The 115,343-nt window shown below is 66.1% G+C and carries 98 protein-coding genes, 1 other RNA gene and 1 pseudogene (1 of these 100 running past the window's edge); 53 read left to right on the top strand and 47 right to left on the bottom strand.

Annotated elements, in window-relative coordinates; all coding sequences use genetic code 11:
• Positions 1-69: 69 nt before the first annotated feature.
• From SMN802W_RS0106930 to SMN802W_RS0106940, 3 genes are read right to left on the bottom strand one after another with little or no spacing between them, the layout of a single operon-like run.
• Entirely contained in the window at positions 70-1,596 is a 1,527-nt protein-coding gene (locus tag SMN802W_RS0106930; protein ID WP_443208579.1) for an efflux transporter outer membrane subunit, read from the bottom strand.
• A gap of 5 nt (positions 1,597-1,601) precedes the next feature.
• Entirely contained in the window at positions 1,602-4,817 is a 3,216-nt protein-coding gene (locus SMN802W_RS0106935; RefSeq protein ID WP_019516177.1) for an efflux RND transporter permease subunit, read from the bottom strand.
• A 6-nt stretch (positions 4,818-4,823) separates the two neighbouring features.
• Positions 4,824-6,020 carry an efflux RND transporter periplasmic adaptor subunit gene (locus tag SMN802W_RS0106940; protein WP_019516178.1) on the bottom strand — a complete coding sequence of 399 codons (1,197 nt, stop codon included), beginning with the start codon at positions 6,018-6,020 and terminating at the stop codon, positions 4,824-4,826.
• 89 nt (positions 6,021-6,109) lie between these two features.
• Between SMN802W_RS0106940 and SMN802W_RS18730 the strand changes: the two genes are divergently transcribed.
• Both SMN802W_RS18730 and SMN802W_RS0106950 read left to right on the top strand, forming a co-directional pair.
• Positions 6,110-6,757, top strand: a complete 648-nt coding sequence (locus SMN802W_RS18730; RefSeq protein ID WP_162140003.1) for a TetR/AcrR family transcriptional regulator — start codon at positions 6,110-6,112, stop codon at positions 6,755-6,757.
• Positions 6,748-7,575 carry a shikimate 5-dehydrogenase gene (locus SMN802W_RS0106950; protein WP_019516180.1) on the top strand — a complete coding sequence of 276 codons (828 nt, stop codon included), beginning with the start codon at positions 6,748-6,750 and terminating at the stop codon, positions 7,573-7,575. Before SMN802W_RS18730 ends, SMN802W_RS0106950 begins: the two co-directional genes overlap by 10 nt.
• On the opposite strand, the gene SMN802W_RS0106955 is transcribed toward SMN802W_RS0106950, so the two are convergent.
• Positions 7,572-8,117, bottom strand: a complete 546-nt coding sequence (locus SMN802W_RS0106955; protein WP_019516181.1) for a hypothetical protein — start codon at positions 8,115-8,117, stop codon at positions 7,572-7,574. The two genes, SMN802W_RS0106950 and SMN802W_RS0106955, sit on opposite strands and share 4 nt — an antisense overlap.
• A gap of 72 nt (positions 8,118-8,189) precedes the next feature.
• Here SMN802W_RS0106955 and SMN802W_RS0106960 point away from each other — a divergent pair, with 72 nt between their 5' ends.
• Positions 8,190-8,375, top strand: coding sequence for a helix-hairpin-helix domain-containing protein (locus tag SMN802W_RS0106960; RefSeq protein ID WP_026325853.1), 186 nt, complete (start codon positions 8,190-8,192; stop codon positions 8,373-8,375).
• A 75-nt stretch (positions 8,376-8,450) separates the two neighbouring features.
• A complete protein-coding gene (locus SMN802W_RS0106965) occupies positions 8,451-9,956 on the top strand; it encodes a S10 family peptidase (protein WP_238560126.1) in 1,506 nt (501 codons plus the stop codon).
• Positions 9,957-9,993: 37 nt separating this feature from the next.
• Here the strand turns inward: SMN802W_RS0106965 and SMN802W_RS0106970 are convergent, their stop codons facing one another.
• The gene (locus tag SMN802W_RS0106970) at positions 9,994-12,456 is read right to left on the bottom strand and encodes a glycoside hydrolase family 3 protein (RefSeq protein WP_019516184.1); all 2,463 of its coding nucleotides are present in this window, start codon (positions 12,454-12,456) and stop codon (positions 9,994-9,996) included.
• Positions 12,457-12,735: 279 nt separating this feature from the next.
• On the opposite strand from SMN802W_RS0106970, the gene paoA reads away from it, so the two are divergent.
• From paoA to paoC, 3 genes are read left to right on the top strand one after another with little or no spacing between them, the layout of a single operon-like run.
• Positions 12,736-13,398: an aldehyde dehydrogenase iron-sulfur subunit PaoA gene (paoA, locus tag SMN802W_RS0106975; RefSeq protein WP_238560127.1), complete on the top strand. Its 663-nt coding sequence runs from the start codon at positions 12,736-12,738 to the stop codon at positions 13,396-13,398.
• Positions 13,395-14,342, top strand: a complete 948-nt coding sequence (locus SMN802W_RS0106980) for an FAD binding domain-containing protein (RefSeq protein WP_019516186.1) — start codon at positions 13,395-13,397, stop codon at positions 14,340-14,342. Before paoA ends, SMN802W_RS0106980 begins: the two co-directional genes overlap by 4 nt.
• Before the next feature lie 4 nt (positions 14,343-14,346).
• A complete protein-coding gene (paoC, locus tag SMN802W_RS0106985; RefSeq protein WP_019516187.1) occupies positions 14,347-16,566 on the top strand; it encodes an aldehyde oxidoreductase molybdenum-binding subunit PaoC in 2,220 nt (739 codons plus the stop codon).
• Positions 16,567-16,618: 52 nt separating this feature from the next.
• Here the strand turns inward: paoC and SMN802W_RS0106990 are convergent, their stop codons facing one another.
• The 5 genes from SMN802W_RS0106990 to SMN802W_RS0107010 form a co-directional block, all read right to left on the bottom strand.
• The gene (locus SMN802W_RS0106990; protein WP_019516188.1) at positions 16,619-17,524 is read right to left on the bottom strand and encodes a hypothetical protein; all 906 of its coding nucleotides are present in this window, start codon (positions 17,522-17,524) and stop codon (positions 16,619-16,621) included.
• A 61-nt stretch (positions 17,525-17,585) separates the two neighbouring features.
• The gene (locus tag SMN802W_RS0106995; protein ID WP_026325855.1) at positions 17,586-18,578 is read right to left on the bottom strand and encodes a DUF2891 domain-containing protein; all 993 of its coding nucleotides are present in this window, start codon (positions 18,576-18,578) and stop codon (positions 17,586-17,588) included.
• Positions 18,575-19,498, bottom strand: coding sequence for a DUF979 domain-containing protein (locus SMN802W_RS0107000; RefSeq protein WP_019516190.1), 924 nt, complete (start codon positions 19,496-19,498; stop codon positions 18,575-18,577). Before SMN802W_RS0107000 ends, SMN802W_RS0106995 begins: the two co-directional genes overlap by 4 nt.
• Complete coding sequence (locus tag SMN802W_RS0107005; protein ID WP_019516191.1) at positions 19,495-20,163, bottom strand: DUF969 domain-containing protein; 669 nt, start codon at positions 20,161-20,163, stop codon at positions 19,495-19,497. Before SMN802W_RS0107005 ends, SMN802W_RS0107000 begins: the two co-directional genes overlap by 4 nt.
• Positions 20,163-23,765: a hydantoinase B/oxoprolinase family protein gene (locus SMN802W_RS0107010; RefSeq protein WP_019516192.1), complete on the bottom strand. Its 3,603-nt coding sequence runs from the start codon at positions 23,763-23,765 to the stop codon at positions 20,163-20,165. Before SMN802W_RS0107010 ends, SMN802W_RS0107005 begins: the two co-directional genes overlap by 1 nt.
• 131 nt (positions 23,766-23,896) lie before the next feature.
• Here SMN802W_RS0107010 and SMN802W_RS18195 point away from each other — a divergent pair, with 131 nt between their 5' ends.
• The 4 genes from SMN802W_RS18195 to SMN802W_RS0107030 all read left to right on the top strand — a co-directional run bounded on the left by SMN802W_RS18195 (position 23,897) and on the right by SMN802W_RS0107030 (position 26,976).
• Complete coding sequence (locus SMN802W_RS18195; protein WP_019516193.1) at positions 23,897-25,552, top strand: NAD(P)/FAD-dependent oxidoreductase; 1,656 nt, start codon at positions 23,897-23,899, stop codon at positions 25,550-25,552.
• Positions 25,549-26,088 (top strand): pseudouridine synthase, encoded by a 540-nt coding sequence (locus SMN802W_RS18200; protein WP_019516194.1) that lies wholly within the window; start codon positions 25,549-25,551, stop codon positions 26,086-26,088. Before SMN802W_RS18195 ends, SMN802W_RS18200 begins: the two co-directional genes overlap by 4 nt.
• Positions 26,085-26,453, top strand: coding sequence for a reverse transcriptase-like protein (locus SMN802W_RS0107025; RefSeq protein WP_238560128.1), 369 nt, complete (start codon positions 26,085-26,087; stop codon positions 26,451-26,453). The genes SMN802W_RS18200 and SMN802W_RS0107025 overlap by 4 nt, the downstream gene beginning before the upstream one ends.
• A 181-nt stretch (positions 26,454-26,634) precedes the next feature.
• The gene (locus SMN802W_RS0107030) at positions 26,635-26,976 is read left to right on the top strand and encodes an SWIB/MDM2 domain-containing protein (protein ID WP_019516196.1); all 342 of its coding nucleotides are present in this window, start codon (positions 26,635-26,637) and stop codon (positions 26,974-26,976) included.
• 214 nt (positions 26,977-27,190) lie between these two features.
• Here SMN802W_RS0107030 and SMN802W_RS0107035 read toward each other — a convergent pair whose 3' ends face one another.
• Positions 27,191-28,294, bottom strand: a complete 1,104-nt coding sequence (locus SMN802W_RS0107035; protein WP_026325856.1) for a spore photoproduct lyase family protein — start codon at positions 28,292-28,294, stop codon at positions 27,191-27,193.
• Positions 28,295-28,411: 117 nt separating this feature from the next.
• Between SMN802W_RS0107035 and SMN802W_RS18825 the strand changes: the two genes are divergently transcribed.
• Entirely contained in the window at positions 28,412-28,546 is a 135-nt protein-coding gene (locus SMN802W_RS18825; RefSeq protein ID WP_019516198.1) for a hypothetical protein, read from the top strand.
• On the opposite strand, the gene SMN802W_RS0107045 is transcribed toward SMN802W_RS18825, so the two are convergent.
• Positions 28,547-29,566 (bottom strand): LLM class flavin-dependent oxidoreductase, encoded by a 1,020-nt coding sequence (locus SMN802W_RS0107045; protein WP_019516199.1) that lies wholly within the window; start codon positions 29,564-29,566, stop codon positions 28,547-28,549.
• A gap of 190 nt (positions 29,567-29,756) precedes the next feature.
• On the opposite strand from SMN802W_RS0107045, the gene SMN802W_RS0107050 reads away from it, so the two are divergent.
• Together SMN802W_RS0107050 and SMN802W_RS0107055 are read left to right on the top strand one after the other, a co-directional pair.
• A complete protein-coding gene (locus SMN802W_RS0107050) occupies positions 29,757-29,993 on the top strand; it encodes a hypothetical protein (protein WP_156818770.1) in 237 nt (78 codons plus the stop codon).
• 85 nt (positions 29,994-30,078) lie between these two features.
• The gene (locus tag SMN802W_RS0107055; RefSeq protein ID WP_037523586.1) at positions 30,079-30,432 is read left to right on the top strand and encodes a hypothetical protein; all 354 of its coding nucleotides are present in this window, start codon (positions 30,079-30,081) and stop codon (positions 30,430-30,432) included.
• A gap of 9 nt (positions 30,433-30,441) precedes the next feature.
• Here the strand turns inward: SMN802W_RS0107055 and SMN802W_RS0107060 are convergent, their stop codons facing one another.
• The gene (locus tag SMN802W_RS0107060) at positions 30,442-30,954 is read right to left on the bottom strand and encodes a GNAT family N-acetyltransferase (RefSeq protein WP_019516202.1); all 513 of its coding nucleotides are present in this window, start codon (positions 30,952-30,954) and stop codon (positions 30,442-30,444) included.
• A 219-nt stretch (positions 30,955-31,173) separates the two neighbouring features.
• On the opposite strand from SMN802W_RS0107060, the gene SMN802W_RS0107065 reads away from it, so the two are divergent.
• Together SMN802W_RS0107065 and SMN802W_RS0107070 are read left to right on the top strand one after the other, a co-directional pair.
• Positions 31,174-33,000, top strand: a complete 1,827-nt coding sequence (locus SMN802W_RS0107065; protein WP_037523537.1) for a glycoside hydrolase family 15 protein — start codon at positions 31,174-31,176, stop codon at positions 32,998-33,000.
• Between the two features lie 46 nt (positions 33,001-33,046).
• Positions 33,047-33,940: an SDR family oxidoreductase gene (locus tag SMN802W_RS0107070; RefSeq protein WP_019516204.1), complete on the top strand. Its 894-nt coding sequence runs from the start codon at positions 33,047-33,049 to the stop codon at positions 33,938-33,940.
• A 68-nt stretch (positions 33,941-34,008) separates the two neighbouring features.
• Here SMN802W_RS0107070 and SMN802W_RS0107075 read toward each other — a convergent pair whose 3' ends face one another.
• Complete coding sequence (locus SMN802W_RS0107075; RefSeq protein ID WP_019516205.1) at positions 34,009-34,272, bottom strand: hypothetical protein; 264 nt, start codon at positions 34,270-34,272, stop codon at positions 34,009-34,011.
• Positions 34,273-34,428: 156 nt separating this feature from the next.
• On the opposite strand from SMN802W_RS0107075, the gene SMN802W_RS0107080 reads away from it, so the two are divergent.
• Positions 34,429-35,781 (top strand): dihydrolipoyl dehydrogenase, encoded by a 1,353-nt coding sequence (locus SMN802W_RS0107080; RefSeq protein ID WP_026325858.1) that lies wholly within the window; start codon positions 34,429-34,431, stop codon positions 35,779-35,781.
• A gap of 377 nt (positions 35,782-36,158) precedes the next feature.
• Here SMN802W_RS0107080 and ssrA read toward each other — a convergent pair.
• Positions 36,159-36,528: a transfer-messenger RNA gene (ssrA, locus tag SMN802W_RS17875) on the bottom strand.
• An 89-nt stretch (positions 36,529-36,617) separates the two neighbouring features.
• On the opposite strand from ssrA, the gene SMN802W_RS0107085 reads away from it, so the two are divergent.
• Positions 36,618-37,049, top strand: coding sequence for an Rrf2 family transcriptional regulator (locus SMN802W_RS0107085; RefSeq protein ID WP_019516207.1), 432 nt, complete (start codon positions 36,618-36,620; stop codon positions 37,047-37,049).
• Between the two features lie 69 nt (positions 37,050-37,118).
• Positions 37,119-39,269 carry an NAD-dependent DNA ligase LigA gene (gene ligA / locus SMN802W_RS0107090; RefSeq protein WP_019516208.1) on the top strand — a complete coding sequence of 717 codons (2,151 nt, stop codon included), beginning with the start codon at positions 37,119-37,121 and terminating at the stop codon, positions 39,267-39,269.
• 553 nt (positions 39,270-39,822) lie between these two features.
• Here the strand turns inward: ligA and SMN802W_RS0107095 are convergent.
• From SMN802W_RS0107095 to SMN802W_RS0107115, 5 genes are all read right to left on the bottom strand, one after another.
• Entirely contained in the window at positions 39,823-40,470 is a 648-nt protein-coding gene (locus SMN802W_RS0107095; RefSeq protein ID WP_019516209.1) for a hypothetical protein, read from the bottom strand.
• On the bottom strand, positions 40,467-41,165 hold the full coding sequence (locus SMN802W_RS16605) for a hypothetical protein (RefSeq protein ID WP_019516210.1): 699 nt from the start codon (positions 41,163-41,165) through the stop codon (positions 40,467-40,469). Before SMN802W_RS16605 ends, SMN802W_RS0107095 begins: the two co-directional genes overlap by 4 nt.
• On the bottom strand, positions 41,107-42,099 hold the full coding sequence (locus SMN802W_RS17880) for a hypothetical protein (protein ID WP_019516211.1): 993 nt from the start codon (positions 42,097-42,099) through the stop codon (positions 41,107-41,109). The genes SMN802W_RS16605 and SMN802W_RS17880 overlap by 59 nt, the downstream gene beginning before the upstream one ends.
• Before the next feature lie 32 nt (positions 42,100-42,131).
• On the bottom strand, positions 42,132-43,013 hold the full coding sequence (locus SMN802W_RS0107110; RefSeq protein WP_083925641.1) for a 3'-5' exonuclease: 882 nt from the start codon (positions 43,011-43,013) through the stop codon (positions 42,132-42,134).
• Positions 43,014-43,116: 103 nt separating this feature from the next.
• On the bottom strand, positions 43,117-43,707 hold the full coding sequence (locus SMN802W_RS0107115) for a hypothetical protein (RefSeq protein ID WP_162140004.1): 591 nt from the start codon (positions 43,705-43,707) through the stop codon (positions 43,117-43,119).
• Positions 43,708-43,808: 101 nt separating this feature from the next.
• Here SMN802W_RS0107115 and SMN802W_RS0107120 point away from each other — a divergent pair, with 101 nt between their 5' ends.
• On the top strand, positions 43,809-44,102 hold the full coding sequence (locus tag SMN802W_RS0107120) for a hypothetical protein (protein WP_238560130.1): 294 nt from the start codon (positions 43,809-43,811) through the stop codon (positions 44,100-44,102).
• A gap of 194 nt (positions 44,103-44,296) precedes the next feature.
• Entirely contained in the window at positions 44,297-45,997 is a 1,701-nt protein-coding gene (locus SMN802W_RS0107130) for an FAD-dependent oxidoreductase (protein ID WP_202951013.1), read from the top strand.
• A 67-nt stretch (positions 45,998-46,064) separates the two neighbouring features.
• Here the strand turns inward: SMN802W_RS0107130 and SMN802W_RS0107135 are convergent, their stop codons facing one another.
• The 5 genes from SMN802W_RS0107135 to SMN802W_RS0107155 form a co-directional block, all read right to left on the bottom strand.
• Positions 46,065-47,369, bottom strand: a complete 1,305-nt coding sequence (locus SMN802W_RS0107135) for a TolC family outer membrane protein (protein WP_037523589.1) — start codon at positions 47,367-47,369, stop codon at positions 46,065-46,067.
• The gene (locus tag SMN802W_RS0107140) at positions 47,362-49,800 is read right to left on the bottom strand and encodes an FtsX-like permease family protein (RefSeq protein ID WP_019516218.1); all 2,439 of its coding nucleotides are present in this window, start codon (positions 49,798-49,800) and stop codon (positions 47,362-47,364) included. Before SMN802W_RS0107140 ends, SMN802W_RS0107135 begins: the two co-directional genes overlap by 8 nt.
• Before the next feature lie 10 nt (positions 49,801-49,810).
• Positions 49,811-50,491: an ABC transporter ATP-binding protein gene (locus SMN802W_RS0107145; protein WP_019516219.1), complete on the bottom strand. Its 681-nt coding sequence runs from the start codon at positions 50,489-50,491 to the stop codon at positions 49,811-49,813.
• Positions 50,492-50,502: 11 nt separating this feature from the next.
• Entirely contained in the window at positions 50,503-51,798 is a 1,296-nt protein-coding gene (locus SMN802W_RS0107150; protein ID WP_238560131.1) for an efflux RND transporter periplasmic adaptor subunit, read from the bottom strand.
• A 69-nt stretch (positions 51,799-51,867) separates the two neighbouring features.
• Positions 51,868-52,179 carry a UrcA family protein gene (locus SMN802W_RS0107155; protein WP_019516221.1) on the bottom strand — a complete coding sequence of 104 codons (312 nt, stop codon included), beginning with the start codon at positions 52,177-52,179 and terminating at the stop codon, positions 51,868-51,870.
• Positions 52,180-52,382: 203 nt separating this feature from the next.
• Between SMN802W_RS0107155 and SMN802W_RS0107160 the strand changes: the two genes are divergently transcribed.
• Complete coding sequence (locus tag SMN802W_RS0107160; RefSeq protein ID WP_026325860.1) at positions 52,383-53,753, top strand: sigma-54-dependent transcriptional regulator; 1,371 nt, start codon at positions 52,383-52,385, stop codon at positions 53,751-53,753.
• Positions 53,743-55,083, top strand: a complete 1,341-nt coding sequence (locus SMN802W_RS0107165) for a sensor histidine kinase (protein ID WP_026325861.1) — start codon at positions 53,743-53,745, stop codon at positions 55,081-55,083. Before SMN802W_RS0107160 ends, SMN802W_RS0107165 begins: the two co-directional genes overlap by 11 nt.
• A 100-nt stretch (positions 55,084-55,183) precedes the next feature.
• On the opposite strand, the gene SMN802W_RS0107170 is transcribed toward SMN802W_RS0107165, so the two are convergent.
• On the bottom strand, positions 55,184-56,086 hold the full coding sequence (locus SMN802W_RS0107170; RefSeq protein WP_019516224.1) for an SDR family oxidoreductase: 903 nt from the start codon (positions 56,084-56,086) through the stop codon (positions 55,184-55,186).
• 96 nt (positions 56,087-56,182) lie between these two features.
• Between SMN802W_RS0107170 and SMN802W_RS0107175 the strand changes: the two genes are divergently transcribed.
• Complete coding sequence (locus SMN802W_RS0107175) at positions 56,183-57,016, top strand: helix-turn-helix transcriptional regulator (protein ID WP_019516225.1); 834 nt, start codon at positions 56,183-56,185, stop codon at positions 57,014-57,016.
• A gap of 16 nt (positions 57,017-57,032) precedes the next feature.
• On the opposite strand, the gene SMN802W_RS0107180 is transcribed toward SMN802W_RS0107175, so the two are convergent.
• Complete coding sequence (locus tag SMN802W_RS0107180; RefSeq protein WP_019516226.1) at positions 57,033-57,935, bottom strand: LysR family transcriptional regulator; 903 nt, start codon at positions 57,933-57,935, stop codon at positions 57,033-57,035.
• A gap of 94 nt (positions 57,936-58,029) precedes the next feature.
• On the opposite strand from SMN802W_RS0107180, the gene SMN802W_RS0107185 reads away from it, so the two are divergent.
• On the top strand, positions 58,030-58,905 hold the full coding sequence (locus tag SMN802W_RS0107185; protein ID WP_019516227.1) for an aldo/keto reductase family oxidoreductase: 876 nt from the start codon (positions 58,030-58,032) through the stop codon (positions 58,903-58,905).
• 375 nt (positions 58,906-59,280) lie between these two features.
• Here the strand turns inward: SMN802W_RS0107185 and SMN802W_RS0107190 are convergent, their stop codons facing one another.
• The 7 genes from SMN802W_RS0107190 to SMN802W_RS0107220 form a co-directional block, all read right to left on the bottom strand.
• Positions 59,281-59,478, bottom strand: coding sequence for a hypothetical protein (locus SMN802W_RS0107190; protein ID WP_019516228.1), 198 nt, complete (start codon positions 59,476-59,478; stop codon positions 59,281-59,283).
• Between the two features lie 10 nt (positions 59,479-59,488).
• The gene (locus SMN802W_RS0107195; protein WP_037523549.1) at positions 59,489-60,499 is read right to left on the bottom strand and encodes an SDR family oxidoreductase; all 1,011 of its coding nucleotides are present in this window, start codon (positions 60,497-60,499) and stop codon (positions 59,489-59,491) included.
• 482 nt (positions 60,500-60,981) lie between these two features.
• A complete protein-coding gene (locus SMN802W_RS0107200; RefSeq protein WP_019516230.1) occupies positions 60,982-61,767 on the bottom strand; it encodes an HpcH/HpaI aldolase family protein in 786 nt (261 codons plus the stop codon).
• On the bottom strand, positions 61,764-62,708 hold the full coding sequence (locus SMN802W_RS0107205) for a hypothetical protein (protein ID WP_238560132.1): 945 nt from the start codon (positions 62,706-62,708) through the stop codon (positions 61,764-61,766). Before SMN802W_RS0107205 ends, SMN802W_RS0107200 begins: the two co-directional genes overlap by 4 nt.
• A gap of 8 nt (positions 62,709-62,716) precedes the next feature.
• A complete protein-coding gene (locus SMN802W_RS0107210) occupies positions 62,717-63,163 on the bottom strand; it encodes a nuclear transport factor 2 family protein (RefSeq protein WP_019516232.1) in 447 nt (148 codons plus the stop codon).
• 88 nt (positions 63,164-63,251) lie between these two features.
• Positions 63,252-64,178 carry an amidohydrolase family protein gene (locus SMN802W_RS0107215; protein WP_238560133.1) on the bottom strand — a complete coding sequence of 309 codons (927 nt, stop codon included), beginning with the start codon at positions 64,176-64,178 and terminating at the stop codon, positions 63,252-63,254.
• Positions 64,087-64,695 carry a GntR family transcriptional regulator gene (locus SMN802W_RS0107220; RefSeq protein ID WP_019516234.1) on the bottom strand — a complete coding sequence of 203 codons (609 nt, stop codon included), beginning with the start codon at positions 64,693-64,695 and terminating at the stop codon, positions 64,087-64,089. The genes SMN802W_RS0107215 and SMN802W_RS0107220 overlap by 92 nt, the downstream gene beginning before the upstream one ends.
• Positions 64,696-64,998: 303 nt before the next feature.
• On the opposite strand from SMN802W_RS0107220, the gene SMN802W_RS0107225 reads away from it, so the two are divergent.
• From SMN802W_RS0107225 to SMN802W_RS0107245, 5 genes are all read left to right on the top strand, one after another.
• Positions 64,999-65,865 (top strand): helix-turn-helix domain-containing protein, encoded by an 867-nt coding sequence (locus SMN802W_RS0107225; protein WP_162140005.1) that lies wholly within the window; start codon positions 64,999-65,001, stop codon positions 65,863-65,865.
• 24 nt (positions 65,866-65,889) lie between these two features.
• Positions 65,890-66,624, top strand: a complete 735-nt coding sequence (locus SMN802W_RS0107230) for an SDR family oxidoreductase (protein ID WP_019516236.1) — start codon at positions 65,890-65,892, stop codon at positions 66,622-66,624.
• A gap of 1 nt (position 66,625) precedes the next feature.
• Complete coding sequence (locus SMN802W_RS0107235) at positions 66,626-68,107, top strand: NAD-dependent succinate-semialdehyde dehydrogenase (RefSeq protein ID WP_238560134.1); 1,482 nt, start codon at positions 66,626-66,628, stop codon at positions 68,105-68,107.
• A 2-nt stretch (positions 68,108-68,109) separates the two neighbouring features.
• Positions 68,110-69,045, top strand: coding sequence for a 3-keto-5-aminohexanoate cleavage protein (locus tag SMN802W_RS0107240; protein WP_019516238.1), 936 nt, complete (start codon positions 68,110-68,112; stop codon positions 69,043-69,045).
• Positions 69,046-69,123: 78 nt separating this feature from the next.
• Positions 69,124-70,287, top strand: coding sequence for an iron-containing alcohol dehydrogenase (locus tag SMN802W_RS0107245; protein WP_238560135.1), 1,164 nt, complete (start codon positions 69,124-69,126; stop codon positions 70,285-70,287).
• Between the two features lie 50 nt (positions 70,288-70,337).
• Here SMN802W_RS0107245 and SMN802W_RS0107250 read toward each other — a convergent pair whose 3' ends face one another.
• Positions 70,338-71,591, bottom strand: a complete 1,254-nt coding sequence (locus SMN802W_RS0107250) for an MFS transporter (RefSeq protein ID WP_238560136.1) — start codon at positions 71,589-71,591, stop codon at positions 70,338-70,340.
• Between the two features lie 322 nt (positions 71,592-71,913).
• Here SMN802W_RS0107250 and SMN802W_RS0107255 point away from each other — a divergent pair, with 322 nt between their 5' ends.
• From SMN802W_RS0107255 to SMN802W_RS18735, 6 genes and pseudogenes are all read left to right on the top strand, one after another.
• Positions 71,914-74,856 carry a TonB-dependent receptor domain-containing protein gene (locus SMN802W_RS0107255; protein WP_238560137.1) on the top strand — a complete coding sequence of 981 codons (2,943 nt, stop codon included), beginning with the start codon at positions 71,914-71,916 and terminating at the stop codon, positions 74,854-74,856.
• Between the two features lie 70 nt (positions 74,857-74,926).
• Positions 74,927-75,853 (top strand): amidohydrolase family protein, encoded by a 927-nt coding sequence (locus tag SMN802W_RS0107260; RefSeq protein ID WP_026325864.1) that lies wholly within the window; start codon positions 74,927-74,929, stop codon positions 75,851-75,853.
• 112 nt (positions 75,854-75,965) lie between these two features.
• Entirely contained in the window at positions 75,966-76,955 is a 990-nt protein-coding gene (locus tag SMN802W_RS0107265; RefSeq protein WP_019516243.1) for an AraC family transcriptional regulator, read from the top strand.
• Between the two features lie 161 nt (positions 76,956-77,116).
• Positions 77,117-78,241, top strand: coding sequence for a catalase family protein (locus tag SMN802W_RS0107270; RefSeq protein WP_019516244.1), 1,125 nt, complete (start codon positions 77,117-77,119; stop codon positions 78,239-78,241).
• Positions 78,242-78,318: 77 nt separating this feature from the next.
• Positions 78,319-79,092 carry an alpha/beta fold hydrolase gene (locus SMN802W_RS0107275; RefSeq protein WP_019516245.1) on the top strand — a complete coding sequence of 258 codons (774 nt, stop codon included), beginning with the start codon at positions 78,319-78,321 and terminating at the stop codon, positions 79,090-79,092.
• Positions 79,093-79,289: 197 nt separating this feature from the next.
• A pseudogene (locus tag SMN802W_RS18735) lies at positions 79,290-79,613 on the top strand (integrase); the annotation flags it as partial.
• Here SMN802W_RS18735 and SMN802W_RS16620 read toward each other — a convergent pair.
• Complete coding sequence (locus SMN802W_RS16620) at positions 79,547-81,316, bottom strand: TonB-dependent receptor domain-containing protein (protein ID WP_083925647.1); 1,770 nt, start codon at positions 81,314-81,316, stop codon at positions 79,547-79,549. The pseudogene SMN802W_RS18735 and the gene SMN802W_RS16620 sit on opposite strands and share 67 nt — an antisense overlap.
• Between SMN802W_RS16620 and SMN802W_RS0107285 the strand changes: the two genes are divergently transcribed.
• The 6 genes from SMN802W_RS0107285 (at position 81,285) to SMN802W_RS0107310 (ending at position 89,852) form a co-directional block, all read left to right on the top strand.
• The gene (locus SMN802W_RS0107285) at positions 81,285-81,497 is read left to right on the top strand and encodes a hypothetical protein (RefSeq protein WP_019516247.1); all 213 of its coding nucleotides are present in this window, start codon (positions 81,285-81,287) and stop codon (positions 81,495-81,497) included. The genes SMN802W_RS16620 and SMN802W_RS0107285 overlap by 32 nt on opposite strands.
• A complete protein-coding gene (locus SMN802W_RS0107290) occupies positions 81,497-83,479 on the top strand; it encodes a hypothetical protein (RefSeq protein ID WP_019516248.1) in 1,983 nt (660 codons plus the stop codon). The genes SMN802W_RS0107285 and SMN802W_RS0107290 overlap by 1 nt, the downstream gene beginning before the upstream one ends.
• Before the next feature lie 442 nt (positions 83,480-83,921).
• Positions 83,922-87,197, top strand: coding sequence for a TonB-dependent receptor (locus SMN802W_RS0107295; RefSeq protein ID WP_019516249.1), 3,276 nt, complete (start codon positions 83,922-83,924; stop codon positions 87,195-87,197).
• 95 nt (positions 87,198-87,292) lie between these two features.
• Positions 87,293-88,459 (top strand): sensor histidine kinase, encoded by a 1,167-nt coding sequence (locus SMN802W_RS0107300; protein ID WP_019516250.1) that lies wholly within the window; start codon positions 87,293-87,295, stop codon positions 88,457-88,459.
• Between the two features lie 50 nt (positions 88,460-88,509).
• A complete protein-coding gene (locus SMN802W_RS0107305; RefSeq protein ID WP_019516251.1) occupies positions 88,510-89,319 on the top strand; it encodes a LytR/AlgR family response regulator transcription factor in 810 nt (269 codons plus the stop codon).
• Entirely contained in the window at positions 89,316-89,852 is a 537-nt protein-coding gene (locus SMN802W_RS0107310) for a hypothetical protein (RefSeq protein WP_019516252.1), read from the top strand. Before SMN802W_RS0107305 ends, SMN802W_RS0107310 begins: the two co-directional genes overlap by 4 nt.
• Before the next feature lie 19 nt (positions 89,853-89,871).
• Here SMN802W_RS0107310 and SMN802W_RS0107315 read toward each other — a convergent pair whose 3' ends face one another.
• The 6 genes from SMN802W_RS0107315 to SMN802W_RS16625 form a co-directional block, all read right to left on the bottom strand.
• Positions 89,872-90,159, bottom strand: coding sequence for a DUF3297 family protein (locus SMN802W_RS0107315; RefSeq protein ID WP_019516253.1), 288 nt, complete (start codon positions 90,157-90,159; stop codon positions 89,872-89,874).
• A 101-nt stretch (positions 90,160-90,260) separates the two neighbouring features.
• The gene (locus SMN802W_RS0107320) at positions 90,261-90,638 is read right to left on the bottom strand and encodes a hypothetical protein (RefSeq protein ID WP_019516254.1); all 378 of its coding nucleotides are present in this window, start codon (positions 90,636-90,638) and stop codon (positions 90,261-90,263) included.
• A gap of 139 nt (positions 90,639-90,777) precedes the next feature.
• A complete protein-coding gene (locus SMN802W_RS0107325; RefSeq protein WP_019516255.1) occupies positions 90,778-92,211 on the bottom strand; it encodes an NAD-dependent succinate-semialdehyde dehydrogenase in 1,434 nt (477 codons plus the stop codon).
• Positions 92,212-92,308: 97 nt separating this feature from the next.
• A complete protein-coding gene (locus SMN802W_RS0107330; protein WP_026325866.1) occupies positions 92,309-94,780 on the bottom strand; it encodes a S9 family peptidase in 2,472 nt (823 codons plus the stop codon).
• Between the two features lie 80 nt (positions 94,781-94,860).
• Complete coding sequence (locus tag SMN802W_RS0107335) at positions 94,861-95,064, bottom strand: DUF5818 domain-containing protein (protein WP_019516257.1); 204 nt, start codon at positions 95,062-95,064, stop codon at positions 94,861-94,863.
• A gap of 76 nt (positions 95,065-95,140) precedes the next feature.
• Positions 95,141-96,145, bottom strand: a complete 1,005-nt coding sequence (locus SMN802W_RS16625; protein ID WP_019516258.1) for an alpha/beta fold hydrolase — start codon at positions 96,143-96,145, stop codon at positions 95,141-95,143.
• Positions 96,146-96,401: 256 nt separating this feature from the next.
• Between SMN802W_RS16625 and SMN802W_RS0107345 the strand changes: the two genes are divergently transcribed.
• Positions 96,402-97,145, top strand: a complete 744-nt coding sequence (locus SMN802W_RS0107345; protein ID WP_019516259.1) for a fatty acid desaturase — start codon at positions 96,402-96,404, stop codon at positions 97,143-97,145.
• Positions 97,146-97,488: 343 nt separating this feature from the next.
• Positions 97,489-99,807, top strand: a complete 2,319-nt coding sequence (locus SMN802W_RS0107350) for a TonB-dependent receptor (protein ID WP_051083541.1) — start codon at positions 97,489-97,491, stop codon at positions 99,805-99,807.
• Between the two features lie 39 nt (positions 99,808-99,846).
• Here the strand turns inward: SMN802W_RS0107350 and SMN802W_RS0107355 are convergent, their stop codons facing one another.
• From SMN802W_RS0107355 to SMN802W_RS16630, 3 genes are all read right to left on the bottom strand, one after another.
• Positions 99,847-101,181 carry a chloride channel protein gene (locus SMN802W_RS0107355; RefSeq protein WP_019516261.1) on the bottom strand — a complete coding sequence of 445 codons (1,335 nt, stop codon included), beginning with the start codon at positions 101,179-101,181 and terminating at the stop codon, positions 99,847-99,849.
• Between the two features lie 203 nt (positions 101,182-101,384).
• A complete protein-coding gene (gene typA / locus SMN802W_RS0107360; RefSeq protein ID WP_026325868.1) occupies positions 101,385-103,226 on the bottom strand; it encodes a translational GTPase TypA in 1,842 nt (613 codons plus the stop codon).
• A 122-nt stretch (positions 103,227-103,348) separates the two neighbouring features.
• The gene (locus tag SMN802W_RS16630; protein ID WP_019516263.1) at positions 103,349-104,293 is read right to left on the bottom strand and encodes a hypothetical protein; all 945 of its coding nucleotides are present in this window, start codon (positions 104,291-104,293) and stop codon (positions 103,349-103,351) included.
• 155 nt (positions 104,294-104,448) lie between these two features.
• On the opposite strand from SMN802W_RS16630, the gene SMN802W_RS0107370 reads away from it, so the two are divergent.
• The gene (locus tag SMN802W_RS0107370; protein ID WP_019516264.1) at positions 104,449-105,657 is read left to right on the top strand and encodes a toxic anion resistance protein; all 1,209 of its coding nucleotides are present in this window, start codon (positions 104,449-104,451) and stop codon (positions 105,655-105,657) included.
• Entirely contained in the window at positions 105,654-106,379 is a 726-nt protein-coding gene (locus SMN802W_RS0107375; RefSeq protein WP_019516265.1) for a hypothetical protein, read from the top strand. Before SMN802W_RS0107370 ends, SMN802W_RS0107375 begins: the two co-directional genes overlap by 4 nt.
• Here SMN802W_RS0107375 and SMN802W_RS0107380 read toward each other — a convergent pair.
• Together SMN802W_RS0107380 and SMN802W_RS0107385 are read right to left on the bottom strand one after the other, a co-directional pair.
• Entirely contained in the window at positions 106,357-107,439 is a 1,083-nt protein-coding gene (locus tag SMN802W_RS0107380) for an MBL fold metallo-hydrolase (RefSeq protein WP_019516266.1), read from the bottom strand. The two genes, SMN802W_RS0107375 and SMN802W_RS0107380, sit on opposite strands and share 23 nt — an antisense overlap.
• Before the next feature lie 68 nt (positions 107,440-107,507).
• On the bottom strand, positions 107,508-108,821 hold the full coding sequence (locus SMN802W_RS0107385) for an Nramp family divalent metal transporter (RefSeq protein WP_026325869.1): 1,314 nt from the start codon (positions 108,819-108,821) through the stop codon (positions 107,508-107,510).
• Between the two features lie 149 nt (positions 108,822-108,970).
• On the opposite strand from SMN802W_RS0107385, the gene SMN802W_RS0107390 reads away from it, so the two are divergent.
• The 7 genes from SMN802W_RS0107390 to SMN802W_RS0107420 form a co-directional block, all read left to right on the top strand.
• On the top strand, positions 108,971-109,402 hold the full coding sequence (locus SMN802W_RS0107390) for a DUF2147 domain-containing protein (RefSeq protein WP_026325870.1): 432 nt from the start codon (positions 108,971-108,973) through the stop codon (positions 109,400-109,402).
• Between the two features lie 95 nt (positions 109,403-109,497).
• Positions 109,498-111,393: a TadE/TadG family type IV pilus assembly protein gene (locus tag SMN802W_RS0107395; protein ID WP_019516269.1), complete on the top strand. Its 1,896-nt coding sequence runs from the start codon at positions 109,498-109,500 to the stop codon at positions 111,391-111,393.
• Positions 111,393-111,971 (top strand): TadE/TadG family type IV pilus assembly protein, encoded by a 579-nt coding sequence (locus tag SMN802W_RS0107400; protein ID WP_238560138.1) that lies wholly within the window; start codon positions 111,393-111,395, stop codon positions 111,969-111,971. Before SMN802W_RS0107395 ends, SMN802W_RS0107400 begins: the two co-directional genes overlap by 1 nt.
• An 8-nt stretch (positions 111,972-111,979) precedes the next feature.
• Positions 111,980-112,618 carry a TadE/TadG family type IV pilus assembly protein gene (locus SMN802W_RS0107405; protein WP_238560139.1) on the top strand — a complete coding sequence of 213 codons (639 nt, stop codon included), beginning with the start codon at positions 111,980-111,982 and terminating at the stop codon, positions 112,616-112,618.
• A gap of 385 nt (positions 112,619-113,003) precedes the next feature.
• The gene (locus SMN802W_RS0107410) at positions 113,004-113,597 is read left to right on the top strand and encodes a TadE/TadG family type IV pilus assembly protein (RefSeq protein ID WP_019516272.1); all 594 of its coding nucleotides are present in this window, start codon (positions 113,004-113,006) and stop codon (positions 113,595-113,597) included.
• Between the two features lie 20 nt (positions 113,598-113,617).
• The gene (locus tag SMN802W_RS0107415; RefSeq protein WP_162140006.1) at positions 113,618-114,160 is read left to right on the top strand and encodes a TadE/TadG family type IV pilus assembly protein; all 543 of its coding nucleotides are present in this window, start codon (positions 113,618-113,620) and stop codon (positions 114,158-114,160) included.
• 78 nt (positions 114,161-114,238) lie between these two features.
• Positions 114,239-115,343 carry the 5' portion of a pilus assembly protein TadG-related protein gene (locus SMN802W_RS0107420; RefSeq protein WP_019516274.1) on the top strand. Its footprint extends 164 nt past the window's final position, so the window shows 1,105 of its 1,269 coding nt (coding positions 1-1,105); its start codon is at positions 114,239-114,241; its stop codon lies off the right edge, out of view.

The raw sequence follows: 115,343 nt of genomic DNA on the forward strand, positions 1-115,343 counted from the left end.
TTCTTCTGAAAAACGCGTCAGCGTGCCTGCCACCCCCGTCTAAGGAGGCATTTGCCAGCTGGGTGCGTCTCAGTTGATGCCGCCGCCCAACGAACGATAAAGCTCGACCAGATTGCTCGCACTCGTCAGCCGTGTGGTGACCAGCTGCTGCTGCGCCGCATAGGCGGTACGCTGCGCGTCGAGCGACACGAGGAACGAGTCGACGCCGGCACGGTACCGCGCCTCGGACAGACGGGCGGCAACCTGCGCCGCATTGGCGCGGGCCGACTGGGCCGATACCTGCTCCCCGATGGTGCCGCGCTGCGCCAGTGCATCGGCGACCTCCCGGAACGCGGACTGGATCGCGCGCTCGTAGGTCGACACCGCGACCTGCTGCGATGCGCGCGCATAGTCGAGACTGCCCTTCCTCGCCCCGCCATCGAACAGCGGCAGGCCAACCGACGGTGTGCCGGTGTAGGTGAAGCTGCCACCACCGAACAGACCCGAGAGCGCGGTAGAGATCGTCCCGATGGTCGCGGTGAGCGAAATCCGCGGGAAGAACGCTGCACGCGCAGCGCCGATGTTGGCATTCTGGGCGATCAGCTGATGCTCGGCCTGGAGAACGTCGGGACGCCGCAACAGCACCGCGGACGAGACATCGCCGGGAAGCGCGTCGCGCGTATAGGCGGTCTTGCCCAAGCCGGCGGGCAGTTGCTCGCTCGGCACAGTCGTTCCGACCAGCAGGTTGAGCGCGTTCTGATCCTGCGTCACCCGCGTCATCAGCGTGGCGATGTCGTTTCGCGCGGACTGATAGTTCGTCTCGGCTTGGCGCGCCTCCAGTTCGGAGGCGACGCCGATGCGGAACTGCGCCTGTGTAAGCCGCAGCGTCTCGCCGAAGGTTTGGAGCGTACGGCGTGACAGCTGCAGCTGCTCCTGGTCGGACGCGAGCGTCAGCCACGCGGTCGCGATCTCGGCGATCAGGCTGATCCGCGCCGAGCGTTGCGCTTCCTCGGAGGCGAAATATTGCTCGAGCGCAGCGCGGCTGAGGTTGCGGACGCGCCCGAACAGGTCGAGCTCGAAGGCCGAGAAGCCGGCGTTGACCGAATAGAATTCGACGTTCGATGATGACGAGCCAACGCCCGCACCCCCGATGCCGGCACCACCACCGCCCAGGCCGCCGCCGGTACCGGTACCCGTGCCCGTGCCCGTTCCGCCACTCGTCGCACCGCCACTGCCCGCGCCGGCGTTGGCGCCCGTCGCGCCGAAGATGTTGTTGGTGTACGTCGCCGAGCCCGATAGCGTCGTAGTCGGCACCAGATCCGAGCGCTGGATACGATATTGCGCACGCGCCTGCAGCACGTTGCCGGCCGCGATGCGCAGGTCACGATTGTTGGCGAGCCCGGTGTCGATCACCTGGCGCAGGCGCGGATCGAGGAAGAAGTCGCGCCAGCCGATCGCGGACACGTCGACCGCATCACTCGCCGCGCGCGGATAGACGCCCCCTTGCGGGAAGGCGGCAGGCACCGCGCCGGTCGGGCGTTCGTACTTGGGCGCAAGATTGCACCCGGCGAGCGCGGTCGACAAAGCGAGCGCGGCGACAAGGCTGGAGCGGGTCACGGTAATCAAGCTCCCTCGACCGCGGGGCGGCCCTGGTTCGTGTCATGGTCGCGGCGGCGGTTGTCACCATCGCCATGGTCGGGATCGTCGTTAGCGGCGGGCTCCGCATGGCCGCCCTGGCCGAACAGGCGCAGCACGACCACGAAGAACATCGGCACAAGGAAGATCGCGAACACCGTTGCGGTCAACATGCCGCCGACCACCGCGCGGCCGATCGCGTTCTGCCCGCCTGCCCCCGCACCGGTCGAAATCGCGAGCGGCAGCACGCCGAAGATGAACGCAAGACTGGTCATCAAGATGGGACGGAGCCGGATCTTGGCGGCCTCGATCCCGGCGTCGAATGCCGACAAGCCATCGCGCATCTTCTCCTCGGCGAATTCAACGATCAGGATCGCGTTCTTGGCCGACACGCCGATCGTGGTGATGAGCCCGACCTGCAGATAGATATCGTTGTTGAGCCCGGTCAGCCACGCAGCCAGCAAGGCGCCGATCACCCCGAGCGGTACAACCAGCATGACCGAGATCGGCACCGACCAGCTCTCGTACAGCGCCGCAAGGCACAGGAACACGATCAGCAGCGACAGCGCGTACAGGGCCGGCGCCTGACCGCCCGACAACTGCTCCTCGTAGCTCAGCCCGGTCGGCTCGAGCCTGGTTCCCGGCGGCAGCTTCGCATGAATGTCGTTCATCGCCTTGAGCGCGGTGCCCGAGGAGACGCCCGGCGCCGGTTGCCCCAATATCTCCATCGACGGTTGCCCGTTGTAGCGCGTCAGCTGGGTCGCGCCCTGCTGCCACGACGTGGTTGAGAAGGCCGTGAACGGCGCCATCGCATTGTTCGTGCCGCGTACGTACAGGCTCGCCACATCCTCCGGCCGCAACCGGTACGGTGCGTCGACCTGAACATAGACGCGCTTCACGCGGCCTCGATCGATGAAGTCGTTGACGTATGATCCACCCCAGGCGGTCGCGATCGTGCTGTTGACCGACGACAGGTCGAGCCCGAGCGCGCGTGCCTTGTCCTGATCGACGTTGATCTTGAGTTGCGGCGCATCGTCGAGCGCATTGGGGCGCACGCCGACCAGCGACTTGTTCTGCGACGCCATGCCCAACATCTGGTTACGTGCAGCAAGCAGCTTCTCGTGTCCAATCCCGGCCTCGTCGACCAATTGCAGGTCGAAGCCGGAAGCGTTGCCGAGTTCCTGCACCGCAGGCGGAATGACCGCGAAGATCATGCCGTCGGCGTAGCGACCGAGCACCGCCATCGCGCGACCGACGACCGCCTGCGCACGGTTCTCCGCACCGGGGCGATCCTTCCATTCCTTCATCGGGATGAAGGCGATGCCGCTGTTCTGTCCGGTACCCGCGAAGCTGAAGCCGTTGATCGTGTAGACGCCGCGGATCGAAGCGCTTTCCTTGCTGAGGAAGTGATCGCGTACGAGGTCGAGGCCCTTTTGCGTCCGCTCGGTCGTAGCACCCGGCGGACCTTGCACCAGCGCGATCATCACGCCCTGATCCTCTTCGGGCAGGAAGCCCGACGGAAGCCGCGCGAACAGCAGCACCATGCCGCCGACGATCAGCGCGTACACGATCAGCGAACGCCCCCAGCGCCGCGCCGTCGAGCGCGTGCCCTTGACGTAGCGGTCGCGTCCGCGATCGAAGCGATCGTTGAACCAGCGGAAGAAGCGCGCGAGCGGCCCCTTGCCTTCCTTCTTATCGGGATCGTGCGGCTTCAGGATCGTCGCGCACAAGGCCGGCGTCAGGATCAGCGCGGTCGCGACCGACAGCACCATCGCCGACACGATCGTGATCGAGAACTGGCGGTAGATGACGCCTGTCGAGCCGCTGAAGAACGCCATCGGCAGGAACACCGCCGACAGCACCAGGCCGATGCCGATCAACGCGCCCGAAATCTCGTCCATCGACTTGCGCGCGGCATCCTTCGGCGAGAGATGCTCCTCGACGATCAGTCGTTCGACGTTCTCGACCACGACGATCGCGTCGTCGACCAGCAGGCCGATCGCCAGCACCATGCCAAACAAGGTCAGCGTGTTGATCGAATAACCCGCGACCGCCAGCACCGCGAACGTACCCGTCAATACCACAGGCACCGCGATCGTCGGGATGATCGTCGCACGCCAGTTCTGCAGGAACAGGAACATGACGAGGAAGACGAGCACGACCGCCTCGACGAGGGTATGGATCACTTGCTCGATCGACAGACGCACGAACGGCGATGTGTCGTACGGGAAGATGACTTTGACGTCGGGCGGCAGCTGCTTGCCGATCTCGGTCATCCGCGCCTTGACCGCGTCGACGGTGTCGAGCGCGTTCGCGCCCGGCGCGAGCTTCACGCCGATGCCCGAGGCGGGCTTGCCGTTCCACTGCGCCGAGAAGCCGTAATTCTCCGCGCCGATCTCCACCCGGGCGACATCGCGCAGGCGCACGACCGACCCGTCGGTGTTGCTCTTCAACCGGATCTGGCCGAACTGCTCCGGCGAGGTCAGACGCGACGACACCGACACGGTGGCATTCAGCATCTGCTCCTTGGGAGCCGGCTGCGCGCCCAATTGCCCGGCCGATACCTGCGCGTTCTGCGCGGTGACGGCGTTGGTCACGTCCGCCATCGTCAGCGCGTAATTGTTGAGCTTCAGCGGATCGACCCAGATGCGCATCGCATATTGCGAGCCGAAGATCTGCGTGTCGCCCACCCCGCTGACGCGCGACAGCGGGTCCTGCATCTTGGACGCGACATAGTCCGCCAGATCGACCGCGTCGTGCTGACCGTTTTCCGAGTACAGGCCGACGAACAGCAGGAAGTTCTGCGTCGCCTTGGCGACGATGATGCCCTGCCGCTGAACCTCTTGCGGCAGGAGCGGGGTCGCTGCCTGCAGCTTGTTCTGCACCTGCACCTGCGCGGTGTCGGGATCGGTGCCCTGCTCGAAGGTGAGCGTGATGGTGACGGTGCCCGCCGACGACGACGAGGACGAGAAGTAGCGAAGGTGGTCGATCCCCTTCATCTGCTGCTCGATGATCTGCGTCGTCGTGTTTTCCAGCGTCGCCGCGTCGGCGCCCGGATAGGTCGCGGTGATCGACACCGCAGGCGGCGCGATCGCGGGGAACTGCGCGATCGGCAGGCTGCGGATCGCGAGCACGCCCGCAAGCATCACGACGATGGCCAGCACCCACGCGAAGATGGGGCGATCGATGAAGTAGCGTGACATGAGCGGTTACTTCGCTTCCTGCTGCGGCTGGCCGGCACCTGCCGCGCCGCCCGGCTGCCCGCCCGGCTTCGCATTCGGGTTCCACGCGACGGCCTTCACCGGCATGCCGGGACGCAGCATCATGCCGCCCTCGACGATCACCTTCTCACCGGCCTTTAGGCCAGCGGTGACAAGCCAGTTGTCGCCGATCGTACGCGGTGCAGTCAGCTTGCGCATCTCGACCTTGTTGCCCGCGCCCACGACCATGACGGTCGGCTCGCCCTTTTCGTCACGCTGCACCGCGCGTTGCGGGACCAGCAGCGCGCTGCCCTGCGTGCCCTCGATTAGTTCGGCGCGAACGTACATGCCGGGCAGCAGCACGCTGCGCGGATTGGGGAAGCGCGCGCGGATCGTCTGCGTGCCGGTCGACGGATCGACGCTGACGTCGGTGAACTGGAGCGTTCCCTCGATCGGGTACACCGATCCGTCCTCGAGCCGCAGCTGCACGCGTGCCGCCTGCCCACCGCGCGACAGGTCGCCGTTCGCGATCTTCTGCCTCAGCGCGAGCAAATCGGCGCTCGATTGCGGCACGTCGACGTAGATCGGGTCGAGCCGCTGGATCGTGGTGAGCGGATCGGCCTGGCCCGAGGTGACCAGCGCGCCGGTGGTCGCCACCGAACGCCCGATCCGACCCGAGATCGGCGCGCGGATGGTGGTGCGCGCGAGATCGATCTGCGCCGAACGCACCGCCGCTTCCTGTGCCGCGACATCGGCACGCGCCTGCGCCGCCGACGTGATCGCGTTCTCGTAGTCCTGCTTCGCGATGGCGTTGATCTTGACCAGCTCACCATAGCGGCGCTGGAGCGCCGCGCTCGACGCGATCGCGGATCGCGCGCGGGCCAACGCGGCGCGCGCGCTGGCCACCTGCGTCACATACGGCTGCGGATCGATGCGATAAAGCGGCTGGCCCTTGGTCACCTGATCGCCCTCGGTGAACAGTCGCGCCAGGATCAGGCCGTTGACCTGCGGGCGCACCTCGGACGTCTCATACGCAACCGTGCGGCCCGGCAGCGTGGTGGTAAGCGTCACCGACTCGCTCTTCACCGCGACCACCCCAACTTGCGGCGGTCCGGCAGGCTGCTGCTGCGCCTGCTCCTTGCCACCCCCACATGCGGCGAGCGGCATCGCCAGCATCGCGGCGACCGCAAAACGATTGATAAGCATGGACTTCCCGGAAAAAATGTGTGAATGAACGATCACTCACGAATGCTGCTACTGCGAACGAGCGCCAGCGTCAATATGGGAAGGAGATGATGAGCAGGACCGAAGCGGCGGAAACGCCGTTACCGCGCAACGAAAAGGCAAATGCACGCCGGTCGCAGGTGATCCAGGCCGCGCGCACATTGTTTGCCGAGGCGGGATTTCACAACACCGGCATGGCGCAGATCTCGAAGGCGTCGGGCGTGCTCGTGGGGCAGATCTATCGCGATTTTGCCAACAAGGAGGCGATCGTCGCAGCAATGGTCGAGCAGGACCTAGACGAGTTCCTGTACGATGGCGTGCTGTGCAATGCCTGTTCGACCGGCGATCACGCCGCGGTGCGCGTGTGGATCGCCGATTTTGTCGCCTGCGAGGAGGTGGATGACGCGCGCATCTTCGCCGAGATCACCGCGGAGGCCGCGCGCAACGAACGGATTGCGGCGATCTTCCACATGATCGACCAGCGGCTTCGTCAGCAACTGATCCTCGCACTCCGCATCATCGCCGCCGCCGACGTCGACGAAGACCGGCTGGTCACCGTCGCCAACCTGATCCTGACGGTGTCATGGGGGGTGATGCAACGCCGCGTGCTGTGGCCGGGACAGGTCGACCGAGCGGTGTTCGCGCCATTGCTCGCCTGCATCGACGCTCAGGTCGATGCCTTGTGCGGCGATCCGGTCGAGCAGGCCGCGTGCGCGTGAAGCCGCCAATCGGGTGCGACACGCGGCTGTGCATGTCGCTCGCCGCGCGCCCGAGCAATTTCGGCTCGCGCTTCCATAATCGCCTCTACGAGCGGCTTGGGCTCGACTACGTCTACAAGGCGTTCACGACCACCGACTTGGCCGGCGCGGTCACGGGTATCCGTGCATTGGGCGTGCGCGGTTGTGCAGTGTCGATGCCGTTCAAGGAAGCGGTGATCCCGCTGCTCGATGGCCTCGCAGGCTCCGCTGCGGCGATCGACAGTGTCAACACGATCGTCAACGACGACGGGCGGCTGACCGGCTACAACACCGATTACAGCGCGGTGCGCGACCTGCTCGATCGCGCCGGCGTCGATGCCGATATGCCGTTCAGCCTGCGCGGTTCGGGCGGCATGGCGAAGGCGGTTGTGGCGGCGCTGCGCGATCGCGGGCACCGGCGTGGCACGATCGTCGCGCGTAATGAGGAGAAGGGACGCGCGCTTGCAGATGCTTACGGCTTCGACTGGCAGGCGGAGTCCGGCGATGGCGCGGCGGTGATCGTCAACGCAACGCCGATCGGCATGAGCGGCGGCGATGACACCGCGCTCGCCTTTACACCTCAGGTGGTCACGCGCTGCTCGGTCGCGGTCGAGGTGGTGGCACTGCCGGCGGAAACGCCGTTCCTGCGGGCGGCGCGGGCGGCGGGGAAGGTAACGATCGCGGGCGCCGATATTGCGGTGTTACAGGCGCTGGAGCAGTTCGTGCTATACACCGGCGTCCGCCCCGACGACGACGATGTCGCGCACGCCGCGGCGTTTGCGCGCGGTGAGATCGATTAGCGTATACGTTCGCTCGCCAGGCGGCCGATCGCCTGCCAGCGTTCGTACTCTTCCCGCGCGTCGGCGAGCGCGCGATGCGCGGGCGGCTCGCCCTCCCCGCGCGGTTCGCTCTGTTCGAGCACCTCGGCCACGGCGGACGCCAACGCGTTGCCCGACAATGCCTGCGAGAGAATCGCATGCGCGCGGTCGCGGTGCGCGTCGTCGCTGTCGCGCAAGCGTAGGCTGTGACGCGGCAGCTTGGCGGCACGCAGCAGCACGCTCAGCCACTTGCCGTCCCATGACGGCGCGCTTGCCAGCAGATCGTGGCCGGAGAGTTCGGCGACCATGCGGCGTGCAACCGCCGTGTGATCCTCGCCCTGCTGCTCCAACTCGGCGCGCGCGATGCCGTGGATCGCCTCCGCCGCGTCGTCCCAATCGTCCCACAAGGGCGCGGGACGGATCAGATGCGCTTCGCCGCGGCCATCCTCGAACACCCAGGCGACCTCGATCGGATAACTGCGTTTCGACAGGGACGAAGCTTCGAAGTCGAGAAAGACCAGCATGATGCGCTTAACGCCGTGAGGGGCGGATCGGAGCCGCGCACCGGTGGTTCTGCGATCAAAGGAGCCATGTGCATGATCGACCTGAACACTGCGACCGCCGCCGACCTCGACGGCGTCCCGCCGCTTGCCGGACATGGTGCGGAGATCGTCCGCTACCGCGAGGAACGCGGCGGCTTCACCGAGCTTCGGCAACTGAACGAGGTGCCCGGCCTGGCGCAGAAGGCCGATGGTGTGGAAGAGTATCTTTCCGTCGCGTGACGCGGCTTTTGGCAGCAGGCCGGATTGCGCCACGCGGCGCAGGCGGTAAGTTGCTGGCGAGAGAGGGATTACCACTTGCCACAGCCAAACCGTTTGCCGATCCGCCTGCTCGTCGCTGTCCTGCTGCTCGCGTCCGTCACTCCCGCGCTTGCACAGGACAAGACCACCACCACGGTCGAAAAGAAAACCGACGACGGCACCAAGATGCCGCCGCTGCCCGCCGACCGCTCGATCGCGCAGAGCGTGCGCGTCGGCGGACGCGTGCTGAACTACCGCGCGACGGTCGGCACACTGCCGGTCCGCGACGAAAGCGGCAAGGAGATCGGACAGGTCGTCTACACCGCCTACACGGTGCCGGGTCGCGATCCGGCGCGGCCCGTCACCTTCGCGTTCAACGGCGGGCCGGGCGCGGCATCGGTGTACCTCAACATGGGGGCGGTCGGTCCCAAGCGCGTGCAGTTCGGCGCGCAGGGTGACGCACCCTCGGACGCGCCGATCGCCAGCGACAATCCCAACACCTGGCTCGATTTCACCGACCTCGTCTTTATCGATCCCATCGGCACCGGGTTCAGCCGCAGCCTGGTGAGCGAGGACGAGACCAAGAAGGCGTTCTACGCCAACGATCCCGACATCAAATATCTGTCCAAGGTCGTCTACGACTGGCTGGTCAAGGAAGGTCGGCTGCGTTCCCCGAAGTACGTGATGGGCGAGAGTTACGGCGGGTACCGCGCGCCGCGCATCGCCTACGAACTGCAGTCGCAGATCGGCGTCGGCATCAACGGCCTCATCATGGTATCGCCCTATCTCGACCCCGCCTCGGGCGACGATGCGACCGCGCTGTCGCCGCTCCCGTGGATGATCGACCTGCCCTCGATGGCGGCGGCGAACCTCGAGCGGCAGGGCCGGCTCACCCCGGCAGCGATGGCGGAGGTAGAGGATTACACCCGCGGCGACTTCGCGCGCGACCTGCTGCGCGGGCGATCGGACCCGCAGGCGACGAGCCGCATCGTGAGCCGCGTCACGCAGCTGACCGGGCTCGACCCTGCCCTCGTCCAACGGCTGGGCGGGCGTGTCGACAGCCGCACCTACCTGCGCGAGGTGCACAGGAGCGAAGGCACGATCGGCAGCGTGTACGATTCGAACGTCACCGCGTTCGACCCCTTCCCCTGGTCGCCGAGCCAGCAGTCGAACGACCCGATCCTCGACGCTTTGATCGCGCCGACGACCAGCGCGATGGTCGATTTCGTCACGCGCGAGGTCGGGTGGAAGACCGACGCGCGCTACAATGCCCTGTCCTACGCGGTGAATGCTGCATGGAACCGCGGCAAGCCCGCCGACACGCCCGTCACCGACCTGCGCAAAGCGATCGCCAACGATCCCAAGATGCGCGTGATGATCGTCCACGGCTGGGACGATCTATCATGCCCGTTCTTCGCCTCACGCCTGATTGTCGACCAGATGCCCGCCTTCGGCCAGGCCGAGCGCGTCGCGCTGAAGGTCTATCCGGGCGGGCACATGTTCTACAGCCGGAACGACAGCGGTGCCGCGTTCAAGAACGACGCGCGGGCGCTGTACCGCTGAATGAGCGGGGCGACGCCGTGCGCGTCGCCCCGCTCATTCAACGCTGGCCGCAGCTGACCGGACCGGGCGGTGCGCTGGCGACGTGGATGCCCGACACGTCGATGCCGACTGCACCGGTCGCGGCGATCACCGCGGGACGTGTCACCTTGGCCATGTCGACGCCCTGATCGGCAAAGCAGCGCAATGGCACCGCCAGCTGCGTCCAGTCGCTGCCGGCGCCACGCAACGCACCGGTGATCGGCACCGAGGCCGAGCGTCCGCCGGCCATGCCGAGCGTGACGGTGCCGGTCGGCGCATGCGTGACGCGGTAGTCGAGGATCAGGCTCAACTGCCCGTTCGACTCGCGCGACAGGTCGATCGGCTGCGCCTGCTCGACCGCGAGTTCGCCCGCACCGGTGAAGGTAAGCCGTACGCTGTCCTCCTGCGCCTGCCGATCGATGCGCGCCTGCGTTACCGCGCCGCTGGTCCTGAGCGACGCACCGGGGGCGAGCCGCCCGCGCACGAACAGCGCGTTCTGGTCGCCGCTCGCGTTCGCCGGCCGCGCTTCGTCGAGCTGCGGTACCTGCCCGCCCTTCGCGTAGGACAGGCCGTAGCCGAACGCGAACAGCGGATCGTAGTTGGGATCGCGCCGGTTGAGCACATATTGGTCGAGCCGCTTCGGCCAGGAAAAGGACAAGGTGCCGTGGAAATCGGCCTTGGGCTTGCCGTCGCGGCCCGCGACGAGCAGGTCGGCGACGCCGCCGCCCTCGGTCCCCGGCAGCCAAGCGGCGACGAAGGCGTCGGACGCGTTCAGCTCCGGGTTCACCCACAAGGGGCGCCCCGACAGGAACACCGACACGGTCGGCACCCTCGCCGCCTTCAACCGACGTAGCAGTTGCAGGCTCGATTTGTCGTCGGGGCCGAATTCCAGCGTCGGGCGGTCGCCGGAGAATTCAGCGTAAGGCGTTTCGCCGAACACGACGATCGCGACATCGGGCTTGCTCGCGTAGCTGCCCGTCGCCGACAGCGTCGCGGTGCCACCCGCGGCGCGGATCGCCTGCGACAGCCCGCCCCAGATCGACTGCGCATTGGGGAAGTTGGCGTTGGTCACGCCGGTGCCCTGCCAAGTGATCGACCAGCCGCCCGCCTGCTGCCCGATATTGTCGGCGCCGGCGCCTGCGACCAGCACGTTCGCACCGGCCTTGATCGGCAACACGCCGTTGTTCTTGAGCAGCACCAGCGACTCGCGCACCGCCTGACGCGCCAGCGCCCGATGCTCGGCGCTGCCGATCAGGTCGAACTTGCCCGCGAACGGCCGCGATGACGGTCGACCCGCCTCGAACGTGCCGGCCAGTACCTTGACGCGCAGGATACGGCGCACCGCATCGTCGAGCCGCGCCGCCGGGATGATCCCCCCTTTCGCCTCGCGCAGCGTGTTGGCGTAGAGCTCCTTCCACTTGGGCCCCGAGTACATGAACATGTCGAGCCCGGCGTTGATCGCCGCCGCGCAATCCTCGTTGGTGCAGCCCGGCACCTGCCCGTGCGCGTTCCAGTCGCCGACCGCGAAGCCGTCGAAACCCCAGCGTTCCTTCAGCACGCCCGTCAGCAGCGACTTGTTGCCGGTCAGCTTGGTACCGTTCCAGCTCGAGAAGCTGGGCATCACGGTCAACGCTCCCGCGGGCAGCGCGGTCATGTAGCCTGCGGCATGCACGTCGCGCAGCGTCGCCTCGCTGACGCGCGTGTCGCCTTGATCGCGCCCGCCGGTACCGCCGTCGCCGAGGAAATGCTTGACCGACGAGATGACGTGACCCGGGCGCATGAAGTCGCCGCCGACGCGCCCTTGTATCCCCTCCACCATCGCACCGGCGTAGGAGGCGACGAGCGAGGGCTCCTCCGAATAGCTCTCGTAGGTGCGGCCCCAGCGATCGTCCTGCACCACCGCCACGGTCGGCGCGAAGCTCCAGTCGATGCCGGTCGCCGCGGTCTCGGCGGCGGTCGCGACACCGATGCGACGGACGAGCTCGGGATCGCGCATCGCGCCGAGACCGATGTTGTGCGGAAACAGCGTCGCGCCGACGATGTTGTTGTCGCCATGCACCGCGTCGGTGCCCCAGATCACCGGCACGACCGGACGCCCGTCGCCGCGTTTCACCGAGGCGTCCCAGAAGGCGTCGAACAGCTTCAGCCATTCGGGCGCGGGTGCGAATTCGTCGTTGTTGGGCGCCGAATTACCGCCATTCAGGATCGAGCCGAGCTTGTACGTCTCCAGGTCCTTCGGCGTGATCGAGGCGATATCGACCTGCAGCAACTGGCCGACCTTATCCTCGACGCTCATGCGGCGCAGCATCGCGTCGACACGCGCCTCGACCTTCGGATCGCGCTTGCGCTTCATCACGAGCGCGGGCCATTGGTCGGGGTGCGCGGTCGCCGACGCGCTGACCGCTGGATCCGCTCCCTGCGCCGACAATGCCGCCGCACTTGCCAGCAACGTCGCCGCGATGCCGATCCTGATCGTCCTCATGCTTCCTCCCCGTGCGCCCACGCGCGAACCCGTTTGATCGAGCCCTAATCGGCGCTCCGGGTGGTCACAAGCGGGTCAAGGTCGCACATTGACGGAGCAGACCAGTTTGACATCCAAGCGCGCCCACTGATGCGTAAGTGCGGTGCCGCTCAAAATCGCGTCAGCCATATAAACTTACATGGGTTAGGAAACGAAATCGCGTACGAAAGGTTCTTCGCCTCGGGGCAGCAGCGTTTCTGCACGGCCAGCCGGTCGTGGCGCTGCATGACGAACAGTCAGATGAAAGACATCATGTCGAAAATCCAGATGGGCGCGCTATCGCGCCGCGGCGTGCTGGCGGGTGGCGCCGCCACCGCTGCGATGACCAGCGCTCCCGGCGCAATCGCGCAGGCGGCGACATCTGCGCCGACGGCATCCGCGCAGCCCGCGCCGACGATGCCGGTGTCGTTCGAGGTCAACGGCAAGCGTGAGGAGCTGACACTCGACACGCGCACGACGCTGCTCGATGCGCTGCGCGAGCATCTGCATCTCACCGGCACCAAGAAGGGATGCGACCACGGTCAGTGCGGCGCATGCACCGTCATGGTCAACGGTGTGCGGATCAACTCGTGCCTGAGCCTCGCAGTCCAACACCAGGGCGACAAGGTGACGACGATCGAGGGGCTGGGCACGCCCGACAAGCTCCACCCGATGCAGGCGGCGTTCGTCAAGCACGATGGATATCAGTGCGGTTACTGCACGCCGGGGCAGATCTGCTCGGCGGTCGCGGTGCTTGACGAGATCAAGCGCGGGGTGCCCAGCCACGTCCAGGCGGACGTGTCGGCCCGCCCGCAGGTCACCAACATGGAACTGCGCGAGCGGATGAGCGGTAACATCTGTCGCTGCGGCGCATACTCCAACATCGCAGAAGCGATGGAAGAGGTTGCGGGGGTGCGGGCATGAAGGCGTTCACCTACGAGCGCGCGAAGGATGCGCGAGCCGCAGCACAGGCGGCGGCGCGGCCGGGCGCGAAGTTCCTGGCCGGTGGCACCAACCTGCTCGACCTGATGAAGATCGAGGTCGAGACGCCGACGCACTTGATCGACGTGCAGGACCTTGGTTTCGACAAGATCGAAAAGACCGCAGAGGGCGGTCTGCGGATCGGTGCGCTCGTCACCAACACCGACCTTGCCGCCGACGAGCGGGTGCGGCGCGACTATGGTGTGCTGACGCGCGCGATCGTCGCAGGGGCGAGCGGGCAGTTGCGCAACAAGGCGTCGACTGCGGGCAATTTGCTCCAGCGCACGCGCTGCCCGTACTTCTACGACACCAACATGGCGTGCAACAAGCGCAAGCCCGGCTCGGGCTGCGCCGCGATCGGCGGCTATTCGCGTCAGCTGGGCGTGATCGGCGTATCGGACACGTGCATCGCGACCTTCCCCGGCGACATGGCCGTCGCGATGCGCGTGCTCGACGCGTACGTGGAGACGATCGATCCGGCCGGACAGCGTCGTGCGATCCCGATGGCCGACTTTCACCGTCTGTGGGGCGACCATCCCGAGCAGGACACGGTGCTGAAACCCGGTGAGCTGATCACCGCGGTGACGCTTCCCAAGCCGATCGGCGGCAAGCATTTTTACGAAAAGGTGCGCGACCGCGCCTCCTACGCCTACGCCCTCGTCTCGGTCGCCGCGGTGATCCAGCCCGATGGCACCGGCCGCGTCGCCTTCGGCGGCGTCGCACCGCGTCCGTGGCGGGTCGAGGCGGCGGAGGCGCTGCTGCGCCAAGGCGCCGCCGCCGTCACCGCGCGCGCGTTCCAGGGTGCAACGCCGACGAAGGACAATGCCTTCAAGCTGCCGCTCGCGACTCGCGCGCTCGCTTCCGTCATCGCGCAATCCAAGGCTTGAGACCATGAAGTTCGACACACCCGCCGGGCAGAACCCGATCGATCGGATGCAAGTCGTCGGCCGCGCGATGAACCGCATCGACGGCCCGCTGAAGACCACCGGCACTGCCCCCTACGCCTATGAGCATCACGCCGATGTGCCGAACGCGGCCTACGGCTATCTCGTCCCCGCCGCGATCGCCAAGGGACGGATCGCGAGCATCGACACGCGCGCGGCGAAGGCGGCGCCGGGCGTCCTCGCGATCGTGACCGGCAAGGATGCCGGGCCGCTCGGCAAGGGCGACAAGAACACCGTCAAGCTGCTCGCCGGGCCAGAGGTCGACCATTACCATCAGGCAGTCGCGATCGTTGTCGCTGAAACGTTCGAGCAGGCGCGCGCCGCCGCGGGACTCGTCCGCGTCGATTATGCGCGCGGCGCGGCGCAGTTCGACCTCGATCAGGCGCTCAAGACCGCGCCGCTGACCGGCGGGTCGAGCGGCGAGGGCAGCGGCGCGCCACCGGTCGACCGCGTCGGCAAGTTCGAACAGGCGTTCGCTGCCGCAGCCGTCACGCTCGACCAGACCTACTCGACCCCCGACCATAGCCACGCGATGATGGAGCCGTTCGCCTCGATCGCGTCGTGGAACGGCGACGAGCTGATGCTGTGGACCTCCAACCAGATGATCAACTGGGGCCACGAGGACCTGGCCAAGACGCTGGAGATGCCGAAGGAGAAGATCCGCTTCATGTCGCCGTACGTCGGCGGCGGGTTCGGCGGAAAGCTGTTCCTGCGCACCGACGCGGTGATGGCGGCGCTGGGTGCCAAGGCGGCGGGTCGGCCGGTCAAGCTGGCGCTGTCGCGGCCGGTGATGGTCAACAACGCGACGCACCGCCCCGCGACGCGCCAGCGCATCCGCATCGGGGCGCAGAAGGACGGCACGATCACCGCGATCGCGCATGAGAGCGGGTCGGGCGACCAGCCCGGCGGCAAGCCCGAGACGGCGGTCAACCAGACCAAGTTGCTCTACGCGGGCGCAAACCGGCTGACCTCGATGCGGCTGGCGGTGCTGAACCTGCCTGAGGGCAATGCGATGCGCGCGCCGGGCGAGGCACCGGGCATGATGGCGCTCGAGATCGCGATGGACGAGATGGCCGAGAAGCTTGGGCTGGATCCGATCGCGTTCCGCATCAAGAACGACACGCAGGTCGATCCCGAAAAGCCCGAGCGGCGCTTCTCGCAGCGCGAACTGGTGCGCTGCCTCACGCAAGGCGCGCAGCGCTTCGGCTGGTCGCGTCGTAATGCCAAACCGGCGCAGGTGCGCGACGGCAAATGGCTGGTGGGCATGGGCGTGGCCTCTGCGTTCCGCAACCACATGAACATGCCGTCTGCGGCGCGGGTGCGATTGAGCCCCGGCGGCGTCATCACGGTTGAGACCGACATGACCGATATCGGCACCGGCAGCTACACCATCATCGCGCAGACCGCCGCCGAGATGATGGGCGTACCGGCCGAGGCGGTCGTCGTGAAGCTGGGCAGCTCGGCCTATCCAGTTTCGGCAGGATCGGGCGGGCAGTTCGGCGCGGCGAACGCGACCGCGGGCGTCTACGCGGCATGCGTCAAACTGCGCGAGCAGGTGGCGCAGCGACTGGGCTTCAACTCCGCCGACGCGATGTTCGCAAGCGGCAAGGTCACCAGCGGCAACCGCACCGCCGACCTCAGGCAAGCCGCGCAGGGCGGCGAACTGGTGGCCGAGGACAAGATCGAATTCGGCAAGCTCGACAAGAACTATCAGATCTCGACCTTCGGCGCGCATTTCGTCGAGGTGGGCGTGGATTCCTATACCGGTGCGACGCGGCTCAGGCGAATGCTGGCGGTGTGCGCGGCGGGGCGGATCATCAACCCCAAGTCGGCGCGCAGCCAGGTGATCGGCGCGATGACGATGGGCGTCGGCTCGGCGCTGATGGAGGAACTGGCGGTCGACAAGCGCTTCGGCCTGTTCATCAACCACGACCTCGCGCTCTACGAGGTGCCGGTCCACGCCGACATCCCGCACCAAGAGGTCGTGTTCCTCGAAGAGGCGGACGACAAGGCCAATCCGATGAAGGCGAAAGGCGTCGGCGAATTGGGCTTGTGCGGCGTCGGCGCGGCGGTCGCCAACGCGATCTATAATGCGACGGGCGTACGCGTGCGCGATTATCCGATCACGCTCGACAAGCATCTGGAGAAATTGCCCGCGGTGGCGTGACGAACAGCGGGGAGGTGCCGTGCCTCCCCGCCCGTCCCTTCGCATAAACGCCCTACTCCGCCGCGAGCTGGTCGCGCGCGATGCGTTGCAGCGCACTCGCCTGTTCGCGCGACAGGCCGAGCGTGTCGGCAGCCTGCTCGCCCGGCCCAAGCGTCGTCGGATCGATCCCGGTAACGCGGCCAAACACGATCAGCGCCTCCAGATAATAGCCCGCGGTGCTGGCGTGGTAGTGGTCAAAGCTCCACAGGTTGATCTGCCCGAAGCTGACGCCGTCGTACGGGTTCGGGTCGGCCACCCCGGCGGCGAACGCGCGGTTCCACGCTTGCCCGACCGGCAGCACGCCCGTGACCAACGGATTGACCGCGCGGGCGCGATCAGCCGCGGCGCGCAGATCGAGCGCCATCTGCGAGACGGGCTTGTTCGACCACAGCCCGCCGGGTGAGCGGTACACCTGATCGGCGCGCGACCATGTCGCGGTCAGCTGGACCTGCACCTGCGGATTGCGGCGGGCGAACAGCCGCGACAGCCGCGCGACATCGTTGATATAGGCGCGCGCATCGCCCGGACGCTCGGGATCGAGCGTGCTATATTCCTGCAAGATGACAACGTCCCACGCGCGGTCGAACAGCCGGCGACATTTTTCGTAGTGAAAGCCGAGCGTCTTGCCGCCATCGACCTCAAGGCTGACCTGATAGTCGAGCCCCGCCTGATCGGTAAATGCCTTGAACAACGCCGGCACCCCGCCATAGCCGGTACCGTTCAGGTCGGTGACGGTGCTCGCGCGCCAGTTTCGCAGCGGTGAGTTCGCGCCGAAGGTGAAGCTGTTGCCGATAAACAGGATCGTGCGCGCCGCGCGCGTCGATGCGACCGCTGGAGGCGATACGCTTCGCTGCGCGGCGGCGGGTGCGGCAATTGCGAGCACGCCGAAGGCTAGAGCATGCCACGTCAGTTTCTTCACAACATCATTCCAGGCTTGGATCGGTGGCGATCAACGCACCGCCTTTAGATCGTTCCACACCTCAGACGGTGAGCGCAAGCAGCGCGAAGCTCGCAAGCCAGTGGGTGCCCATGTAATCATCCGCCAGATGCGGCAGGCTCGCTATGAGATGCCGCTCGGCCGCATCGCGGGCGGCGGCCGAGACCGGATGGTCGTCGCCGAGCGCTGCCGCCAGCGCGCGCCAGCACCAGGCGCGGCTGAGGTTCAATCCATCGAGATGCGCGATCTTGCCATCGCTTCGATCGGACACGGTCACGGGCGTGAACAGCGTCGCAGGCTCGCCACGCGTCAGATCGGGCAGGAAGGCGTCGAACCAGTCGCGAAATGCGGTGGCAGGCAGAACCTGGCTCATCAGCAATGCCTCGCCAAGCGCAGGCGAGAGAAACTCGTCGCCGCCGGGCTCCCACGCCTGACACGCGCGATCGCGCGCGAACCAGTCGCGCGCGCGCTGCCCGATCAGCGCAGCCAGCGCTTGGTCGTGCTGGCGTGCCCAATCATGCGCGAGCGTCAGCGCAAAGGCGGTGTTGAAGTGCGTGCCGACCCGCAATGGATAGGTCAGCTTGGGCAGGAACGCGGCGAAACGATCCGCAAAGGCGCGCGCCAGTGGTTCGAGTGCATTACCCCAGCCGGCGTCATGCCGCACCGCCTCGCCGTGCAGCGCCAGCAGCCACGCCCAGCCATAGGGCCGCTCAAACCCCGCACTGTAAGGTCGATCGAGGAATGCGAGTTCACCCGCGACATGTGCGGGCGTGAACATCGCGTCGGCACGGCTGCGGATCTCCGCCGCCTCGGCCATCTCCGGATGGAGCCGCAGCAGCGTCAATAGCTGCCACCACCCGTGGACGCAGCTGTGCCAGTCGAAGCTGCCGTGAAAGATCGGGTGCAGCACGCGCGGCGGCAGCAGGTCTTCATCACCGGTCAGCACCTGGTCGAGCTTGTGCGGATATTCCTGGCCCACATGACCGAGGGTCAGTCGGGCAAAGGTCGCGGCACGGGCGGCATCGAGCTGCATCATCGCAGCACCGCGTAGAGCAGCAAGATGTTGAACGCGAGCAGCGGCAGCGCGGTCGGCACCTGTGCACGGATCACGCCGCTGCGGTCACGAAGCTCAAGCAGCGCGGCAGGGACAAGATTGAAGTTCGCCGCCATCGGCGTCATCAACGTGCCGCAGAAGCCAGCGAGCATCCCGATCGCCGCGACTGGCGCGGCGTTGGCGCCCACGCCCCCACCTGACCCGTGCATGAGGATCGGCACGCCGATCGCCGCCGCCATCACCGGGAACGCAGCGAATGCGTTGCCCATCACCATCGTGAACAACGCCATGCCGATGCCATAGGCGGCGACCGCGCCGAACAGGCTATCGGCCGGGATCGTATAGGCCGCGATGCGCCCGACGACCTCGCCTACCCCCGACAAGGCGAACACCGCGCCCAGGCTAGCCAGCATCTGCGGCAGCACCGCCGCCCAGCCGACGTCGTCCATCAGCCTGCGCCCTTCGCGTAACGGGGCGGACAGACCGGGGCGAAGCCACACGACGCAGGTGGCAATGGCGGCGAGCACGCCGATGGTCAGCGCGACCAGCGTCGCCTGCTTCGGGTCGATCAACGCCGGCACCTGCTTGAAGATGATCGTACCGGCGAGCGCAGCGACGGGGATCATCAGCGCGGGCACGAACAGTGCGTTCCCGCGCGGATGCGGCAGATCGCGCGTCGCGTGACCGCGCGTCATCCGCCCCGATGCCGCCACCGCGACGAGCGCGAGCACGAGCACGCCATTGCCGACATCGCCGAGCCGGTCGCCGAACCAGAAACTCGTCGCGATCAACGCGTAAAAGGTTGCGTTGGCAGGCCGGCGCGGGCGCTCGCTGGCGGCGAGTAGCGCAAAGCCGGCAAAGGCGGCACCGGCGACCGCATAGACGATGTTGAGGCCGATCACCGCGCCGCGTTCCGGTAGCGCGCGAGACGGCGGTCGAGCAGCAGCAGCCGTGCGCCGTGGATCACGAACGCCGCCAGCGCGGTGGGGATCGCCCAGACCGACAGCTGAAACGGTTCCAGCGCGATGCCGTACCCTTGCAGCACGCCCTTCATCAGCAGGATCGATCCGATCGCGAGGAAGATGTCCTCACCGAAGAACAGCCCGATGTTGTCGGTCGCCGCCGCCATCGCCTTGACGCGGTCGGCGTCGCCCGCGCCGCCTGCCTGCACCTCGGCCGCCGCCTCCGCCATTGGCGCGACGAGCGGCCGCACCGTCTGTGGATGCCCCGCAACCGATGTCAGGCCGAGCGCGGCGAACAATTGCCGGAACAGCAGGTAACCGACGAGCAGCCGCCCCGCGGTCACGCCGCGCATTCGCCCGATCAGCGCACGGGCACGTGCCTGCAATCCGTAACGCTCCAGCACGCCGATGACGGGCAGCACGATATAGATCGCCGACACGTAGCGGCTGTCGTTGAACGCCTTGCCGAAGGTGGCGAGCACACGAAGCGGATCGAGCCCGGCAGCGAGCCCCGTGACCAGCGCGGAGACGACCACGACCAGCATTGGGTTGAAGCGCAGCAGGAAACCCAATGCGATCACCGCAATGCCGGCAAGCACCAGCATCAGCGCGCGTCCTCGCGCGAGTAGCCGTATCCGCCGCCGCCCGGCGTCTCGATCACGAACACGTCGCCGTCGTTCATCTGCATCGCGGCAGTCGAGCCGAGCTGCTCGACGCGTCCGTCCGCGCGTTCGATGCTGTTCGCGCCGGGCGCACCTTCTTCACCGCCAGCCAGCCCGAACGGTGCGACGCGGCGCCGGTTGGAGAGGATCGCGGCGCGCATGCTTGCACGAAAGCGGATGCGGCGGGTCGCGCCGTCGCCACCTGGCTGCGCACCGGCACCGCCTGAACCATGCCGGATCGAGAACTCCTCCACCAGGACGGGAAAGCGCGTTTCCAGTACCTCCGGATCGGTCAAGCGGCTGTTGGTCATGTGGCTCTGCACTACGGCCGTGCCCGGAAAGTCCGCGCCCGCGCCGGTTCCCCCGGCGATCGTCTCGTAATATTGATGGGCGTCATCGCCGAAGGTGAAGTTGTTCATCGTTCCCTGCGATGCCGCCTGAGCGCCGAGCGCGCCGAGCAGCGCGTCGGTGACGACCTGGCTGGTCTCGACATTGCCAGCGACGACGGCGGCTGGGGACTGCGGGTTGAGCATCGATCCCTCGGGAACGTGGATCGCCACCGAGCGCAGGAAGCCGTCGTTAAGCGGGATCGGAGCATCGATCAGTGTGCGCATGACGTAGAGCACCGCTGCACGCACCACCGACACAGGCGCGTTGAAATTGCTTGGCAATTGCGCGCTGGTGCCGGTGAAATCGACCGCGGCAGTGCGCGCCTCCCGATCGACGCGGAAGGCGACGCGGACGACCGCACCATTGTCCAGTTCGTAGGCATAGTCGCCATCGGGCAACGTCGGCAGCAGTTCGCGTACCGCATCGTCGGCATGACGCTGCAGATGCTCCATGTACGCGGCGACCGTCGACAGTCCGTAACGCTCGACCATGCGTGCAAGCCCGTCGACACCGCGTGCGCATGCCGCGACCTGCGCGGCCAGATCGGCCAGGTTCTGATCGACGTTGCGCGAAGGCCACGGCCCCGACGACAGCAGCGCGCGCAGGTCGTCGCTGCGCATCGCGCCGTCCTCGACCAGCAGGACATTGTCGAGGATCACCCCCTCCTCGTCGATGCTGGTACTGTTGGCGGGCATCGAGCCGGGGCTGGTCCCGCCGACATCGGCATGGTGCCCGCGGGCGGCGACGAAGAAGGCCGGTGCGGCTCCGTTACCCGCGAACACCGGCATGATGACGGTGATGTCGGGCAGATGCGTGCCGCCCTGGTAGGGCGCGTTGAGCGCGTAGACGTCACCCGTGCGCATCCCCCGCCCGTCCGCCTTCGCCGACCGCCGTGCGATGATCGTGCGGATGCTTTCCCCCATCGAGCCGAGGTGCACCGGAATGTGCGGCGCATTGGCGACGAGGTTACCGCTTCCGTCGAAGATCGCGCAGGAGAAATCGAGCCGCTCCCGGATATTGACCGAAGACGCGCTGCGCTGGAGCGCCGCGCCCATCTCCTCGGCCAGCCCCATGAACAGCCCGGCGAAGATCTCGAGGCGGAGCGGGTCAACCGACTCGTCGGTCTGGGCGTCGACGCACGGCGCGTGACGGGTCAGGATCAGGTTGCCGAGTGCATCGACGCGTGCAGTCCAGCCGGGTTCGACCACCGTCGTCGAGACCGCATCGACGATCAGCGCGGGGCCGGCAATCGCTGCACCCACAGCGAGCGCGACACGATCGTGGAGCGGGGTCGCACGCATCCGCCCCGCGAGGTGAACCGCGACCTGCGCGATCGCGGGCGCGCTCTCCATCGGCAGGGTCGCCACATCATCGGCGCGCGTGTCGCTGTCGGAGATGCCCTCGACGCGGAGGAGTTCGGCGATCAGATCGCCCTTGCGCGTGTAGCCGAATTGACGGCGGTGCTGGGCCTGGAAATCGGCTGCCATCGCGGCGTTGTCGGCGACAGCGACCTCGATGCCGTAATCGGCGCCGGCGTGGCGCAGCTCGACACGCGTGTCGAAGCGGATCGCACGCGGATCGATCCTCTGCGCGACCAGCGCGGCGCGCGCGTCCGCCTGCAACCGCGCGATCGCGGCATTTAGCGCGGCGCGATCGCCTAGCGGCACCGACAGCGTCGTCTCGCGCAGCACGCGGCGGTCGGCGAGCCCCATGCCGTAGGCCGACAGCACGCCGGCGAGTGGGTGGATCATCACGCGCTCCATGCCGAGCGCATCGGCGACGAGGCAGGCGTGCTGTCCGCCCGCACCGCCGAAGCAGGCTAGCACATAATCGGCCGGATCGTGCCCGCGCGCGACCGAGATCGCCTTGATCGCCTTGGCCATGTTGGCGACGGCGATCGCGACGAGCCCTTCCGCCGCCGCCTCGCGCGCCGGACGCGTGCCGCTCACCGCCTCGACCTCATCGAGCAATGCGTCGAGCCGCGCCTGCGACGCATCCGCATCGAGCGGCTGGTCGCCTGCGGGACCGAACAGGCTGGGGAAATGCGCGGGCTGGATCTTGCCGAGGATCAAATTGCAATCGGTCACCGTTAGCGGCCCGCCGCGCCGATAGCACGCCGGACCCGGCACGGCTCCGGCAGACTCAGGTCCCACCACGAGCCGCCCGCCCACCATGCGGCAGATCGAGCCGCCGCCCGCCGCGACTGTGTCGATCCGCATCGTCGGCGCGGCGACGCGCGATCCTGCGATCACCGCATCGTTGCGGCGTTCGTAGCGCCCGGCATAGAGCGACACGTCGGTCGAGGTGCCGCCCATGTCGAAGCCGATGACATGGCTGAACCCCGCCGCCTCCGCCGTCCGCGCCATGGCGACGATCCCGCCCGCGGGCCCCGAGAGCAGCGCGTCCTTGCCGCTGAACGCCGCACCGTCGATCAACCCGCCGCTCGACTGCATGAACAATGGCCGCTGTCCGCCGCCGAGCGCACGGTCGAACGCTGCGACATAGGCTCCGAGCACGGGCGAAAGATAGGCGTCGACCAACGCGGTGTCGCCGCGCGCGACGAGCCTGATCAGCGGTGCGATCCGGTGGCTGACCGACACCTGCGTGAAGCCGATCTCCCTGGCGATCGTCGCCAGCGCCTGTTCATGCGCGGGATAGCGAAAGCCGTGGACCAGCACGATCGCGATCGCGCGCAGACCGTCGTCGTACGCGGCCTGAAACGCAGCCCGCGCGGCCTCAGTGTCGAGCGGACGAACGATTCCGCCATCGGCGTCGACGCGCTCGTCCACCTCGACGACGCGGGCGTAGAGCGGATCGGCACGACGGATGTGACGCGCGAAGATATCGGGTCGGTCCTGATAGCCGATCACCAGCGCATCGCGAAAGCCGCGCGTGATCGCGAGCAACGTCGGCGCGCCCTTGCGTTCGAGCAGCGCATTGGTCGCGACGGTGGTGCCAAGCCTTATGTCGGCCGGGGGCAGGTCGCCCTCCGTCACGCCGGTCAATTGCCGGATCGCGTGCACCGCCGCATCGTCGTAGCGGCCGGAGTCTTCGGACAACAGCTTGACCGTCGTGAGCGTGCCGGCGGGATCGCGCGCGACGACGTCGGTAAAGGTGCCGCCGCGGTCGATCCAGAATTGCCACTCGCCCGGCATCGCTTCTCCTTCGTCTCGCGCGCTGTCCTAACGGCCGCGGGGGGCGCCCGTCCAGCCGCGCTTGTCTGACCCCCACCTGTCCGATTGCGACCGGCTTCGCGCACGCGCGCCGATCTGGTAAGGGCGCGTGCATGATTCGGGTCAACGACTTGAAATTGCCGCTTCATCATGCCGACGAGGCGCTGCCCGCCGCGATCCTGAAACGGCTGAAGATCACCCCGCGCGACCTGATCCGCTTCTCGGTTGCGCGGCGCGGGCACGATGCACGCGACCGCAGCAACATCGCGCTGGTCTACACGCTCGACGTCGCGGTGAAGAACGAGGCAACGGTACTGGCGAAGCTGCGCCGCGACCGCGATGTCGGCCTCACCCCGGACCAGCGCTACAAGCCGGTCGCGTCCGCACCCGCCGATGCGATGCGCCCCGTCGTCGTCGGCGCGGGGCCGTGCGGGCTGTTCGCAGCGCTGATCCTCGCCGAGCAGGGTTTCCGCCCGATCGTGCTGGAACGCGGCAAGGTGGTGCGCGAGCGGACCAAGGATACCTGGGGGCTGTGGCGGCGCAGCGTGCTGAACCCTGAATCGAACGTCCAATATGGCGAGGGCGGTGCCGGCACCTTCTCCGATGGCAAGCTCTACAGCCGGATCAAGGACCCGCGGCACCTGGCGCGCAAGGTGCTGACCGAGTTCGTCGCGGCGGGTGCGCCTGAGGAGATCCTGACCGAGGCGCATCCGCATATCGGCACCTTCCGCCTCGTCACGATGGTGGAAAGCATGCGCGCCAAGATCGAGCAGCTTGGCGGCGAATATCGCTTCTCGACCCGCGTCGACGGGTTGCACGTCGAGCGCGATGCGCGCGGCGAGCGCCGCGTGCGCGGGCTGCATCTGGCCGGCGGCGGCTATCTGGAGGCGAGCCATGTCGTGATGGCGATCGGCCACAGCGCACGCGACACGTTCGAGATGCTCGCCGCCGCGGGTGTCCATGCAGAGGCCAAGCCCTTCTCGGTCGGCGTCAGGATCGAGCATCCGCAGTCGTGGATCGACCAGGCGCGCTTCGGCGCCGACGCGGGCAACCCGATCCTCGGCGCGGCGGAATACCATATCTCGCATCACTGCTCGAACGGGCGCACCGTTTACAGCTTCTGCATGTGCCCGGGCGGCACGGTGGTGGCGGCGACCAGCGAGGAAGGCCGCGTCGCGACCAACGGGATGAGCCAATATTCGCGCAACGAGCGCAATGCGAACTCGGGTTTCGTCGTCGCGATCGATCCCGCGCGCGACTTCCCCGGCGATCCGCTCGCGGGCATCGCGCTCCAGCGGCGGCTGGAGGAGCAGGCGTTCGTCGCGGGGGGCCGCAATTATCACGCGCCCGCGCAGCGCGTCGGCGACTTTCTGGCGGGGCGCGCGTCGACCTCGCTCGGCTCGGTCGTGCCGTCGTACAAGCCCGGCGTGACGCCGACCGATCTTGCGCAATGCCTGCCCGATTTCGCGGTCGCCGCGATGCGCGAGGCGATCCCGGTATTCGGGCGCCAGATCAAGGGATACGATCACGCGGACGTGGTGATGACCGGGGTCGAGACACGCACCTCCTCCCCCGTCCGCTTCACGCGCGGCGACGACCTGCAAAGCCTCAACACCGCCGGGCTGTTTCCAGCCGGCGAGGGCGCGGGCTATGCCGGCGGCATCCTGTCGGCAGGGGTCGATGGGATCAAGGTGGCGGAAGCGGTCGCGCTCGACATGATGCGCGCCGGAACGGGTGCGAGGCAGGCTGCGGTGCGCGTCGCGGCGTGACGCTGATCGCCTTCAACAAGCCGTTCGGTGTGCTGAGCCAATTCACCGACGCGAAATCGCCGACCCCGCGCCAGACCTTATCCGACTTCGTCGCGGTGCCCGGCGTCTACCCCGCCGGGCGGCTCGACCGCGACAGCGAGGGGCTGCTGCTGCTGACCAACGACGGGCGGTTGCAGGCGCGCATCGCCGATCCGAAGTTCAAGCTCGCCAAGACGTATCTGGTGCAGGTCGAGGGGGCATCTGACGAGCCCGCTCTTTCCGCCTTGCGCCGCGGCGTTTTGCTCAATGACGGGCCGACCCGCCCCGCCGAGGTGGAGGCGATCGACCCGCCCGATCTGTGGCCGCGCGACCCGCCGGTTCGTTACCGCGCCAGCGTGCCCGATCACTGGCTGCGGCTGACGATCCGCGAAGGGCGCAACCGTCAGGTGCGGCGCATGACCGCGGCGGTCGGCCTGCCGACGCTCCGGCTGGTGCGCTGGCAGATCGGCGACTGGAATATGGACGGCATCGCGCCGGGCATGTGGCGACGGGTGTGAAGGTCTTCTTCGATGGCGGCCTCCGCCCGCTGCCCGCCGGCATGGAGACTGCTGTGGTGATCGCCGGCGAAGCGTCCGTCGCGCGCGACCTTGGCGCTGGCACCAGCATGGAGGCCGAATGGCGCGCGCTGATCGCGGCGGCGCGACTGGTCGTAGCACGGGGACTCGGGCCTGTTGTCCTGCTGGGCGACGCCGCGGCAGTCGTCGCGCAGGCGAACGCGCGCGTCAGGGCGTCTGCGACACATCGCGAGCACATGGCGACATTCGATGAGTTGAGGGGTGCTCATGGAGCGATGCGCGTGCGACATATTCGGCGTTCTCAGAACCTTGCCGGACACGCGCTCGCCGCCGGGCACGTGCGTTAGTCATCTTTCCGACGGCGTGATCGCGCGAAAAGCGGAACACGCGTCTACGCTGGATGTTGACCTGCTCGGCAAACGGTACGACGACATGTCATTACGGCAGCGTTTCTCACGCTTGCCACGACGACAGGATTTAACGGCGGCGCGCCCATGCCGGGCGCCGCAGGCTCAAAGGGAGTAGACAATGGCACGTTCGGCAGAGAAGCGCGGCAAGGACGAGACCGCAGCCGCGGAAAAGAAGGTCAAGGCGACCGGCAAGCCCGCCAGCGGCGCCCGCGGCGGCATTACCGCCCCAGTCACCCCTTCGGATGATCTGGCGGAGATCGTCGGCAAGAAGGACCTGCCGCGCAGCGAGGTCGTCAGCAAGGTGTGGGAATATATCAAGAAGCATGACCTGCAGGACGCCAAGGACCGTCGTCAGATCAACGCCGACGACAAGCTCGAGAAGATCTTTGGCAAGAAATCGTGCAGCATGTTCGAGATGAACAAGTTCCTGAGCGCGCATTTGACCGCCAAGAAAGCCTGATCGCGCCGCGCATCATCGCGCGAACGATCCATGCGGCCGACCGTCAGCGCCCCTGCAGGCGTGACGGTCGGTCGTTTTGTGTCAGGTGCCAACGGCAACGTAGTGATGGCGCTGCGACGACCTCCTACCCTGCTGATCTATTCCACCGGGCCTGTTGCGCTGACAATGATGTGATTGATTGGGTGCGGTTCTCATCGCGCGCTGGCACGATCAATCAGGTCCAGTAGAGGATCCTTGCCGCCGGCAACGCTTCGGTGATCGCGCGTTCGAAGAAGCTGCGGAGCAACCGCATCGTTGCGGCATCGTATACCTGTTTTTCCGCCCCGAACTTGGTTCGCTTCGTCACGCGGTTGGTCGCGGTCATGTCGAGCGCAGAACCCGGATACCAGCTGTCGAGCACTGCCTTTGATCCGGTGTTGAAGCGGTGGGTGATGAGCTCCACGGTCAGATCGAGCTCCGGCAATCCAGCGAGGGCCGCGGCGGCATCGTCGATCAGCGCGCCGTATGCCTCCTCCCACCCGACCGCCGCGATGATCGGCGCGATCGTCAGCCCGACCGGGTAGCCCGCCGCCGCCATCCGCGCGAGTGCCGCCAGCCGGTCATGGACGCGCGCGGTGCCGCCCTCGAACCGTGCGAACGCGGGCGGGTTGAGCGAGGCGCGCATTCGCGTCCGCCCACCGTGATCGAGCGCGAGCAGCGGGGCGACATCGGCGAACTTGGTGGTGAAGCGCAACTGCGCATCGGCCTGCCAGCGGCCGAACCACGCGATCGTGGCGGACAGCGACCCCGTCAGCGGCTCTAGTGCGAGCGGATCGGTGTAGCATGACGCCTCGAACGTCGTGCCCTCGTGCGCGCGCGTGTCCGAGCGTGAGGTGATCGTGCCCTGCCCCAGATAATCGGGCAAAACGCCCAATATCTCATCGAGATTGGCGTACACCCGCGTGATCGGCGGACCTTTCAGCGAACCGGCGAGATAGCAGTAACTGCAATGCGCCGGGCAACCCTCCGCCAGGTCGACACGCCAGTCGGCGCTCGGTGCGATCGGTTGCAACCGCCGCTTGGACGGCGGCGCGACAGTGACGGCGAGCGTATTCTTCGCCTCGGCATAGGCACGGCGCGGATCGTCGGAGAAGGCGAGGTTCAGCCGGTCGCCCGAAAGCTCCGCCACCTCGATCCCCTGCGCCGCCGCGCGCGCCGCGATGTCACGGCCGTGTGCGAAGGTCATCGCCGATCGCGTCACCAACACGCGCCTGGGCCGCCACGCACGCATCGCCCGCTCGCCAGGCTCTCGTTGATCTACCGGTGCCGTTGTCGCCATCGCTGATCAACGAGCGGATGCTCGCCGGTGTCCCGGCGCACGTCGATGCGACAAGACGGGATCGATCCGCTCGCCTCCGTGGTTAGACGATCAAGCGCGCATCAAGGAGCGGGACACATGAGCGAGCACGTCGAGGAAGACGCATTCCACGAGCAATCGGAGGTGCCGATCAGCTATGGGCTATATTACCTCGGCTTCCTGTTGGTCGCGACGCTGACGATGCTGTTGATCGCGGGCAACGTCATCGGCTGATCAGCGCCAGCCGAGTGCGGGTGCGACATGCGTCAGGATGCTCTCGATCACATGCGCATTGTAATCGACACCGAGCTGGTTGGGCACCGTCAGCAGCAGCGTGTCGGCTTCCGCGATCGCCTCGTCGCCGCGTAGCTGCTCGATCAGGCGATCGGGCTCTGCCGCGTAGGAGCGGCCGAACACCGCGCGCATATTGTCGATGATCCCGACCTGATCGCCACCCTCGCCATCGCGTCCGAAATAGGCGCGGTCGAGGTCGTTGGTGATCGCAAAGATCGATCGCGACACCGACACGCGCGACTGCCGCTGGTGCCCGGCCGTCGCCCAAGCGTCGCGGTAGAGACGGATCTGTTTCGCCTGCTGGACGTGAAACGGCTCGCCGGACTCGTCCGCCTTCAGCGTCGAGCTTTGCAGGTTCATGCCCATCTGTGCGGCCCAGATCGCGGTCGCATTCGCACCCGATCCCCACCAGATGCGGTCGCGCAAACCCGGCGAATGCGGCTCCAGTCGCAGCAAGCCGGGTGGGTTGGGAAACATCGGGCGCGGGTTAGGGCGTGCGAAGCCCTCGCCCTTCAACAATTCGAGGAACACCTCGGCATGGCGCCGTCCCATGTCGGCGTCGCTTTGCCCCTCAGCCGGCATGTAGCCGAAATGACGCCAGCCATCGATCACCTGCTCGGGCGAGCCGCGGCTAAGCCCCAGTTGCAGCCGCCCGCCGCCGATCAGGTCGGCAGAACCCGCATCCTCCGCCATGTAGAACGGGTTCTCGTAGCGCATGTCGATCACGCCGGTGCCGACCTCGATCCGGCTCGTCTTCGCGCCAACCGCGGCGAGCAGCGGAAAGGGTGAGGCGAGCTGTTGTGCGAAATGGTGCACGCGGAAATAGGCGCCGTCCGCCCCGAGCTGCTCCGCCGCGACCGCAAGGTCGATCGATTGCAGCAGGACGTCACCCGCCGAGCGCGTCGCCGATTGCGCGGACGAAGACCAGTGGCCGAACGACAGAAAACCGATTTTCTTCATGCACCTGAATTGGCGGCGCGGTGCTGGCGCGACAAGAGCGTGCGCGGAACCGCACCGTTTCGCGTCCAGCCAGTGCGCGCCCCAGCGATTCCGCGCCCCAGCCATTCCGCGTCAAAGTGTAAGCATGCGCGGTTGCCGCGCACTCCTGCTTGCTCAACATGCGCGCGTGACCAACCAGCGCGCCTTTCTGATGTCGACGCTGCTGCGCGTCGCCGAGGGCGGCGATGTCGAGGCGTCCGACCTCAGCGCCGGCGTACCCGATGCGAGCGGGCTTGACCCCGACGAGCGCGACGCCCTGGTCGAGCTGCAGTTATGGATAGAGGATCGCGACATCCATCAGGGCGAAACAAACTACACGCGCTTCAAGCGCGAATGGATGCGCGACCGGCTAGCGGTGCTGCGCGACCGTTCCGTGCGAAAGTCCTGAGAACAAACGCACGCTTGCGTTGATGAGCGATCGGTCACGTGGGCGTCAGCGACGCGTCACGGCCGTGGCCTCATGGACGATCGCGATGGAACGCCCCCTCGCCAGCCCTACCGAGCAGCAGCGTCGCCGCCAGCTGGATGAGCGCATCTGCCGGCTGATCTGTCCGATCGCCTCGGCGATGGTCGGGGTCTGTCTGACCGGTATCGGATTGCTCCACCTGTCGATCGCGATCGGGCGACGCGCAGGCATCGCCGACGATCTGCTCGCGATCGATGCGCTGCTGTTCCTCGTCGCGACACTGGCGTCCTATATGTCGCTGCGCAGCCTCGACCATCGCCGGCTGCACGCAATGGAGCGTGTCGCCGACGCGACCTTCATCACCGCGATGCTGCTGCTGACCGCGGCGTGTTTCGTCATCACCTACGCGCTCGGTCTATAGTCCCGATCCTCAGCGCAGCCGCCGCCGCACGCGGACCAACGTCGGCTCGTCATCGACCGGCTCGGTCGCGAATCCCATCTGGCGCTGAAGCATGATCGATTCGTGATTGTCGCGATCCTCGATCGACAGCATGGTCGCATAGCCTGCGTTGATCGCGTAACCGACGAGATAGTCGAGCAGCGTCCAACCCACCCCGCGCCCCTTTGAGCCTGCGCGGATCATGATCGCGACCTCGCAATGCTCGCCTGCCGTGTCGCCGCGCAGCGTGGCCGAGGCGATCACGTCGCGGCGCTCGTCGAAAGCGAGAAAGCTGGTCGCACGCGCGGCGGGATCGGACAGCAATTCGGTGAAGCGTTCCTCGCTCGATCCGCGCTCACCCGACAGGAAGCGGAAACGCAGATCCTCCGCCGACACCTGCCGGAACAAGGCCGCCAACGTCTCTTCGTCGCGATGCGTGACCGGGCGTAGGAAGAAGCGAAAGCCGGTGCGCGTCACCAGCGTCTCGGTTTCGTCCCAGTCCATCGTCCGTCTCCTTGTCCAAGCCGTCTGCGGTGCGGCTCAGCGGAGGAACGGCCAAGCTTGCCTTCCGCTCCGCGCGCTTGTGCAATGGCTTTCGCGAACGCCAGGCGAACTAACACAGGTGACAAACATTCTAGCGTGCGAACGATACCAAGGAACGCGCGTGCACCATCCCTATTGCTCATCCGTCGAGGCGGCAGACCCGTTTACGAAGATCGCGCGGTGAGCGTTCTGACCCATTTGCTGTCGCGCGCGCAGGCCGCGGTCGATCCGAACGCGCGCATCGACGGCTATCTGCCGCTCGAATGCTACGGCGCGCTGGGTGACGGACGATCGGTCGCCTTGTCGGGCAGTGACGGCTCGATCGACTGGTGGTGCGTGCCCAACATGGATTCGCCGCCGCTGTTCGATCGCCTGCTGGACGCGGAGAACGGCGGACGCTTCGTGCTGCAACCAAACGAGCCGTTCACGGTCGAGCGGGCATACCGCGTCGACAGCAACGTGCTGGAGACGGTGTTCACCACCGCCTCGGGCCGTGCGCGGCTGACCGAATCGATGAACAGCGGCACCGCGGGACGATTGCCATGGGCGGAGCTTGCGCGGCGGGTGGAGGGCCTCGGGGGGCAGGTCAGCTTCGACCTCGTCATGCGACCCGGACGGCGCGGCGACACGGTCAATCCATATCATTCGACGATCGGCAAGCACACCGTCTTCCACGTCGAGCGCGTGCTCGGCCTGTTCGTCCACGACGACGCGGTCAGCTGCGACTGGGCGGATGAGGGCATCACCGGTACGCTCACCGTCGGGCCGGGTGAGCGTTGCACGGTTGCGATCGTCGCTGGGCGCGACGAGCCGCTGGTCGCACCCGACATCCGCCAGATCGACGAGCGGATCGACGTGTCGGATCAGGAATGGCGCGACTGGTGCGCGCGTCTCACCTGCCCGGACGGCGACCGCGCCGCCTTCCTGCGCAGCGCGCTTGCCTTGAAGCTGCTGCTTTATTCGCCGTCGGGCGCGATCGCGGCGGCGGCGACGACTTCGGTGCCCGAATGGATCGGAGGCAAGAAGAACTGGGATTATCGCTACGCCTGGATCCGCGATGCGGGTTATACGATCAAGGCGTTCCTGGCGGCGGGCGCCGCAGCGGAGGCGAAGGCCGCGTTCACCTGGTTGCTCGACCAGCTGCGAGAGACAGGGACGCGCGTCTGCTACACGCTCGGCGGTGGTGCGGTGCCGGACGTATCGGAATGGTCGATGCCGGGGTATCGCGCGTCGCAGCCGGTCGTCACCGGTAACCTTGCGACCGACCAGCAGCAGCATGGCGTCTACGGCGACATTTTCGAGACCGCGGCGTGTTTCGTGTCCTGCGGCAACATCCTCGACAGCGCGAGCGCGGAGCTGTTGGCGCACCTGGCGGACGAATGTGCCGATCGCTGGCGCACGCCCGATGCGGGCATGTGGGAGCTGCAGGACGAGCAGCATTACACCATGTCCAAGATTAGTTGCTGGCAGGCGCTCGCCCGCGCGGTCGAGCTTGCCGACCAGGGGCAGTTGCCGACCACATGCCGCGAACGCTGGATGCGCGAGCGCGACCGCGTGGCGCGCTGGATCGAGGACGAATGCTGGTCGGAGGACCGGCAGGCGTTCGTCATGTATCCGGGCAGCGACAAGCTTGACGCGTCGCTGGCACTGGCGGTCCGCTTCGGCTTCGACGGACGCGAGCGATTGAAGCTGACGCTGGAAGCGATCGACCGCGATCTGGGAGCAGGTCCGTTCCATTACCGCTACACCGGCATGGACGCGGAGGAGGGTTGTTTCCTCGCCTGTTCGTTCTGGATGGTCGAGGCGTGGGCCGATCTGGGCTTCCGCGACGAGGCGCGCGCGCGGCTCGACCGGCTGACCGCCGCGCTGTCGCACGGCAACGGCGTCCTGTCGGAGATGATCGACCCTGCGAGCGGCGCGTTTCTGGGAAATCTGCCGCAGGGGCTGAGCCATCTGGCGCATGTCATGGCGATCGCCACGCTCAACGAGGCCGACGATTGCGACTGAACGTGCGCTCGCGCGTTCGCACACCTCCCCTCTACCGGAGTAACCCATGACCGACCGCCTGACGATGCAGGACCCGCGCGCGCAATATCCAAAGCCGCCCTTCCCGCGCCAGCCGCAGCCCGTGCCGGGCGAAGCGCGCAAGATGGACCCGGTGCCCGACCACGGCGAGACCAGCTACAAGGGCGCGGGCAAGCTGACCGGCCGCAAAGCGCTGGTCACCGGTGCCGACAGCGGGATCGGCCGCGCCGCCGCGATTGCCTTCGCGCGCGAAGGTGCCGACGTCGCGATCTCCTACCTGCCCGCCGAAGAAGCTGACGCGGCTGAGGTCATCAAGCTGATCGAAGCGGAGGGCCGCACCGCGGTCGCGCTGCCGGGTGACATCACGAACGAGGATTGGTGCCGCGACCTGGTCGTTAAGGCGGTCGACAAGCTCGGCGGTCTGGACCTGCTCGTCATCAACGCCGGGCACCAGCAGAGCCGCGAAAACCTGTTCGAGGTGTCGTCGAAGGACTTCGACGAGACGATGAAGACCAACCTCTACGCGATGCACTGGATCACGCAGGCAGCGGTACCACATCTGCCGGCGGGTGCCGCGATCATCACCACCGCGTCGGTCCAGGCGTACGATCCGTCGGCAACGCTGCTCGACTATGCGACGACCAAGGCAGGCATCGTCGCCTATACCAAGGCGCTGGCGGCGCAGCTGCTCGAAAAGGGCATCCGCGCCAACGTGGTGGCACCCGGACCGTTCTGGACCCCGCTGCAATCATCGGGCGGGCAGCCGCCGGAAGCGGTGATGCACTTCGGTGAAAAGACCGCCTACGGCCGACCTGGCCAGCCGGTCGAGATCGCGCCTGTCTACGTCCTGCTCGCGAGCCAGGAAGCGAGCTACATCAACGGTGAGGTATATGGCGTGACCGGCGGCGCAGGAATCGCCTGACGACCCATCGATGGCCCGTCGCGCGCGTGGCGGGCTGTCGTGGCTTGCGACAAGTCGGAAGTGGCTTGTTACAGACCGAGGCGAGAGAGCGCGGCCGCGACCTCTTCGCTCACCGCTTTCTCCTGCCGAGGCATCAGGCGGTTGAGCACCGTCTGCACGCGCTTCTGCGCCACCTGCAGCGTCTTGTGACGCACCTCACGCGTCGCGTTGGTGCGCCACGACGCACTCTCACCCAACAGCGCAGCCCATTTTTCTTCCTCCGCCGCCAGCGTCGCAAGCGCGAGCCGCAGGCCATCGCGGCGACCGCGCGCATAATCGTCACTGTCCGCCATGCTTTGCACCCATCTACTTCGACCCCGTCACCAGCCCAGCGAACGCATCGAGCGGGGGCGTGATCCAAACGCTATTTGTTCGACTGCCGGAACCGCCACGCCGCCGAAATCTTGATGCATGATACAGTCGGACACGCCGTCCGTGGGAGACGATGAGTGGCCGACAGGATTTGCGACGTGATCGTCATCGGCGCGGGCACCGCCGGGTTGAAGGCATATAAAGCGGCAACGGCACGCGGTGCCGACACCGTCATCATCGAAGCCGGACCGGGCGGATCGACCTGCACGCGCGTCGGCTGCATGCCGTCCAAGCTGCTGCTCGCTGCCGCGCGCGTGGCGCATCAGGCACGCGGTGCCGAACGCTTCGGCGTCACGACAGGCAAGATCGAGATCGATGCGGCAGCGATGTGGGCGCGTGTGCATCAGGAACGCGATCGGTTCGTCGCATCGGTGCTGGAGGAATATCATGCCATTCCTGACACGCAGGTCGTGCATGGCACCGCGCGGTTCGACGACGACGACGCCGTACGCGTGGGTGACAGCCGGATCGTCGCACGCCATGGCATCGTCATCGCGACCGGCGCGAACCCGATCGTGCCCGACAGCCTGGATGCGGTACGCGACCTCGTTCACACGCATGAGACGATCTTCGAGCTCGACACATTGCCGAAGCGGATGGCGGTGCTGGGCGCAGGCCCGCTCGGGCTCGAGCTCGCGCAGGCGTTCGCGCGGCTTGGCGTCTCGGTCAGCCTGTTCGATCCATCGGACAAGCTCGGCGCGCTGACCGATCCGGTCGCCAACGAGGCAGCCATCGCCGCTTTGGGTGGCGAGATCGACCTGCATCTCGGCGTGGAGGCAAAGGCAGAACCGGCGGGTGACGGCGCGAGGCTGATGTGGGACGGCGGCAGCGCCGAGGTTGATCTGATCCTCGCCGCGACGGGGCGCAAGCCGGCGCTCGACACGCTCGACCTGGATCGCACCGGGCTTGAGCTCGACGATCACGGCACGCCGCTGTTCGATCATGCGAGCAGGCGATGCGGGGACAGCCGCATCTTCATCGCGGGCGACGCGAATGCGTGGCGCCCGGTGCTGCACGAGGCCGCGCGTGGCGGCCAGATCGCGGGTGACGTCGCCGCCGGGGGTGAGCCACGGCGCGTGCTGCCATCGCTCGCCATGGCGTTCACCGAGCCCAACATCGTTCAGGTCGGCACCGACTTCCCCGACCTGCCCGACGACGCGCGGATCGGATGCGCGAAGGTCAGCGACAATGGTCGCGCCACGGCCGATGGCCATGACGAGGGCGTCGTCAGGTTGTACGGTGACGCCGATGGCCTGCTGATCGGCGCCAGCATCGTCGCGCCGGAGGGCGAGCACCTCGGCCACCTCGTCGCGCTTGGAATCGATCGTGGCATCGATGTCGCGACCTTCGCCGACCAGCCGTGGTATCATCCGACGATCGAGGAATTGCTGCAAAGCGCGGCGCGTGATCTCGCCGGGATCAAGGACTGACGCGACAGGCGGGGCTTGAGTCTCTGCGTCGCGCGAGCGAGCGTTGACGGTTGGAAGCGTCTTGTCGCACAAGGCACAACGGTTCTGTGCAGCCATCACCGCCTGCACCTCGCTAGGCTTGTTGTACGATCATCGGTCAGCGGCAGAAGGTTCGGTCTGCACACCCCGCGCGCCGCATCTGCAATGATGCTCCAGCTAAAGGCGCGATCACGAACGCCGCACAAGATCGATCACAGGTAGACACACCCTGACCCCGGCATGACGCCCCCTTGGCAAGTGCCGCCAATTGAATGGGGCGCGTCACCGTCACGCACTCGCGCCATCGCACATCGGCAAAGGTGGAGGGGCTTCTGTTGCCCGGTGCCCTCCGAACCGCTGGTTTCCCCTTCTGTTGCCCGGTGGGGTCCGAACCGCGCTATTTTGGTGTAACGTCAGGCCGTGAGGCCCTCAGTTACGCCGCAATCGCGAGTGCTTCGTTATCGTTGGCACTTGTGTAATGGGCCGTTGCGGTGGTCCCATTCCGAGCGAAAACAGCGCCTTTCAACACACGTCGATCCTAGTTCGGCCCCGTCAGCTGAGCCGCTCGGTCGGCACGCTTCACGCGTGTCGACGTTGCGGCACAGGTGGTGGAGCCGCCGGGTACCGCCCCCGGGTCCGCTGCGTCTATTCTACGCCGCACTTTATCGCCATATCCGGGTAGAACCCGGCACGCCTGATATAGGCAGACGTTCGTGGTTGTGAAAGCCCGTAAGTGCGGGTCGCTGCGCGGCGGTTTTCGCCGCCTTCTTTTGCCAAACGCCACGTGCATGCCACATTGTCCGTGGATATAGTGGGATATGCTCACCCAGCGTTCGCGCTACGCCCTTCGTTCGATGCTGTTCCTCGCGCGCGCGCCGGCCGGCTCGCCGCCGATCCCGATGACGCGCATCGCCGCGGAGGCGACCGTCCCGCGCAAGTTCCTGGAGCTGATCCTCGCCGACCTGCGCGACGCGCGACTACTACACAGCTATCGCGGCAAGATGGGCGGATACGTGCTGTCGCGACCGGCGCATCTGATCTCGCTCGGCGAGATCATCCGCGTGATCGAGGGGCCGCTGGCGCTCGTTCCCTGCGTCAGCCGCACCGCCTATCGCCCATGCAAGGATTGCAAGAGCGAGATCGACTGCGAAATCCGCGCCGCGATGATGCGCGTGCGCGACGAGACCGCGCGCATCCTCGACGGCACCAGCCTGGCGGACGCGACTGCGGACAAGCTTGCCGCCGCCTGAGGCGGACCGTCGCCACGGCGGCACGAACCCGACTGGACGCTCACCGCCGCCCCGCTTAACCCGGCACGCATGACCGAGCCTGCGCTGCCCACGACCGAGCATGATGCCGCCGCCGAGCTTGAACGGCTGGCCGGTGAGATCGCGCGTCACAATGCGCTCTACCACACCGAAGACGCGCCCGAGATCAGCGACGCAGATTACGACGCGCTGGTGCGCCGCAATCGCGCGATCGAGACCGCCTTCCCCGCCCTCGTCCGGGCCGACACGCCCAGCCGGCAGGTCGGCGCAGCACCTGCAGGGCACCTCGCCAAGGTCGCCCATGCGCGTCCGATGATGAGCCTCGACAATGCCTTCTCGGCCGAGGACGTGGCCGAGTTCGTCGCGCGCGTGCGTCGCTTCCTGCGCCTTGCCGACGACGAGCCCGTCGCGCTCACCGCCGAGCCGAAGATCGACGGCCTGTCATGCTCGCTACGCTACGAGAACCGCCGGCTGGTGCAGGCGCTGACTCGGGGCGACGGCGCGGTCGGCGAGGACGTGACCGCCAACGTCGCGACGATCGCCGACATCCCGCAGACGTTACCCGCCGACGCGCCCGACGTGTTCGAGGTGCGCGGCGAGGTCTATATGGAGAAAGCCGCGTTCGCCGCACTCAACACGCGCCTGCGCGCCGAGGCGGAGGCCACGGGCAAGGAGGCGCGGCAGTTCGCCAACCCGCGCAACGCCGCCGCGGGCTCGCTCCGGCAGAAGGATGCCGCCGTCACCGCCACGCGCCCGTTGCGGTTCCTCGCACACGGCTGGGGCGAGGCAAGCGCCCTCCCCGCCACCACGCAGGCCGACCTCGTGGCAACCCTGCGTGGCTGGAGCTTCCCGATCGCCGCCGCCTTCGCGCGGGTTGACACGACCGAGGCGGCGCTGTCGGTCTACCGCGCGATCGAGGCGGAGCGCGCCGATCTGCCGTTCGACATCGACGGGGTCGTCTACAAGCTCGATCGGCTCGACTGGCAGGACCGGCTGGGCAGCGTCGGGCGTGCGCCGCGCTGGGCGATCGCGCACAAGTTCCCGGCCGAGCGCGCGCAGACGACCTTGAACGCGATCGACATCCAGGTCGGTCGCACCGGCAAGCTGACCCCGGTCGCACGGCTGGAACCTGTCACAGTCGGCGGCGTCGTCGTTACCAACGCAACGCTCCACAACGCCGACGAGATCGCGCGGCTGGGCGTCCATCCCGGCGACCGCGTCGTGCTGCAGCGCGCCGGCGACGTGATCCCGCAGATCGTCGAGAACCTGTCGCGTGACGACACGCGCGCACCCTGGCCGTTCCCCACCCATTGCCCGATCTGCGGCAGCGAGGCGGTGGCGGAGGAAGGCGAGGTCCACGTGCGCTGCACCGGCGGCCTCATCTGCCCGGCGCAGCGGCTGGAGCGGCTGAAGCATTTCGTCAGCCGCGGCGCGCTCGACATCGACGGTCTGGGCGAGAAGACGTTGGTCGAGTTGATCGAGCTCGGCTGGATCGCCGAGCCCGCCGACATCTTCCGCCTGCACCAGCACCGCGACGAGCTGACAAAACGCGACGGCTGGCAGACGAAGTCGGTCGATGCGCTGCTCGCCGCAATTGAAGCACGCCGTGCGCCCGACGCCGCGCGGCTGCTGTTCGGGCTTGGCATCCGCCATACCGGCATCATCACCGCGCGCGACCTGTTGAAGCACTACGTTACCCTGTCAGCGGTCGCGGCATTGGCGGACGAGGCAATCGCGCTGCGCGACTCCAGCCCCGCCGTGGTCGGCGAAACCGAGCAGCGCCACGCCGCCCGCGTCGACAAGGCGATCGCCGCGCTGATCGGGGTGGAGAACGTCGGCGCCGCAGTCGGCCATGCGCTGGCCGATTTCTTCCATGAACCGCACAATCGCGCGGTATGGGACGATCTGCTCGGCGAGGTCGCGCCGCCACCCTTCATGGTCGAGACGCGCGCGTCGGAGGTGAACGGCAAGACGGTCGTGTTCACCGGCACGCTGGAGACGATGTCGCGCGACGAGGCAAAGGCGCAGGCGGAGAAGCTTGGCGCGCGCGTCGCCGGGTCGGTATCGGCGAAGACCGACCTGGTGGTCGCAGGACCCGGCGCGGGATCGAAGGCGAAGAAGGCCGCCGATCTGGGCATCCGCGTGGTTGACGAGGCAGGCTGGCAGGCGATCGTCGCCGCTGCCGCCCCTCGGACAACTTAGCTTCGGCCCATTACAAGGTTAATGATTTAGCGTAATTCGGAGCCCGCAGCGGTTGAGAAGGCTAAACGGCCGTGCTTCCCACAACCTCTCGGAATGTTGGTGATCGTGCAGGCGTGGTTCCCGTGAGACTACAGAAAACGTCCATAATGGTTTAGGCGCCACCCCATAGCCGTCACGCACCTCGCTTGCCGGGGCGTGGGAGCTTACGAAGCGGGGAGCCGATGTCCATCCGGTTCGTGTCAGATGGAAATAAGTGCAACTTGAAAGGTGCAAACCAATGGCTAGGAGGCCACGCGCGAGACTGGAAATCCTCGCACTCGGGTTTGGATTTGGTCTGGCCGTAAATTGTTTTATCGATTCACACGCCAAGCTGCTCATGTTTGCAGATCGAACAGGTCGCGGATCCGTGTAACCGGGGCTGGCGGTCCTCGCGTTTCAAAAAACGGGCCGCCGATTACTCGACGACCCCGGGCGTAGCCAACCAACCCGGTAGGTAAATTAGGAGCGTTGGTTTACCCGCTTGGTTATCGTGTTCTCCCCACCCCGCGCCGCTTCATGATCTCCAAGGCGTGCTGACAGGCGAGCGGCCGACATCAAAGGCGAGCGACGATCCGCCGCCGACCTGCGCGGCTTCCGCAATCACCCACTCACGCCCACCCAGCAAGGCATGGTCGATGACGTCCGAGACACGGTGTCCCACGCAGGCCGTCACAACCGTATCTGGCAGTGATTGCTCAAGCATCACGGACCCGGTTCCGTCATGGGTGAAGAAGACGAAGTCCTCCGTCCGGACCTTCACCTCCAACGAAGAGCCGTAGACCTTCGCCTCGACGAAGGGACCGTTCTCCCAATCGGAAACGACGGTATCGGCGATCAGCGGCTCGGGACGCCAAGGACAGACCTTTCGAGCCTTAGCGGCAGTCACCGCCATGGCGTTCTGCAGATGAGTTGACCTTCGCTTCGTCACCGCCGGCCACTGATGCCCGGGACGCAGATGCTGCATCGCTTCGACGACGTTGGATCCGGCGAAGGCAAGCACATCCGGCACTGGAGCCGACATCGACCTGACCGTGGCCGACAGGTACGACCTGAAGGAAGCGAGCCGCATGGTCTCGATGAGGCGATCGAGCATGCGTGCCTCTTCGCGGGCGCGCTTGCCTGCGATCTCGCGAACGCTCAGGTGCGGATCGGAAAGGCTCACCTGAACGTGCCCTCCGCCTGCGAGGCAACGATCATGCCCATGAGGTGCCTGGTCAGAGCATCGGCGCCCATGCTGAAGGCAAGTTCACCCCAATCATCCCAGCGTGCGATCCTGACGGCGAGCCATGCGAAAAGATGGTCGCGAGTGGAGCCGTCGGTGAACGACATCGACCACGTCACTCGCCGGGTTGGCATTCTGGCGCCGCTGCCGACCGTGAGCCCCGTCAGGGTAAGGGCATGCGATCGGGCGATCCGCTCCCTCGCGAAAACGTGCCGACGGAGGCCGACGCTGCGCTCGAATGAACGGAGCGCCTGCTCTCGCGCGCCGTTCTCGCCTGCGTCCGCCGCCTTCACGGCATCGATGACATCCGCCATCGGCAAGTCCTCCCAAGCCGGATCACGCGTGGCGCGCAGCATCATGAGAACCGAGATCCCCTCCGGACTGAGCATGGCGCTCAAGGGGGTCTGCATGTTCGGGTCGAGCCTCCGCATCTCGAGCATTCCGATGGACGCCAGCCAACACTGGTAAAAACGCCAGAACACCATGTCGCCGTCGAACAAGTCATGACGGTCCTCGCTATCGATAACCCGCCGACCTTCGATCGCCGACATGACGCGCAGCATCAGCTCGTGCTGCTCACGGGCAAAGTGGACGGGACAGAAGCCGAGTTGTCCCTGCCAGAAGGCGTCCTGCACGGTCTTCCAGGTACGACCGTTCTCGTCCTCGAACCCGCCATCGCGCGCGCGAAGCCACCATCCCCACGGAAGATCCCCGGGCAGATGCCTGTCGCGAGTTCTCACCGTCCACCCCGCTGGGGATCAAGGCCGACGGGCGGCAGCGGCGGCCCCGTCCGCGGGGGACGGGCTTGCCCGTCGCGATGGCGTTCAGCTGCATCGCGAGGTTGAGCACCTCCCGCACGACGTACGCATCGTCACGATATTCGGCGCTGGTCTCCGGTCCCATGAAGCGGTCGCGATCACGAGGGTTCTTGGGCACGAGGTCGTAGAGGTGGTTGCAGTCGAAGCCGAACCACCAGTGCCCCTCCCCGGCCCGATGCTCGGTCGCGTTCCGTACCGGCTCCCGTTCGACAACGACATGACAGACGCGCCTCGCCTCGTCGACGAGGCTGCGAAGCGGCGATGGACCGTCCTGGCAGATGCGTGAGTAGCTCAGGCCGCCATGAACCTGAATGCCGAATCCGACCGGGATGGCGTCGTGGGCCCAGCCGAACAGCGGATGGCCTTCGGGAACCCCGACGAACCCACTGAGGAAGCCACCACGATCGTCGCGCATCACGATGCACTCGTAGCCGGTCGCGGGATCGATCCAGCTGACCTTGTCGGCCTCTCCAAGCCAAGGTCCTTCCTCACGAGGCTTGCTCCCGTTAACGAAGTAGATCTCAGCGGCGGATACCGTTTCCAACGAGGTCGCATAATCCCTGCCCACGATACGGGTGACGCCGGCCTCGCGAGTCACCTGGCCGCCGCGTCCAGACAGCTTTTCGACAGAGAACTCCGAGCCGAGGACGGGTGAAAGCTGCTTCTCCAACGTGGGAGTGAGGGGTTGCGCGACGACGGCTACCGACTTCGATTTGGAATTGCGATCGTTGGGCGCAGTCTTCTTAGACATGTCGGTTTCTCCTAAACTGGGAACGAGCGTGATCAGAGGAAGCGCGTCCGGGGCGTCACGCGGATGATCTCGGGACAGATCTTCTGAGGTTGAGCGTCCAGCGCGTAGACGTTGGCGGCCAGCCACGACCCCTCGGCGGCGAGCTGGTCGTCGGCAACCTCGCGCCACCACACCTTGCGTCCCGCAGAGGCATCCCAGCGGTAGCCGCGCGCGCGCAGCTGGTCCTTGAGGTCGAAGTGCGCGCCGATTGCGCGGACGATCCAGGTCGGCTTCGAGCCGGTCTCGATCATCTCCGACAGGGCGGTCCTTCCGGCGACATCCTCATGACGAAGCATCTGGATGAGCGCATCGACGTCCGCCGACGCGCGATGACCGGCATGATAGAAGCCATACTGCAGCAGCAGATAGCCTAGCACGCGACCATCGAACCGACGGGCACGCCAATCGATCTGCCGCATCGAGCAGCACCAGTTCAGCCCGGCCGCGCCCGGTAAGCGCTTCTCAACCCAGCGCCGATCGAAGGCGCTGTTGTGCGCCACCACGAAGCTCGCGGAGCGAAGCAGCTTCGTCGCCTTAACCTCGTCGATAGCGCAGCCGGCCAGATCGGCGTCCGTCAGTCCGGTGAGCGCTGTTATCGCCGGATCGAGCCGCTCGCACGGGTCCTCCCGCCACTCGAACGCCACGTCGATATCCGTGATGACGCCATCCGCGTCGTACCGGAACCTGCGGAGTGCGAGTTCGATGACCTTGCCCGTCTCCGCATCCAGGCCGGTGGTCTCGACATCGATCGCCACGCCGACATGCAGGCCGCGGCCGACCCCCTTTCCGGTGGCCCCTTCGCTGAGGCGAAGGGGTCGGAGAACGCGCACGTCCCCTTCTCCGTCCACATCTCCGCGGACGAACTCAGCTTGCATGTTCACGCTTGTTCTCCCTTGAAGCAGCCAACCGTATGGGAGGGCGGGCGGGAGGCTGACGTTCCGCCGAAAGCGCTTCGATCGCGCGACCGTCCCGGATAAATCAGGCCTGGATGCCGAGCTCGATGTCGACGGCGAAGGTGCGGGCGTGCGGCGTGGCGCCGTCCCGCTCGACCTTCTGGATCATCTCGACCACGGCCTGCGGCACGAGCGCCATCACCGCGGGAGCGGACACGTGGATGCCCGGACGGATGTCCGCGATGTCGGCGACGTCCGGACCGAACCTTCCGGCGAGCCGCGTCCGCACCTCCGCTTCGTCCCGCGCCATACTCGCGTGAAAGTACTGGCGCATCCGATTGTCGCGCGTGTCGACGATCGTGGCGGTGTAGAGCTTGAGCCTGGCTCGGCCTGCGGGTCGCCGACCATTCCTCCCCTTCCGCGGGGGATGCCCGGGCCCATTCACGAGACCGAACTTCTGCGCATGACGCTCGTCGTCTTCGTCGTCCGCGATCAACGCGTCGATGGTCGCACCGTCCGCATCGAGCTCTAATCCGAGCCCATGCAGGATCACGCCACGCACGCAGGCGTCACGGGCCAGACAGGCGTCGATCGCAGCGGCGCCGTCGAACACGCGCCTCGGCGCGAGCAGCCATGCCATAGGCTCATGCGCCACCGCTTCGCGCTGGAAGCGCATCGCGGTCTCAGTCGCCACCAGAGCCACGCGACAGATGGCGCGATGGTACCATCACACGCGCGACGTATGATGCGGCGGACTTCGCCGATCGCGACGTGATCATGATCATCGACAAAATCGTAGTCGCCGAAGATTCGGAACTCACCGCGCAGATGCCGTCACTCGCGAACCGCATCACCATCCACATGCGCGACGGTCGGCGGCTCTGCCAGGAATATGGAACGACACAGAATCCTCGCATCAACGTCTCGGATGAGGAGATCGAGCGCAAGTTCAGAGACTTTGCAGCTCCAATCATGTCGCCTCACCGCATCCAAGCTACGCTTGAAATTGCTTGGACACTCGAGCAACAGCGCTCGATGAACGACCTCATGGCTGCAATCCTTGCTACATGAAGAGGCGGACCCGCTGCTCACGTGAGCAATGACCCACAAGCGGCCATAATCGCGCTCGCAGTCGCTTCCCACAAGCAGACGTTTGTTCAGCTAGTATCGACGAGAATCTTCACCCGGCGACTTGCTGACTAGTCGCGACGCTCTTCCAATGCGGATCGCGATCAGCTAGGTCGGCATGGTCGGAAAAGGCAGGCTTGGCGTGGTCAGCCCAAGCCCTTTCGGTAACGGAAGCTCTGGTCTTTGGCCTTGGCCAGGATCCCCTCGACGAACAGCGGCGCCAACACGGCGCTAAGCCGTTCGTCCGCGAGGGTGCCTGGAAGGGGAACGCTCCGGTCGAACAATCGACTGAAGGAGCCTTCACCATGCCACTCGATCACAAGTCCACATACGACGTCATCATCGCCGGCGCCGGGCCCGTTGGCCTCTTTCTCGCATGTGAGCTCGGGCTTGCCGGTTGCCGCGTGCTGGTGCTCGAGCGCAGCGAGGCATCGGCGTCCGCGCTGAAGAGGTTACCCTTTGGTCTTCGCGGGCTGAACCTGCCGACCATGGAGAGCTTGGATCGGCGGGATCTGTTAACGCCGCTCAAGGCCCGCATGGCTTTGGCTGATACACTAGCCGCCGCACCTTGGACTGCGGGCGCGCGGCGTCCGGCCGGTCATTTCGCCGGTTTGCAATTCCTTCACGACATGGTGGACCAGGACGCGTGGCCGTGGCGCTGCGGCGCTGCGGTCGAAACGCTCGCAGTCACAATGGCGGACATCGAGCACGTGCTACTTACGCGTGCAAGCGAGCTTGGCGTCGTGATCCGCTACGGCTGCAGCGTCGATGGCGTCGCAGAAACGGCGGACGGCGTTGAGGTCCATGCCGGCGGCACAACGCACCAAGCCGGCTGGTTGGTTGGATGCGATGGCGGGCGGAGCACGGTTCGTAAAAGCGTCGGGATCAGCTTCGCTGGCACCGAGCCGGAATTTACCGGCTATTCGATGACGCTGTGCCTTGAGGAGCCGAACCAGCTTCGCCCCGGTCGCCAGCATACCGCCACAGGCATGTACACGTATGCGCCGCCGGGCACCGTCACCATGGTCGACTTCGACGGCGGGGTGAACCACCGTACCTTGCCGGTGACCCGCGAGCATGTACAAGCGGTGCTGCGACGAGTGTCGGAGACCAACGTCACGGTCGAAGCGGTGGATCTCGCCACGACGTGGACGGACCGGGCGTTCATCGCGGCCAGTTATATCCAAGGCCGTGTGCTTCTCGCCGGCGATGCCGCACATGTTCATGCCCCCCTCGGCGGCCAGGGACTCAACCTGGGCCTCGGCGATGCGATGAACCTCGGCTGGAAGCTCGCTGGGGTGATCGCTGACCGTGCACCGCGGTCGCTGCTCGATAGTTACGAGCAGGAACGACGCCCCATCGCAAACCAGGTGCTTGAATGGTCACGGGCACAGGTGGCGCTGCTCAGACCCGATCCCGGTACTGCAGCATTGCGAGCCGTGGTTCACGACCTGATGGAGACCCGAGACGGAGCCACGTTCTTCGCCGGCCGAGTCTGGGGCGCCGGCCTGCGATGCGAGCTGCCAGGTGCGGCTCATCCTCTGCTGGGCCGCAGCGCGCCTGAAATGCCGCTCGCGGATGGACGAAGACTAAACGAGGCGCTGCGTCGCGGCCGGCCTGTCCTGATCGACTTCGATCCGTCCGACCCGCTAGCCGAGGTCGGGCGTGCATCTTCCCAGCTTGACTATTGTGTCTCTCCCCAAGGCCACAGAGCCATTGCAGAGGCCTTGCTCATTCGCCCCGATGGCGTGGTTGCCTGGGCAGGTTCGATCGTCGACCGAGCAGATTTGATCCGGTTGATCGCGCGCCTTTTTGATCCGCTTGGTACGCCGACATGATGGTTCATCCACGTGGCTCCGAGCTGGTGCGTCAATCCTATGCCCCGTCCGTATGCAGCGCTTAGACTTAGGGCTGCGCGGCACTGACCAGCGCCCTCGCAGACGCGGCGACGTGTCCCCCCTCGGCGAAGGCGCTCTGATCAAGCGCGCCTACCGCCGCGAGCAGCGACGCCTCGTACACCATCAGGTCGCTTCGGCTCGCCGCCAGCGACAGCTGGGCGCCGCGCAGGCTCTGGTCGGCGATGACGATGTCGAGCGTGGTGCGCAGCCCGTAGCCATATTCCGCCTTGATGCCGGCCAGCGCCTTCTCAGCGGCAGTCACGGCTGATGTGTCCGCAGTGACGCGAGCGCGCGCGGCGGCCAGGTTCGCCCAAGCGGTGTCGGCCGCGCGCGTCGCATCGCGACCCGCTGCCTCCACGTCGAAGGCGGCGGCACGCGCGCTCGCGCGTGCCTGCCGGACCTGAGACGCGACCAGCCCGCCCGTTAACAAGGGCACGCGCAGCGACAGGCCGATTGCGGCGGCGCGATTGTAGCCACCGTCCAAGCCGCTGCGATTGCCGACGCCGTAGCCGTATGTGCCGGTGAGATCGACACTCGGTGCACTGTTCGCGCGCGCCACGTCGATCCGCGCGGCGGCGGCGTCGCGGGCAGCGACCGCCTGCCGAACGAGCGGATTCTGCGCGCTGGCTGCCCCTCGCGCCTCGTCGCGGGTGTTCGGGAGGTGCTGGAGGTCGGACGATGGCGCGGCGAGCACGCCCGCGTCGTTGCCGACAACAGCGCGGTAGCGCGCCGCTGCCGCCTCGCGCGCCGCCTCGGCCGACGCGCGCGTCGACTTGGCCGCGTCGCGCTGCGCGGTCAGCCGCGCGACGTCGGTCAGCGTGCCGGTGCCGAGCGTGAAGCGCGCGTTCGACTCCGCGACCTGATCGTCCAGCAGCTTGATCTGCGCTTCGGCGATCGCCAGCGCCTGTTGTTGCAGCAACAGGTCGGCGTAGGCCGCGACGACGTCGAACAGGACCGTGGCAAGCGTACCGCGCACGCTTTCGCCGCCCGCGGCGACGTCGGCGCTGGTCGCGCGCAGCGCACTCGCGACCCGTCCGCCCGTCCAGATCGGCAGCGTCGCCGAGGCCGAGCCGACGCCGCCGCGACCGTAATCGAAGCGATCGTACCCCGCGCCCGCGTCTGCTTCGGCGGTGAGGCGACCGAGTGACCGCGCCTGTTCGGGAGTCTCGGCCAGCGCGTCCTGCCGCGCCTGCGCCGCTGCCAGCGTCGGGTTGCCCGCGATCGTCTTGCGCACCGCCTCGCCGAGCGTTTCCGCACCCGCCGGAGCCGCGCCGGCGAGCGCGGCGGCGAGCAACAACCATGCCTTAGTCATGGCGCAGCGCCCAGGCGGGGGTGGCACGCGCGGCGCGGATCGACTGGCTGATCACGGTTGCGAGCGCCACGCCCGTCGCCAGCAGCGTCGCGGCGACGAAGAACAGCGGCGACAGCGCGATCCGGTCGTCGAACCCCGCCAGCCAGCTTCGCATCGCGAACCAGGCGAGCGGCCAGGCGAACAGGTTGGCGATCAGCACCGGTTTCAGGAACTGTCCGACGAGCAGCTTGACCACGTCCGCCGACGACGCGCCGAGCGTCTTGCGCACGCCGATCTCGCGCACCCGGCGCGAGGTGGAGAAGGATGCCAGCCCCCACAGCCCGACGCAGCCGATCAACACCGCCAGGACGGAGCCGATGCCGAACAGATTGGCCATCTGGTCGTCCGATTTGTAGAGCCGGTCGAGCGACTGGATCACCGTGCGCGCGTCGAACGGCACCGCCGGCGCCTCCGCGCGCCAGGCGGTTCGCGCCGCATCCAGCATCGCCTTGGCATCGCCGTCGAAGCGCACCATCGCCACACCCGATTCGAGCGGCTTAAGCTGGAACAGGTAGACGGTCGGGGAGATCGCCTCGCGCGGGGAGGCGATGCGCATATCCTCAATCACGCCGATGATCGTGCGCGGCCGGTCACCACCGATCGTCTTGCCGACCGCGGCCTGCGGCGAGGCGAAGTGAAAAGCACGCACCGCGCTGCGATTGATCACGATCGCTGCGACACGGTTGTCGACCGACGCATCCTTGACCAACGAGGCGGGATCGACGTCCGCCGGGCGCGACGGATCGAACAGTCGCCCCGCGATCAGCCGCGCGCCGAGCACGTCGAAATAGCCGGGCATGACGTGGTATCGCTCGGCCGAGACGCCGCTGCCGGGCACACCGGGAAGCGCGAAATCGGTGGTCGAGGTGAACAGGCCGCGACCGGGCACCGCCTCGCCGGCGCTGACCGCGCGCACGCCGGGCAGCGCGGTGAAGCGGTGAAGCAGGCTTTCACGCTGTGCCGCCACCAGCGCGTCGCTGCCGAACGACCGCACGAGGAGCAGTTGCTCCCGATCGTAGCCGACGTCGGTGTCGCGGACGTGCCGCGTCTGCGCGGCGAGCACCATCGTGCCGATGATCAGCGCGATCGTGATTGCGAACTGGAACACAACCAGCCCCTCGCGGATGCGGGAGCCCGCCTTTCCGCCGCCGGGCGACCGCGCGGCGGCCAGCACCGCGGCCGCGGGCACGCGCGCCAGGATTACCGCCGGGTAGAGACCCGCGAGGATGCCGACCACCAGCGCGAGCGCGACGAGCGGCAGCAACACGCCGTTCCAGCCGAGATAGCTGATCGACAGCGTCAATCCCGTCGCGGCGTTGATGAGCGGCACGCCCAGTTCGGCGAGCCCGAGGCCAAGCACGGCGGCGATCAGCGCCGTGGCGACCGCCTCGCCCAGGAAATGCCGCATCAAGGTGCCGCGGTCGCCGCCCAGCACCTTGCGCATTGCCACCTCGCGCGCGCGTAGTCCGGCACGCGCTGTCGCCAGATTGACGTAGTTCACCAGCGCGATGACGAGCGTGAGGAGCCCGATGATGCCGAGCGTGGCGACCATCAGCGTCGCACCCGGCGCCTCGAACCGCGTGTCGGCGAACGGCTTCACCCACAACGACAGCGTGAAATCGTCGCTGTCCGGGGTCTCGTTGGTGACGTGCCGATCGGTTACGCCCTTCAGCGCCGCGTCGAACCGCTGCGCGGCGGCAGCGTCGGGCAATCGGACGAGCGTCATCGGACCGCCGTAGTTCCACTGGAAATACTCGGCATTGGCCGGGTTCGAGCGGTCGGTCGGCAGCACGAGCGGCGCGAGCAGGTCGAAATCCAGCGCGGTGTTGGCCGGCAGGTCGTCGATCACCGCAACGACGCGAAAGGCATGCCGCTCGATGCCGATCGTGACCGGCAGCGTCGCCCCGATCGGCGACGACGATCCGAAATACTTGGCGGCGGTGCGCTGCGTGATGACAACCGAACTCGGATCACGGAACGGGGTCGGCAACGCGCCGTCGACCGCGTGGAGTTTCAGCACGTCGAACGCGGCCGGGTCGACCAGTCCGACCCGCTCGCTGACGCCGACGCCGTTCCTGACCACCGCGGCGGCGCGCCCGACGATGCGGGTACCGATCGTGCCGGGCAAATCGGCACTGATCGCGGACCAGGCGGCGATCGGCGTCGTCTGTCGCCCGCGGACGCTTTCCAGCGTGTCGCCGGTCCTCGATTCAAGCAGGTAGAGCTGCTGGTAGCCGGGCAGCCAGCGCTCGAAGCTGGTCTCGAAACGGACGTAGAGCGCGAGCACCAGGAACACGGCGATGCCGAGCGCCAGCCCGCCGATGTTGAGCGCGGCGTAGAGCCGGTAGCGGGTCAGCGACCGCCAGAAACTGACAAGGGCGAAACGGTTCATGATCGCTTCCTCAGATCTGGCGCGCGACGGAGGCGACGACGCGGCCGTCGAGCATGTCGATGCGACGGCCGACGATGTCGGCGTGCGACGGGCTGTGCGTGACCATCACGATCGTCGCGCCGGCCGCGTTCAGGCTCTGCAGAATGCCCATCACCTGCGCGCCGTTCTCGGTATCGAGGTTGCCGGTCGGCTCGTCGGCGAGGATCAGCTTGGGATCGCCGACGATCGCGCGCGCGATCGCGGCGCGCCGCTGCTGCCCGCCCGACAATTGGTGCGGATAGTGTCGCGCGCGGTGCGAGATGCCGACGCGGTCCATCGCCGCCTCGACGCGGGCGCGACGATCCCCCGCCGCGTCCTTGCGGTAGACGAGCCCCAGCTCGACGTTCTCCGCGATCGTCAGCTCGTCGATCAGGTTGAAGCTCTGGAACACGAAGCCGAGCGTGCGCGCGCGGAACTGCGCCAGCGTCTTCTCGTCCTCCGCCGCCAGGTCGCGACCGTCGAACAGGTAACGCCCGCCGGTCGGGCGGTCGACCGTCCCCAGCGTGTTGAGCAGGGTCGACTTGCCGCACCCGGATGGTCCCATGATGGCGACGAACTCGCCCGCGGCGACCTCCAGGTTGATGTCGGCGAGCGCGGTCGTCTCCACCTCGTCGGAGACGTAGCGGCGCTGAATGCCTTGGAGCGTGATCATGGCGGAGGCTTTCATTTCAGGTTGATGGAAGCGGACTTGTTGAAGCCGCTCGTGTCGGAGGTGACGATCCGCTCGCCGGGGGCGAGCCCGGACAGGATCTCGACCTGCTCGGCATTGCGGCGGCCGACCTTGACCGGGCGACGCACCGCGTGGGTGCCGCCCGCGTCGAGGACGTAGGCGGCCGCGCCACCGTCGCTGTCGAGCCAGCCGCCGAGCGGGGCGACGATCGCCGGCCGCGCGGCGCCGAGCGTGATCCGCACGTCCAGCGCCTGTCCCCGGTTGAGACCGGCGGGCGCTGCACCGCGAAAGCCGAGTTCGACGCGGAAGCGGCCGTCCGTCACCGCGGGCAGCACCTTGGTGACCACCAGCTTCAGCCCGCGCCCGTTCTCGCCCTGCGCGCTCGCCTGCTGGCCGATCGCGACGCGGCCGAGGAAATACTGGTCGACGTCGGCGACGAGTTTCCACGATCCTTCGCTGTCGACCTGGCCGGCCGGATCGCCCGGCTTCAGCGCCTGCCCGGGCTGAATGGTGAAGTTGGTCAATCGCCCGGTTGCGGGCGCGCGCAGCGTCAGCGCGTCCAGGCTGTCGCGCACCGCCGCGAGGTTGCTGGTCAGCCGCGCGCGCGTTTCTGCCAGACGCCCGGCCTGCAACCGCGAGATGCCCTGTTCCGCGCCCTCGGCCGCGTGCAGCTGCGCCGCGCGCTTCTGCTGATAGGTCGTTTCTTCCTGGTAGCTCTTCAGTCCGGCGTCGGAGACGAAGCCCTGATCGTGGAGCTGCTGACGTATCTGCAGGTCGCGGCGCGCCTTGATCAGGTCGTAGTCGGCGCTCGCCACCTGCGTGTCGCGGTCGCGCGAGCCGCGCTCCAGGCTCAGGTCCTCGCCCGATACCGCGCCCAGCTGGCTCGCGATCGCCGCCTCGCGCGTCAGGATGTCGAGCTTCAGCTGCGGGTTGGCGAGAACCGCCAGCGGCTGACCCGCGACCACCGCAGCGCCGTCCTGAACCAGCAGCCGCTCGACCTGCCCGCCCGAGATCACGCCGACGAAGGTCGACACGTTGGGTGCGACGGTCGCGCGCACCGGCACGACGTCGTCGAACGGCGCGCGCGTGACGCTGCCGGTTTCGACATCGGCGACCGCGACATTGGTCGAGTTCGACGACGGCAGCCACCACCACAAGGCCGCGGCGGCGAGCAGAAGCGCGATGCCCAGGAGGATGCGCTTGCCGCGCGGATCGAGGCGTGCGCGACGCTCGACACGCCGGTCCATGTTGGCGCCGCTCGTCGCCGCCGCAGGTGTTGAGATGGTCAAGGCCGATGGTCCGTGCTGGTGTCCGGATGTGGACGGCCGGTGTCCGTTTCCGGACACCGGCCGCGCCGATCAGTTGCTGGTGCGGTCATCGACCAGGCCGACGGCGGCGCGCGCCTGCAGCACCGCGTTGCGGCGGCAATTAGCCTCAGAGGAGGTCTGGAACGGCGCTTGCTCGGCGCAGACGGTGCGGGCGGCCGCCGCGGCGCGACGCTCGAACGTCGCCTGACCTGCGGGGTTGCGCAGGTTGAGGTCGGCAGTGGCGATCGACGTCTGCCGCACAGCGACATCCGACGCGGCGGCGGGGCTGGAGAAGGACACCAGCCCGGCGGTGGCGACGATGCTGAGCGTGGAGAAGACGACGCGGTTGCGGAACGAGATCATGGGACGATCCTTCGTGTTGGACGTTGAACCCGTTCACCCAGCAACCGGCGTGCCAAATCCGCGAAGCCCTGCTTTTCAGCGCGTTTTGGCAAACCGGCGTCACCTTCGGCGAGCGCTGGTGTCCGCCATCGGACGCGAACTGTCCGTGATCGAACAATGGCATGCATCTTGATTGATCGGCGGCCATGATGAACCCTGCGCCCATGTCCCACCCGTTCAGCCTGTGCATCGTCGTCGACGACGACGCCGACATCCTGCTTTCCGCGCGGCTGCTGCTCGCTCCGTTGTTCGCCGAGGTCGCGACCTGCGTTGATCCGGCTGACGCGATCGCCACCATGCGCACGCGCGCCGCCGACGCCGTGCTGCTCGACGCGAACTATGCGCGAGGGGCGACCAACGGCGTGGAAGGATTTCACTGGCTGGGCGAGATGCAGGCGGTCGACCCCGCCGCCGCCGTGGTGATGATCACCGCGCACGGCAGCGTCGCGGTGGCGGTCGCCGCGATGAAGCAGGGCGCAACCGACTTCGTGTCGAAACCGTGGAACAACGACCGGCTGCTCGCCACCGTGCGGAACGCCGCCTCCATCAGCGTGTCGCGGCGAACCGGTGCGTCCCCACCGGTCGCGGCGGGTGGGTCCTCGCTGCTCGGCACCTCGCCCGCGATGGCGCGCGTGCAATCGTTGATCGAGAAGGCGGCGCCGACCGACGCCAACATCCTGATCCTGGGCGAGAACGGGACCGGCAAGGAACTGGTCGCGCGCGAGATCCACCGCCTGTCGCAGCGCGCCGACGCCGAACTCGTCACCGTCGACCTGGGCGCGGTGTCCGAGACCTTGTTCGATTCCGAGCTGTTCGGGCACGTCAAGGGCGCGTTCACCGACGCGCGCAGCGACCGGGTCGGACGCCTGCAGGCAGCGAACGGCGGCACGCTGTTCCTCGACGAGATCGGCAACCTGCCGCTGCACCTCCAGCCCAGGCTGCTGACCGCGCTGGAGCAGCGACGGGTGACGCCGGTCGGTGCCAACCGGTCGGTCCCGATCGACGTGCGCGTCGTGTCGGCGACCAACGCCGACCTGTCCGACACGGAACGGTTCCGACCCGACCTGCTGTTCCGGCTCAACACGGTCGAGATCGTGCTGCCCCCACTGCGTGACCGCGCGGAGGATATCCCGCTTCTGCTCACGACCTTTCTGTCCGAATATGCGGCGCGCTACGGCAAACCGGAGCGGCACCTGCCGGGCAACGTGCTCGCCGCGCTGAGCGGGCACGAGTGGCAGGGAAACGTCCGCGCGCTGCGTCACGCGGCCGAGCGCGCGGTGATCCTGGCCGAGGGCGAGAAATTCTCGATCGCCGACTTCCCGCTGTCCTCGTCGCCGAGCGTAGGCGCGCCCGATCCGATCGCGTCCGGTGCAGCCCCCGCGGTCGCGGGCGGCGACTTCAATCTCGACCGGGCGGAGCGCCAGCTGATCGAGCAGGCGCTGAAGAAACACGCCTTCAACATATCGACCGCGGCGGCCGAACTGGGGCTATCGCGCGGGGCGCTGTATCGACGGATGGAGAAACATGGCCTTTAGGCGACGCTTCGCCGCCCAGTTGGCGGGGCGTACGGTGACGCTGTTCGCCGTCACGCTCGCGACGGCAGTATTGGCGGCGTGGGGACGCGCGCCGACGATGACGCTGCTAGCCGTGCTGTGCGTCGTGGCGGCGTTCGCCTGGCTGTGGTCGGCAGTTGATCAAGGCAACGCGGACCTCGCCCGTTTCGTGACCGCGCTGGAACGCGGCGACCTGACCCAGTCGTTCCTGCGGCCGACCCGCGGATCGCATTTCGACGAGGCCGGCGCCGCGTACGAGCGCGCACTCGCGCGGCTGCGGGACGAGCGGAGCGCGGGCGCGGCGTCCACCCTGTTCGCGCAGGCGGTGTCGGACAGTTCCCCGGTGCCGCTGCTGGTGCTCGGCCCCGACGATCAAGTCACGCTCAACAACAAGGCCGCGCGCGAACTGCTGGGTCGCGCCGGAGAAATCGGCATGTCCACGCTTCGCGCGCGCGACCCGGTATTTGCCGCCGATCTCGCCGCCGTAGCGCCGGGCACGAGCCGCCTGTCGCGGTTGGTGAGCGGCGGTATTCCACAGCGCGTGTCGCTCGATGCCACGTTGGTCAACGTCGCGAACCGCGCGCGCCGCATCGTCGCGGTCAGGATAATCCAGCCCGAACTCGATCGTGCCGAACTGGCGGCGCAGGTCGACCTCGTCCGCGTGTTGACGCACGAGATCATGAATTCGCTGACGCCAGTCGTCTCGCTAGCCGCGACCGCCGATCGGATGATGTCAGTGTTGGCTCCCGGACTGGCCCCCGGAGTGGCCGACGCGCAGCTCGCCACCGCCGCGCTCGCGCGCCGCGCGGCCGAGCTCGAGCGCTTCGTGGAAAGCTACAAGGGGTTCAGCGAGACCCCGGTGTTGAAGCGCGAGAGGATCGCGACGGCCCTCTGGCTAGAGGACGTGCTGCGCCTGTTCCGCGCGTCACCGCTCGCCGCCTCGGTCGACATCGACCTGTCACTACCCTCAGGCCTGCCCGCCATCGACGGCGACGCCGCGCTGCTGACGCAGGTGATGGTCAACCTGCTGAAGAACGCTGCGGAAGCCACGGGTGCAGGCGGATCGATCAGCGTCACCGCCGCCGACATCGTGAGCCGAGGGGTCGGGATCGCGGTTGCCGATACCGGCACGGGCATCGCGCCCCAATTGCGCGAGGACGTGTTTCTTCCCTTCTTCACCACCAAGCGGAGCGGCACGGGCATCGGGCTGAGCTTCGCGCGCCAGATCGTCCTTCTCCATGGAGGGCAGATCGCCATTGCAGAGGGCTCATCAAGCAAAATCGAAATGCTTCTGCCCACGTGCGGGTCATAAGACCTAGAAGTGGTCATCGACGACCTATTTTCAGTAACCGGAAAGCGGTCGTTCGTTAATGCGTCCCATATAGTTGGTCGGTGCTACATCGACCGGTAGGTCATGTGCTGGCAGGCACCGCATAGTCCATTTCGGTAAGGTCGGTGAGCAGATCGGGTCCGGTCGGCTCCCAGCCGAGACGTGCTCGCGTCCAGGCATTCGACGCAACCATGTCGAGCCCGGCGAACGGTGCCATCCAGCCGAAGTATCGCTCGACTTCATCGTTGGAGATCGACCTGACCGGCAGCCCCGTGCCCTTCCCGATCGCCTCGGCAATGGCGCGCGCTGTGACACCTTCCTCCACGCAAGCATTGTACCGCGCGCCGGGCTCGCCCTTTTCCAGTGCGAGGACGTAGAGCTTGGCCACGTCGCTGACGTGCGCGGCGGCCCAACACGTCAGGCCTTCGCCCAAATACGCGATCGCTCCGGCCCGGCGCGCTTCGGCGATCAGCGGGGTGATGAGCCCCGCCTTTGTCGTGTCATGCACCTGCGGCAGCCGGATCGTGCGGACGTCTATGCGCCGCGCCGTCAGTGCCGCGCCGGCGAGTTCGGTCGCGATGCGCGGGTTTGCATGGTGCGGATTGAGGACGTCCTCGGTCGCCACGCCGCCGCCGAGTGGTGTACCGATGCCGACACCCGAGGTGATGAGCAGCGGCTTGCGCGTCCCTTCCAACGCCGCGCCCATCGCGGCGATGTTGCGCTCGTCCTTCCTGGTATTTTCGACAAAGGTGTTGAAGTTGTGGTCGAAGGCGCAGTGGATCACCGCGTCGGCCGCCGCCGCACCGCTGGCGAGCGTTTCGGGTTGCTCAAGATCGCCGCGGTGGACCTCGGCACCCGCCGCCTCGAGCTGCCGCGCTCCCGCGTCGGAGCGGGTGAGGCCCAGCACCTGGTGACCGCGAGCAAGCAGTTCGGGGATGAGGTGCGAACCGATGAAGCCGGTCGCGCCGGTCAGGAACACGCGCATGGATAGTCTCCTTCTCGTCGCAGCAGGATGTCGCACCCGGGCACAGCATGTTAAAGTAGTGACTGTATCATGGTATAACGGTCAACAGGATCAGTCATGGCCAGCGAAGCGTCCAATCTGCTCGGCAGCTATCTGCGTGATCGTCGCGCGCGTCTTGATCCGGCTACCTTCGGCTTTCCGAGTGGCAGGCGGCGCACGCCGGGGCTGCGCCGCGAGGAGGTGGCGAGCCGCGCCAACATCAGCGCGACCTGGTACACCTGGCTCGAACAGGGGCGTGGCGGTGCGCCCTCCGCCGACGTGCTCGATCGGCTTGCCAAGGGGCTGATGCTGACCGAGCCCGAGCGTGAACACCTCTACATGCTCGGCCTGGGGCGTTTGCCCGAGGCGCATTATCGACCGGTCGACGGGATCACGCCGCGGCTGCAGCGCGTGCTCGACGGCATGCCGCTCAGCCCTGCGATCATCAAAACGGCGATGTGGGACGTGGTCGGCTGGAACTGCGCCGCCGCGGCGCTGCTGACCGACTATGCACTGCTGCCGCCCGAGGATCGCAACATCCTGCGGCTGATGTTTACGGGCGATCGGGGTCGCCGTCGCAACGAGGATTGGGACAGCATCGCACGGTTCGTGGTTGGTGCGTTCCGCGCCGACGTGGCGAGGGCCGGCGCGCATGGCAGCGTCGGCGCTGCGAGACTGGTTGAGGAACTGAACCAACTCAGCCCGGAGTTCGCGGCCTTGTGGCAGGACAACGAGGTCGTCGCGCACGGCGACGGCGTGAAGCGGATTCGTCATGCCGAGGTCGGATCGGTGAAGCTTGAATTCTCATCCTTCGCGGTCGAGGGCAGACCGGAGCTGGGGATGATCGTCTATAATCCGGCAACGCCGGCCGATGCGAGCAAGGTCCGCATGCTGGTCGACGCGGCGAGCTGAATGCAGCGCGGCCGTCTTACTTCAGCGCTCTGACGTAATCGACGAAGGTACGCAGCGGCGGCGGGACCAGCCGCCGCTGCGAATAGTAAAGGAACGGGCCCGAAAAGGGCTGCCACCAGTCCGCCAGCACCGGCTCCAGCGCGCCCGAGGCGAAATGGGGCACCAGCCAGTCCTCGAACAGGTGGATCACCCCGGCACCGCCGATCGCTGCATCGACCGCTAGGTCCGTCGCGCCACCGACCCGTACGATCAGTCGGCTGGCGGGCTCGACCTTTAGCACTTCGCCGTCCCGCTCGAACTCCCACGGTGCGGTCAGCGCGCCGCTGGCGAAGCGGCCGAGGATACAGTCATGGGACAGCAGATCGCGCGGGTGTGACGGCCGCCCCCGCCGGTTGAGATAGGCGGGCGACGCCGCAGTGGCGAAGCGCTGCACCCGCGGGCCGATCGGGATCGCGATCATGTCCTGTGCCAGCCGCTCGTCGTAGCGGATGCCCGCGTCGCTGCCGGCGGCGAGCACGTCGACGAAGCCGTCCTCGGCATCGACCTCGACGCGGATGTCGGGATAGGCGACCAGGAAGCCCGGCAGGATCGACGGGAGCACCAGCCGCGCGGCGCTGACCGGCACGTTCAGCCGCAGCGTGCCCGCCGGTCGCCCCTTCAACTCGTCGACGACGCGCAGCGCGGCCTCGACCTCGGCCAGCGCAGGACCCAGCCGCTCGATCAGGCGCTGCCCCGCCTCGGTCGGCGTGACGCTCCTGGTGGTGCGGTGAAGCAGCCGCACGCCGAGCCGCTCCTCCAGCCGGCGCACCGCCTCGCTCATCGTCGACGCGCTCGCCCCGCTGCTCCGTCCCGCCTCGCGGAAACCGCCCGCCCTGGCGACCGCCAGCAGCGTTTGAACGTCGGAGAGATCGGCGGGCATTGTACGTTTGTCCGAACAGGTCGTGCGGATCGTGCCCGCTTATCGCGCGAATGTCATGTGCCTAGATCGTGGCCACGCTTTCAGGAGAACGACCATGCCCACGATCGACCACGCAGGAACCTACACCCTCGGCGACCGACAGGTCCGCCGGCTCGGCTACGGCGCGATGCAGCTCGCGGGACCCGGCGTCTTCGGCCCACCGCGCGACCGCGACGCCGCGCTCGCGGTGCTGCGCGAGGCGGTATCATCGGGGGTCGACCACATTGACACCAGCGACTTCTACGGTCCCCACGTCACCAACCAGCTGATCCACGAGGCGCTGTCGCCCTATCCCGACGACCTCGTCATCGTCACCAAGGTCGGCGCCACCCGCGGCGAGGATGCTTCGTGGAACCCGGCGCAGGAGCCGGCGCAACTGCGCGCCGCGGTGGAGGACAATCTGCGCAACCTCGGTCTGGAGCGGTTGGACGTCGTCAACTTCCGCATCCATCCGGGCCACCTCGGCCGCGACGAGCACTCGATCGCTGACAGCTTCGAAGCCATGGCTGCGATGCAGGCGGAGGGGTTGATCCGCCACCTCGGCATCAGCAACGCGACACCCGCGCAGGTCGCGGAGGCGCGCGCCATCGCGCCGATCGTCTGCGTGCAGAACCAGTACAACCTCGCGCATCGCGAAGACGACGCAATGATCGACGAGCTCGCCGCCGACGGCATCGCCTTTGTGCCGTTCTTCCCGCTCGGCGGCTTCAGCCCGCTGCAATCGGCATCGCTGTCGACGGTCGCCGCACGGATCGGCGCGACGCCGATGCAGGTGGCGCTCGCCTGGCTACTACGCCGGTCACCCAACATCCTGCTGATCCCCGGCACCTCGTCGGTGTCGCACCTGCGCGAGAACCTTCAAGTCGCTGACATTGAACTGCCGGACGAGGTGATCGGTGCGCTAGACGCGATCGGCACCGACCAAGACTAACCGCGCAGGCGACCATCACAAGCGACAGGCGGACTCAGAAAGGCATGGTCAACGCCTGCCCTGCATCTTCCAACATCCAGCGTTGATTTAGGTTGACTGCGCTGGTGTCCGCCAGCTGGAGTAGCGCCTACTGGCGGACATCATCAGATCCGCGCCGTACCAACGTTGGTAAACAGCTTGTGGCCTGTCATGAAGCTGCCGTCCACGAACTCGGGTTGCGCGCGCCGACCCGGTTTCAATTCTCGAACAACACCTCGCTGGCACCCGAGACGAGGAAAGAACCGAGCGGCTATTCGCCCGTGTCACCGCTTCCGTGACGAGATCTACGCAGCGGCGCAGATGCTGGTGATCCCGTTCGCTCATGATCGTCTCTCGCTACTCGTAAAGACCGGGGTAGCTGTACGGCGATGGTTCATCGTCGGCGGTGCCCTTGGCAAAGACCGCGACATCGCCGGGCACGATCTCATGCCTCGCCCAGCGGTCCCAGCCGACGTGGATGAAGTCGGGCTTTCCGAAGACGCGAACGGCACGGACATATTCGTCACCTCGGAAAGCGATGAAGTGCAATGCCACGCCGCGACTCTCAGTCCGCGTCGGCTCGCCTAGACAGCAGCCGCGACAGACCGAAGCCGGCGAGCGCTCCGATGCCGACGATGCCGCTCCCAATGCCTAGCTTGAGCAGATCGCGCTCGCGCGAGGTGAAGAACTCGTGTCGGTTGCTGATGGCGCGGTCGATGCCGTCTCCGTCGATTCGTGCAGGACCCGAGACCGGCTCATCGAGGTTGCCCGGCTTGTCGCCGATCGGATCGCCCAGCTGGCTCTCGCGGAAGCTGCTCGCCTGTCGATCCGCGAGGCCCGGTGCGAGCGCCTGCGCAATCGCCATCTGGAATGTCGAGCGCCCGACCCAGATCTCGCGCGTCGGTTTCTCGACTGCCGACACGATCGCCTGGGCGCAGAGCCGGGGATCGAACAGCGGGTCGGGCAGCACCTGCGCGTGCCCCGTGTGGTTGCGCGCCCAACCGGGCTGCGGCGTGTTCACGGCGGGCAGATACACCACCGTCAGCGTGACCGGGACATCGTCCGCGATCAGTTCGGCGCGAAGCGAATCGGTGAACCCGGACACCGCGAACTTCGCCGCGCAATAGGCGGCTTGTAGCGGCACCGCGCGGATGCCGAGACCCGACGAGACCTGAACGATCGCGCCGCGTCCGCGCGGCTTCATGTGCCGCAGCGCCGCCAATGTGCCATGCACCTGGCTGAGGTAGGTCGTTGCGGTCACCCGTGCATACTCGTCCGCGCTGATCCGGTCGGCCGGCGCGACGACGGTCGACATCGCATTGTTGACCCAGGCGTCGATGGGTCCGAGCTCGCGCTCAACCTGGTCGGCGGCGTCGTCAATTGCGGCGGCGTCGGCAACATCGGCCGAGATCGCCAGCACCCGCCCGCCATGCGCGGCGAGCAGCGCGCGTGCTTCCTCCAGCCGATCCTCGTCACGCGCGATGATCGCGACGTCGTAGCCGCCCTTTGCAAACCGCTCAGCGGTCGCCAGCCCGATCCCCGCGCTGCCGCCCGTCACCACCGCTATGCCCGCCATCATCCGACCTCGTCTTCGTTGCCGCTGACGGACGCACGTGCGGGCGCTTGGTTGCGGAGAGCGCCGGTGGGTCACCAGCGGCAGGTCGACCTGCAGCAGTGGTCAGCCTCACAAACCGTCGCTCGTTAAACGTTGGCATCTGACCTAACAGTCTTTGTATGAAATCTAAATTAGCTACGCCGACCCGTGCGGCAGCTCGACGAAAATAACGTTTGGCAAAGAAGACCCACAAAATGACATTCAAAAGGTGTCGCTTCAGCTCTGACACCGGACGTTCGTTCATCGTAGGCCGAGCCGCCAACTTCCATTGACATTCGGCACACTTCCACATCGTCTTGACTGCGATAGATGACGACAAACGAGGTGTTTTCTGCGTTGGCAAAGATGCCGCGCTCAAATGAAGCAGCGTGGTGGCTTGTTAAGCGGATCAGTACAGCCGAGTCGAATCCTTGACGAGCAGGCTTCGCTGAAACGCTAAACATCTACCCGTCAAAAAGCTTTCTAGTGAGTACTGCTGACTGCCGAATAAATCCTTGATCCGACGCGACAAGGAACGCGTTTACGCCAAGATCTCGCAACTCCGACACGTCTGGATCGTCTCCGCCGCCGACGTGCGCAATTAACGGAATACGGTGTTGCCGTGCGCTCGCGGTGATCCGCTCCACCACTGCGCGGACTTGCGGGTGGCTAACGTTTGGAGCGCCGAGCCTCGCCGATAGATCACCCCGCCCGATGAAGGCCGCGGTTAGGCCCTCCACCGCGAAGATGTCGTCGAGCACGTCGAGCGCCTCGGGATCCTCGATCATCGCGATGACCGCAGTCAAATTGTCGGCGTTCGCCATGTGCTCGGCAAAGCCGAGCCTGCCGTACTCACCCGCGCGCGGCGAATTGGAGAAGCCGCGTCGACCGCCCTTGAAGCGACTTGCGGCAACGATCCCGCGCAGTCGCTCCGCACTGTAAACGTGAGGCACAAGGACGCCGGCGGCACCGCAGTCCAGCGCGGTCTGTATCTTGTCCTCGGCCGCGGAGGCGACCCGGACGATGCTTGGGATGGCGGCGGCACGCGCGGCGAGCATCAGCCGGTCGATGTCGTCTTCGGCGAACGGCGCGTGTTCGGCGTCGACCACGACGAAGTCGAACCCTGCGGCGCCCAGGATTTCAGTGGCGTGCGACGTCGGTGTCTTCAGAAAGGTGCCGAGCAGCGCCTCCCCGGCCGTCAACCGCGCACGAAAGCGGCGCTGAAGCTCGGCGTGTGGCGATGCGCTCATACTGGCGACGACGGCGCGGGATAGTCGTGCGCGTTCAGCACCCATCCTTGCATGTCGGAGAAATCGCGACGCGGCGGCGAGAAGATGTCGACCAGCAGGTTGCCGGACGGTGCCACCGAAGCCGATGTGTGCACCGCACGCGCCGGGATGATCGCGAGCGACGGCGCCGGGCAGGTCACGTGCTCGTCGTCGCGCCAATCGCGCAGCCGTGCTGTCCACGGCCAGCGCAGGTGATGCACGAAGCTGCCCCCCATCGCGAGCGATCCTTGCTCGAAATCGTCGTGGTGGTGCGGCGACAATTTGTCCGGATCGCGCGGACCGGCAGTCTCGAACACGTTGATCATCAGTGTCGTGCAGCGCCAGATCCTCCCGAAGCGACCTTCTTCCGCTGCAACGTTGAGCGGATAGGACCGGATGCGGAAGCCGCCGACGGGATCGGGCCAGCGTTCGAGCGGCGGTATGTGCGGCGCTGGATCGGCGTAGGTCGCCGCGTTCGAGCAGAGTGCGGCGAGATCGCCAGACGCGCTGCTGAAGATCCGCACCACCTCGCCACCGTCGGGCAAGGTGATGCTGCTGTCACCCGGCGGGATGAAGGCGATATGCTCGCCCGGGACCAGCACCTCCTCGCCGCCGGCGGTCACCACCGCTCTTGGCTGCGACGCCTCGATCAGCAGGGCATATTCGTCGACCTGGCCCGTACGTCGCAGCACCGCGCCCGGCCGTGCAAGCGTGTAGGCGACGATGAAGTTCTGCCCGCGCGTGATCCAAGTCCGACCGCTCGCATCGTCGATCTGCGGTGCGGCCTCACCAAACAGTGCGTAGGAAGAGGCGCCGAAGCCATCGGCGGCGGCTTGCGTCACCCCCGCGCTCGCGGTCGCTAGTCGGGAGCGCGGATCGGCATCGGCGTACATGGTTTGGGTCGGCGTCGTCTGGGTGGACATGGGCACCATCACAGCTTGGGGTTGGTGATAGGGGTGTCGCCCTCAAACCAATGGTCGAAGCGACGATAGGTGCACAGCCAGCGGTCCTGCACGCGGCGATAGCGGTCCGTGGCCATGGAGATGGTGATCGGGGCGTGAGTCGGCAGTACCTTCACGCCGTTCGCCGCATACAGGAAGAGATAGCAGCTGCTCTCCGCGCTATCGTCACCCGTGAACCACGCGCGGAAGTTGGTGAAGCTGTGCACCGCCAAGCGCGGACCCTGCGCCACCCGCCAGTCGTAGAAAGCCTGGATCTTCTCCTTGCCCTCATACGAGGACATCTGACCGTGAAAGACTGCATCGTCGGTGTAATAACCGCCGGCAGCACGACCGCCGTTGGTGTCGATCTCGTGCCAATAGTCGGCGAGTTGCTGCTGCAGCTCGAAGGTGAGTTGAGCAAGGGCGGGATCGTACATCAATCGCTCCACGAATGGTCGGTATCCGTGCTATCCGGCTGCCCGCGCGTCATCTTGACCATGGTGGCACAGATGCTTGCCCCCGGGGTCAGCCGAAATAGAACCGCAGCGCAGTACGCGACATTGCCGCCCTGTCGGCCGGATCGGGCACCCACGAGGCGAATTGTGTGAGCGCGCGGCCGTAGCTCATCCGGCCTTCGTAGCCGACGAACGGCGCGTCGCTGCCCCACAGCAGCCGGTCGGGCCCGGCTTCCCGGACGAGCCGCGCGGCGACATCGCGCGCGATCCGTTCCGCCGGCGCGATATCCTCGTCCCGCCATGCGTCCGGGCCGGCCAGCCGGAACCCGGCCGCCAGCTTTATCCACGTGCGCCCACGCTGCACAGCCTCGAGCGCGGCGGACAGACCATCGCAGCACGCACCCGCTGCCGGTTCGGGATGGGCGAAATGATCGAGCACGACCTTCACGCCCGATGGCTCTAGCATTGCCAGCACCTCACGAATGCGCGCGCCCTCCACCGCGACATGGACGTGCCAGTCGAGATCGCGCACCCGGCGAAGCAGCACGCGATGCGCGTGGTCGGTAAGGTCCGGCAGCACCGGGCGACGCACCCACTGATAACGAACGCCGACGACGCCTTCTTCGCCCATCCGCTTCAAAGAATAAGGATCGACACCGGGATCGACGAGGACGGTGGCCCGAAGGCGCCGATGGTTTCGAACGGCGGCGATCGTGTAATCGTTGTACGTGCCGCTGATGCTGAGCCCGGACAATATCCCGAAGTGGACGCCGTGCCTGTCCAGCTCCGCCAGATAGTCGGTCGGCGTATAGTCGTAATCGGGCGCCGTCCACGCGTCGCCCGTGAGCGGCAGATCGCGGGTGAAGACATGGGCATGGCAGTCCACGATCGGCAGCACGGCGGCCTCATTCATCGGCAAACGGCGCGATCCGGTCGTACGAGCGACGAATATGCTCGCGCATCGCCGCTTCCGCCGCATCGCCGTCGTGCGCGCCAAGCGCGTCGATCAGCGTGTTGTGCTCGTTGATCGCCTCGCTGGTCACCTCGCCGTGCGACCGCAGGCGGAAGATATGCAGGTGTGAATGCAGCCGCGACAATGCATCGCGCAGGATCGGATTGCCGCTGCCGGCGGCCACTAGATCGTGCAGTTCGGAATCCTGATAAGCGAAGCGTTCGCGCGCGTCGCCCGCATCCGCCTTCATCTCGCTCGCCAGTGCGACCACGGTCCGAAGTGCATCATCCCCCATCCGCTCGGCCGCGCAGCGCGCAGCGAACGGCTCGATCAGCAGACGCGCTTCATACAACTGATTGAACTGTTCACGATTGAGCTGCGGGGCGCTGCAATAGCCGACGAAGTGACGCTTCGTGACCAGCCCGATTGCTTCCAGCATGCTCAGCGCCTCGCGGATCGGCGTCTGCGAGACGCCCAGGCGCCGTACCAGGCTGTCAATCGAGATGCGCGTGTCAGGAGCGATGCGCAGCGCCATGATGTCGGCGCGGATCACCTCGAACACTTCTTCCGCATAACCAGGAGACCGCCGCAACTTTTGCGCTGCACTCCCTTCATGGTCCGTACCCGAAATTGTGTCACTCGAACTGGCCGACTGGCGCACCACAGCCTTGTCTCCCAAGCGCGATCCCTCGGCCACGCCGTACGGATATAGATGAACACACAGGCACTTTACAACAATCATGTATCCTATATCGTATAGGAAATAGGGCAGTAGACCTGAAATGATGGAGAGTGCTCAATGCATCGCAATCTTTCAAACGATCACGGCGGCACCCGGGTGCCGCTGCGGTGCTTTCAAGGGCGCGTGGACGCGGAACCAAGCGACCCCGCGGTTTTGATCGGATCGCTGGGCGCGCTGCAGGTTGTTGCACTGACGGCCGGGCCGATGATGCTGGAACACGGCGCCCGTACCCAGCGCGCGGACACACGCGGCTTCTGCTTCCTGCTTCAGCGCTCGGGGAAGGGCGAGCTGCGTCAGCAGGGATGCCGCGAACTGCTGTCGTGCGGCGACATCGCGCTCTACGACCCCGCGAACGCGTGGCAGTACCAGGTCCATGAACGGGGTGAGATCATCCTTCTCCACATACCCGCCGCGCTGTTGGCGGAGAACCTGCCCGACCCTGCCGGGCTCTGCGGACGGCGGCTCGGTTGCAACGAAGGGCTGATCGCGACGGTCGGTGCGATGACGACAACACTGGTGTCGCAGCTGCGCGGCGGATTGGACGAGGTCAGCCGCCAGCGCGCGGCGAACCACCTGCTGGGTATGATCTCCAGCTGCTTTGTCTCCGGCGCGCTGGACGATCGATCGGGATCCGCCATCGTCGCTGGCCGGCTGTGGCGCATCCGCGACTTCATCGAGCAGAACCTGCGCAATCCGGATCTCTCGCCCACGCTCGTCGCCAGCGCGATGCGCGTGTCGCCGCGCTACCTGCGCATGATCTTCGCGACGCAGGACGAATCGATCGCCTCCTACGTGCGCCGCCGTCGGCTTGAGGAATGCGCCAACCAGCTCGCCGATGCACGCTGGCGCGGCCATTCGATCACGGAAATTGCGTTTGGATGGGGGTTCAACAGCGCGCCGCATTTCACCCGCAGCTTCCGCGACTGCTTCGGCCTCTCGCCGCGGCAATATCGTCAGCGTGAACTCACCCCCGTCACGCTCGCTGCTTGAGCGACCAAACTTCGAGGACATAACATGAGCAAAGGTATCTTCCTGGTCACCGGCGGCAGCCGCGGCATCGGCGAGGCAATCGCGCGCGACGCCGCCGCGCAGGGCTATCATGTCCTGCTGACCTACGCCGGGGACGCCGCCGCGGCCGACCGGGTGGTGTCGGCGATCACGTCCGCCGGGGGCGAGGCGACCGCAATCCAGGCGGATACCGGCGACGGCGCACACGTCGCGCGCCTGTTCGCGCAGGTCGACCGGCTCGGCACGCTGGCGGTCATGGTCTATAACGGCGGGATCGTCGGCGCGGTCGGCCCGCTCGTGGACCAGGACGACGCGACGCTCGCCAAGGTCGTCGACGTCAATCTGACCGGCGCGCTGACGTGCAGCCGCGAAGCGGTACGCCGCATGTCGACGCGGCTCGGCGGCGATGGTGGCTCGATCATCCTGATCTCGTCGCGCGCGGCCGGGCTCGGCGCACCCAATCAGCACGTCTGGTACGCCGCGACCAAGGGCGGCATCGACAGCCTCACCCTTGGACTGGGCAAGGAAGTCGCGGCCGAGGGCATACGCGTGAACGGCGTCTCGCCCGGACCGATCGCGACCGACATCCACCTGCCCGGCCATCTCGAACGCATCCGCGACGCGCTGCCTATGAAGCGCGAGGGAACGCCGGCGGAGGTTTCCGCTGTCGTGATGTTCCTCGTGACGGAAGCCGCTTCCTACGTGTCGGGCACCACCATCCAGGTCGCGGGGGCGCGTTGACATGACCGACGCTAATATGGCGACGCGCCCGCGCGGCAAGCTCGACGAAGCCGACCTGCTGGTCACGCAGTGTTTGATCGGGGGTGCATGGACCGCGGGCGAGCGCGCGCGCATCCGCGTCGACGACCCCTTCACGCTCGACATCGTCGCGGAGGTGCCGGACTTGGACGCCGCCGACACGGCGCGCGCGATCGACGCCGCCGGCGCGGCCTTCCCCGCCTGGGCCGCGAGACCGGCGCGCGAGCGTAGTCAGGCGCTGCGCCGCTGGCTCGACCTCATCATCCGGCACAAGGAGGATCTCGCCCGGCTGATCGTGCTTGAGAACGGCAAGGCGCTGGCCGAGGCACGCGGCGAGGTCGACTATGCCGCGGGCTTCGTCGAATTTTATGTCGAGCAGGGTTCGCGCTCATTGGGCGAGATCATCCCGGCGCCGGTCGAGGGTCGCCGACTGCTGGTGGAGCGCGAACCCGTTGGGGTTTGCGCCGCGATCACGCCGTGGAATTTTCCGCTCGCGATGCTGACCCGCAAGGTCGCGCCGGCGCTCGCCGCGGGGTGCACGATCGTCGCCAAGCCGTCCGAGCTGACGCCGCTGACCGCGCTCGCCTATGCCAAGCTCGGCGAGGAGGCAGGATTGCCGGCGGGCGTGTTCAACGTGATCACGGGCGATGCGGCGCCGATCGGCGACACGCTGTGCGCCTCCGCGACCGTCCGCAAATTATCCTTTACCGGGTCGACGCGGATCGGCGCGTTGCTCGCCGCGGCGTGTGCGCCGACGATCAAGCGACTGGGCCTCGAGCTGGGGGGCAACGCGCCGCTGATCGTGTACGACGACGCCGATCTCGAAAAGGCGGTCGACACCGCCATGGTCGCCAAGTTCCGCAACGGCGGACAGAGCTGCATCGCCGCCAACCGCATCTACGTCCAGTCGGGCATACGCGACCGCTTCGTCGCCGCGCTGGCGGCGAAGGTGCAGGCGCTGCGGGCCGGCGACGGGTTCGATCCGGACACCAGTATCGGCCCGCTCATCAACCCGGCTGCCGTTGCAAAGGTGACCGCCCACCGCGACGATGCGCTCGGCCAGGGGGCCCGCGTCGTCGCGCAGGGCTCCGCCCCGGAAGATCACGCCCGCATCGTCGCGCCGACGATGCTCGCTGACGTGCCTACGGACGCGCTGCTGACGCGCGAGGAAACGTTCGGGCCGCTGGCCGCGATCATCGGGTTCGACACGGTTGAACAATCGCTCTCGCTCGCGAACGACACGCCGTTCGGTCTCGCCACCTACCTGTGTTCGGAGGATCTCGCGCTGATCGCCCGCGTGTCGCGCGGATTGGAGGCGGGGATGGTCGGCATCAACACCGGACTGATCTCCACCGCGGTCGCGCCGTTCGGCGGCGTCAAGCTGTCGGGTCTCGGGCGCGAGGGATCGGCGCACGGATTGTCGGAATACCAGAACCTCAAGTACATCTGTCAGGCAGGGCTGTAACCATGCGCAAGAGCAACAAAGTCATCATCACCTGCGCACCGACGGGTTCGATTCACACGCCGTCGATGTCGCCGTACCTGCCGATCACCGCCGACGAGATCGCCACCGCCGCGATCGAAGCGGCCGAAGCGGGCGCCGCGATCCTCCACCTGCACGCTCGCAACCCGGCCGATGGCAGCCCAAGCCCGCGCGCTGAGGACTTCATGGCCTTCCTGCCAAGGATCAGGCAGGCGAGCGACGCCGTGATCAACATCTCAACCGGGGGCAGCTCGACGATGACGCTCGACGCGCGCTTGGAGGGGGCGATCGCGGCGCGCCCGGAAATCGCCTCGCTCAACATGGGGCCGTTGATCTTCGACTTCAGCGCAGCCGCTGGCCGGGTGGAGCGGTGGCAGCACGCGTGGGAGCGCGACTATGTCGAAACTTCGCGCGGCCGCATCATGTACAACAGCAACGACTATATCGAACGCATCATGGTCGATGTCGGCCAGGCATTCGGCACGCGGTTCGAATATGAATGCTACGACATCGGACACCTCTATACGCTCGCGCATTTCGCCGATCGCGGTCTGGTGAAGCCGCCGTTCCTGATCCAAGCCATCTTCGGCATACTGGGCGGGATCGGAGCGGACCCGCGCAATCTCGCGCACATGGTGACGATCGCCGACAGCCTGTTCGGCGACGATTACATTTTCTCCGCCTTCGCCGCCGGGCGCCATCAACTGGCATTCTGCACCCAGAGCGCGCTGATGGGCGGGAACGTGCGGGTTGGCCTCGAAGACAGCCTTTATATCGACAAGGGCGAACTGGCGCGCAGCAACGCAGAGCAAGTGTCGCGCATCCGGATGCTGGTCGAAGGGCTCGGTCGTGAGGTCGCCACCCCTGCCGAGGCGCGCGACATGCTGGGGCTGAAGGGCGGCGACCAGGTCGGCTTCTAGCAATCCGTCCTGCCGCTGCGAACAAGCGCCGCGTCGATCGCCGAGGCATCGTTCCCTTCGTCTTTGTGACAAAAGGGAGTGGGGGCGTTGAGCGAGACACGGCCAATCAGTCTGTGGAATGTCGGCGGCGTGCACTTCGGGCAGGGTGCAGTCGCGCAATGCCCGATCGGGCTCGCCGAACGGGGGTGCACGCGCGCCTTCGTGGTCACCACGCCACATGTCAGCAACCTCGTCGCATCGCTGCTCGCCCAATTGGCGGAACGCGGCATCGCCGCTGAAGTGTGGGATCGCCTGGCGGCCGAGCCGACGCTGACCGAGTTCGACGATGCGCTCCGCACCGCGCGTGCATGCGGCGCGGATTGCGTGATCGGGCTGGGTGGCGGCAGTGTAATGGACGTCGCCAAGCTGGTCGCGGCACTGTTCGACGGCAGGCAGCAGATCGAAGACGTCATCGGCGTCGACCGGCTGGCAGGCCGTACCTTGCCCCTGGTCTGCATCCCCACCACGTCGGGAACCGGCAGCGAGGTGACACCAATCGCGATCCTGGAGGACGAGGCCGACGAGTTGAAGAAGGGCACCGTCAGCCGGCATCTCGTCCCCGATGTCGCCTGCCTCGATCCCGAGCTAACCGTATCGATGCCGCGCGCGGTCACCGCCTCCACCGGGCTCGACGCGATGACGCATTGCATCGAGGCGTTCGCGAACCGCTTCGCGCACCCGATCGTCGACAGCTTCGCGCTGGAGGGCGTGCGCTTGATCGCCGCCAATCTCCAGCGCGCCTGCGACGACGGCGGCGACCTACCCGCGCGCGCGGCGATGCTGCGCGCCAGTTACTACGGCGGGCTCTGCCTGGGCCCCGTCAACACCGCGGCGGTCCACGCACTCGCCTATCCGCTCGGCGGTCGGTTCCACGTGCCGCATGGCATCGCGAACGCTATCCTGCTGCCGCACGTGCTTCGCTTCAACCTCGAAGCCGCGCCTGCCCGCTACGCACAGATCGCCGCGGCGCTGGGGGTCGAGCGTACGGGGAATGACCTTCGCGACGCCGAGACGGGGATCGAGCGAATCGAGGCATTGTCGCGCGCATGCGGCGTGACCGGGGGCATGTCGGCACATGGGATCAGTTCCAACGCGATCCCGCACATGGCTGCCGCGGCGATGACCGTCACGCGATTGCTCGATCGAAACCTTCGCGTCGTGACCGAAGAAGACGCCTTTCGCATCTACGAAGCGGCCTTGTAACGCGTCGCTGCGCAGGGGGCTCGCGACCGGTAGTCGCGAGCCCTCCCTTTTCAGTTCAGATCGCGCATCGAGATCAGGTCGCGGCCCGCCGTCTCGGGAAGCAAAAAGGTCGCGATCAACGCGATCGTCATGCCGGTGATCGCCAGCACGGCCATGGCAGCACTCAGCGCCAGATAAGCGGCGAGCTGCCCGACGCCGAAAATAAACAATGCTCCGCTCGCCCGGCCGAAATTATACGCGAACGCCTGTCCGGTGCCGCGCACCTCGGTAGGGAACAGTTCCGTGAAATACGGGCCGAACGACGCGTAGATACCAAACTGAAAGAAGCCGTAGACGAGCCCGACCGGGATCAGCGCCCACAACGAACTATCGAGCGGCGCAAAGAGATAGAACGACGCCATCACCATGAAGCCGAGCGCGAAGGCGCGGAAGGTGAAACGACGTCCGAAACGATCGCCCAGATAGGCATTAGTGAGGATACCGAAGAAGCCGCCGGCGCTCAGCAGCAACACGCAGACGCCTGCAACCGACGGTGATAGCCCACGCTCCAGCGTCAGGAACGCGGTGGTGTAATTACCGACCGAGTAGGCGCCGCCCTGTGCACCTAGCGATAGCAGCGCGGTGAGCAGCGTGATGCGTAGCAGGCGTGGCCGGAAGATGCTTGCCATCGAATGACGCTCGCCCGTCGCCGCAGCGTGGGCGACCGCTTCGCGGAAGACCTCCGGGTCGTCCGACTCACGCCGCACGAAGAAGATCAGCGCCGCGGGCAGGATCCCGAACCAGAACGCGATACGCCACCCCATGTCCGGCTCGAACAGCGCGGCCACCGGTCCGGCGAGCAAGGCCGCCAGTCCCGATCCGACCGCCGCACCGCTCTGCACGGTGCCGAGCGCCTTGCCGCGGTGCTGCGGCGACACCAGCTCGCCCAGCAACACCGCGCCGACCGCCCATTCGGCGCCGAAGCCCAATCCTTGCAGGACGCGGATCGCCAGCAGCTGGTGAAAATCCTGCGCAAAACCCGACAGGAACGAGAAAAAGGAGAACCACAGGATCGTCAGCTGCAGGATGCGGGCACGGCCATAGCGATCGCACAACCAGCCACCAGTCCAACCGCCGATCGCAGCCGCGAAATAGTTCGCACTGGCGATCAGCCCCGCTTCCTTGACGGTGATGCCGAGACCGAGGACGAGCAGCGGGATCAGATACTGGAACACCAGGCCGTCGGCGGTGTCGAGCGCCCAGCCCGCGCTGGTCGTCCAGAACACGCGCCGCGTGCGACCATCCGATTCCTTGTACCAACCCATCATCGCCACACCTCAGCATCCCGCGAAAAGGCGTGCATGATGCGGGCGACGGGGCCGCAACGCTTGCCCGACACGGCACCGCCATTTGCCACGAGCCGCGCAAGTCCCGCCTGTGTCGGCGGCGTCGTCGGTCGTGCGGGCAGCGAGGTCAAAACTGTCTTCCTTTCCGGACAATCCGACCCGGTCGATAGCCGCTAGGTCGCAGTGGACAAAATGCCATGCCGGTCTTCCGGATCAATGGCGCAAATGGGGAGATCACATGTCGCGCACGACTGCATCGTTCTTGGCCCAGGCATCGTGCCTGAGCGTGGCGCTGGCCTGCTTGAGCACCCCGGCGTCGGCTGGCGCACAGGAAGCGCCGCCCTCGCAGAACGCACCACTTGCCGAGGAACCGGCGGCGCTCCAGTCTCCGCAGGCAGCGCCTCCGGCGGACCAGAACAACACCGCAAGCGACATCGTGGTCACGGGCTCGCGCCTGGGTCGAACGGGCTATAGCGCACCCACGCCGGTGAACGTGATCGGCGATGCACGGCTGAAGAATCTGGCCATTCCGAATGTCGCGGACGCGCTGAACCAGATACCGTCGTTCCGCCCGATCGCCTCGCCGGCAGCGAACTCGTTCCGGGTGTCGGGGAACATCGGAGCCAGAACGCTCGATCTGCGCGGGCTAGGTCCGACACGCACGCTGACCCTTGTCGACGGGCGCCGCTTCGTCGCCAGTAGCGACAACGGGACGGTCGACCTGAACAGCATCCCGTCCATCCTCGTGCAACGGACCGAAGTGGTCACCGGCGGTGCCTCCGCCGCTTACGGCGCCAACGCGGTCGCCGGCGTCGTCAACCTGATCCTCGACGACAAGCTGCAGGGGATCAAGGCAGAGGCAAATGCCGGTGTCAGTCAACGCGGCGACGGGCGAAACTATTATCTCGCGGCGGCCGGGGGCACCGACTTCGCCGATGGCCGCGGGCACATCATCCTGGGTGGCGAGTGGTCGAAGGAAGGCGGCGTTGGCACGTGCGAGACGCGCGCATGGTGTAATAAATACACCAACTACATCGCCAACCCCGGGTACAACACCGCGACACGGACGAGCACCAACGGCCTGCCAGCCAACCTGGTGCTCGATAACGTCATGTTCGTGCAGAACGAGAACGGCATCCTTTCCGGCGCGATCAAGCCGAACGGTGCCGGCGGGACGATCACGCTTGGCCAGCAGGTGCTCAATGTCGGCGCGACCGCGTTGCCTGCGGCGCTGCGCGGCAAGCAGTTCGACGAGGCGGGCAACCTGATCCCCTACACCTTTGGGAATTATCTGAGCGGGTTGTTTCAGCAGCTGCGCGATCCGACGCAGCCGTACCTTCTCGGCTTTAGCCCGACCCCGCTGGTAGTGCCAACCGAGCACTTCTCAGCCATGGCGCGGGTGAATTACGACGTGTCGGATGCGATCACCTTCACCGGTGAGTTCATGTATTCTCGCGTTATCGGCGGTCCGACCGCGACGACGCCGGTGCAGGATTCACCCGCAACGATCGACATCAACAATCCTTATCTGTCGGCCGCGACCCGCGCGACCGTACTCGCCGCTGATCCCACGATTACGAAGCTGCTGGTCAACTCGTCGAGCTTCGCGATCGGCCCGGTTGCGCTCGCGACCAGCCGTCTGAACAGCTACCGCGGCGCGCTCGGGCTCAAGGGCTCGTTCAGCGGCGGCTGGGATTGGGATGTCTACTACACCTACGGCCGCGTCACGTCCGACGTACGCGACGAGAAGTCGCGATTGAAGGAGTGGAACGACGGGATCGACGCGGTGCGGGTCACCGCGGCGAACGTCGGCACATCGGGCCTGGCGCTCGGCAGCATCGTGTGCCGCACCACCCTATCCGCACCGACAAACGGCTGCATCCCGATCAACCTCTTCGGGTACGGTCAGGTCAGCCAGGCTGCGATCGACCGTTACCTTGTGACCGAGACGCAGACGCGGACCTATGAACAACAGGCGGCGGCAGTGAACCTGCGCGGATCGCCATTCAGCACCTGGGCAGGCGACGTGAAGGTCGCGGTTGGGGGCGAGTGGCGCCGCGACACCGCACAAGGCAGCGCCGACGCCAATACGCTGGCCGGCAACTATATCCAGGCCGGCACCACTGCCCTGCCATTCACAAAAACGAGCGTGGTCGAAGGCTACCTCGAAGCCGGTGTGCCGCTGCTGCGCGACAGTCGGCTCGGCAAGGCGCTCGACATCGACGGCGCAGCGCGCTTCACCCACTACGACCCGTTTGGTGATGCCACCACCTGGAAAGGCGGCGTCGTCTACAAGCCGGTGCAGGACCTGACATTCCGCGTCACGCGCTCGCGCGACATCCGCGCGCCGACCGCACAGGAAGCGAGCCCGAACGCTACCACGGTCACGATCCCGCTCGCCGATCCGTTTATCGGGCAAACGACCCTGCAAACGATCGTCACCGGCGGCAACCCGAACCTGCGGCTGGAGCGCGGCGACACCTTCACTGCCGGCATCGTTCTGCAGCCCAGCTTCGTTCCACGCTTCAACCTGTCGCTGGATTATTACGACATCAAGGTGAAGGGTGCGATCGACTCGCTGTCGGGACCCGTCATCGCCAGCGCGTGCAAGCAGCAGCAACAGCTCTGCAACCTGATCACCTTCAACCCAAATGGATCGATCAACACCGTTCTCTCCAACTTTCAGAACCTTAGCCAGCTTCACGCCGAAGGTCTGGAATTGGTCGCGGATTATCGCATTCCCACCCGCGTCGGCGCGGTCGACGTGCAGCTGAACGGAAACTACGTCATCGATCTGTCTACGCTGGGAGCCACCGGGCTGCGCACGCAGATCGACGACGTGACCGGCAATTTCGGGTCGATCACCAACATCCAGGGCGTTCCGCGCTGGCGCGCCGATGCCGTCGTCACCTATTCGGAGCCCAGCTGGGCATTGACGCTCCACGGGCGCTATATTCCGCGTGCGAAGCTCGACTCTACCAAGATCGGGCCAGAGGACGACGGCTACGACGTGAATTTGCCTAACAGCATCAGCACCAATCGCGTCGACGGTCGGTTCTACCTGGATGCAACGGGGCGCATCAAGATCCCGACGTCAGATGGGAAAGACCGGTTCGAACTGTTCATCGCGGTCAACAACATCTTCGACAAGGGAGAGCCTGATCAGCTCCGTATCTTCGGCAACGCGCTGTATTTCGACCCCGTCGGCCGTAATTTCCGGGTTGGCGCACGAACGCGCTTCTGATCAATCGAGGTCTCGCTGACCACTCGACAAACTGGGTTAACGACACGTTAGAAAGTGGAAGAGGATAGATATGGCGACCGCTGCGCGAATGCCTCTATATGACGCTCACGCCCATCTCGTCTCCGCGGACCTAGTGCGCTACCCACGCAACAAGCCGTTCGTGGAGGGCGCCACAGAGGCGGCCGTGTTCGGACCTGGAACTGTCGGCCGGCCAGGCGGACAGCATGGTCCCGAACCCGTCAACGAAAAGCCGAGCGCGGAGGCTATGCGCAGATGGATGCTCGAACAGGGTGTCGAAGGCATCGCCGCCGTTCAGAAAGGCATGATTTACGGTACTGATAACAGCTACATCGTCGATGCCGCAGAGGCTCACCCCGATAAAATGCGGGCGATCATCATCGTCGATCCGCAGGCCAATGAGACGCCTGACATGGTGCGCGATTACGCGCGTCGCGGGGTGATCGGCATTCGTTTCTTCGGCGTGGGCGTCGAGAACAAAGCGGTATGGCTAAGTTCGGATGCGGCGCTTCGCGCTTGGTCTGTCGCGGACGAGCTTGGATTGCTGGTCGACATCGAGGCACCCGCGGCGGGAAGCGACATTCTTATACCGGTCGTTGAACGGATGGCAGATCGGTATCCGACATTGCGCATCGCGCTCGATCACGTGTTTCTTCCCAACGTAAACGCGCCCCACTTCGGGATCGATGATCGGTATGCGGGCTTCGCTCGCCGGCCGAACATCTCTGTCAAATTTACGTCGCTCAACATGGATGTCATCCGCGAAAAAGGCATTTCACCGGAACACGTTTTGCGAAGAACAGTCGATTTCTACGGAGCTGACAAGGTGATGTGGGGATCAGACATCGGAACGTCTTCAGGTACCTATGCCGAGATGATCGATCGCGCCTTCGCCGCAACGCGGCTTCTTACCGAAGACGAGCAGCGCGCAGTCCTTCATGATACCGGTCATCAGCTCATGACCGGCTGGCGAAGTTGACCCACCTCCGGCCATTCACCGCAGCCCGAGCGCTTACCAATTTCAGTCATTCGTTAAGCTGGCTAGCAGGTCAGCCGTATTCGTAACGCCGGCCATGCGATAGTGGGTTACCGTGCACCGGACGCTCGACAACCTACTCACGACCATTGACGTCGACCCGCAAGCGTTCTCGGTATGCCGCATCGAGACGGGATGGAGGATGAACTTTCCTGCGTTCGATAAGGCGACCATCCATTTCGTGCTTCGTGGAACCGGGCATTTCCAGGTCGGCGCGTCCCCACCCTTTCCCTTCCTGCCGCAAAGCGTTTTGATCATTCCTGCCTCGGAGAGGCATTGGGTGGGCGATGGCGGTGGCCAAGCCAAGGTTCGTGACGCTGCCGATTGTTGCGCTCTGATCGGCGATGGCTTGGTGGAGTTTACTGCCGGCAGCGGCGCTGATGACACGCTGATGCTGTGCGGTGCCCTGACAGCGCCGTATCAGGGCGGCCTGAGCTTCTTCGACCTGCTGCGCGTGCCGACGGCCGGTGAAACGGTGTCGAATGCCATTCCGGCGAGCGTGTTCGAGGCGATGGCGGACGAGATCGTCCGGGCCGGGTTCGGCACTCAAGCGATGTGTCAGGCCCTGATGAAGCAAGGTCTGGTCGCGTTGCTGCGTGATCGAGAGACGCGGCAAAAGGAGCCAGGGGGAGCGATGTTCCACCCGCGCCTAGCCAAGGCGGTCGCCGCCGTCGTCGCGGATCCGGCGGCGACACATACGGTCGGCAGCCTCGCGTCGCTTTCCGGCATGAGCCGCGCCTCATTCTCGGAACATTTCTCCAAGGCGTTCGGGCAAAGCCCGATCGAGTTCGTGCAGAAAACGAGGCTGCGTATAGCGGCGCGACTGCTGCGAACGACCGATCTACCGATCAAGGTTATCGCGAACACCGCGGGGTATGCCGGGCCGCGGCCATTCGCGCGAGCCTTCCAGGCTACCTACGAGCGGGGGCCGGCAGGCTACCGGGCGCTCCAGAAGACAATAACGTCGAAGGTCGAACCCGCTAAAACGTCGAAGGTCGAAGACGCTAAAGATCAGCCCGCAGTCTCCGATCGTCCAGATCTTTAGCATCGATCGTCCAAACCGCCATTGCGCGTGGACCCGATGCGACAGAGGCAGGTTATCAATTTCGGACCTCTGGTCCAGGTCGACGCTCAGCCCGCCAGTCCACAACGGACGGTCGGTACGGACAGCTTCGTCGAACCTCGCGCTCGCAGAAGGTCCAGCCCATGTCCGATGATCTCCACCACTCGCCCGTCGCGTTCACGCCCAAGGTGGAGGTGCGTGCCGATGACGAAGCGGAGACGATCCAGGGGTTGAACGAGCAGCTCCGCATCATTCAGGAAACCACCGCCAAGGATTATGGTACGGCGGTGCGCGGCGTCCACGCCAAGGGTCACGCGATTGTAAAGGGCACGCTTGAGGTTCTCTCCGGGGTCGCACCCGCCTTGGCGCAAGGCCTGTTTTCGACGCCCTGCAGCTACGACGCGCTGCTGCGGTTCTCGACGCTGCCGGGCGACATACTCGACGACAGCGTCAGTGTACCGCGCGGCATTGCGGTTAAGCTGTTCGGCGTTGCGGGCGATCGGCTTGCGGGGTCGGAAGACGACACCACGCAGGACTTCATCCTGGTGAATGGTCCGGCATTTGCGGCACCTACGCCGAAGGCGTTCCTCGCCAATCTCAAGATGCTCGCCAAGACCACCGATTCTGGCGAAGGCCTGAAGAAGGGCCTGTCCGCGGTTTTGCAGACCGTCGACGCGGCGCTTGAGACGGTGGGCATCCAGAGTGCGACGATCCAAACGCTGGGCGGCGCGCCGAACACGCACCCGCTCGGCGAGACCTACTACACGCAGGTGCCGCTGCGGCATGGCGACTACATCGCCAAGCTTTCGGTCGCGCCGGTGTCGCCGAACCTCACCGAACTTGCCGGCAGCAAGGTCAACACGTCAGGCCGTCCAGACGCGCTGCGCGAAGCCCTAGGCGAGGTGCTGATCGAGCAGGACAGCGTTTGGGAGATGCGGGTTCAGCTTTGCACCGATCTCGACAAGATGCCGGTCGAGGACAGCTCCATCGTATGGGACGAAAACGAGAGTCCGTATGTCGCAGTTGCCTGCCTCACTGTGCCGGCACAGATCGGCTGGCAGCATGGTCTCAGCGATCAGCAGGAACAAGCTGTATCGTTCAGTCCCTGGCACGGCCTTGCCGCGCATCAGCCGCTCGGCGGCGTCAACCGCGCCCGCAAGCCGACCTACGAAATGTCGACGCAGTTTCGTAGTCAGCACAACGGTTGTCCGGTGCATGAGCTTCGTTCGCTCGCGGAACTGCCGACGCAAGGCATGACTATCGACTAGTATCCGGGCGGCGTTCGACCCCGCTGGTACGGTGAATAATTCTGGTAGGGATCGATGCGGCAGCAGGATCAAACTAAATGAACAAGGTTGAGCGCGGCAGCGGCCGCGCGCTGCTCCTAATCCACGGCCTTGGCGGCAGTTGGCGGTCGTGGTCCACCATCCTGGATCCGCTCAGCGCCGCACGGAGGGTGATTGCGATCGATCTCCCCGGCCACGGCGCCACACTCGCGGAGCACGACAGCGGGACGTTTGACGGTCTTGTGGGAAGTGTTGAGCGCTTCATCACCGAGGCCGGTCTGACCGGCGTTGATGTAGTCGGCAGTTCCATGGGAGCGCGGATTGTGCTTGAGCTCGCGCGGCGCGGGATCGTCGGCAATGTGGTTGCACTCGATCCCGGCGGTTTTTGGCGCGGTTGGGAGCGAACCTTCTTCCGCACGACCATTGGCATCTCTGGCCGATTGCTGCGCGCGATACGCCCGAGCCTGCCAACATTAAGCCGGAACCCTGCATCGCGGACGGCGCTGCTAGCGCAGCTGTCTGCGCGCCCTTGGGCGCTCGATGGCGAGGTCGTCGCGACCGAACTGAAAGGGCTCAGCACGACGCCAACGTTCGACGCCTTAGTGCGAAGCCTCGCTACAGGCCCTGAGCAGGCCGGCCCTGCCGCCACCGGCACGACCCGGATTGTCATTGGCTGGGGCAGGCATGATCGGCTCTGCCTGCCAAGACAGGCGGCGCGCGCGCAAGCGGCCTTTCCTTCTGCCGAGCTTCACTGGTTCGAACACAGCGGTCACTTTCCAATGTGGGACATGCCGGTTGAGACGACCGCGGTCATTCTCGCCGCCACTCAATAAAACGCTGCTCCTTCAGGCATGAAGCTGGCGACACTGGCAAGAAGGACCCACTTTCGGCTGTTCAACGCCACAAGGCGCTGCCAGAAACCCGCCGCTCGTTCAGCATCACCAACGGCTGATAAACCACATTTTCGAACCGCCGGTTTATCGGGCCTACGTACTCTCGATCGGCTGATCCGGCCCGATGGAGATGGTTGATGGGGCACTCGTCGTTGGACCCGGCCTTTCACGAACTTCGCCCCTGGAACGAGGGCCGGCTTATCGGTGCGAAGCGGGCGCTGAAACAGCAACAGGTCTGGGCCATTCGCTTCTGGCTCGACCAGCATAGACGACTGCGCGACCGAGCGTTGTTCGACTTCGCCATCGATAGCAAGCTGCGCGGCTGTGATGTGGTCAAGGTGAGGATCGGCGATGTAGTTTCCGGCGGACGCGTCCGTGACCGCGCCGTTGTGGTTCAGCAGAAGACCAAACGCCCGGTCCAGTTCGAGTTGATGGATACGGCACGAAAGACGATGCGGGCAGACGCCGCGAAGCCGGGCAGGAAGCGCGGCTGGAGGACCAATCCGACGCCGTAGGAGTCCGCCTTCTCCGGATTGAGGTCGCGGTTCCCGGACGTTTGGGCGAACACGATCGTTGTCGCGAGATTGCGCGCGGGGTCGTTCACCGTCGAGGTCGACGCCTGGCTCGCCTGGAAGAGCTCTGCAAGGTTCGGCGCCCGGATGTCCCGGGAGCGGCTCGCGCGAATCGTCACGTCGTCGATCGGCTTGTAGGTTACGCCTGCCCTCCAAGTGGTGACATACCCCGACGTGCTGTAGTCGGTAGCGCGCACTCCAAGGTTGACGTCGAGGCTCCTGGCAAATGCGACATCCTTGGCGAGCGGCACGACCGCCTGAAGGTAGCCTTCGGTCACATGGTAGGAGCCGCTGCTGGGGAGGTAATTCCCTGCGAAATAGGGCGGGACTCGTGCGGTGCCATTAGCGATCGAGGTCGCCAGGGAGGCCGCATCGAGCGCGTCCACGCTGCCGGAGACCTTCTCACGACGGTGCTCTACGCCCGCCGCGACGGATACCGGGCCGGCCCACGTCGAGAAAGGATCCCCGCGCAGGTTGGCGGCCACCACGTCCTCGGTGAGCTTCGTGCGGAGAAATGCCGTCCCACGCACGTAGTCCAACGCAGCCTGGCTGTTCACGCCGGTGCCGAAGATGTTGTAGGGTACGCACCCGCTATTCGGGTTCGTGAGGGTGACGCGGCAAACGATGGCGCCGTTCGCGTTTCGCACCGAGTCAATGGCGTTCGCGTAGTTCGCCGAGATGCTCAGGTTCGACTCAAGATAGCTGTGTGTGACCGTCTTCTGTCCGTAAACGTCCCACGACCACTTCGAGCCGAGCGCATCAAAGTCACCCTTGGCACCGATCACGGGCCGGACGGAGGTCCGCTCCGAGTTGGTCGTGATCTTGCCAAGGTCCTCGTTGAGCGTTCCCAGACTGAAGCTGGAGATGCCGAGCGCAGCCACTCTAGCGGCGACGCTTGCGGGTATGAAGGCGTTGTCACTCCGGATTGTGATGTTACCGTAATTGGCCTGCGTTCCGAAGGCGACATTGGAGGTCGCCCGGCCCCATGACAGCTGGCCGAACACCTGAATGCGGTCCGTGACGTCGAAGCTCACGCGTCCGAAGACATTCTGTCTTCCGAGACGCGGATCAAGGTCCCCATTCCGACCCCAGTCCGCATACTTGTACTGCCCACCCTGCATGACGTTGCCGCCGATCGGGGAGCCGTAGTTAAACTGCAGCGGCGTCCCTCCAGGACCGAAGTACGTCCCGCGCAAAGCGTTCGCCGCAGCTCCGGTTGCCGCGTTGGCGGGCGACGCGGTGATGATACCCCCCGGGGTGGCGGTTGCGAACCCCGCACCCTCACGATTGAGGAGCTGCGGCACGGTATTGTTGGTGGTCGCGTTGTAGGCAGGATTCACGAACACCTTGGCGTAGTTGTACCAGTCGCGGTCGCCAATGCCTTCGATCCCGTCGTTATGAGCCACCTCTCCTGTAAGGAGCAGGTGGCCCCGGCCGTCCGCGAATTTGGCACCCGCGCTCAGGGAAAACTTGTAGCTGCGGTCGTCGCCGTAGGTCGTGACGCCGCCCTGCGCCTCACCCTTGATCCCGGTAAAGTCCCGATCGAGTACGAAGTTAACGATGCCCGCCACGGCGTCCGATCCCCAGGCCATCGACGCCGGCGATCAGCCCAATCCGTTCCAGACCATCATCGTCGGTCTCGATCAGAAGACGAACCTCAAGAGCGTCATGCAGGACGTGCTCATCGAGATGATGGATCCCGACTGGGACTACGCCATCGATTCCAAGTGGATCACCACCGACCCGTTTTCGAAGCCGCACGGAAAACGCTGATGGTGGACGCGGAGCAAACGCGGCGAGACCATGACGAGGCCCACCGCTACGCCGCCGGTTACCTCGTCTCTCCCAGGGAGCGGAAGGTCGGGCGCGCGCTCCGCTTCGCCACCGACCCGTTCGAAGAGGAGAGCCTGTCCGGCCTTCTCGCACGGGCCACCGCCTTCCACGTCCTTCTCCACACGAACGGCGTGCTGCGCAGGGCCGGCATCAACATGAAGACCGCGGGACAATTGGCCCTTCTGCCACCTGAACGGTTGAAACCGCTCGCCGGCATCATCGGCTGCACGCTGGACGACATCACCGCCCGCAGCTTTACCCGAACCCATTCGGACCGCAAAGTTTCGGACGTCACAATCGGGGACGCGACCATCCGCATGTTCGACCTTGAGACGACACGCCGTCGGATCGCTCCCGGAACGCTCCGAACCCATCCCTTCCATCGCATGGCGTGGATGATGCGGCGGCTGCCCTATTGCGAGGTGAGCCACGAGTTGCTGCGATCCGACTGCTCGGAATGCGCTAGACCGCTGCGATGGAAGGACAGCTGCGGAGTCGGCGTGTGCGAAAGTTGCGAGGCGGAGGTACGCCCCTCTGCGGAGCCGCCGCTGACCGAAGGCGACCGCGAGAACTACTCCATTTTTGCCGATCTTCTTTCGGCCAACCCTCGGCGTCACCGCGACACCCTCTCGCGGCTCAGTCCGCCGCTCAGGAACCTGGACCACAACACGCTTGTCGAGATGGTCCTGGGCGTCGGGGCACGAGTGGTCGCCGCGGAGCGGCCGAAGAAGGAAATTAACAGGAAGGCGATTCATCGTCTGCCACCCGAGTATCTGGGCGCCGTGATCGCGCGGGGAATCGGCATGATGCGGAACTGGCCGGACGACCTGCGGACATGGGCTCGGGAGCGGGCCGAGACGCTTCGGAACGACCGGCACGCCTTCCTGACACACCGCGCCGAGTTGCGCCTCCTCGGCGCCCGCAGCAGGGTGTCGCCCGCTCAGGCCACAGTCATGCGGGAGGCACTCGGCGACCTCTTCGCCAAAGAGCATCGCAGCTTCGCCGCGCCGCAGACCACGGCGTTGAGGTTCGAAGCGAGTGCGATCCTGGGAACCACTAACGAAGCTCTCGCTGAACTCGCCGCGCTCGGCCATCTCTCCGAGGGGTCAATTCCCGGTCGGTCGCGCGACCATGTGCGCTATTCCATGGTGGAACTGAATGAGATCCGGCGCGCGCTGACAGAATCCAGGACTTGGCCCGAGATCGCGCGATCCATCGGCATCCCGCTCTACGGCATGGAGCAGCTCTGCTGCACGGAGAAACTGGATCGCGAGATGAACGCCGCGGCGCAGTATCTCAGGGGAGCCTGGGGCATAACGACCGCCTCCCGGGATACGCTCTGGAGCGACATCCGGCGGAACGCGACAGAAGGTATCCGACTCCATGGCGCTACGCCGCTAGGGACCGCTGTTCGGCGAATCGGCGGACGATTGAAGCCTTGGGGCGCCATATTCGACGCCCTGTCAGGATCAGCGTCGCAACCCTCTCCCTTCCGCTTCTGGATCTCGGCTGAGAACACGACCGCCTGGACGCGGCGCATCCAGGTATGCCCGCATGACCTCAAGCGCTTCGACGACGTCGCGTTTGAATCAGAAGACTACGCTACCCTCGACTTCTCGAAGACGACGAACATCACCGGCGCTCGCGAGATTCTCAACCTCGCAGGAATTCCGAACTGCGACCTGCGAAAGCTGTTCGCCGACGACATCGCGTCGCGTCCTCAGTTCGGGCCCGAGAAGGCCGTCGGCTTGGGAGTGGTTCTGGAGGAGGCGAAACGCTCGATCTCGGTCGCCGAGATCTGCGAACGCAACCGGTGGAGTCCCAGACGTCTGAAAGGCCAGGTTCTAAGATTCGCCAGTGCGCGGACGGCGACGGGTTGGAAAAGAGACGTGATCGAAGGTAGCGGCCTGCTCGTCTCCTGATCGAGCCAATCAGAGCAAATGCCTGCGGCTCAGGACCGGCGGCTTCGGCTCAATCACTAGCGACAACGGCGGGAAGCCGTAGGGCGCGCATTCCAACGACGCGCCCCTGATTCTGGCCCGGTTTTGAGAGCTGGGCCGTGATTTCTTGTACATTCTGCGGAATGGGCCAAATTTGCTTGCATCGAATTTGGTTGTAACCTGGCCGTCGTGGGCCGAACTATCTTTGTACGGTGGGCCGCCTGACGAGCTTCCTATCCACCCGCATCCACTCGCCGGCGCGCGCAATGTTACCTTTTTGCAACGCAACGCGCGTCACGTGACATGGAAGCGTGAATAGACTCGCAGGTGTAACCGAAGCGCAATATTCCTGCGGCAGGGGCGCAGCAACGGCATGGCTCGCCGACTGCTGCAGAGCCGGGGCTCTCAAGGGGAAACATTGACGATGCGGAACAACCTGTTGTGGGGTGTGGCGGCGGTTGCGCTGATCGCACCGATGGGCGCAATGGCGCAGGAAACGACGTCGGCGATTCGTGGCACGGTGACCGCTGGCGGCACGCCCGTCGCAGGCGCGACGGTGACGATCACCAACACGACCACCAACGCCCGCGTCAACACCGCAACCGGCGCCGATGGTACGTTCAACGCCAACGGCCTGCCCGTCGGCGGTCCCTACACCGTTGCGATCACCAGCCCGCAGGGCAGCCGCACCGTCACCGACATCTACACGGTGGTGCAGCAGCCGTTCACGCTGCCGGTCGACCTGGCTCCCGCCGCATCAGCTGGCGAAGAAGCCGGCGCAGGTGAGGACATCGTCGTCACCGCCTCGTCGATCCGCGGCGCGGGCGTGACCTCGGACGGTCCGCAGACCGTTCTGACGCAGGCCGACGTGTCGAAGGTCGCCTCGGTCAACCGCGACATCCGCGACATTCAGCGCCGCGACCCGTTCGCCACGCTCGATCTGTCGAACTCGGGCGATCGCGGCGGTGCGGTCAGCTTCGCGGGCGTCAACCCGCGCTACAACCGCTTCACGATCAACGGCGTGACCGTTGGCGACACGTTCGGCCTCAACCAGGACGCCAGCCCGACGAACCGCGGTCCGGTGCCGTTCGACGCGATCGCGCAGGTCTCGGTCTCGATCGCGCCGTACGATTTCCGCCAGTCTGGCTTCCAGGGCGGCGCGATCGACACCGTGCTGCTGTCGGGCACCAATGACTTCCACGGCACCGGCTTCTACTCGCAGAATACCGACGGCCTGTCGGGCGACACGATCGGCGGCACCGTTCAGAACACGCCGAAGTACAAGTCGGAGACCTACGGCGCGACGTTCCGCGGCCCGCTGATCGCCGACAAGCTGTTCTTCATGGTTTCGGCCGAGCGCAACACCGACCCGCGCCCGTTCTCGACCCAGATCGCGTCGTACGGCGCGAACTCGGCCGCCGTGTCGAAGGCAGTCAACGATGTGCTCGGCATCGCCAGCGCGCGCGGCCTCGCCGACGCGGCCGGCACTGTCCTCACGATCAACCCGCGCAAGGACGAGAAGATCACCGGTCGCATCGACTGGAACATCGTCGACGGTCAGCGCCTGTCGCTGTCGTACATCAACGCCTACGACTCGCTGGTCAGCCAGAACAACACGTCGGTCGGCAACGTCCAATACGGTCTCGGCTCGAACGCGTACGCGCTGACCGAGTTGCTGAAGGCGGGTATCGTCCAGCTGAACTCGGACTGGACCGACAACTTCTCGACCGAAGCACGCGGTATCTACAAGTACAACAAGCGTGGTCAGGAGCCGCTCAACGGCCGCAGCATCGGCCAGTTCGGCGTCTGCGACGACGCGGTCTCGAACGGCAGCACCACCGGCTGCTCGACCAACGTGCCGCGCATCTACTTCGGCCCCGATGTCTCGCGCCAGACCAATCAGCTGTTCTTCGACACCTGGGAAGGCTCGCTGCTCGCGCGCTACACCGCGGGTGCGCACCAGGTGCAGGCGCTGGTCGATGTGACGCAGAACCGCACGTTCAACAATTTCATCCAGAACAGTATCGGCACCTACTATTTCGACTCACTGGCGGACTTCCGCGCCGGCAACGCCAATCAGCTGCAATATACCGCACAGCTGCCGGGCATCAGTGCAGCGGCCGATTTCCGCTACACCCAGTTCACCTTCGGCCTGCAGGACGAATGGCAGGTCACCGACACGCTCGCAGTGACCTATGGTGCGCGCTACAGCATGTACGCGATGAAGGAACAGCCGACGTTCAACCAGTATTTCACGCAGCGTTACGGCTTCAGCAACCTGCAGACCTACAACGGTCTCGATCAGTTCGAGCCGCGCTTCAGCTTCGACTGGAAGCCGACGAACTTCCTCGGCGGTCTGAAGCTGCGCGGTGGCGCCGGTATCTTCGGCGGCGGTTCGCCCGACATCTATCTGTCGAACAGCTTCTCGAACACGGTGACGACCAGCGCGATCAACATCACGCGTGACGCCGCCGGCGTGAATACCTGCGGCCCGTCCGTGCCGGTCGCGATCTGCACCGCCGCGCTCAACAACGTGACCGGCAACGTACCGGCGTCGGTCGCCGCTTACGCTGCCAACACCACCAACCCGACCACGTTGCAGCGGACGCGCACCGGTGCGCTCGACCGCGATTTCCACCTGCCGCGTTCGCTCAAGGCGACGCTGTCGGGCGACTATCGCTTCATGGGCTTCAACCTCGGCGCCGATTACTATTACTCAAAGAACATCGACGGCGTGATCTTCACCGACCTGCGCTCGGTGCCGATCGGCGTGTTGCCGGACGGCCGTCCGCGCTACGGTGCGGTGACCGCCTTCGGCGATGCCAATTACGACATCCTGGCCACCAACAGCACGCGCGGGCACAGCCACATCATCGTGGCGCGCGTGAACAAGGACTTCGACTGGGGTCTGACGCTCGGCGGCAGCTACACGCGCCAGTGGGTCAAGGACGTCGGCAGCGCGACCTCGTCGACGATCAACTCGAACTACCAGAATCAGCTGTTCGCCGATCCGAACAGCCCGGCGTACGGAACGTCGAACGACCAGATCAAGTGGCAGTTCAAGTATTCGGTCGGCTACGATCACGCCTTCTTCGGTGATTATCGCACGGTCTTGCAGCTGTTCGGCGAAACCCGCGCGGGACGCCCGTTCAGCTACACGATGCTCGACAACGTGAACACGCGCTCGACCGTGTTCGGCACGGTGTTGAACGGCAACGCGCCGACCAACCTGCTGTACGTGCCGACGAGCACGACTGATCCGCTGATCCAGTATGACTCGGCAAACACAGCCAACGCGCTCGACGCGTATATCAACTCGCACTCGGACCTGTCGAAGGCGCGCGGTACGATCATCGACAAGAACACGGCGCGCAGCCGTGCCTTCACCCGCATCGATCTTCACCTCGAGCAGGAAATTCCGACCTTCGTGGGCGGATCGCGCCTGTCGATCTTCGCCGACATCAGCAACCTTCCGAACCTGCTCAACAGCAAGTGGGGCGGCCTGCGCCAGTTCGGTTTTCCTTACGGTGCGGCGCTCGTGACCGTTCAGTGCGTGACGGCGGGCGGCACGGTGAACACCGCGTCGAACCAGCAGTGCGCGCAGTACCGCTACTCGGCGTTCAACTCGCCGAACACCGGATCGGTCAACTTCACCCAGTCGCTGTACCAGATTCGTCTGGGCGCGCGTTTCACCTTCTAAGCCGCTCACACCAACGCCTTCACGGGCCGTCACCCTCGCGGGTGGCGGCCCTTCTTTTTTGCGCCGGCCGCATCGCCCGTGTAGACGGTGGCACAATGGCGACCACTTCCGCTTCGCTCGACCATGCGCTGCCCGGCACCACGGCCGCGACGGCGCCCGCTCCCACGGCGCTGGCGGGCAACCGCCCATTGTCGATCCGGCCGTTCTTTGAGGACAAGGCCGCGGCGTTCTGGAAATTGCAGGCGGCGGGCTGGACCGGCTACCTCGTGCTGCGCTCGGTATCGTCGCTGTCGACCAGCTTCACGCTGCAGCAGATCGTGCCGGTGATCGTCGAGTCGATCGTCGGCTATTGCATCACGCTGCTGCTGTCGGTGCTCTACGGTTACTATCGCCGCCTGCCGCGCGTGACGGGCATCCTGCTGTCGATCTTCACGCTCGGTGCAGGCACGTTTCTCTACGCGACGCTCGACGCCTTTTCGTTCAGCTTCATCAAGCTGTCTGCCCCCGGAGTCGACCTGTCGCTGCTGCTCGGCACGCTGTTCCTGAACTTCACCGTGCTCGCGGGCTGGTCGGCGCTGTATTTCGGGATCAACTTCTACCTGCTGGTCGAGGATCAGATCGATCAGATGGAGCATCTGGAGATACAGGCGTCGTCGGCACAGCTGGCGATGCTGCGCTATCAGCTCAACCCGCATTTCCTGTTCAACACGCTTAACTCGATCTCGACGCTGGTGCTCTTGAAGCAGACCGAGCGGGCGAACGCGATGCTGTCGCGGCTGTCGTCGTTCCTGCGCTACACGCTCGCCAACGAACCCACCGCGCACGTCACGGTCGCGCAGGAGGTCGAGACGCTGAAGCTCTATCTTGAGATCGAGAAGATGCGGTTCGAGGATCGGCTGCGCCCGAAGTTCGACATCGATCCCGCCGTCGACAAGGCGCGGCTGCCGTCGCTGCTGCTGCAACCGCTGGTCGAGAATGCGATCAAATATGCGGTCACGCCGCAGGAGGACGGGGCGGAGATCGAGGTGTCGGCGCGGCTCGTCGGGGATCGCGTGCTGCTCGGCGTATCCGACACCGGTCCGGGATTGCTGCCGAACAAAAACCGGCCGAGCCTTTCAACCGGCGTCGGCATCGCCAATATCAGGGAGCGACTGGCGCAGGCATATCCCGGCGACCACCGCTTCGCGGTCCGGGCGATGCCGGCGGGCGGGTTCGGGATCGAGATCGAGATCCCCTATCAACTGGAGGAACCCGGGCGCTGAGGCCCGCCCCTCCGACGCCCACGGTGCGCGTGATGGAGTGTGTAGAGTAGATGACGATCAGGACCATTCTCGTCGATGACGAGCCGCTCGCGATCCAGGGGCTCGAGCTGCGACTGCAGGCGCACGACGACGTGGAGATCATCGCCAAGTGCCAGAACGGGCGCGAGGCGATCAGCGCGATCAAGACGCACAAGCCCGACCTCGCCTTTCTCGACATCCAGATGCCGGGATTCGATGGCTTCTCGGTGGTGCAGGGGCTGATGGACGTCGAGCCGCCGTTGTTCGTGTTCGTGACGGCCTATTCCGATCATGCGATCCGCGCGTTCGAGGCGCAGGCGACCGATTACCTGATGAAGCCGGTCGAGGAGGCGCGCCTTGCCGAGACGCTCGACCGCGTACGCCAGCGATTGTCGGAGCGCGGCAGCCGCGAGGAGGCGACCAAGCTGAAGGAAGCGCTGGCCGAGCACGCGCCCGAGGCAGCGGCGGAGATCGCGGCGGAAAGCGACGGCGGCGATCAGGTCGCGGCGAACCGCTACGAGAAGATGATCAACGTGAAGGATCAGGGGCAGATCTTCCGCGTCGATGTCGACACGATCGAGCTGATCGAGGCGGCAGGCGATTACATGGTGATCAAGACGGCGGCCAACACGCTGATCCTGCGCGAGACGATGAAGGACCTGGAGAAACGGCTCGACCCGCGCCGGTTCCAGCGCATCCACCGCTCGACGATCGTCAACCTCGACCTCGTCAAGCAGGTCAAGCCGCACACCAACGGCGAATGCTTCCTGGTGCTCGACTCAGGCTCGAGCGTGAAGGTGTCACGGTCGTACCGTGACGTGGTGGCGCGGTTCGTCCATTGATCGCGGCCGCGGCCCTGCTCGCGCTGGCGGGGCCGGCGGCGGCGGTGTGCAAGGGCGCGCCGCAAGCGCCCGCCGCCGATTTCCTGGCCGATGAGACGGCTCATCGTGCGCTCCGGGACGAGACCGGCGTGGCGATGCCGACCGACCCTGAACATATCACAATCTACGCGGCGGGCGGACATCTTGCGACGACGCGGATCAGCATCGTCGCGACCCGTGCGGCCGATGGCCTCTGGCACACCGACGCGGTCGGCCGCAGCAAGATCTGGGTGGAAGGCGCGATGCCGAGCGACATGCCTCACGTGACGCGCACGCTGTCGATTGAGGATGGAGCGAGGATCGATGCATTGCTCGACCAACCGGCATTCTGGCGACAGGAACTATCGGCGCGCGACAACGAAGGGCCGCCGCCACTCGGCCTCATGGTTCGCCGGATCGACGTGGTGACCCCGAATTGTGCGCAGCATTGGGCTACCGCCGGTGATCAACCGTCGATGCTCGCCGAGCTAGATGCGCTGATCACGCCTAAATAGCGCCTGCCCCGGCACCAACTCAATCCTCAGCGTCGGCCTGCTCGCCGTCGCCTGCTTCGTTCGTGTCGCCGCCGCTCTGATACCAGGCTTCGACCGGACCCATCAGCTTGATCGTCAGCGGGCGGCCGTGGCGATCCATCTTCTTGCCGAGCGCAACGCGGATCCAGCCCTCGGACATGCTGTATTCCTCCACGTCGGTGCGCTCGCTGCCCTTGAAGCGGATGCCGACGCCACGCTCCAGCGCGTCGCGGTCGAAATGCGGGCTGCGGGGATCGATTGAAAGATGGTCGGGAGGCGTATCGGTCATCGCGCGCGCCTACCCCGCCCGCAGGGGGCGTGCCAACAAAAAAGCGGCGCGACGGGGCTGTCCCGCCGCGCCGCTTGAGCGAACCAGCTACCAATCGGTGATTACCAGCCGTAATAACCGCGCGGGCCACCATAGTACGGATCGCGGTAATATTCGCGGTACACGACCCGCGGGGGCGGCGGGGCGTAATAATCGCGGTAGTAACCACGCGGCACCGGGCGGTAGCGCGGGCCGTAATAACCGTTGTAGCCGTAATAGCCGCGGTCATAGTAACGATCGCGGTTGCTCGACGCGATCGCCGCGCCGACACCCAGGCCGACGACACCGCCCAGGATCGCCGCCGCTGCGGTGTCACCACCGCGATGGCCGCGATAGCCGCGGTAACCGCCCCAGCGCTGCGCATCGGCGGGGGCAGCGGCAGTGATGGCAGTGGCGGCGAGCGCGATGCCCAGTCCCGCCTTGGTCAGAAAACCATTCATCTCGAACCTCCTTACAGGGTTACGCTCGGTTCGCACGATTGGTTGAACGCAAGTCTTGCGAGCGTGTTTCATGCCCTAGACGATTCGCACTGAACGCAAGCGGAATGCGATATTCACGTGAGGTTTAGGCGGGCCCGCCTCACATCATGTGCACGGTCTTGGTCACCATGTGCGCCGCCACACCCTCGGGCCCGTCCTCCGAGCCGAAGCCGCTGTCCTTGACGCCGCCGAACGGGCTGTCGGGCCAGCTCAACCGCACGTTGTTGATCGCTACCATCCCCGCCTCGATCTCGTCTCCGAGCAGGTTCTGACGCCGCCCGTTCTCGGTAAAGCAATAGGCGGCCAGCCCGAACGGCAGGCGGTTGGCTTGCGCGATCGCGTCGTCCACCGTCTCGAACGGGGTCAGCAACGCGAGCGGGCCGAACGGTTCGTCGTTCATCGCGCGTGCCTCCAGCGGCACGTCGGCGAGCACGGTGGGGGTGAAGAAGAACCCGTCGCCCTCCCCGCGGGTGCCGCCCGCCAGCACGCGCGCACCGACGCTGCGCGCATCCTCCACCATCTCTTGAATCGCCGACGGACGGCGCGCGTTCGCCATCGGTCCCATCTGCGTGTCAGCCTCAAGCCCGCTGCCGAGCTTCAGCTTCTTCGTCCGCTCGGCAAAGCCTTCGGCAAAGCGGTCGTAGATGCCCGCCTGGACGTGGAAGCGCGTCGGCGCGACGCACACCTGGCCTGCGTTCCTGAACTTGTGCGCGACCAGCGTGTCGAGCGTCTTCTCCAGATCGCAATCATCGAACACCAGCACCGGGCCGTGCCCGCCCAGCTCCATCGTCGTCTTCATCATCGTCTCGGCGGCGAGCTTCGCCAGATGCTTGCCTACGGGCACCGATCCGGTGAAGCTCAGCTTGCGCGTGACTGGCGAGGCGAGCAGGTGGCGCGAGACCTGATCGGGCGCGCCGAAGACGCATTGCGCGACATCGCCGGGCAGCCCCGCATCCTGGAAGCAGCGCAGCACCTCGACCGCCGAGCCCGCCGTCTCCTCGCTCGGCTTGATGATGATCGAGCAGCCCGCCGCGATCGCGGGGCCGAGCTTCCTGACCACGTTCATGATCGGGAAATTCCACGCGCAGAATGCCGCCACCGGACCGATCGGCTGCTGCAACACGAGGCTGCGCGTGCCCGCCGGACGCGGCAGCACGCGGCCGTAGATGCGCTGCGCCTCGCCCGCGTGGAATTCGAGCAGCGCGGCGGCGAAGGCGACCTCGCCCTTCGCCTCGACCAGCGGCTTGCCCTGCTCCAGCGTCGCGATGCGGGCGAGATGCTCGGCGCGGTCACGCAGGATCGCGGCGGTGCGCGTCAGCACCTGCGCGCGCTGCGCCGGATCGGTCTTGCGCCATGCCCTGAACCCGCGGTCGGCGGCATCGAGCGCGCGGTCGAGGTCCTCCGCGGTCGCCAGCGGCAGCGCGCCCTGTGCCTGTCCGGTCGCGGGGTTGAGCACGTCGTGCGCGTCGCGCCCCGCGCCGGTCAGCCATTCGCCGGCGATGTAGAGGCCGAGGCGCGGATCATAGGCGGTCATGCAGGGGCTCCTTGAACTGATCGCCCCCATATAGGCGCGACGCCCCCGCACTCCACCGCCGGTTACCGCAGCGCGGCCACCGGCGGTCGACGTCGACCTACTTCGCCTTACCCGCCGGCGTAGCGGCCGCCGGCTTGACGTACCGGTCGAGCCAGTCGGTCATCTGCCACAGCGTCTCCTCGGTCGATTCAAGCGCGCGGTAGCCGTGCGGTTCGTTCGGCAGCACGACGTAGCGGACCGTTGCGCCATTGCCCTTCAACGCCGCGTACATCCGCTCCGACTGGATCGGGAAGGTACCCGAATTGTCGTCCGCGCCGCCGTGGATCAGCAAGATGGGTGCCTTGATCCGGTCGGCATAGGTGAAGGGCGACATCTCGGTATAGGTCGGCGTCGCCTGCCAATAGGTGCGCTGCTCGGCCTGGAAGCCGAACGGCGTCAGCGTGCGATTGTACGCGCCCGACCGCGCGATGCCGGCGCGGAACAGATCGGTGTGCGCGAGGAGGTTGGCGGTCATGAACGCACCGTAGCTGTGCCCGCCGACCGCGATCCGCGTACGATCGGCCGCGCCCGTCGCCACCACCGCGTCGACCGCGGCCTGCGCATCGGCCTGCAACTGCTTGACATAGGTGTCGTTCGCCTCCGCGCCGCCCTCACCCACGATCGGCATCGCCGGGTCGTCGAGCACGGCATAGCCTTGCGTCAGCAGGAACAGGTGGCTGATCCCGCGCGGCCGGGTGAAGCGGTTGCCCTGATCCACCGTCTGCCCCGCGACCTTCGGGTCGGTGTATTCGGCCGGGTACGCCCAGAGCAGTGTCGGCAGCGGCCCGTCGCGCTTCGCGTCATAGCCCGCGGGCAGGTACAGCGTCCCCGACAGCGGCAGGCCATCCGCGCGCTTGTAGGTGATCGTGCGCTGCGTCACGCCGGCAAGCGACGGCGCGGGATCGGCGAAGTCGGTGACGGCGCGTGCCTTGCCGCCCTTTACGGTACGGATGACGTAATTGGGCGCGAGCTTCGCGCTCTCGCGCCGCGTCAGGATACGCGTGCCCGTGTCGTCGAGCATCGCGACGACGCTCTCGTGATAGGGTGCCTTGGCGGTCCACAGCCGCGTCTGTTCGCCGCCTGCGATCGGCATGGTCGCGAAGAACGGGAACGCGCCCGCCTTGGTCGCCCCCTCGCCCTCGACGAAGACGGCGCGGTGATCGGGCGTGAATCGCATCACCTGCTTGCCCGCCGCGTTCCGCTCCAGCGTCGGGAAGCCGGGGTCGCCGTACTGGTCCTGATAATTGCGCGTCAGCAGCACGCGCGCCGTACCCGGCTGATCGGGGCTGACCGCGTAGCGTTGCTCGGTGCGGGTCTTCCACGCGCGATCGACCACCATCGCGAAGCCGCCGTCGCCCCACATCGTCGTCGCATAGCGGTTGGCGGTCTTGGCGAGTTCGACCGGCGCGGCGGAGAATGGTGCGGCCTGCATCATCACGCGGTCGTGGAACGGCACGTTCGCCTTCGGATCGCCACCGTCGAGCGCCTCCGCCCAGACGAGCGTCGCGGGCGCGTCCGAGCGCCACTCCGCCTCGCGCGGGCCCTTGACGCTGGCATCGAAGTCGACCGGCAGGTCGTCGGCCAGCGGGCGATCGACCAGCGTCTTCACCGGTTGCCCGTCGATCGTCGTGATCGCGATCTCGGTCGGAAAATAGGCCGCGGGCAGCAGGTAGGAATACGGCCGCTTCAACCGCTCGGTCAGCAGATAGCGACCATCGGGCGACACGCTGAAGTCGGTGAACAATCCCGGTGCCCCGATCGGCGTCGCGGCACCGCTGCCCGCGTCGACGCGCACCAGCTGACCGGTGAAATAATGGTCGAACAGCGCCTCGTCGCCCGCATTGGCGAGCAGATCCTCATAGGTTCGCGCGGCCGAGCGGCGGCCGTTGCTTTCCTGCACCACCGGTCCGGTGGGCGTGACGTTCTCCACCGGCGCAGGCCCGCGGTTCGCGACCACGGTACGTGCGACGATCGCGCGGCTGTCGGGCGTCCACGCGATTGGTGAGCCGTTGAACGCGGCATTGATCCCGCGGACGAGCGGACGCGCCGCGCCGCTGCGATCGGCCACCCACAAGGCCAGCCCCGCGGGTTCCTGCACCACGAAGGCAAGCCGCGCGCCGTCGGGCGACCAGGCCGGATTGGTGAAGCGCGTACCCGCGGGCAGCGCGACCTTCACCTCGCGTCCCGACGCCAGATCCTTGAACGACAGCGCGTTCAGCCACTGCGTGCGCACCTCGGCCTGGCCGTTGGTGGCGGGGTCGATGCGATAGCCGGCGAGCCGCAGGATCGGCTTCGACAGATTGGCGATCGTCGGCAGGTTCTCGCGTCCCAGGATCGCAAGCGTCGCGTGATCGGGGCTGACCGCGACCGACGGTGTCGGCGGCGTCTCCAGGATCTTCGCGATTGCGTCGGGCGCGCGGTGGTAGGTGGTGCCCGGCGCTTCCGGCGCGGCGGGGGGCTGTGCGGCGGGGGGCTGGGCGGCGAGCGCCGGCGTGGTGGTCAGCAAGAGAGCAAGAACGGCTGCGCGCATGGAAAGAACCCCCGGATCATGTCGTGCTCCTTGTCCGGGCAAGCGGGCCTGATTTCAACCCGTTCAGGTGGCGACAATCGTCAGACCGGCGAGACGCCGTCCGCGCTGACCAGATCGGGTGCAACCAGCGTGCCGATCAACCGCACACGCTTTTCGACCAGATCGACCGGCGTGCGCTGCAACTCGAGCTGAAATCGACCGCCGGCATCACGGCGCAGGAAGAACGCACCGCCGTCGCGGATCAGCGTGCCCGTCTCGTCGATCCGCGTCCCGATCGCCGTCATCTCGCATCACTCGTCATCACGACGGCTATATCGCAGGCGGCCCGGCGTTCGACAAGAATGCCCGGATCGGCCTTCGTCATCGATCATCCTTTTCTCGCCGCCGCGACACACCCGCGCCGACCAGCGCCGCCATCCCCACCGACGCGAGCAGCGGGACGGCGCGCCGCACGTACAGGCTGTGATCGGTCGTGCTCGTCAGCGTCGTCGGATCGCCCGTGAACAGGTTCAGCAAGTGGCGTGCGACCGCATCCGGGTGCTCACGCTGCGCGAAATGACCGACGCCCGACAGGACCACGCGCGCAAACGGCCCGCTGAACTTGTCAGCAACATCGGCGCTCGTCTCCGGCGGGTTGACGCCGTCCACCGCGCCCTGAACGTAGAGCGTCGGCAGCGACAGCGTACGTGTCGCCCGCACCTTGTCCTCCAGCCACTGGCTGCGCGGATCGGGCTTCGCCTCGTTCCAGCGCGCACGGTAGCTGTGCAGCGTGACATCGACCCAGTCGGGGTTCTCCCACGCGCGGGCGACGCGGTCGAACGTCTGCTCGTCATACCAGCCGGGCGGCGACCAGTTGTTCCAGTGCGTTCGCGCAAACCCGCGGCGGTCGGCGCGCACCGCATCGGCGCCGCGTGCCGTCGCCATGAACCAGTGATACCATTGCCGCTCGGCTTGCGCGAACGAAGGCGTCTTCATTCCGCCGAGGCGAGGCGGTGTGCACAGCATCGCCATCCGCTCAACCCGGTCGGGCCAGCCCACCGCCAGCGCCTCCGCGGTGTTCGATCCCCAGTCGTGCCCTGCAACCATGAAGCGGTCGAGCCCGAGCGCATCCATCAGCGCGATCATGTCGAGCGCGAGTACCGCGCTGTTGCCCGTGCGTGGGCCCTCGCCCTTCAACCTCGTCGCGCCGAAGCCGCGCAACGTCGGCACGATCGTGCGCAACCCCGCCGCGTTCAGCCGCGGCACGACCGCGTCCCAGGTCGATGCATCGTCGGGCCAGCCGTGGATCAGCAACACCGGCGTGCCACCCCGCGGTCCCTGATCGTCGCAGCAGAAGGTCGCGAACTCGGTATCGATCAACGGCATGCCTGCAGCCTCCTTGCACCTTCCCGGCCGGTCACGGACGTGCGCGACGATGATTCTTTCTCGCAGGACCGCGTAACCTCGGTGGGGAGAAGCGCGCTGACGCCGATGCCGTTCCCGCACGATCGGGACCGATGCTTGTTCAGCGGGTCAATCGCGTGAGCGGAGCGGCACCGCCTACACTCGCGCCGGGACTGTTCGAGCGGAGGGGTTGCGTGCGCGCGTGACTTGGCGCAACCCGTTGAAACCCTGATCGAACATGCCACCAGCCAGCAAACCCTCGCGCGACACGCTTGTCAGCGCCCTGCTCGCCGGGGCGATCGGCGCGGCGTGGCTGTTGATCCATCTCGGCGGCATCTTTCTGTGGCGATGGAGCACCGCGACCGCACCGCTCGCCGTGCTGCTGATCGTAACGCAGGCGTGGCTCAGCACCGGGCTGTTCATCATCGCGCATGATTGCATGCACGGCTCGTTCGCGCCCGGCCACGCACGCGCGAACCGCATCGTCGGGACGCTCTGCCTCGGCGCCTATGCCGCATTGTCGTTCCGCGCGCTTTATCCCAAGCACCACGCACACCACGCCGCACCGGGGACGGACCGCGATCCCGACTTCCACGTCGGCGCACCGCGCCGCGCGCTGCCGTGGTTCGTGCGCTTCTTCTCGGGCTATTACACGCACGGCCAGATTGCGCGGATCACGCTCGCGGCGATCCTGTACATGCTGCTGGGCGCATCGCTGGTGAACATCGTCGCGTTCTGGGCGGTGCCTGCGCTTGTTGCGCTCGCGCAATTGTTCTTCTTCGGCACCTTCCTGCCGCATCGTCACGATGACACGCCCTTTGCCGACCACCACAAGGCGCGCAGCAACGCGCTGTCTCCGCTCGCCTCGATCGCGACCTGCTTCCACTTCGGTGCATATCACCACGAACATCATCTATCCCCACAAACCCCCTGGTGGCGGCTGCCAGGCGTGCGGGAACACGTCAGCCAAGCGCTGCGCTAGGCCGTACTGCGCCACGACAGTTGGCGTCTCGCCCTCCTGCGACGAGCACGTCGACAAGGGCCGCGCTGCCGCTGCCACGTGCCTCGGCCTGACTCGAACGACCCGCTTCCTATCTGCCTCGACGCCAGTGGCAGCAATCTTGCGTCACGATTTCACATGCTCGACATAATCGCCTGCCACGCGTGCGCCGACGCGGGGGAACCGCGACTCACCGGACCGGCACCTTGCGAGCATGCACTCGCAGGCGCTTTGCGGTGCTGCGCGCTCAAACCCCGCGGTTCATGCAAAAGGGAAACAGATCATCGTGACCTCGAAGTCGCTCCTGCTCGCCGGCGCCGCCGGCATGCTGACACTCGCCTCACCTGCGGTTGCGCAGACGGTGCAGTCGCCCACGCCGCCCACAGTCGATGCGGCCACCGCGACGCCGGGCGACAATGGCGACGGCTTGCAGGAGATCACCGTCACCGCCGAGCGCCGCTCGGAGAACCTGCAGCGCGTGCCGGTGTCGGTCGCGGTGGTCGGCGGCGACGATCTGCGCACGTTCCAGTCGGCGGGCGAGGACATCCTGTCGCTCGCCGGCCGCGTCCCCGGCCTCTACGCCGAGACGACGACGGGGCGTATCTTCCCGCGCTTCTACATCCGCGGTCTCGGCAACATAGATTTCTACCTCGGCGCGTCGCAGCCGGTGTCGATCATCCAGGACGACGTCGTGCTGGAACACGTGGTGCTGAAGTCGAACCCGGTGTTCGACGTCAACCAGGTTGAGGTGCTGCGCGGACCTCAGGGGTCGCTGTTCGGGCGCAATACGACCGCGGGCATCATCAAGTTCGACACGACCCGTCCAAGCCAGGAGTTCGACGGCCGCATCAGCGCTTCCTACGGCAGCTACAACACCGCAACCGTCGATGCAGGCGTCGGCGGGCCGATCGTTGCCGACAAGATCGCGTTCCGCCTGTCAGGGCTCTACCAGCACCGAGACGACTGGATCGACAACACCTTTGCCGGTCCTGGTGTCGACGGCACGCGCGGCGGCAAGAACAAGCTCGGCGGCTTCAACGAGCGCGACGTGCGGCTTCAACTGCTATTCACCCCGACCGAGACGCTGTCGATCAACGTGTCGGGCCACGCGCGCGATTACGACGGCAGCTCGACGATCTTCCACCGCGGTGCGCTGGTGCGCGGATCGAACAGCGTCGCGCGAGAGCCGCGCAGCCGTGTCGCGCTCGACGAAGCCGACAACAACCCGCAGGCGTACAAGACCTATGGCGGGTCGGTGAACGCCGCATGGGACTTCGGCGCGGCGACGCTGACCTCGATCACCGCCTACGAGACGACGTCGGGCTACAGCCGCGGCGACACCGATGGCGGCGTGCGTCAGCTGCCGCTCAATGCGAGCGGCGGCTGCATCGACTGCGGGCAGAGCCAGGGTAACATTCGCGACCTCGACCAGTGGACGCAGGAGCTGCGGCTCGCCTCCAGCGACGCTGGTGCAGCGTTCAAGTGGCAGTTTGGCGGCTTCTACTTCGACCAGCGCGACACGACCGATTTCTACCAGCGCCGCTTCTTCCTGACCGCGCCGTTCGTGGCGGCGAACAGCAACACCAACAATCCGGGCAATTGGGTGCGGCTGCACGACGCCAACACGTCCTGGGCGGTGTTCGGGCAGGCGAGCTACTCGTTCGACCGCCTGACGCTGACCGCGGGCGGGCGCTATACCGAGGACAACAAGCGCACGATCCTGGTCAAGCCCGCGACCACCGGCGCGACGGTCAACTTCCCCACCACCGCCGCCCGCAACGTGAAGCTCACCGGCAAGGAGCCGAGCTGGGACGTCTCGGCGCTGTATGAGGTCGACCCGACCGCCAGCATCTACGCCCGCGTCGCGCGCGGTTTCCGCGGGCCGACGATCCAGGGGCGCTCGGCGGTGTTCGGCTCGGCCTTCACGACCGCCGACAGCGAGACGATCACCTCCTACGAGGCGGGCGTGAAGACACGGCCGTTCTCCAACCTGCGCTTCAACGCGACCGGCTTCTACTACCGCGTCAACGACATCCAGCTGAACGGCAACGATGCCAATGGCAACGGCGTGCTGTTCAACGCCGATCACGCCGACGCCTACGGGTTCGAGGCGGAACTGGAATGGCGCCCGATCCGCAACATCACCTTCTCGCTGGGCGGCAGCGCGCTGCACAGCGAGATCAAGGACAAGAACGTCTACGCGCAGGTCTGCGCGCTGGCGGGCCGCGTGACGTGCACCGTGCAGGATCCGACAATCCGCCGCACGATCTTCGGTGCTCCTGCGGTGCTCGCGCAGATCGACGGCAATCCGCTGCCCAACGCGCCCGAGTATCAGATCGACGCGGCGGTTCGCTACGACATCCCGCTCAGCAACGACGGCGGTCTGTTCGTCGCTACCGACTTCAACCTGCAGGGCTACACCAATTTCGTGCTCTACAAGACGCGCGAATTCTATGCCAACGGCAACTTCGAACTGGGGCTGAAGGCGGGGTATACGACGCCCGACGGCCGCTACGAGATCGCCGCGTTCGCGCGCAACCTGACGGGCGAGAAGAACCTGAAGGGCGTGATCGAGAACTACGACGCCGCGGTGTTCAACGAACCGCGCGTGATCGGCGTCTCGCTCAGCGGCAAGTTCCGCTGAGAAAACGCGGGGGCGGCGGAGCGTTCCGCCGCCCTTTTTTCAGTGCGGCTTCGGCTCCGGCGGCATCGCGAAGCCGCGCGATAGGCCGTGGTAGAGTTTCTCGCGGCATACCCACTGGCTCGCCGCGTCCGCGATGAAGGCGGTGGCGAACATCGGCAGCATCAGCCCGCGGCTGGCGGTCGTCTCCGACAGGATGATGACCGCGGTCAGCGGGGCGCGCACGACGCCAGCAAAATAGGCCACCATGCCCAGGATCACGACCGCCGAGGTCGGACTCGCCGGAAACACTTCGCGCAGCAAATTGCCGACGCCCGCGCCAACCGCGAGCGACGGCGCGAAGATGCCGCCCGGCAGCCCCGCGACTGCGGTGGCGAGGGTGGCGAGGAACTTGGCCGGCCCGAACCACAAGGGCGCGTCGACGCCCACGATCATCGCGCGCGCCGCCGAATAACCGGTGCCCCAGGTCAACCCGGTCGCGACGCCGAGCGCCGCTACCACGATGCCGCATGCGCCGGCAAACACGATCGGATTGGCCTTGCTCCACCGCGTCAGCCCGTTGCCGCCGACCGCCAGCATCAGCATCAGTCGCGCGAACACCCCGCCCGACAGCCCGCCGACGATACCCGCGACCGGCACCACCAGCAGCGCGCTGGAAAGCGGCATGCTCGCGCCGATCACGCCGAAATAGACGTAATCGCCCTGCACCGACTGCGCGACCATGCCGGCGATGACGATCGCGGTCAGCACCAGCAAGGTGACTCGCTGCTCGTACGCACTCGCCAATTCCTCGATCGCGAACAGCAGGCCAGCTAGCGGGGTGTTGAAGGCGGCGGCGACGCCGGCAGCACCACTGGCGATCACGACGGGGGTGCGCAGCGGCACGCGCATGATCCGATGCGTGAAGCCCATGACGGCGGCGGCGAGTTGCACCGTCGGCCCCTCGCGCCCGACCGACGCGCCCGACATGACCGCGGCGATCGTCAACACGATCTTGGTCGCGGCGGTGCGGACCGAGATCAGCGAGCCGGTCGCTCGGTTCGGATCGTCCGCCGCCGCGATGACTTGAGGGATGCCCGACCCTCGCGCCAGCGGCGCGAAGCGGCGCGTGACCCACACCAGCGCGACAAAGGCGAGCGGTGTCGTGAGCAGCGACAGCCAGTGATAGCGGTGTGCGTAGCCGTTGAACCATCCGCCGGCCCAGTCGGCCGCTTCGGCGAACAGGATCGCGACCAGCCCAATCGCGATCGCCCCGGCCAGCACCGACACGCGGGTGCGGAACTGCACCGACTTCGGCCCGCGTGTCCTGAGCAGCGCGCGGTAACGCGATACCGTCCAGCGACGACGGGTGGCAGCGGCTGAGCGGCGGTCGAGCATGGCCCCGCTATAGCGCGGTTGGTCGCGAGTTCACCTGTTGTGCAAAGAAAAGCGGCGGCGAACGGGAGGGTGCCCGGTCGCCGCCATTCTCTTTCGTCTCGCCGTGTGCGCCGCGGCGAAGCCGCGTCGTCGGTCCTCGCTTTGGCGAGGCCGGCCGGGCCGCCTGAGTAAGCGCTCGCCGCAGCTTTTGCTACGGCGTCGCTTCAGGCGGCCTTCGCCCTGCTCGCGCGCTTGCGCTCGTTCGGGTCGAGGTGGCGCTTGCGCAGGCGGATGTTCTTGGGCGTGACCTCGACCATCTCATCGTCGTCGATGTAGGCGATCGCCTGCTCCAGCGTCATCTTCTTGGGCGGGGTCAGCCGGATCGCGTCGTCCTTGCCTCCGCTCGCGCGGAAGTTGGTCAGCTGCTTCGCCTTCATCGGATTGACCTCGAGGTCGTCCGTCTTGGCGTTCTCACCGATGATCATGCCCTCGTACAGCGCCTCGCCGTGGCCCACGAACAGCACGCCGCGGTCCTCGAGGGGCCCTAGCGCGTAGCCCTGCGCTTCGCCCGCGCCGTTGGAGATCAGCACGCCGTTCTTACGGCCCTCGATGGTGCCCTTGTGGGGTCCGTACTTCTCGAACAGGCGGTTCATGATGCCGGTGCCGCGCGTGTCCGACAGGAACTCGCCGTGGTAGCCGATCATGCCGCGGCTCGGCGCGGAGAAGGTGATGCGCGTCTTGCCACCGCCAGACGGGCGCATGTCGGTCATCTCGGCCTTGCGCAGGTTCATCTTCTCGACGACCGTGCCCGAATATTCCTCGTCCACGTCGATGATGACGGTCTCATACGGCTCGGTCTTCTTGCCCTGCTCGTCCTCGCCGAACAGCACGCGCGGGCGGCTGATGCCGAGCTCGAAGCCTTCGCGCCGCATCGTCTCGATCAGCACGCCGAGCTGGAGTTCGCCGCGGCCCGCCACCTCGTAGCTGTCGCGGTCGGCGGCCTCGGTCACCTTGACGGCCACGTTCGATTCCGCTTCGCGGAACAGGCGGTCGCGGATCATGCGGCTGGTGACCTTCGAGCCTTCACGCCCCGCCATCGGAGAGTCGTTGACAGCAAAGCGCATCGACAGCGTCGGCGGATCGATCGGCTGAGCATGAAGCGGCTCGGTGACCTGCGGGTCGGCGATGGTGTTCGACACGGTCGCAGTGGTCAGGCCGGCGAGACTGATGATGTCGCCCGCCTTCGCCTCGTCCACCGGCACGCGGTCGAGCCCGCGGAACGACAGGATCTTCGACGCGCGGCCCGTTTCGACGACGTTGCCGTCATTGTCGAGCGCGTGGATCGGCTGGTTGAGCTTGACGGTGCCCGAATTGACACGACCGGTCAGGATGCGGCCTAGGAAGTTGTCACGGTCGAGCAGCGTCACCAGGAAGGTGAACGGCACGTCCTCGACCTCGAGGTTCGGCGCGGGAACGTGGGACACGATCGTCTCAAACATCGGGATCAGCGTGCCCTCGCGCGCGTCCATGTCGGTCGAGGCGTAGCCGTTGCGGCCCGAGGCGTAGAGCACGGGAAAGTCGAGCTGCTCGTCATTCGCGTCGAGCGAGACGAACAGGTCGAACACCTCGTCCAGCACTTCCTGGATGCGCGCGTCGCTGCGGTCGACCTTGTTGACGACGACGATCGGCTTCAGGCCCAGCGCCAGCGCCTTGCCGGTCACGAACTTCGTCTGCGGCATTGCGCCTTCTGACGAATCGACCAGGAGGACGACGCCGTCGACCATCGACAGGATGCGCTCTACCTCGCCGCCGAAATCGGCGTGGCCCGGCGTGTCGACGATGTTGATGCGGATCGACTCGTCGCTGCCCGGCGGAGTCCAGTCGACCGAGGTCGGCTTGGCGAGAATGGTGATCCCGCGCTCCTTCTCGAGGTCGTTCGAATCCATCGCGCGCTCTTCGATGCGCTGGTTGTCGCGGAACGTGCCCGACTGGCGGAAGAGCTGATCGACGAGGGTGGTCTTGCCATGATCGACGTGCGCGATGATCGCGATATTGCGGAGGTTCATCATGTTTCCTGGATGGCCCGCGCTGGTCGCACAGGCGATTTCGGCCGCGCCCTTAGCCTATTTGTGCGCGCGCGAAAAGATGCGGCGAGACGGCGGGCACGTGCACCGCTGTTGCCCGGCGCTCAGCCGGTGTAGCGCCCCGCGGCCAGGACCTCACCCAATCGATCGAGCGTCAGCATCCGGCGGATCGCGGCGTGCTTGTCGGGCTGGCGATCGTACCAGCGCTGCCAGATGCGTTGCCCGATCCAGTAACCCGCCTCGCTCTTCCAGCCGGCAGGCGGATCGCCGGCATTGCCGACCCAGCGAAAGAGCGCGTCGCCGGCGGGCTTGCCGCGCGAAAGGTCACCTGACCCTTGCAGCGCGAGGTCGGCGTCGAAGCGCGACCATAGCATGCGCTCGTTCGCGAGTCCCCAGGCAGCACGCGCGGGATCGATCTGTTGTCCGGTGACGAGTGTCGCGATGAAGTCGGCCGCGCCCTCGACCAGCACGTTCTGCAGCAGCGCGTTGCCGTTCGCCGCCGCCAGCGCGACATCGGGATCGTGCTGCAACGCGTGCACCGTTTCGTGCGCGTAGAAGCTGCGCAGCGTGGCGCGGAGCGCGTCGGGCGTGGCGGAGATGCGGCATAGCACCTCAAGTCCTAGCACCTGCACGCCGGGTGCCGCGGTGCCGCCCGAATTATTTGCCCCCATGACGAGGAAGATGCGCGGCAGCGGCCGGTCGGGCAGCAGGCCGTGGAGGGCCAGATAGGTCGCGCGCAGCTCACCCTCAGTCTCGCGCACAATCGGCAGGCACACACGGAGTGCGCGATCGTAGCCGGCGCGGTCTGCGGCGACCGCCTTTGCGAGATGCGCCGCGCTCTCGATCCGGTCGGGGGTGAACACGCGCACGCCCTCGCTGCCCGGATCGAGGTAATCGCGCTGGAGGTCGACCGCGGTCGGCACACCGCCGGCGGCGTCGAAGATCGCGGCAAAGCGGTCGACGTCGCTCGTCTCGACAGTGGCGGTGAGCGGATCGACTCGCGGCACGGTGTTGGGGGCAGCGAGGGCGAGCAGGAGCGCGGCGATCATCGGAGGAGCGTGACATGATCCTCCGGCCGCGCACAAGTCGCGCGATTGCGGCGGCAGCGCTCGCGTCTTATAGTCACAACACACTTGATCGCGGGCGGCTTCGCGGTCAGGCTGACGAACGGCTCGCGCGGGTGCGGGCGAGAAGGATGGATACGATGGCGACGACGCCCGAAACGATGACGGCCGAGAAGGAGCTGGTGCTCACCCCGCCCGATCCCGTGCCGCAGGTCGCGCCCGCCAAGGCGGCGGGGCTGGTGCCGGTCGACCAGGGCACGCGAACCGAGCTGGAAACACGCGTCGACACCTTCGTCGAGCAGCTGATCGCGGAGGACGTGAACAGCCCCGAGTTCGGGCGTCGCGTCGATGCGATCACCAGCATGGGGCAGAAGGAAATCCGTGACGCCGCGGGTCAGTCAAACCGCTTCCTCGATCGTCCGGTGCGCGCGATGGACAAGGACGACGGCGTCGGCAAGGACCTGGCGCAGCTGCGCCGCGTGGTCGAGGACCTCGATCCCGGCAAGAAGGGTAACCTGACCGCGCCGCAGAAGCTGTTCGGAATCATCCCGTTCGGCAACAAGATGCGCAACTACTTCGACAGCTATAAATCCAGCCAGACGCATATCAGCTCGATCCTGAAGAGCCTGTCGTCGGGCAAGGACGAGTTGCTGATGGACAATGCCTCGATCGACACCGAGCGCGCGAACCTGTGGACCGCGATGGGGCGGCTGGAGCAGATGATCCATCTGTCGCAGACGATGGATGCGCGACTGGAGGACAAGGCCAACGAGCTCGACGTGACCGATCCGGCGAAGGCCAAGGCGATCCGCGAAACGGCGCTGTTCTACGCCCGGCAGCGGACCCAGGACCTGCTGACGCAGATGGCGGTGACGGTGCAGGGTTATCTGGCACTCGACCTGGTCAAGAAGAACAACGTCGAGCTCATCAAGGGCGTCGATCGCGCGTCCACCACCACGGTCGCGGCACTGCGCACTGCCGTAACGGTGGCGCAGGCGCTGACCAACCAGAAGCTGGTGCTGGAACAGATCACGCAACTGAACACCACAACGGCCAACATCATCGATTCGACCGGCAAGCTGCTGAAAAGCAACACTGCGCGCATCCACGAGCAGGCGGCGGCGTCGACGATCCCGCTGGAAACGCTGCAGCGTGCGTTCCAGAACATCTATGACACGATGGACGCGATCGATGACTTCAAGTTGAAGGCGCTCGACAGCATGAAGACGACGGTGACGACGCTGGGCAGCGAGGTCGAAAAGTCTAAGGGTTATATCGCGCGCGCCGAGGGGGCGGCGCAGAACCGCGTGTCGGGCCCCGCCGACCAGTTCAAGCTGGAGGCGCTGTGAGCGTACCGACGCGAACCGACGAGGCAATCGCCGACGCGCGTCGCGCGGTCGATCGCGTCCGCGGCGGGGGACATGGGGGCGGAGTGTTGCAGGTCGAGCGTCGCCCGGCCCGCGGTGGTCGTGGCGGCGTGAAGCAGCGCGCGACGCTGATCGCGCTCGCCAATGCGGCGATCCTGATCGCTGCGGGGCTGTTCGGCGGGATTGTCATGCCGCTGGGCATGTTCGGCGCGCTGGCGGTGATGATGCTGATGCTGGCGGTGACGCTGGCGATCGCGTTTGCGCCTGCGACGCCGGTGCCGACGCCGGAGCGGATCGCGCGAAGCGAGATCAAGGCGCTACCCGCCGCGACCGCGCGCTGGCTCGACGCACAACGCCCGGCACTTCCCGCGCCCGCGGTGCCGGTGATCGACCGGATCGGCGCGCGGCTCGACACGCTGGGCGGACAAATCGGCGCGCTCGACGACGATGCGTCCGCTGCGGCCGAGGTACGCCGGCTGGTCGGCGAGCAGCTGCCCGAGTTCGTGCGTGATTACCAGAAGGTGCCTGCGGGACTGCGCAGCACGCCGCGCAACGGCAAGACGCCCGATCAGCAACTGACCGACGGCTTGAGCGTGATTGAGCGCGAGCTGGGCGAGATGAGCGAGCAGCTGGCCCAGGGCGATCTGGACGCACTGGCAACGCGTGGCCGCTTCCTGGAGATCAAGTACCAGGGCGAGGCGTGATCCGCGACGGCTGATCGGTCGCAGCGGACGGCGGGATCATCCACGTCTGCCCGACCTCGGTCGTGCGGAAGCGGGCGAGCGGAATGTGCGCGCGTTCCAGCGCACGGTGTAGCTCGATGCGGGGTTGGTCGATCCCTTCCGAGGTCAGCTCGAACGTGCCCCAGTGGACGCCGAGTGCATAAGCCGCGCCAAGCTGTTCGAAGGCGGTGACCGCCTGGTCGGGGCCGATGTGGTTGCCCGTCTCGGTGCCGGTGAAATGGTAGGCGCCGATCGGCAGCAGCGCTAGCCGTACGGGGCCGTATCGCCTTGCCTCGATCGCCCAGCGCATGTCGCCCGGCCCGGTATCCCCCGCGAAATACAGGTTGCCGCTCGGCAAGGTCACGACGAACCCACTCCATAGCGCGCGGTCGTGGTCGCCGACACCGTGCCCGCTCCAGTGATGCGCGCGCGTGACGATCACGTCGATGCCGGGACGCAGCGCAACGCGCCCACCCCAATCGCGTGCCTCCGCCTTGATGTCATAGCGCGCGAGCAGTGCGTCATTGCGCAATCCCGTCACGATCAGCGGACGGTCGCGGTTCGACAGCGTATTGAGCGTACCCGTGTCGAGATGGTCGTAATGGTCGTGGCTGAGGAGCACGAGGTCGATCCGCGGCAGGTCGGCAAGGCGCACGCCCGGTTCGCGCACGCGCCGGGGACCGGCGAACTGGACCGGAGAGGACCGCTCTGCCCAGACCGGATCGGTCAGGATGTTGAGCCCCTGTGTCTGCACCAGTACGGTCGAATGGCCAATCCACGTCACCGCCATCGCCCCTCCTTCGACGCGCGCTGGCGGGCGCGTCGGCGTGACAAGCACGCGCGGCCAGTTGTGCGCGCGTGAGAACAGGCTTTCGATCAGGCCGACCGGCCCTTTCTTCGCGTCGCCGCCGCTGCCCTGCTGACCATCGGGGTTGAAGAAGCGACGGCCGTCGAAATGGTCGCTGTGCGGCAGGTCTCCAGGTGTGATCGCGGGAACGGAGCAGCCAGCGAGCAGGAGAAATGCGAGAAGGCGTCGGATCATCGTGGATGTGCGGCTCTAAAAGCGAAGTATCCTTGCTGCGTCACCGCTACCGGCGTGTCAAACCCGTCTCACCCGGTCGCCATGCCCCACAACAGATAGCCGTTCAGCCCGAGGATCACCGCTGCGATCCCCCAGGCGACCGCCGACAGCCAGCGCGGCGCGGTGAAGCTGCCCATGTAGCCGCGGTTCGCGGTGAGGGCGACGAGCGGGATCACCGCGAAGGGGAGCTGGAGCGACAGGATCACCTGACTCAGGACCAGCAACTCGCCCGCGCCCTTGTCGCCCGACGCGCCGACGACGAGCACCGCGGGCAGGATCGCGAGCGCGCGGGTGACCAGCCGCCTGAGCCACACCGGCAGCCGCAGGTCGAGGAAGCCTTCCATCACGATCTGCCCGGCGAGCGTGCCGGTGACGGTCGAGTTCTGCCCGCTCGCCAACAGCGCGATCGCGAACACCACACTGGCACCGCCGACGCCCAGCATCGGGGCGAGCAGCTCGTGCGCCTGCTCGATCTCCGCCACTTCGGTACGCCCTACCGTGTGGAAGGCGGCAGCGGCGAGGATCAGGATCGCGGCGTTGATGAAGAAGGCGAGCCCGAGCGCGACGGTCGAGTCGATCGTCGCGAGCGTCAGCGCGCGATGTCGCCCCGACTCCGCCTCGCCGTAGGCACGCGTCTGCACGATCGAGGAATGGAGATAGAGGTTGTGCGGCATCACGGTCGCACCCAGGATGCCGATTGCGATGTAGAGCGCGGCGGGGTTGGTCACGACCTCCGCCTGCGGGATCAGTCCGCCCGCCGCCGCGACCCAGTCGGGCCGCGCCCAGATCAGCTCGAGCCCGAAGCAGATCGCAATGATGATCAGCAGCGCGCCGATGAACGCCTCCAGCTGACGGAACCCGCGGCGTTGCAGCGCCAGGATGACGAACACGTCGAGTCCGGTCAGCACCACACCCCAGACCAGTGGCAGGCCGAACAGCAGCTTCAATGCGATCGCAGTGCCGAGCACCTCCGCCAGGTCGCAGGCGATGATCGCGATCTCGGCCAGCAGCCAAAGCACGATGTTCACCGGCCGCGAGGTGCGCGCGCGGCACGCCTGCGCCAGGTCGTGCCCTGCACCGATGCCGAGCCGCGCGGCAAGCGATTGCAGCACAATCGCCATCAGGTTGGAGCACAGCACGACCGAGAGCAGCAGGTAACCGAACGCCGATCCGCCCGCGATGTCGGTCGCCCAGTTGCCCGGGTCCATGTAGCCGACCGCGACGAGCCAGCCCGGCCCGACAAAGGCAAGCATGGTACGCCAGAAGCCCGCGTCCTTCGGCACCCGGATCGAGGCATAGCTGTCGGCCAGCGATCGGGCGGGCGGATGGGCAGGAGACGACATCGTCCCTGCCATGCGGGAGAAGCACGCCCGGTTCAACGCGATATCGGCGCTGCGGCGATGTGAGCGTTCGTTGCTGCATGAGGGAAGCGCGGCGACAAGCGCCGCTTCGGCCATTGCGCGTTCAGCCGCGCCGCCGCAAGGAGACGGACATGACCATGCTCCGCGCACGCACCGCCATCCTGACTGCCCTCACCGGCTCGCTCGCCCTTGCCGCGCCGGCGTTCGCCGCGCAGCCGATTAGCGGCCGTTACCTGACCGAGGACGGCGCCGCGCTGGTCGAGGTGGGGCCGTGCGGCGGCAAAACCTGCGGCCGGATCGTCCGGGTGCTGAAACATACGCCGGGTGCCGCCGCGACCGACGTCAACAACAAGGACAAGGCACTGCGCAGCCGCCCGATCATCGGCATGCCGGTGTTGTCCGAGTTTGCCGATGCGGGCGACGACTGGCGCGGACGCATCTACGACCCGCGCAACGGCAAGACGTACAAGTCGATCGTCAGCCGCAACGCCGACGGCTCGCTGAAGGTGCAGGGCTGCATCGCCTTCCTGTGCCAGACGCAGACGTGGCGTCCGGCGCGCTGAACCACAGCGGCTCCCGAAAACTTATCTCCGAAACCGTCAAGTTTACTGACTTTTCACGCCAATAAGGCACGGTTCCCGCCAAAGGGGATCATTCAATGCGTAAAATACGCGCACTGCTGCGCCATACAAAGGGTGCGGCATTGCCGATGCTGGCGGCGGGATTGCTGCCGGCGATCGGCGCGATCGGCTCTGCGATCGACATGGGGCGCGTGTACCTCGCCAAGTCGGCGTTGCAGGCCGGCGTCGATGCGGCGGCCTTGGCCGGCGCGCGCTCCTACGCGGTCACGGGCGACGTCCCCAATTCACGCGATGCGCAGGTCGCGGCGTATTTCTACGGCAACTTCCCGCGCGATTCGATGGGGTCTACCGGCCTTGTGCTGACGCCGACGTTCACCACGGTGAACAAGCGCAACCAGACCAACGTCACCGCCACCGTCAACATCCCAATGACGTTCATGCGCGCATTCGGCGTCGAGCAGCAGAAGATCTCCGCGGTCGCCACCGCCGAGATCCAGCCGCACCCGCTCGAGATCATGATGGTCCTCGACAACACGGGCTCGCTGAAAGCCGATCTGCCCGCGAGCAAGGGCAGCCCGTCCAAGACCCGCATCACCGCGTTGAAGGACGCGTCGAAGAGCTTCCTCGACATCCTCTACCAGGGCGCGGACAACCGCGACGATCTCGCGCTCGGGTTCGTGATGTACGACATCACCGCCAATGTCGGGAAGCTGCTGCCAAGCTCGATGGTGAGACAGCGCACCGGATTCAACGATATCCTCGCGAATCAACATGGTGCCGCCCTCGGTGCGCAAGCATTGCTGTGGAAGGGATGCGTGTTCGGCGATGCGACGGTTCGCGACCTTGGCAAGGACGTCAATGCGCGTGAGCCCGGTGCGTGGGACGTCGATCGGACGCTGCCGGGCGAAGGCGGGCATCCGCTGGTCGAACCCTATTTCGTCCCGCCATTCTACACGCCCAGGATGAGCAATCCCGGCACATTGTTCGGCGTCAATGTCGACTCGAGAGTAAGCGATCCGAAAAGCGACTATTACAAATTTTCCGGTGGAGAGGCCGACTATAACCTCTACAAATTACCGCAGGAATACGCCTCGGAGATGCTAAATACCGACTGGTACCGGGATAGTTTCGCGTCCAACCCATATCGCCGCTGGTTCTACGAATATTATCTTGGACTAAACAGTTTTCTTACGACATCAGATGACGATGTCATCACACGTGTCGGCGGCGGCTACTACAACCCTCTGCTGGTGTCGTGGGACTTCACGACTAATCGGGGAACGCCATTCGAGGTCCATTACGAGCGTATTCCGCGCTTCCAGGCTGACTGGAAAGATCCAGTTGTCTACAACGTCAACCCACAGGGTGGGTCAACCAACAACGGCAATGCCAACAAGACCGAGGTGCCCTCGCCTAACTGGCAATGCCCGGAGGAAGCCGAACCGGTCACCTATGGCCGCAGCAAGGCCTATTGGACCAACGTCGTCGAGAAGAAGAACGCGGCGATCTATCCGGCCAACGGCACGTTGCACCATGCCGGGCTGTTGTGGGGATATCGCCTGCTGGTGCGCGACGACGTGTTCAAGCGCACCAACCCGGTCAACGAGGATGCAAAACGCGCCCTCGTCTTCATGACCGATGGCGAGACCGCGCTCGGCACCGCGCCGAACGGTTATGCCAACCGTACCTGGACCTTTTACGGCAATTATGGCGATGCGCCGATTTCCAAGAACGTCGGCGATCTGACGCGGCAGTCGGAACTGCGCTTCTCCAAGACATGCAATTCGCTGCAGAAGGAGAAGAACCCGCCCAAGGTCTACATCGTTGCGTTGACAACCAACGACAAGAACACGCTCGACATGTTTGAGCAATGCGCGCCCGGTCACGTGTATCGCACCTCGGACGCCGCGACGCTGAAGGCCGCGTTCGAGGATATCGCGTCCGAACTCGTTGACCTGCACCTGGTGAAATGATGCCGCGCACCAACCTGCTGCGCTGCACGCGCGGCGTGACGATCGTGGAATTCGCACTGATCGCGCCGATGCTGCTGTTCGTGCTCTGCGCCGCGATCGAGATGGGGCACCTGATCTTCGCACGACAGATGCTGGAAGGCGCGCTGATCGAGGCGGCGCGCGCCGCAACCGCGAGCATGGAGACGGGCGAGAACGACCGCGCGACGATCATGCGCAAAAGCGTCGCCGACACGATGAAGCTGTTTCCGGCCGCAGCGGGCAAGTCGATCACGGTGACGACCACCGTCTTCGCCGACTTCGCCTCGGTCACGCCCGAGATCTACACCGATGCCAACAAGAACGGTAAATACGACCAGGGCGAATCGTTCGTCGACCGCAACAAGAACGGTAAATGGGACCCGAGCACGCCGAAGACCGGCGTCATGGGCGGAGCGGGCGATGTCGTCAGCTATACGGTGACCTACCCGAAGGCGGTCCTGTTCCAGATGGTCGGCAAGGCGATCGGCTATGGCGACGGAACCGAGCCTCTGTCCGCGACGACCGTCGTTCGCAACGAAGCATTGCGGCGCAACTCGTGAGCATGCGCATGCTCCGATCGTTCGCGCGCAATCGCCGCGGTGTCGCGTTTCTGGAGATGGCGCTTGGTCTGCCGCTATTCCTCGGCGTGACGCTGACCGCGATCGAGTTCGGCAATTACGTCATGGCGTCGAACCGCGTGCAGCGCATGGCGGGGATGATGAGCGACCTGGTCGCGCAGAGCGGCACCGGCGAGGTCGGGATCAGCGAGCGACAGGTGTACGACCTGTTCAACGCGCTCGACCTGACCGCGAAGCCCTATGATCTGCGCAACCACGGCCGCGTCGTCATCACCGGCGTGCAGGGCACCGGCAGGGACAATGACAAAACGATCGAGAACACCATCCTATGGCAACGCTTCGACGGCGCTTATACGCAGGCGGCCCCGCTGGTCGGCTGCGCACAGAAGGTCGATGTCGCGACGCTGCCCAACGCGCGGACGCTGTTGCGCGACGAGGTGCTGTTCCACGTCCAGGTAAGCTACGATTATCAGCCGATCTTCACGACCATCCCATTCGGCATGATGGACATGAAACCCGCGATCACCCGGTCGGTCATGTTCCGCGCGCGATCAAAGGACTTCACGACTCCCAATACCGACCCCAGCTTCCCGCCGAAGAACAATTGCGCGAGCGCGTCGGGATTGTGACCTCGCGCTCTCGCGCCTGAGGACTGACCACCGAAGGGTGGCATCTTTCGCCCGGCATCTCGGCATCTACCTGCCGCCACATGAGGCTACATGGCGTCGTGATCGAAACACGGCGCTTCGTCAACGCGAGCGCTTTAGACTTGAGCGCAGCCCCAAGCGCAATGGTATAGCGAGCACGGCACACCTACAGCGGATTAACTTGTCAGTAGTCTTCTAATCCCGTGTCACGAGATCGCAAAACAAGCTATATTGCCAAGTAGACGCTGGCGACTTGGTACTAAGGGACATGGCCTGTCGTTGATTGCTACTGCTTTGGCGTAGTGTAGCATTCCAAACCAACCTTTATGACTGGTACAGCACCCCAAAGTGTTTCGACGGGGGCGTCATGAAACAAGTTCAGTTCCAGCCAGGCGGCGGCGGCTGCCAGCCGTTCGAGTGGCGCAAGCCGGCCATGCCGGCGATAGCCCGCGTGGTCAAAACGGCGCGGCATCTGCTATCGGATCGGCGAGGCGCCACGATCGTGGAATTCGCGATCGTTTCTCCACTTCTGATCGCGCTTCTGTTCGGGCTGTTTGAAACGAGCCTCACCTTTTTCATTCAGGAGTCGCTGGAGACCGTTACCGAAAAGGCGCTTCGAACGTCAACGACCGCGAGTTACCCGTCGGATGATGAAGGACGGGGGCGCTTCTTGAAAGATGTGTGCCAACATCTGCCGCCGTACATGAAGTGCGCCAACCTTCGGTACGATGTGGCGTCCTACTCGAATTCCTCGCAGACGAAGCAGCAAACAGCGTCGGAACAGCCGGTAGAAGGTCGCTTCAAGATCGGCGGTCCTGGCGACATCATCATCTTGAAACTCGTCTATCAGTGGCCCTTGAACCTCAGTCCCCTGAGCGTGATCGTCCGGGGGACCAAGTCAGCAAGTGGCTCGCTGCTCATCGCCACACGGGTGGGCAAGTCAGAGTTGCCGCGCACATGAGACGTCAATGTCTCAAGCTCGTGCATCGGCTCACCCGGCTGCGCCTGGCCTTGCGAGAGCGCCGCGCCGTGGCGATGGTCGAGTTCGCACTGGTTCTTCCTGTCATTCTGCTCCTGTATGTCTCCAGTGTTGAACTGACGAATGCGATGGCGTGCCAGCGCAAGATCGGAGCGGCGACTCGCTTCGTTGCAGATCTCGTCTCCCAGACAATTGCGACAGACCCGGGAGAACTTGACAACATTCTACAGTCGTCGAAGTTGATCGTGTCGCCATACCGCGCCGACGCGCTGTCGATGACGGTGACCGCGATCCAGTTTAGCGAAAATGGTTCGGCGGCAGTCGTGTGGAGCAAGGCGATCAACGCCCAATCGCGCGCCAGCGGCAGTCCGATCACCGTCCCGGCCGATCTAGCCGAGAAGGGGCGTTTCCTGATCTATGCCGACGCATCATACGTATTGCGCCCGGCGACACCATTCGGGTTGTCGATGCCGATCACTCTCTCGGACCGAATTTATATGAGCCCGCGGGTGTCGAAAGTCATCGCGTGCCAAGGTTGCCCCTGAGTGGAACACCCAAGCAACTCGCATCCTGACGCTCGGCGGCGGAAAACGTTGTTTGGCGCGAGGGACGGAAGTGTCCTCGTGTTGTTCGCGCTCGTGCTCACGTTGCTGCTCACGACGATCGGCATCGGGGTTGATTACGTGCGCGCGAAACGCGTGCAAACGAAACTCACATCGCTTGCCGATGCTGCCGCGTTGATGGCCGTCTCGCGCGAGGGGATGGGCCTCAGCGCAGCAGAAGCATCGACCCGGGCGCGCAGACTGCTCGTATCCCAGGCCAAATACCTCGAGGATCATGGCCTTGTCGTAGATTGGAGCGCTCCTGAAGGTCTTGATATACGCGTCACCGAAATGGCGGGACAAAGTCTTGGGCGTGAAGTCGAGGTCAAGTTCGCCGGGTACAATCGAAACCTGTTTGCATCGCTCGTAGGAGCAGAGCGCTTCTACGTCTCGGGGACTATCAAGGCGTCGACTTCGGCTGCGCCAAAGACAGACTTCTACATGTTGATCGACACGTCGCCCTCGATGCTGATTGCATCAACAGAGGGGGACATCGCTCGCTTACGTGCCGCAACCAATGGCTGTGCGTTCGCCTGCCACGAAACGAGCAACCCTCGCAGCAATCTCGACATCGCGAGGTCGCAGAACATCACCCTTCGCTACGACGTCGTGATCGAAGCCGTTCAACGATTGATGGGCATAGCCAAAGATGCCTCGAAGGACTCGGGCACGACGTACCGGGCCGGCATCTACAGTTTCGACTATACATTCCGGCGCATCTGGCCGCAATATGCCCAGCTCGATAACGCCTGGGTCGATCCCGACCTCGATCAGGTGAAGGCCCACGTTGCCGATGCGAAGCCGCTCGCTTATTGCACAGGCTATGGACGCCTTTGCGACGTCGACGACGACAGTCAGGCCACCAACTTCACCGCGGCGATGAACGGGTTGAACGCAGCCATTCCAGCTCCTGGAGAAGGAACGAACAATGCGAGCGACCGGCCACGAGCGGTAGCGATGCTCATCACCGATGGGATGCGCGACGAGGTGAGCGGCACAAATGGACGCACGATGGGGCCGATCCCGGTGGAATTATGCGACAAGATCAAGGCCCGCGGTATTCTGCTGGCCGTTCTTTACACGGCGTATCTGCCCGAATCGGCGACAGGCGACTGGGCTATCACGC

The organism is Sphingomonas sp. Mn802worker (genome assembly GCF_000382485.1).
Taxonomy (GTDB): Bacteria; Pseudomonadota; Alphaproteobacteria; order Sphingomonadales; family Sphingomonadaceae; genus Sphingomonas.

Coding starts and splice junctions, on each gene's coding strand:
- SMN802W_RS16625 (WP_019516258.1), bottom strand. CDS start 96,145: ATGCCGTTGATCGATACCGAGTTCGCGACCTTCTGCTGCGACGATCAG.
- SMN802W_RS0107295 (WP_019516249.1), top strand. CDS start 83,922: ATGCGGAACAACCTGTTGTGGGGTGTGGCGGCGGTTGCGCTGATCGCA.
- SMN802W_RS0107035 (WP_026325856.1), bottom strand. CDS start 28,294: ATGGCGACAACGGCACCGGTAGATCAACGAGAGCCTGGCGAGCGGGCG.
- SMN802W_RS0106980 (WP_019516186.1), top strand. CDS start 13,395: ATGAAGGCGTTCACCTACGAGCGCGCGAAGGATGCGCGAGCCGCAGCA.
- paoC (WP_019516187.1), top strand. CDS start 14,347: ATGAAGTTCGACACACCCGCCGGGCAGAACCCGATCGATCGGATGCAA.
- SMN802W_RS0107355 (WP_019516261.1), bottom strand. CDS start 101,181: ATGCTCGACCGCCGCTCAGCCGCTGCCACCCGTCGTCGCTGGACGGTA.
- SMN802W_RS0106960 (WP_026325853.1), top strand. CDS start 8,190: ATGATCGACCTGAACACTGCGACCGCCGCCGACCTCGACGGCGTCCCG.
- SMN802W_RS0107175 (WP_019516225.1), top strand. CDS start 56,183: ATGGCCAGCGAAGCGTCCAATCTGCTCGGCAGCTATCTGCGTGATCGT.
- SMN802W_RS0107260 (WP_026325864.1), top strand. CDS start 74,927: ATGGCGACCGCTGCGCGAATGCCTCTATATGACGCTCACGCCCATCTC.
- SMN802W_RS0107110 (WP_083925641.1), bottom strand. CDS start 43,013: ATGCAAGCTGAGTTCGTCCGCGGAGATGTGGACGGAGAAGGGGACGTG.
- SMN802W_RS0107135 (WP_037523589.1), bottom strand. CDS start 47,369: ATGACTAAGGCATGGTTGTTGCTCGCCGCCGCGCTCGCCGGCGCGGCT.
- SMN802W_RS0107185 (WP_019516227.1), top strand. CDS start 58,030: ATGCCCACGATCGACCACGCAGGAACCTACACCCTCGGCGACCGACAG.
- SMN802W_RS0107395 (WP_019516269.1), top strand. CDS start 109,498: ATGCGTAAAATACGCGCACTGCTGCGCCATACAAAGGGTGCGGCATTG.
- SMN802W_RS0107055 (WP_037523586.1), top strand. CDS start 30,079: ATGGAACGCCCCCTCGCCAGCCCTACCGAGCAGCAGCGTCGCCGCCAG.
- SMN802W_RS0107410 (WP_019516272.1), top strand. CDS start 113,004: ATGAAACAAGTTCAGTTCCAGCCAGGCGGCGGCGGCTGCCAGCCGTTC.
- SMN802W_RS0107050 (WP_156818770.1), top strand. CDS start 29,757: ATGTCGACGCTGCTGCGCGTCGCCGAGGGCGGCGATGTCGAGGCGTCC.
- SMN802W_RS0107230 (WP_019516236.1), top strand. CDS start 65,890: ATGAGCAAAGGTATCTTCCTGGTCACCGGCGGCAGCCGCGGCATCGGC.
- SMN802W_RS0106970 (WP_019516184.1), bottom strand. CDS start 12,456: ATGAGGACGATCAGGATCGGCATCGCGGCGACGTTGCTGGCAAGTGCG.
- SMN802W_RS18195 (WP_019516193.1), top strand. CDS start 23,897: ATGATTCGGGTCAACGACTTGAAATTGCCGCTTCATCATGCCGACGAG.
- SMN802W_RS0107270 (WP_019516244.1), top strand. CDS start 77,117: ATGTCCGATGATCTCCACCACTCGCCCGTCGCGTTCACGCCCAAGGTG.
- SMN802W_RS0107045 (WP_019516199.1), bottom strand. CDS start 29,566: ATGAAGAAAATCGGTTTTCTGTCGTTCGGCCACTGGTCTTCGTCCGCG.
- SMN802W_RS0107370 (WP_019516264.1), top strand. CDS start 104,449: ATGGCGACGACGCCCGAAACGATGACGGCCGAGAAGGAGCTGGTGCTC.
- SMN802W_RS0107405 (WP_238560139.1), top strand. CDS start 111,980: ATGCTCCGATCGTTCGCGCGCAATCGCCGCGGTGTCGCGTTTCTGGAG.
- SMN802W_RS0107205 (WP_238560132.1), bottom strand. CDS start 62,708: ATGTCCACCCAGACGACGCCGACCCAAACCATGTACGCCGATGCCGAT.
- SMN802W_RS0107075 (WP_019516205.1), bottom strand. CDS start 34,272: ATGGCGGACAGTGACGATTATGCGCGCGGTCGCCGCGATGGCCTGCGG.
- SMN802W_RS0107145 (WP_019516219.1), bottom strand. CDS start 50,491: ATGATCACGCTCCAAGGCATTCAGCGCCGCTACGTCTCCGACGAGGTG.
- SMN802W_RS0107120 (WP_238560130.1), top strand. CDS start 43,809: ATGATCATCGACAAAATCGTAGTCGCCGAAGATTCGGAACTCACCGCG.
- SMN802W_RS0107315 (WP_019516253.1), bottom strand. CDS start 90,159: ATGACCGATACGCCTCCCGACCATCTTTCAATCGATCCCCGCAGCCCG.
- SMN802W_RS0107030 (WP_019516196.1), top strand. CDS start 26,635: ATGGCACGTTCGGCAGAGAAGCGCGGCAAGGACGAGACCGCAGCCGCG.
- SMN802W_RS16620 (WP_083925647.1), bottom strand. CDS start 81,316: ATGGCCTGGGGATCGGACGCCGTGGCGGGCATCGTTAACTTCGTACTC.
- SMN802W_RS16630 (WP_019516263.1), bottom strand. CDS start 104,293: ATGATCGCCGCGCTCCTGCTCGCCCTCGCTGCCCCCAACACCGTGCCG.
- SMN802W_RS0107140 (WP_019516218.1), bottom strand. CDS start 49,800: ATGAACCGTTTCGCCCTTGTCAGTTTCTGGCGGTCGCTGACCCGCTAC.
- SMN802W_RS0106940 (WP_019516178.1), bottom strand. CDS start 6,020: ATGCTTATCAATCGTTTTGCGGTCGCCGCGATGCTGGCGATGCCGCTC.
- SMN802W_RS0107085 (WP_019516207.1), top strand. CDS start 36,618: ATGCTCACCCAGCGTTCGCGCTACGCCCTTCGTTCGATGCTGTTCCTC.
- SMN802W_RS0107070 (WP_019516204.1), top strand. CDS start 33,047: ATGACCGACCGCCTGACGATGCAGGACCCGCGCGCGCAATATCCAAAG.
- SMN802W_RS0107380 (WP_019516266.1), bottom strand. CDS start 107,439: ATGATCCGACGCCTTCTCGCATTTCTCCTGCTCGCTGGCTGCTCCGTT.
- SMN802W_RS0107235 (WP_238560134.1), top strand. CDS start 66,626: ATGACCGACGCTAATATGGCGACGCGCCCGCGCGGCAAGCTCGACGAA.
- SMN802W_RS0107330 (WP_026325866.1), bottom strand. CDS start 94,780: ATGCGCGCAGCCGTTCTTGCTCTCTTGCTGACCACCACGCCGGCGCTC.
- SMN802W_RS18730 (WP_162140003.1), top strand. CDS start 6,110: ATGAGCAGGACCGAAGCGGCGGAAACGCCGTTACCGCGCAACGAAAAG.
- SMN802W_RS0107195 (WP_037523549.1), bottom strand. CDS start 60,499: ATGGCGGGCATAGCGGTGGTGACGGGCGGCAGCGCGGGGATCGGGCTG.
- SMN802W_RS0107060 (WP_019516202.1), bottom strand. CDS start 30,954: ATGGACTGGGACGAAACCGAGACGCTGGTGACGCGCACCGGCTTTCGC.
- SMN802W_RS0107300 (WP_019516250.1), top strand. CDS start 87,293: ATGGCGACCACTTCCGCTTCGCTCGACCATGCGCTGCCCGGCACCACG.
- SMN802W_RS0107160 (WP_026325860.1), top strand. CDS start 52,383: ATGTCCCACCCGTTCAGCCTGTGCATCGTCGTCGACGACGACGCCGAC.
- SMN802W_RS18825 (WP_019516198.1), top strand. CDS start 28,412: ATGAGCGAGCACGTCGAGGAAGACGCATTCCACGAGCAATCGGAGGTG.
- SMN802W_RS0107115 (WP_162140004.1), bottom strand. CDS start 43,707: ATGCGCTTCCAGCGCGAAGCGGTGGCGCATGAGCCTATGGCATGGCTG.
- SMN802W_RS0107325 (WP_019516255.1), bottom strand. CDS start 92,211: ATGACCGCCTATGATCCGCGCCTCGGCCTCTACATCGCCGGCGAATGG.
- SMN802W_RS0107210 (WP_019516232.1), bottom strand. CDS start 63,163: ATGTACGATCCCGCCCTTGCTCAACTCACCTTCGAGCTGCAGCAGCAA.
- SMN802W_RS0107345 (WP_019516259.1), top strand. CDS start 96,402: ATGCCACCAGCCAGCAAACCCTCGCGCGACACGCTTGTCAGCGCCCTG.
- SMN802W_RS0107285 (WP_019516247.1), top strand. CDS start 81,285: ATGCCCGCCACGGCGTCCGATCCCCAGGCCATCGACGCCGGCGATCAG.
- SMN802W_RS17880 (WP_019516211.1), bottom strand. CDS start 42,099: ATGTCTAAGAAGACTGCGCCCAACGATCGCAATTCCAAATCGAAGTCG.
- SMN802W_RS0107170 (WP_019516224.1), bottom strand. CDS start 56,086: ATGCGCGTGTTCCTGACCGGCGCGACCGGCTTCATCGGTTCGCACCTC.
- SMN802W_RS0107240 (WP_019516238.1), top strand. CDS start 68,110: ATGCGCAAGAGCAACAAAGTCATCATCACCTGCGCACCGACGGGTTCG.
- SMN802W_RS0107275 (WP_019516245.1), top strand. CDS start 78,319: ATGAACAAGGTTGAGCGCGGCAGCGGCCGCGCGCTGCTCCTAATCCAC.
- SMN802W_RS0106955 (WP_019516181.1), bottom strand. CDS start 8,117: ATGCTGGTCTTTCTCGACTTCGAAGCTTCGTCCCTGTCGAAACGCAGT.
- SMN802W_RS0107180 (WP_019516226.1), bottom strand. CDS start 57,935: ATGCCCGCCGATCTCTCCGACGTTCAAACGCTGCTGGCGGTCGCCAGG.
- SMN802W_RS0107200 (WP_019516230.1), bottom strand. CDS start 61,767: ATGAGCGCATCGCCACACGCCGAGCTTCAGCGCCGCTTTCGTGCGCGG.
- SMN802W_RS0107350 (WP_051083541.1), top strand. CDS start 97,489: ATGCTGACACTCGCCTCACCTGCGGTTGCGCAGACGGTGCAGTCGCCC.
- SMN802W_RS0107385 (WP_026325869.1), bottom strand. CDS start 108,821: ATGTCGTCTCCTGCCCATCCGCCCGCCCGATCGCTGGCCGACAGCTAT.
- ligA (WP_019516208.1), top strand. CDS start 37,119: ATGACCGAGCCTGCGCTGCCCACGACCGAGCATGATGCCGCCGCCGAG.
- SMN802W_RS0107250 (WP_238560136.1), bottom strand. CDS start 71,591: ATGGGTTGGTACAAGGAATCGGATGGTCGCACGCGGCGCGTGTTCTGG.
- SMN802W_RS0106995 (WP_026325855.1), bottom strand. CDS start 18,578: ATGATGCAGCTCGATGCCGCCCGTGCCGCGACCTTTGCCCGACTGACC.
- SMN802W_RS0107400 (WP_238560138.1), top strand. CDS start 111,393: ATGCCGCGCACCAACCTGCTGCGCTGCACGCGCGGCGTGACGATCGTG.
- SMN802W_RS0107010 (WP_019516192.1), bottom strand. CDS start 23,765: ATGCCGGGCGAGTGGCAATTCTGGATCGACCGCGGCGGCACCTTTACC.
- SMN802W_RS0107155 (WP_019516221.1), bottom strand. CDS start 52,179: ATGATCTCGTTCCGCAACCGCGTCGTCTTCTCCACGCTCAGCATCGTC.
- SMN802W_RS0107305 (WP_019516251.1), top strand. CDS start 88,510: ATGACGATCAGGACCATTCTCGTCGATGACGAGCCGCTCGCGATCCAG.
- SMN802W_RS0107290 (WP_019516248.1), top strand. CDS start 81,497: ATGGTGGACGCGGAGCAAACGCGGCGAGACCATGACGAGGCCCACCGC.
- SMN802W_RS0106935 (WP_019516177.1), bottom strand. CDS start 4,817: ATGTCACGCTACTTCATCGATCGCCCCATCTTCGCGTGGGTGCTGGCC.
- SMN802W_RS0107165 (WP_026325861.1), top strand. CDS start 53,743: ATGGCCTTTAGGCGACGCTTCGCCGCCCAGTTGGCGGGGCGTACGGTG.
- typA (WP_026325868.1), bottom strand. CDS start 103,226: ATGAACCTCCGCAATATCGCGATCATCGCGCACGTCGATCATGGCAAG.
- SMN802W_RS0107335 (WP_019516257.1), bottom strand. CDS start 95,064: ATGACGGCGATCGGGACGCGGATCGACGAGACGGGCACGCTGATCCGC.
- SMN802W_RS0107390 (WP_026325870.1), top strand. CDS start 108,971: ATGACCATGCTCCGCGCACGCACCGCCATCCTGACTGCCCTCACCGGC.
- SMN802W_RS0107320 (WP_019516254.1), bottom strand. CDS start 90,638: ATGAATGGTTTTCTGACCAAGGCGGGACTGGGCATCGCGCTCGCCGCC.
- paoA (WP_238560127.1), top strand. CDS start 12,736: ATGAAAGACATCATGTCGAAAATCCAGATGGGCGCGCTATCGCGCCGC.
- SMN802W_RS0107005 (WP_019516191.1), bottom strand. CDS start 20,163: ATGCTGGTGCTTGCCGGCATTGCGGTGATCGCATTGGGTTTCCTGCTG.